The organism is Methylobacter sp. BlB1, from assembly GCF_015476545.1.
Lineage (GTDB): Bacteria > Pseudomonadota > Gammaproteobacteria > Methylococcales > Methylomonadaceae > Methylobacter.
In genome coordinates, this window is record NZ_JADMKV010000005.1 from 1 (window position 1) to 115,343 (window position 115,343).

Sequence of the window (115,343 nt, forward strand, 5' to 3'; positions counted from 1 at the left end):
CGATACTGAACAAGCGCTTCGTGCTCAAGGAAGTGCTCGGCAGCGGCGGCATGGGCACAGTGTTCAGGGCAACCGATTTGCGCCGTTTGAAAGCGCAGGATCAGCAACCGGATGTCGCCTTGAAAGTATTGAACATAGAATTCCGGGATGATCCGGGACTGTTCATTGCACTTCAGCGAAAAATGAAGAAATCCCAGATGCTGGCGCATCCCAACATCGTCAGTGTCTATGATTTCGACCGCGACGGCCGCAATATTTTCATGGTCATGGAAATGCTGGAAGGCAAGTCGCTTTCTCATTACATACAGAAAATCGCCCGGCGGGGCGGCATTCCCTTCGACAAGGCCTGGCCTATTATCGAAAGAATGGCATTGGCACTGGGCTATGCGCACAAAAAAAATATCGTTCATTCGGACTTTAAACCGGGCAATATCTTTATTACTGACGGCGGCGAAGTCAAGGTGCTGGATTTCGGCATCGCCAGCGCGGCCGTTAAACCGGAACACCAGAGTTATGATGGAACCGTTTTCAATCGTCGCAATCTGGAGGCGCTGACGCCGACTTATGCCGGCCTGAAAATGTTTGAAAACTGCATTCCCGATCCGCGCGACGATATTTATGCGCTGGCCTGCGTGAGTTATGAATTATTGGCAGGCAGGCATCCGTTCAACAAACTGTCCGCCCAGAAGGCGCTGGAAACCAATCTGCAGCCGCCATTCATTCCGGGCTTGAAACGCCGGCAATGGAACGCCTTGACGCATGCTCTGGCGTTGAGGAGCGAGCAGAGAACAGCTTCCATTGCGCAATTCCTTGATGAAATACGGCCTAAATCGGCCCGGTCGGGTGGGGCTGTCAAAGCTTTAACGCCGCATGCCCTGATTCTGAAAAGGAAGCAGATAAGAGGTTCTGTCAGGCAATTCCTTGATGCGATAAAGTCCAGGCTGCCCAGGCCGAACATCCTCGGCACAGTGACGGTTATGGTTTCGATCGCGGCGGTGGGCGGTTACGTCTATATTTATCCAAGCATGAACGCGGCGCCGCCAGCAGTGATTGAACTGACTCCGGAACAGCAACTGCAGATTAAGGATCTGCTCGAACTGGCGCAAATCCATTTTGATGTCGGCTATATAACCGAGCCCCAAGACAGTAATGCCTTATGGACTTATCGTCAGGTGTTGGCTATTGACCCTGATAACCAGGAGGCCTTGCAAGGGGTGGAGAAGATTGCCGACCTGATTGAAAAGCAGGCAAATGAGTTGCTTGCCCAGCAGAAGCTCGATGAAAGCCTGGAAAAAATTGAAGAAGGACTGAAAGCACAACCTGAAAAGGATCGTTTGCTGTCATTGAAAGAGCAGATATTGAGAATGAGACGATAGGGCTCGCGCTTCGGATGCATGGCTTCATGGCAGATGAATTCCAGAGCGGATTTGCTCTGGCAAGCTACCAGCAACGCGTCCCATCTCAAAACCGGGCTTCGGCCGCATTACGGCCAAAACGGCGTCGGCACCACAGCTGGAAGCGGTCCAGGTAAAGATACACCACTGGCGTCGTATAAAGGGTCAGCATTTGGCTGACGATCAGCCCGCCGACGATGGAAATGCCCAGCGGCTGGCGTAGCTCAGCACCATAACCTGTTCCGAAAGCCAGCGGCAGGGCGCCCAGCAGTGCCGCCATGGTCGTCATCATGATCGGCCGAAAACGCATGAGGCAGGCGGTAAAAATGGCGTCGTGCGGGTTCAGGCCTTCGTTGCGTTCGGCATCGAGCGCGAAGTCGATCATCATGATGGCATTCTTCTTCACCAGGCCGATCAGCAGGATCACGCCGATCAAGGCGATGATGCTGAATTCGGTTTTAAAAGCGAGCAGGGCGAGGAGCGCGCCGACGCCGGCCGAAGGCAGCGTCGACAGGATGGTCAACGGATGGATGTAGCTCTCGTACAGTACGCCCAACACGATATAGATCGTGGCCAGCGCGGCCAGGATCAGCCAGGGCTGGTTGCGCAGGGACTGCGCGAAGGCCTTGGCCGTGCCCTGGAAACTGCCGTGTATCGAATCGGGTACGCCCAGTTGAACCATCGTCTCCTCGATGGCCTGAGTGGCCGTCGACAACGAGGAACCCGCCTTGAGATTGAACGACAGCGTGGACGCGGCGAACTGGCCCTGATGGTTGACGGTCAGCGGCGCATTGGTCAGGCCGTAGCTGGCAAAGGCCGATAGGGGCACTTGCTTGCCCTCCGGCAATTCCGGGCTGGGCGGGACGCTCACATACAAATTTTTCAGCGTGTCAGGATGCTGCCAATATTCAGGCGCCACTTCCATCACGACATGATACTGGTTGAGGGGGGTATAAATGACCGACACCTGGCGCTGGCCGAAGGCGTTATTCAGCGTCGAATCGATAAGGGCCTGGCTGACGCCCAGGCGCGAGGCCGCGTCGCGGTCCACAATCAGGGATACCTGCTGGCCTCTTTCCTGCTGATCGGTGTTGACGTCCGCCAGTTCGGGGCGTTGCGACAGCGCTTTCAGAATCTGCGGCGTCCAGGTGCGAAGGTCATCGAGATTTTCGGCCTGCAGCGTGTATTCGAACATGGCCGCCACGCCGCGCGCGCCGACGCGCAGGTCCTGTACCGGCTGCAGGAACAGGCTGGCTCCTGGTTCCCTGGCGAGCCGGGTACGCAGGCGCTGCATGATCTGGTCGGATGTCAGCTGGCGTTCCTCTAGCGGCTTAAGGGTCGCGAACATGAACCCGGTGTTGCCGCCGCGGGTAAAGCCGACCACGTTTTCAACGCCAGGAGCCTCACGCACGATCTCTGCAAAATCGATCAGTTTCTGTTTCAGGGCGGTCGATGAAATGCTTTCATCGGCCCGGAGTGCGCCGGCCAGTCGGCCGGAATCCTGCACTGGAAAGAAACCCTTGGGCACGATAGCGTAGAGATAGATATTCAAAATGATCGTTCCCAGCAACAGCGCCATCATCAGCGGTCCGTGATCCAGCGCCCAACGCAGCGTCCGCTCATAGCCGGCGATCAGACGGTCGAACTGACGCTCGCTCCAGTGATAAAGCCGTCCGTGCCGCCGCTCCTCGGCGCGGGCGAGCCAGCGGGAGCAGAGCATCGGGGCCGTGGTCAGCGAGGCTACCAGCGAAATCATGACCGCCGCCGAGAGCGTGGCCGCGAACTCACGGAACAGGCGGCCGACGATGCCGCCCATCAGCAGGATCGGAATGAACACGGCAATCAGCGACAGGCTCATGGACAAGACCGTGAAGCCGACTTCGCCAGCGCCTTTTATGGCGGCCTGAAACGGCGGCAGGCCTTTTTCGATGTGACGCGTGGTGTTTTCCAGCACTACGATGGCGTCATCGACCACAAAGCCGGTCGCGATAGTCAGTGCCATCAAGGACAAATTATTCAAGCTGAAGCCGGCCAGATACATCACGCCGAAAGTGCCGATCAGCGACAGCGGCACGGTGATGGACGGAATCAAAGCCGAGCGCAGGTTGCGCAGGAACAGGAATACGACCAGAACCACCAGCCCGATGGCGATCCAGAGCGTTTTTTCCACTTCATATAGCGAAGCGCGGATGGTGCTGGACCTGTCCATAGGCACCGACAGGTCTATGGATTGCGGTATGGAGGCCTTAAGCTGGGGCAGCACTGCCCTGACTCTGTCCACCGTTTCGATGATGTTGGCTTCGGGCTGCTTGCGCAGGATCAGTATTACCGACGGCTTGCCATTGCTGATGCCGGCATTGCGCAGATCCTCCACGGAATCGACAGCCTGGCCGAGATCGGCGATGCGCACGGGGGCGCCGTTGCGATAGGTAACGATGAGCGGCAGGTAATCGTCCGCCGTGCTGACCTGGTCATTGGCATAGACCTGCCAGTGCCGGCTGTCCTCCGCGACAGAGCCCTTGGGCCTGTTGGCATTGGTCGAGTCGATCGCCGAGCGGACATCTTCAAAGCCGATCCCGTACTTTGTCAACGCGCCAGGATTGAGTTCTACCCGGACCGCCGGCAGCGAACTGCCGCCGACATCCACCTGACCGATGCCCGGAATCTGCGAGATTTTCTGCGCCAGAATCGTCGAGGCCGCATCGTAGAGTTGGCCGCGGGTCTGGGTGGCCGAGGTCAGGGCTATGATCATGATGGGCGCGTCGGCCGGGTTGACCTTGCGATAACTGGGGCGGGTCGGCAGGTTCGTGGGCAAGAGGCTGCTGGCCGCATTGATCGCGGCCTGAACGTCGCGCGCGGCGCCGTTGATGTCGCGGTCAAGATCGAATTGCAGGCTGATGCTCGTGGAGCCTGTTGAGCTCGCTGAAGTCATTTCGTTGATGCCCGCGATCCGGCCGAGCGTGCGCTCAAGCGGTGTGGCTACCGTGGCGGCCATGGTTTCGGGGCTGGCGCCGGGCAGTCGGGCCGACACGGAAATGGCCGGGAAGTCGACTTGCGGCAGCGGCGAAACCGGCAGTTGCAGGAAGGCGACCAGGCCGGCCAGTGCTAGTCCCAGCGTCAGCAGCGTGGTCGCTACGGGGCGGGCGATGAAATGCGTGGACAGCATCGTCACAGCCGGGCCTCACTGCTTTGCAGGCGCGACAGCCGCCGGCTCAGCCTGTCGAAAGCCAAATAAATGACCGGCGTCGTGAACAGCGTCAATAACTGGCTCAGGATCAGTCCGCCGACCATGGTGATGCCCAAAGGATGGCGCAGCTCCGATCCGACGCCCGTGCCCAGCATCAACGGCAGAGCGCTCAGCAGCGCCGCCATGGTCGTCATCATGATCGGCCGAAAGCGCAGCAGGGACGCCTGAAAGATCGCTTCGCGCGCGGGCTTGCCCTCCTTGCGTTCGGCTTCCAGTGCAAAGTCGATCATCATGATCGCGTTTTTCTTGACGATGCCGATCAGCAGAATGATGCCGATAATGCCGATAATGCCCAGATCATTGCCCGACAGCATCAGCGCCAGCAGGGCGCCGACGCCGGCCGAAGGCAGCGTCGACAGGATCGTGACCGGATGGATATAGCTCTCGTACAGCACGCCCAGCACGATATAGACGGTCACGATCGCGGCCAGGATCAGCCACAGCGTGTTCGTGAGCGAGGCGGTAAAGGCGCGCGTGGCGCCCTGGTAGCTGGTTTGTATGCTTAGAGGCAGGCCGATTTCCTGCTTGGCGGCCTCGACGCTTTCGATCGCTTCGCCGAGAGCCGCGCCCGGCGCCAGATTGAATGAAACCGTCGAAGCCGGGAACTGGCCCAGATGATTGATGACGAGCGGGACTGACTGCTCTGATACGCTGGCAACGGCCGGAAGCGGCACCTGCGTGCCGTTCGCTGAACCGATGCGCAGGTCTTTCAGGGACGCCGGACTCTTTTGATACTCCGGCTTGACTTCCAGTACGACACGGTACTGGTTCGACTGTGTGAAGCTGGTCGATATCAGCCGCTGGCCGAAAGCGTTATATAAAGCGTCATCGATATCCTGAGTGGTGACGCCGAGGCGGCTGGCGCTGTCGCGGTCTATCGATACGAAAGCCTGAAGCCCGCGGTCCTGAATATCGCTGGTTACATCGGCCAGGTAGGGTTTGTGCGAAAGCTGTTCGACGAGCCGGTGCGTCCAGTGGCTCAGTTCATCGGGATTGACCGCTTCCAGCGTGAACTGGTACTGCGTGCGGCTGACGCGGTTCTCAATGGTCAGATCCTGCACCGGCTGCAGGTACAGCGTGATGCCGGGCACCCCGGCAAGCTTCGGCTGCAGCCGCCGGATGACCTCCGAGGCAGTAATGCCGCGTTCGGCCAATGGCTTCAGCGTGATGAAAAAACGCCCGCTGTTGAGCGTGGGATTGGTGCCGTCCACGCCGATAAATGAAGACAGATTTTCGACAGCCGGATCGGCCAGCACTGCCTTGGCCAGTGCCTGCTGGCGCTGCGCCATGGCTTCGAAGGATATGGTCTGCGGCGCTTCGGAGATGCCCTGGATGACGCCGGTGTCCTGAATCGGGAAGAAGCCCTTGGGCACGATCACATACAAGAACACGGTCAGCGCCAATGTTGCAACAGCGACCAGCAGCGTAATGCCCTGATGATCCAGCACCCGGTTCAGCATTCTCCCGTAGCCGCCGGTGAGTTTGTCAAAAAAGCGGCCGCTGGCATGGTGGAAGCGGCCAGAGTGTTTTTCCGAAACCGGACGCAGGATCTTCGCGCACATCATCGGCGTCAGCGTCAGCGAGATAATGCCGGAGATCAGAATCGCCACGGCCAGCGTGATCGCGAATTCGCTAAACAGACGCCCGACCACGTCTTGCATGAACAGCAGCGGGATCAGCACGGCGACCATGGAAAGCGTCAGAGAGATAATCGTGAAGCCGATCTGTTCCGAACCTTTGAGCGCAGCCTGCAGGGGCTTCTCGCCCTGTTCGATGTAGCGCGCGATATTCTCGACGACCACGATGGCATCGTCCACGACGAAGCCGGCCGCGATGGTCAGCGCCATCAGCGTCAGATTGTTGATGCTGAAATCGGCTAGATACATCACGGCAAATGTGCCGATCAGGGACAATGGCACAGCGACGCCAGGAATAGTCGTTGCGGAGGCATTGCGCAGAAACAGGTAGATCACCAGCACCACCAGTGCTACAGCCAGCAAAAGCTCATGCTCCACATCCTGCACGGAGGCGCGGATGGTTGTCGTGCGGTCACTCAACGGCACGATTGCCAGTGCGCTGGGCATGGCTGCCTGCAACTGGGGCAGCAGTGTCTTGATGCGGTCCACCACTTCGATGACGTTGGTGCCGGGCTGGCGCTGGATATTGACGATCACGGCCGCCGTCTCATTGGCCCAGGCCGCCAGCCGCACGTTTTCGGCCGCGTCGCTGACTTCGGCGACATCGGATACGCGCACGGGCCTGTCGTCACGGTAAGCGATGATAATCGGCCTGTACTCGGCCGCCGAGCGGAGCTGGTCATTGGCATCGATGATGGCCGCGCGCGCCGGGCCGTCGAACATGCCCTTGGGCTGATTGACATTGGCGCGGGCAATGGCCGTGCGCAGGTCTTCCAGGCTCAGGTTGTAGGCTGCGAGCGCCATCGGATTGGCCTGGATGCGCACGGCCGGGCGCTGGCCGCCGCTGATGCTGACCAGGCCGACGCCCGGCAGTTGCGACAGTTTCTGTGCCAGGCGCGTGTCCACGAGATCCTCGACCTTGGTCAAGGGCAGCGTCTTCGAACTGACCGCCAGCGTCATGATCGGCGCGTCCGCCGGGTTGACCTTGCTGTAAACGGGCGGCATGGGCAGGTCGGTCGGCAGAAAGCTGGTAGCCGCGTTAATGGCCGCCTGCACTTCCTGTTCGGCAATGTCGATGTCCAGCTCCAGATCGAACTGGAGCGTGACGACCGACGCGCCGCCCGAGCTGGAGGATGACATCTGATTGAGCCCCGGCATCTGGCCGAACTGGCGTTCCAGCGGCGCCGTGACCGATGAGGTCATGACGTCCGGGCTGGCGCCCGGATAGAGCGTGACGACCTGAATGGTCGGATAGTCGACCTGGGGCAGGGCGGAGATCGGCAGCGCGCGGTAGCCGATGATCCCGACCAGCAGCAGGGCCACCATCAGCAGCGATGTGGCGACCGGGCGCAGGATGAAGGTGCGGGACGGGTTCATGACGCTGGCCGTGCGGGTTCCCGGTTGACGAGATCCACCCTGGCGCCTTCGCGCAGCTTGTCGATGCCGTCGACCACGACCTGTTCGCCGGGTTTAAGCCCTTCGAGCACGGCGACCTTTTCGGCTTCGGCGGGGCCCAGTTTCAGCGGGCGCACGCTGACGGTCTTGTCCTCCTTCACGACATAGGCGAAGGCGCCGGGCGTTCCACGCTGAATGGCGGCAGCCGGTATGATCGTGGCGTCGCGCAATGTATCCACAGTCATCCTGACGTTGACGAACTGGTTCGGAAACAGGGCGTGGTCTTTATTATCGAACTGTGCCTTGAACCTGATGGTGCCTGTCGCGATGTCGATCTGATTGTCCACGGCCACGAGCTTGCCCAGAGATAGGCGGGTATTGCCTGAGCGGTCGTATGCCTCGATAGGCAATGTTTCGCCGGCGCGCAGCCGTTTCATGACGGCCGGCAGATCGGCTTCAGGCAACGTGAATACGACCGTGATGGGCTGAATCTGCGTCAGCACGACCAGTCCATTGGTATCGGACGTTTTCACGATATTGCCCTTATCGACCAGCCGCAGACCCAGGCGCCCCGTGAACGGGGCCGTGATGCGCGTGTAGGTCAACTGCAGTTTGGCGTCAGCGATCAGCCCACGGTCGGTTTCCACAGTGCCCCGGTACTGTCTGACCAAGGCTTCCTGCGTGGCTGTCTGCTGCGCAGCGATGGAATCCTGCTCGAGCAGCGTTTGGTAGCGCTCCAGATCGAGCTGTGCATTTTTTAGCAGCGCTTCATCGCGGAGCAGCTGGCCTTCAGCCTGCATGAGCTGAGCCTGGAACGGGCGCGGGTCGATTTCCGCCAGCAGATCGCCTTCGCGCACTACCTGGCCTTCCTGAAAAGCGACACGGATCAGTTCGCCGTCGACACGCGATCGGATCGTCGCCGTATTGAGCGCCGTCACCGTGCCCAGCCCGTTCAGATAAATCGGGAAATCGCCCTGTCTGGCCGGCTCGGCTACAACAGCAACGGTGGAAAAGTCGGGCTTGCCCGGTTTTTCGGCATTTTGTTGTTGCGGCTGGTCGTTACGGGGCTTGATGAGATAGGCAGCCGTTATGATCGAAAGGAGGACAGCCAGCCCGATTAGAAGCAGCTTCAAGTTACGCGATTTCATTTAATGGAGCGCTTCCTTCAATAAAGCGGAGAATAAAAATCTCAATATTAATGTTCAATGGTTGAGATGCAATAGCTAAGGTTTTTTATCGGGAAAGCCATAAAGGCTTAATGACTATCAATTTAAATCGTAAGACCACGAAATCCATGAAGAAAATTGTAATACTTCAAACCGGATCTGACGATTTTAAATATTGAGCCGGGCCGGGCATTTGCCATACATCCGTATTTTTAAACCTTTAAAAATACGGCGGTCAACTCTAGTGCCTCGTTTGGCGCTGAGGCCTGCCAATTCGGGCTGATGCTTGAACGCCCAAGCCAGATAGGCCGGTGAGATAGTTGCCTTGAGCGCGAGTGATGCGCGTTTACGCATCCGGCCCAACCCAGAGCGTGAAAAACAGCGCTCTGCAGGTGTGGGCCGGGCAGGGGCGATGAATTAGACAGATACCCGATCAGACCGGCGTTTTCCTATAAAGCCCAGGCCGGCCAAAGCCGAGCCGAACAGCCATGCTGCGGCAGGGACAGGGACAGGGCTTACGTCGCTGACACCGACAGTGATTCCTCTCCAGTTCTCGGAGCCGTTCTCAGCCCATGAAATAGAGCTGAAAGTGCCCAGGAATTGGAGGGTGCCGTGTCCTTCGCCTAAATGAGTTGAAGACAGTATATTGCCGTTTCCGCTGTTCAGCGTATCGCAGCCCCAATAGCCGCAGCCGGAACTCAGGACTGTGAACGGCGCATCAAAAGTCCAGCTTGGGCCGTTAAAGCTGACGACGGCCATGATTGGATTGGTTACCGGCGTTGAGAACGTAATTGTGTTCATCGGGGTGCCTTGGCCCAGGCGGAGGATATCGGTGTTCAAAGAATCTGGTGCGTTATCCACTGTTGCACTGGTGTAGGCATTAGGCGACCAGTAATTTGCGCCGCCTGAGATTTGCGCGGAATATAACCCGCCGCTGTAGGCAACATTGACAGTAGACGAGTCCGCCAGCGTAATGATGCCTGAGGCTGATCCGCTGTTGCCGGCGCTTGCCGATACCCAGTCTGTCCAATAAACCGGGGCTGCGGCGGCGGTAGCCGGCGCAAAAGCGCTAATAAGTGCGACAGCGCCGATCATCTTCGGAAATGATAGAGAATGCTTCATTATTTAATTTTTCCTGATTTGAGTAGAGGGCTTAGTGGAGTTTCATATTTTATACCCTTGCCCAAACTGATCAATAAATAACGGATTTTTAAACGTAAATTCTCTAAGCCGACTAATTGAACAGTGCTTTGAAAAGCCCGGCATGAGATTTGCCGGTACTGCGTCATCCGGGCTTGGCCGCATTCTTCTGTTGTTTCACTGTATGCCGTAATTCCAGGCGTAATTGTTCCGGCATCGCAGCCAGGCCCTCGCAAGGTTTTTCAGCGTCTATTGCCCGGATCAAGGCGGTCGCCAGGCCAAAATCGGGATCATTCTCGGTGAAGTCATCCATGCCCCGCCTTGCGATGCCTACGGCAATTGAAGCATCGGAACAAGCCAGTCCGATCAGCTTCGGGTGCAGCACATGGGTTCGATAAGCATTCAGTTGCGCCGGTTTACTGTATTTGCAGTCCAGCAAGGTTGGATTATCGCTGTAGCAATCTTTCCGACTGGCCGCTTTGCCTGGCAACAAACGAGTGCCGGCGCGTTCCATACGGGTCTGGAAGGCGCTGAATTTTTCGGCGTCCAGTAACTGCTTGAAGGCTGTTTCCAACCGGTGCTGTTGCTGCTCATTCCAGTCCGACCATGCGCTGTCGGAAATATAGATGCCGTCGAGATTGGCTTTCGACCAGTCAGCCCCTTGCAGTCGCGCTTCCCGCAATTCTGCGCCCTGTAGTTCCGCCAGGGTTAAATCCGCACCCTGCAGATTCGCAAAGACCATGTTGGCGCCTTGCAGATTCGCCTTGCGCAGGATGGTGCCCTGCAGCTTAGCGCCGCGCAGGTCCGCCCCCTGCAGCTTAGCGCCGCGCAGATCCACGCCCTGCAGGTTTGCGCCGCGCAGATCCACGCTCTGCAGGATCGCCCAACTCAGGTCGGCGCCCTGGAGATCCGCGCCGCGCAGATCTGCGCCCTGCAGATTCGCCTCGATCAATCCCGCGCCTTGCAGCTGCGTTCCCCCCAGGATGGCGCCCTGCAACTGCGTCTTATCCCAGCCGATCACGCCCTGAAGTTTGGCTTTCAGCAGGACTGCACCCTGCAACTGGACATGCCGAATGTCGGCTTTGGGCAGCATTGCCCCATACAAATTGGCAAAGCGCAGATCGCGATTTTGCAGGTTCAGCCCGTCGAATTCCTTGAAGGCCGCATCGCGAATCTGCTTGTTCGGGTCTGTTGCCCGCGTCAGCAGCGACAGGGAAACTTCCTTGGGCACAAGCCGGGCTTCTCTGAGGTCGAGATTGCGCGTAAAAAGGTCTAAATTGAACCATGAGCAAGGGCCCAGCACTACCTGAAGCATCGTGGCATCGGTCTTGGCAGCCTCGGCTAAAGACGTGCAGGAGGCGGTGCCGTATTTATGGGCGGCAACGCTCAGCCATGACTCCGGCATTCTCCGGATCAGCCAGTCTTCGAGATAATAAGGGGTGTCCTCCGATTGGGACTCGTCATTCGGCGGAAAATAATAGGTCTGTACGGTAATGCTGCCGGGAACTACCGCGACAATACTGAGCAGAATGATGAGCGGCACTGAGATCATCAATATCACCATGCCCTTTGGCTCAACGCCGGGCGGCTGCACGGGCCGGGGAGGGATTACCCGGAAGTGCCGGTTCGGCCAGCGCCGCTGGATCGACCGCGCCAGCCGATTCCATCCGAGGATGCCCAAATGCCGGAGCCATGCCGGCCAATAGCCCACGAGATTGAAGGCAAAATTCTGCCACCATTCCCGCGCCCTGTCCTGGGGTGAAGCAATCAGCGGCCATAGGGCGAGCAGCATGCCTGCATCGGTCCAGACCGAGAGGCGCTGAGACCAGGTGATGCCTTCGTCGTGGAACGGCAGAAAGCGGATTTGCGCAGCCAGCAATATGAATAAGGGCAGGGCAATGATAGTAGTGCCAACGACCAGCGACAGCAGCCAGTTGATTAGCCAGACATTGGAGCGTCCGACGATCAGATGGGTGAAAGGGAAGATGAACAGGCGGTCGCGTATTTGCTGCCCGGCATGCGTATCAGGCAGATCGCGGTCCAGGTTCCAGAGTTTATTGGAAAGCAGCTCCAGTTGCATGAGCAGGTTGAAGTGCAGCAGGACCAGCATCCACGGAGCAAAGGCGTAAAAGGTGGTCAGCGGTACTTCCACATCCAGAATCGGCAGTTTGATCGGGCTGATGCGCAGCATGTCTTCATGCGTGGTGCCCCAGACGATGACGCCGAGATAGGCGGCGAATGCTATAAATGCGATATGAAGGGCGGCTACCGATTGCGATGCGGAGTTCGCTGAGTCCAGCAGTTTTTCAATATGCGGAGAGGTTTCCGGGTGAGCTGGCGGTGCAGTATGGGACATGGCGGTGGATGCTGTTGCTGCCGACTGGTGATGTTTCAGTATAAATCAGCTGAATTAATCCTTCATTAGGATTGCGCATTGATTTTCTATACGAGCTAGGGGACATGATCTTGATGGTTTACAGTAGAACGCCTATTTCGTAGCGGGAGTCACCCGCCAAATAGTGTTGCCGACGTCATCGGCGACAAGCAGCGCACCCGATTGGTCAACCGCCACGCCGACCGGGCGGCCCAGAGCATCACCGTCCGCGCTGACAAAGCCGACAAGTACATTCTTTGGTGGCAGGGTAGGCCGCCCGTCAACAAACGGCACAAAAATCACTTTATAGCCGCTCCGCGGTTCGCGGTTCCAGGAGCCGTGCTGACCAATAAATGCCCCTCCTTTAAAGCGTTTCGGCAATAAATCGCCCTCATAGAAGACAAGCCCGAGCGAGGCTGTGTGTGTACCCAAGGCATAATCCGGCACAATGGCTTTAGCCACCAGATCAGGCCGAGGCGGCTTCACCCTTGAATCGACATGCTGACCGTAATAGCTATAAGGCCATCCATAAAATGCGCCATCTTTTACCGAAGTCATATAGTCAGGCACCAGATCACTGCCGATCTCATCGCGTTCATTGACGACTGTCCAGAGCGCGCCGCTCCGCGGTTCCCAATCCATGCCGTTCGGATTGCGCAAGCCCGAGGCAAAGATACGCCACTGGCCTGTTGCCGGGGCAACTTCCCAGATAGCGGCGCGGTTGGCCTCGTTTTCCATGCCGTTCTCGCCGACATTGCTGTTCGAGCCGACCGTGACATACAGTTTTGAACCATCGCGGCTGGCAATTACATTTTTGGTCCAGTGATGGTTGATGGGATCTGCCGGCAAATCGATCACCTTGACGCCGGTACCAGTGATCTGCGTTTCACCCGCACGATAAGGGAAACGCATCAGTTTATCAGTATCGGCGACATAAAAATCATTGCCGACGAGCGTCATGCCAAAAGGTGAGTTCAGTCCTTGCAGGAAGATTGTGCGCGTTTCGACGGTGCCGTCACCATTGGCATCACGCAGCAGCGTGATGCGGTTAGCGCTCGGTGGAGTTGCTCCCGCACGATCCATAAACCACTTCATGAGCCAGCCTTTAATGCCTTTGTCGCCTTCAGGATTGGGCGGGGCACTGGCTTCGGCGACCAGCACATCGTTGTTAGGGAGCACATAGAGCCAGCGCGGATGACTTAAGCCGGTGGCAAAGGCGCTCACCGCAAGCCCAGGGGCAGCCTTAGGCTTGGCATCTGCTGGCCAGCCTTTGGCAGGCGCGATATTGACAGTGGGTATTAGTGTTGGGTTGGGCGGCGGCAACTTCGGATGAGGACCGATGCCGGCCTGTTCGGGTAACGTCGCGACATCACCACAGGCGTTTAAAGTCAGTAAAAGCAGACAAGCGATCAGGTGAAAGAGGGCAGAGCGTTGCATGCAGCATCTCCGATTGGAAGGTAAGGAATAACTGTTGAAGGCACAAACCATAAATTTTGTAAAAGGTCGATCTGTGTGTAACGTCGCGCGTTCTTCAAACTGAACCATAAGCCAGTTCCGGCGCGATAAAAATATTCGCTTTATGCTTTCCCGGCACCGCTGCCAATATTCCTTAATGTCAAGACTTACGCAAGCCTGTGGAGGCGGCTTCGCCTAAAGCGCCTACTGTTGGTAGTCGCGCCACAGATTTTAAAACCGCTTGTCTCGGTAGTCCTGAAGTTTGACTATAACCGAGTCCTCAGACAGCATCTGTACGATATCGCACATAAAATGGCTCTGATGAGGCTAAACCGGTCAGCTCCGGCCAACTATATTATTAGCGCAACGACAATCTTTACGGCTTGAAACATTAGCTTTTGCAGCATGCGCCTGCTCAGGAATGCGCTTCGGAAGACAAGTAGCTATATTGTTAAAAATATAAAACATATTATATCATAGACATATTATTGGAAAAGCAAGTCTCTCAACTGTCTTTCCAGTGATTTGAGTTGCGCGATTCGATCTGCCAATCGACCGCTGTAACCACTGATCACCTAAATTTTCCTCAGTTTTTTGCACCCCTAGTAGTTGATCCGGCCAGCGCAGGGGCGAACCGTTTCAAAGCATTTGACGCTGCCTAATAGCTGAGGTAAGGTGATCATCCGTCCTAAGCAGGGATTCTGAACCTCAAATTCAAGGGCTCAAATAGGGAGATATAGCCAAAACAGATTTAGGAAAATATGCTAAAGTACAGCTTGTGCCTGTTTACTTACAAGCATGGCATAGCGGTGTAAACCTAATTTGACATAAAACTACGACGTGTCTTGTCAGTAGGGTGATGTTGGTTTTTATATTTCTTGTAGTTAACTTGTATTTCAATAGCTTATTATTAGGGATAGAAATGAAAAACAAATTTAAATTGATGATGTCTGGGGTGGGTTTGGTTTCGGCGTTGACACTACCGGGTTTGGCCCAGGCATCGGACGGGACGATTACTTTTAGTGGAACTTTGGTCTCTTCTACCTGTACGGTTGTGCTGAATGGCGGGGCATCCGGGACCGGCACTGTAACTCTGCCCACGGTAGCCACCACTGCGTTGGCCAACACAGGAGATACGGCAGGTGCAACCCATTTTACGCTGGATATAAGCGCCTGTACCGCCGTCACGGGCCTCACGAATAACACGGTCAATGCCTTCTTCGAGTCAGGGGCCGGCGTTGATCCCGCCACAGGTAATTTAATCAATCTGACCAGTGGCGGCGCTGGTAATGTCGTAGTTCAGCTTTTCCCAGAAAATAACCTAGCCACCCAAATCAAGCCGGGCCTGACTGATCAAGCGAAAGCGCCAGATATAAACTTACCTCTCTCTGGCGGCGGTGGTGGTACTGGTAGCGGTATCCTCAATTATGTCGCGCAATACTATGCGCTTGATGCAACAACTGCCGGGGCTTATAGTTCTAATGTAACTTACTCGCTGGTCTATAACTGATCAGGTTTGTAATCCGCTGGTAAGCTCTTTTAGCACAGAGGCTTATTTGATATTCCTATCAGGCGCAGTACTGTAAGGTCTGCGCCCTATCATTTTTTGAAACAGCCCCATACGAATCCATGATGCTGGCACGATTGACGTTTTTTTTTACATTCGCTTTTAACGCCTGGGTGGCATCGCTTGGGCTGGTTTCGCCGGCCACGGCTGGCGTGGTTATCGACGGCACCCGGGTGGTCTATCCCGGACAAAAACGGGAAGTCAGCATCAATGTTCACAATAATGGGGAAACCCCATCGTTGGTGCAGGTCTGGCTCGATGCAGGTAACCCTCAGTCCAAACCCGGTGAGGACAAGGTTCCATTTTTGCTGACGCCGCCGTTGTTCCGCCTCGATCCCACCAAGGGCCAGAGCCTGCGCCTGTTCTATACCCAGGAACCCCTGCCAGTCGACCGGGAGTCACTGTTCTGGTTGAACGTGCTGGATATCCCCCCGCGCGCGCCGGCAGATCCCGATAGGCCTAACAAGCTGGAATTCGCATTCAAACACCGCATCAAGGTATTTTTTCGTCCGGACAACCTGCCCGGTACGGCCGCTGACGCGCCTGCGCAGTTGACCTGGAAGCTGCTGGCTAAGGATGGGCAAACCGCGCTGGAGGTTACCAACCCAACCCCGTATCATGTCTCGTTTGCCCAGGTGACAGCCATCGTAGGAGAGGATGCTCTCAACCTCAAAGCGGATATGGTGGGGCCTTTTGCTAGCCGGACGTTTGGCCTGCCTAAACAGGACGTTGAACCGGCCGGGTTGTTGCGAGTGGATTACAGCTTTATCAATGATTACGGCGGAATTGCAGAAGCGACGTTTAAAGTGCCCACTGCGCGTTGAAGCAGCTATTGACCGATACAGCGATGGACCGCTGGCATAGCACCAAAAATTGAAAAATCGTGAAAATTTATGGTGCGGTTAATCAACGCGATCGTAACTAGATATCCAGGTATCGAATCACAAAACTTTACGCTAATTTTCGCCTGGACCGGTTTATTTTTCAAGGCGCTAACCCTCTTGATCCTAATCATGGCAGGTTCCGCAGGCGCCGAATCGGAAAAGCTTGCCGAGGTGGAGTTCAACCCCGCATTTTTGCGCGGCGGTAGCGCCCAGCAAGTGGACATTTCCCGGTTTCAGCGTGGCAATCCCGTGCTGCCGGGCGATTATATCGTTGATCTGCACGTGAATGACAAATGGGTGGGCCGGGCCTCGGTGCGTTTTGTTGCCCAGCCAGATAGCGACATCGCCTTGCCTTGTATCGAACGAACAGTGCTTGAGAAAATCGATTTGGATTTTGAAAAGCTATCAGATTCGGCTCGCTCCGAATTGCTCAAAGTGCAGGCTGACGGCTGCGCCGACCTAGCCGCATTGGTCAAGGATGCCCATGTGTCGTTTGATCAATCTTCGTTACGTCTTGACCTGAGCGTGCCCCAGGCGGCGTTGCTGCGCACCCCGCGCGGCTATATCAGCCCGGAATTATGGGATAGCGGCGTGACTTCCGCGACGCTGGCCTACAATCTAAATGCTTTCCGCAACGCGAGCTCATTTTCGACGACATCCAATGGCTATCTCGGCCTGACCGGTGGCTTAAATTTCGAGAATTGGCACTTGCGGCAGCGCTCGTCCATAAATCTGCAATCGGATGGGTCTTCGACTTACCAAAACATCGCCACCTATGTGTTGCGCGACCTGCCTTCTCTGACCAGCCGCCTAAGCCTGGGCGATAGTTTCACGGATGGCGCGATGTTCGACAGTATTGGTTTTCGTGGCGTTTCACTGGGGACCGATGACCGCATGCGGCCTGATTCGCAACGCAATTACGCTCCGGTAGTGCGCGGTATCGCCAAGACCCGTGCGCGCGTACAGATCAGCCAGAATGGCAATATCATATTGGATACCACCGTGGCGCCAGGGCCTTTTGAAATCAATGACGTTTATGCCACCGGCTATGGCGGCGATTTGCTGGTCGCCGTGTATGAAGCGGACGGCAGCCAGCAGAATTTTACCGTTCCTTATGCTTACGTTACCCAATTGCTGCGTCCGGGAATCTGGCGTTACAACGCCACGATTGGCGAAGTCCGCGAGACACAGATTCACAACGGCGAGAAATTCGGCCAGGCAACGTTGCAATATGGTTTTAATAATCTGCTGACGGGTTATATGGGCGGCATTATCGCCTCCAACTATAAAGCGGGGCTAGTGGGGACGGGGTTTAACACGCCACTGGGAGCGATAGCGGTCGACCTGACCCACGCTGAAGCGGATATTCCGGGTGCACCGGCGACTAGCGGCCAAAGTCTGCGCGTCAGTTACAGCAAGCTGGTCTCTTATACTCGCACTTACTTAACATTAGCCGCCTACCGCTATTCGTCAGAGGGTTATTGGTCGTTTCACGAGGCGCTGGCCGGCCGTGATTTGGTGGCCGCCGGTGCCGATCCGCTGACGATCAACCACCAGCGCAGTAAATTACAACTCAACATCAACCAGAATTTTGGGAACTGGGGCACTCTTTTCCTGACCGGATCCATCGTGGATTATTGGAGCCAATCCGGTACAGCCACGCAGTTCCAAGCGGGCTACAATAATTTTTTCACGTTTGCAGGCATTACTCCGAATTACAATATTTCGGTGACCCGTCAGTTGGATGGAGCTACCGGCGGCGTTGATAATCAGGTGCTGGTCGGTGTCTCCTTACCGTTGGGTAGTAGCCCACAGGCGCCCAGGCTGATGACAAATTTTACTCAAGACGACGTGGGCGGGGTAACTCGCCGTACCGCGCAGGAGATCATCAGCGGTACGGCGGGTGAGAACAACGAACTGAGTTATACCGCATCGTCTAGCCAGACCGATGATGGGAAAGCTGTTTTCGGCCTGGCTGGGGGATACCGTAGCCCTTACACGACGCTTTCGGCGAGCTTCAGCGAAGGGTCCGAATATTCGCAACAATCTTTGGGAGCTACCGGCGGTGTGGTCCTTCATCCGGGAGGGGTAACGCTGGCGAACCAAATGGGCGACACAATTGGCATCGTCGAAGCGCCCGGCGCCGAGGGCACCCGGGTCACCAACAGTATCGGTACACGCATTGATGGTCGTGGTTATGCGGTCTTGCCTTTCCTGTCGCCCTACCGTATGAACATCGTCAGCATTGATCCGGATGGTGTTCCACCCGATGTGGAATTTAAAACCACTAGCCAGCAGATTACGCCCCGCTCCGATACGGTGGCGATGATAAGTTTTGCCACCGTCAGCGGACGGGCGGTAATGGTCACGGCTTACCTGGCCGACCGCTCGCCGGTGCCTTTCGGCGCCAGCGTACTCGATGCCGAAGGCCACGAGGTTGGTCTGGCGGGACAGGATGGCCGTATTTTTCTGCGTGGCATTGCCGACTCAGGCATCTTAACCGCAAAGTGGGGAGATGCCAGCGATCAACAGTGTGACTTTGAATATCAACTGCCACCGAAGAGCATGGATGAAGGCCCATTCCTAAAAATTGAGGCGGTATGCAATATCAGGGATGCCTTATCCAGGCAAAACAATGACCGGCCAAACCAGCGACTCTGAAGTCGGCAACAGAAGGTATAGTGCGATGAAAATTTTAATGTGCGGCTATAGGTTATTACAAGCGTTGTTGGGCTTGTGTGTCATGACCACTTTGTGCAAGGCTGCTCCGGTGGTCAGTTATTCGCCAGCCACGCTCAATTTTTCTCCGGCGGGACCTTACTCGCCGCCTAGAGACGAGGCGGTCGGGAGCACGCTTGCCACGGCAACGTCGGGTATTTCCATAAGCAACTTGCCTAATCTATTAGGCATATATGGTTGTACCATTAGGCAGACCGTTACCGTGGTCGGCACCGAGGTTTCATCAGGCGTATACCCTACAGGGATTAACGGCCTGGGGATCAGTTTCTATTTTAACTCCACGTTAATAACGAATGCGAATAATGGACTGTCTATCGACACTTTCTTTAATACTGGATCGGGGCCGTTGCCTGGCATCAATGCCCATCTGGTCGTGGCCGGACAGATTACTCCGGGGTCTGTTGCGTCCAGCACCTCTTTTGTACAAATAAATTATAAAACAGGGCTCCTCAATCCGCTGTTAAGCTGTCTTGGTCTGAATCTCGCTTGGAACCAGACGGATAATCTGACTACCGGCAACATTACCGTCTCGCCGGTTACGTGCAGCGTGACGACTCCATCGGTCAGCGTGACCTTGCCAACGGTTTCCACTACATCGCTAAGTTCATTGGGGCAAACCAATGGCGATACCCCATTCAATATCCGTCTGAGTTGCCAGAGCGGCGCTAATGTCTATGTGACATTAACCGATGCTACGACCCCTGGTAATACAACATCACTGTTGTCATTGAATCCCTCTTCAACTGCGCAGGGGGTCAAGTTGCGGATTCTTAAAAATGACGGCAATCCCGTGCCTTTTGGGCCGGATTCGGCGGCGGCCGGCAACACCAACCAATGGCTGGTCGGCTCTTCGGCAAGCACCAGCAATATTCCGCTGATAGTCCAATACTATCGAAACGGAGACTTAACAGCGGGAACTGTCAATGCAGCAGCGACTTTTACGATGAGCTATCAATAAATTTGGGGTTTAGGGAGATTGCAGGTATAAGGAAACGGAAATTCTTCTCCTATATCGCAGAAAAACGAGAGGGTTCCCTTATCTCAACTTTAAGCGAAGATATCTTTAGTTTTTACTGATTTTTTACCTTTTCGAGGGATGGCTAAAAATAGCCCGGGTGCCAATTCATTCGTATCGCCTATACCTCAGGTTGCCTTTGTCGAATTTATTTGATCCTACAAACTGCGTAACATCAGTAAATAAGATCTGAACGTTAGGATTTAGTTATTTAAAAAATCAGTATTCCCACGCGCCGGCAACAGTGATCAATGAACCGGTCATTGATTCGGGGCTATTCCAAATGAGCCATGCTGTGGTTTTGCCGATCTCATCAGGGTGAACAGGGCGGCCATAAGGGATTTGGTCTGCCATGTGTTGCCTCTCTTCTGCACTGATATTGCCTTCTTCGACAAGTCCAGGGCAGATTGCATTGACACGGACTTTATGTGGAGCAAGCGCCGCAGCGAGACTTTTAGTTAAAACGGCAACTCCGGTTTTAGCAGCGCAATAACCGGCCGACATAGACCAGGCTTTAATATTTTCCACGCCTGAAAAGGCAAAGTTGATGATCTGGCCGTGATTGCGGCGCAATTCATTCATTGCATAATAACTGGTATTAAAACAGGTATGCAGATTCAGGTTGATATCAGCGAACCATTCCTCAGGTGTGACCTCCAAGATGTTTTTGTACACGAAAGGCCCGACGATGTTAATCAAAACGTCAATCGAACCAAAAGCCTCCAAACTTTGAGCAATCAGCGACTCGGCTTGTTTAGGCTCTGTCAGGTCGCATTGAAAAAGGCGGCTTGGAACATTTTTTTCATTTAGCCAAGCTTGAAGCTCATTGGCTTTGGCTTGATTCGAACAATATTGAAGAGCCAATTGCAATGGGCGGTCAGACAAAGCTTTGGCAACGGCTATACCAATATCCGAATTACTGCCAGTTATTAAGATCGTCTTCATAAAATACTTATCATGATGAATAGGGTAGGGATGTATTGTAACGTTATTGCCCGTTTAACTAAAAATACAGTCCCAAAGGAAGGAACGAGGCGATTCCATTAAGACTCTGATCAATCAAGTAGCACTCTAAAGAGAACCAATGTCAAATCAATTTGCTGCCGATCTGGTCGTATTGCTGCACTTTTCTTTCATTTTATTTGTCGTTTTCGGCGGCCTGTTAATTTTCAAATGGCGGTGGCTTGCATGGCTTCATTTGCCGGCCGCTGCATGGGGCGCATTTATCGAACTCAGCGGTGGCATCTGTCCGCTGACGCCGCTCGAAAACAGACTTCGGGCTTCTGATGGTGGCAGCTATTCTGGCGACTTTATCGAGCATTACCTCATGCCGATAATTTATCCCGGCGAATTAGCCCATCAAATGCAAATCGTATTCGGAATAATGGTTTTGATTTTCAACGGCATCATTTACGGCTTGTGGCTTATCCGCAAGAGGGGATGAAGACAGCATCCACTTTTGTTCCGGTTGCATAGCTGGAATCAGTTTGTCAGTTAGCCCTAAACGAAGTAAGTCTGAGTAAGTTTCTGGAAAATGCCCTGCTGATCCCAAACACGGCAAGTTACATATGAAAATAACAAATCTATTATATCATAGACATATTGATTATAATTCAAGATGAAGTCAGAAGAGCCCATCCTCTCAAGCTTATCCAACAGCTAGAAAATTACAAAGTTTAGAATTCAGAAAACGTTTTAAAGTGAGATGAAAAAATCCAGTGGGGGAGGGTTAGTCTCGGTTGTTGCCTCGGCTAAAATCTCCGCCACTGGTAGATAGCTTCTATCTCAGATTAACAAATTTATTAATCACCCTTTGGGCCAGCAAACCACCAAATAACCAAACCTACAACTGGCAACAGTAGAATTAAAACCACCCATAAAACTTTCATTCCAGTGGTGGCAGCGCTTTTCATAATGTTAATAATGGCCCAGATATCCAAGACGAGTATAATAAAACCTAGAAAACCTCCAACTTCAATATCCATATTTCCTCCTAAACAGGTTTGTTTTCATTAGAAAAACTATTCTGCCTCATCAGTTTTAGACTTTACGCTTAAAAATAAGCCGGCTCTGTACGCTAGCACACATTGCTCAGTCTACGGCGTTTTTTGAGCAGTTTTTAATCAATCTGATATTACGAAACTATTCGGCCACCAGCAACGCAACCTGAAATGCTCCAAGCATATCCTCAATATCCAGTTCCAAATGACCACCAACCGCTTTGGCTGACAGTCTCCCGGTCGTAAAAACATTGCTGTAATGCAAAGGAGCGTCAGCAGGCAGTTCCAGTCGGGTTTCAGCCCAAATATCATCCTCATCCGACAGATGTTTCATGAACCTGGATGCCAGAATCACAACAAACTGTTCTGGATCGCGGCGCGCAAACGCCACTAAATTATCAGATCGCGGTCCATTGATAGACAGCCTCAGGTATTCGCCACTCTCAAACAGCGCCGCATATCGGTTGTGCAGTCGAAGAGTCTGAGTGGTAAGAAACAGCTTGATTCGGCCATCTTCCGGAGCATCCAGTAATGATTTTAGTAAAGACAGTCGATCATCAACGAGCGCGTCATCTATAGTCGACAATAATTTCCGGCCTATTTCGAAATCAACGGGACGGCGGTTGTCGGGATCGACCAAAGAAAAGCACCAGATTTCATTGCCCTGATAGATGTCCGGGACGCTTGGCGAGGTCAATAACAGTAATGTTTGAGCAAGTGCGTTATATAAAAACGCATCGCGTAGGGTATTGAGCGTATAGTCACGGTTTTTTGGCTGGGCTTCGGCGATTTGGCTCAACCGGTTGGCCAATACATTTCATTCAGCGGCCAGTGCAGTCGTCATGACCAGTTTTTTAGCCTGGTAGACGAGTTCTTCAAAATCGATGTTCCGGCCAACAAAACGGTTATAAATGGCTGTGAACTGTTCTTCTGCCTCGGCATTGACGAATAAGCCGGTCGTTCTATGTATGGGCCAATCGTGGGACAGGTATTCGTAATTAGCGACAATTTTTCGGCAACGTTGTCGCTGCCCATAATGCCCATGTGGTTAGGCTCGATATCAGCGATCAGGCCCATCCGATGCCGGTGCAATTCATCCACAAAGCGCTCATAATCCGCTTCCGAACCGATTTCGAGACATAGTGCGTTATGATCGACAATATCGTAGCCGTGAGTGTTGCCTGGCCTGGCCTTCAGATAGGGCGATACGTATCAGTGCTGATGCCTAGCCGGTGCAAATAGGAAATCAGTGCTGTGGCCTGGTGGAATGTGAAATGACTGTTGAATTGCAGGCGATAGGTCGCATCGGGAATCGCCTTGATGCGCACCATAACCGTTCAGCTTTCAGTCAGCAGCCAGACTACAGACCAGGGCGACAAACTGGCTGGCGGCTGGAAGTCGGCAATCGCGGCATCGGTTTTGAAAATGACTTCGCCATTGCCGGGGCTGTCGATCGCCACCGACTCGTCGCCAAGATTGGCGATCAGTTCCAGTTGCGAATCGTCGGCTATCCGCCAGCTCACCATCAAGGCGCGCTCGCTCAACAGCCGATATCCGGCTTGTCCTCCAGCCATGCCGGGCAGGCGAGGTTGAATATACTGTCGGCGCAGGTTCAGAAGCTGCCGATGGTAATTCAGCCATTGCTGATGCGTCGGTTGCTCCAACTCATGCCAGGCCAGTTTTGCAGACTGGAATGTGCCAATCTGGTTCGGTAACGGCATGTCTTGCGAATTGTTAAAGTCCGACAAGTGTGCAAATTCACGAAGCCGACCTTGTGCAATTCTTTCACCCAGTTCTTCCGGAAAATCCACGAAATAAGGGAAGGGCGTAGAAGTGGCCCATTCCTGCCCCATGAATAAGAGCGGTATGGATGGGGCCAGCAGGATAATCGCCGTGGCCGCCTGCAATGCTTTCGGGGAACATAGCGCAGAAAGGCGCTCTGCGAAAGCACAGTTGCCGATCTGGTCATGATTCTGCAGGAAATTGACGAAAGCCAACGGCGACAAATCTGCGCTCGGTTCGCCACGCGGTTTGCCGTCCCGGTAAGCCGAGATTTCTCCTTGGTAGGCGAAGCCTTCAGTCAGACAACGGGCCAGATGTTCGATCGGATTCTTTGCATAATCTTGGTAATAACCGCCCGTTTCACCGGTCAGCAACACATGCAGCACATGATGAATATCGTCGTTCCACTGAGCATTGTAATGGCCGTCATGCGGCTCTTCCGAATTCGGCCTCAAATAATGCGCAGCGTTGTTGTCGTTTTCCAGAACCAGATGGACATGGCGTTCATAACCATACGCGTGCCGCACCTCCCTGGCCAGATACTCAAAAAAGGGCGGACGGGTAGCGTCGGAATCGTCGAAAACGGCATGGACAGAATCAAACCTGAGCCCGTCAACATGATATTCTTCCAGCCAATATAGGGCGTTATGAAGAAAGTAAGCGCGCACCCAGGTACTGCCGGGGCCGTCAAAATTGATTGCGCTGCCCCAGGGCGTTTGATGGCGATCGGTAAAAAATGTCGGTGCATACTGGTTTAGGTAATTGCCTTCCGGGCCGAAATGGCTGTAAACCATGTCCAGAAAAACCATCAGGCCCTTGGCATGCGCCGTCTGAATAAAATCCTTCAGCTCATCGGGCGTGCCGTAAGCCGTGGCCGGGGCGAATGGCAATACACCGTCATAACCCCAGTTGCGGTTGCCGGGAAAAGCAGCAATGGGCATCAGCTGCAATGCGGTGATGCCCAGATCGGCCAGATAATCGAGCCGCTGCTTGGCGGCCGCAAATGTGCCCTCGGCCGTGAATGTGCCGATATGCAGTTCATATAAAATGACTTCTTCCCAGGGGCGTCCTTTCCAGTCCCGGTCCTGCCAGTCCCAGTCGCTGGGATTAATGATCTGGCTGGCGCCGTGCACGGTTTCCGGCTGGCAGCGCGATGCGGGGTCTGGCACATAAAATGACTCATTAATGCGGTACTGGTAATAATAAGCGCTGCTGCCATATTCCGTAATAATGCCGAACCAGCCTTCGTCTTCCGGCGTCATCGTCAGGTATTCTTCAGGCTCCAGGCCAAGCAGGCCCAGCTCTACTGTGTCGGCTCCCGGTGCCCACAAGCGGAAACGCACCCGGCCATCATCCAGGAGTTCGGCGCCGAAAGGCATCAGATGGCGGCGTTTGACGGCCATCAGCCTAACTCGATACGGTCAGCCATTCTGTCCGGATTGCGTCGTCTGGCATCGATAAAATGATAAAAAATGCTGCTGACTGACAGCTTTTGCATAATTTTGGCCATTTCTCTGGGATTGGCTGTGCTCGTATGAGTGTTGAAAACGACAATCTGAGAACGGATGAACTCAAACGGCTGTTCGGCGATAACCCAATGCAGGTGCTCGCTTTCTTCAAGGCGTTCTTCGATATACTCCAGAAGCTGCCGGCGAATTTCCGTCATGTTGACAAATTGGGTAGGATCAACGACCGCCAGCTGTTCTGCCAGTTTCGCATCATGAAGGCTGCGATAAGCCCAGGCGGCGAAATCGTTGTTATATTCGCGTTCTTCAAAACGAGCCTGGAGCAGATTGCCCCAAAAATGATAATACAGGCTGTCAGGGCTGATTTCGGCAATATGGTCACGGAATTCTTTCAGCGTATGCGCGCGTTTGCCTGTGGCGATAGCGATCAATGTGCAATCTTTAATCGCGAAGCGGGGCTTGTCTGGCCCCGGTGCTGCAGTGGATGGTTCGGTTATAGCCATAGCCCCTCTAAAATAGCCGGCGGTGCGTACAGCAAATGGCAGGAGTTGACGGCCAGCTGCTTAAAATTTTCAGGCCACATAAGTTGCTATGTAAGATAACCTGTTGAAAGCGAAAATAAAATTCGTATTAACCCCTAGGTAAATATACTGACTAAGAACGAGGCAATAAAGCCGCTATAATTGCCGCATTGTAAAATTGCGGCTTAGCGTAATGGAGGGCGATCTATGACAACCGGAAGAGTATTGATGATTATCGGCGTCATTCTGATTGTCGCCGGGCTTGTTTTCAATTATGCCCCCTGGCTGATCAATTGGTTTGGCAAGTTGCCCGGCGATATCCATATCAAGGATGAAAAGCGGATTATTTTTTTTCCGATTACCTCAATGGTCATCGTCAGCCTGATTTTGACGCTGATTATCAACCTGATTTTCCGCAAATAGAAGAGGCTGATCGACTTGCAAAAAAACGGACAATCCATAGCTGGATCGCCTGCTTTTTTATTATTCACTGATGTGTAAGGTCGAATTCATTCAACCCGAAGCAAACGCCCATGTATCGACCCATGCAGTGCGAATACCCGCAAGGGGCACAAGTGAATCCGCCCCTACACGGCATTGCAGCAAAACTAAAACAGCACAGAGATTGATGCATGCGTAACATCAGTTACTCGGCGGGTACTGTTCCTGAAGAAGGCTTATTGCTTGGAACGCGGCGCTTGCCGATATTTTTTCTGTCGCGATGACGCTCTTTGGTCTTTTTGACGGCTTCTTTTTTAGGTTCTTTTTTAGTCTTGCTGCCAGCAGCTTTGCCTGAGGCTTTAAGCTTTTTAGGGCCTTTATACTTGCCTTCCATTTCCTTGATCGTGCGGCGCTTAAATTTTTGCTTTAAAAACCGCTTGATGCCGGCCATCAAGTTCCATTCCGTGCTTTTTACCAGAGCAATCGCCAGTCCCAGTTCATCGGCGCGGCCTGTTCTGCCGATACGATGGATATAATCGATACCGGTCCTGGGCATGTCGAAATTAATGACCAGGTCGATGCCTTTTACATCGAGACCGCGCGCGGCGACATCGGTGGCAATCAGAATGTTGATATCACCCTGTGTATACAATTCCAGAACCCTGTTGCGGTCTTTCTGATCCATATCGCCATGCAACACGCCGACGCGGAGCTTCTGGCCGCGCAGCGGGCCGCGCAGAATGTCGGCCTGAATTTTAGTGTTGGTAAATACCAGCGCTTTGTCATAAATTTCATTAAGCAGCAGCCAGGCCAGCAGTTTTTGTTTATGCTCGCTGTCGTCGGCCAAGACAATTTGCTGTTCAATATTGCCATGTTCATCGTGCAAACTGTTTAAAGCAATTACTTCTGGTTTTTTCAGTACCTGTTTGGCTATCTTCGTGACGCCTTGATGAGCCAGCGTTGCGGAAAGCAGCAGGGTTTGTCTTTTCGTATTGCAGTGCTCGACAATGGTCAATACGTCATCGCTGAATCCCATGTCCAGCATGCGGTCGGCTTCATCCAGCACCAGAACTTCCAGGCCGTCAAGATCCGGCAGGTCCTGATTCAGCAGTTCCAGAAGCCGTCCCGGCGTGGCAATGATAATGTCAGGATTCTTACGGATGGTTTTCTGTTGTTGTTTGAAATCGTCGCCGCCCGTAATCAGGCCGGCTTGCAGATCACTGAATTCGCACAGTTGCCTGCACTGCTGAAAAATCTGACGCGCAAGCTCGCGGGTCGGAGCAAGTACCAATGCCCGTGTTCCGGTGTGAGAGGCGGGAATCGCTAGTAAATGATGCAGAGTCGGCAGCAGGAAGGCCGCTGTTTTGCCGCTGCCGGTTTCGGCGCTGACCAGCAGGTCTTTATGTTCCAGGGCCGGCGGAATAGCCTGCATTTGAGTCGGTGTGGGCTGCTCAAAGCCTAATTGTCTTAATGCCATGAGCAAATGTTCATCAAGGAACAAGTCTGAAAAGGATAGGGGAGTATCTAGTGAATTCGGTTGCATGAATTGTTAACGGTCGCCGTAAGGCAAATATGAGAAGGAGCTGTTTTTTCCATCATTATAAACTTTTTGGACCGAGAATTTATCAATAAATGCAGACTCGTTGCTCATCAGTATTTTTAACTGATAAGCTTGAGCTAGAAATATCCGGATTTTTCGATAACTGGAATCAACAATAGGGGAAGCCATGATACCAATTAGAGATACAGCGCCCTGTAACATAAGGCCTTGGGTGACCTGGGGATTGATGGCCATCTGCATCACTATTTTTATTGCCATGCAGCTGATGCCGTATGAGTTGAGTTATCGGCTTATTTATCGTTATGGCATGGTGCCTATTCGTTATACAGAGCCACAGTGGGCTTTCAGTTTCGGCTTGCCCGACGACTACTATTTGTCCTTCTTGACCAGTCTGTTCTTGCATGGGAACTGGTGGCACCTGGCCATCAACATGGTTTTCATGTGGATCTTTGCCGATAACATAGAAGATAGAATGGGGCATGGGCCTTTTCTGCTCTTTTATTTAGTGTGCGGCCTATGCGCGACATTTCTTCAATGGTATTTTGACCCCCGTCTGGCCATCCCGGTTGTTGGCGCATCGGGCGCTATTGCCGGCGTATTGGCGGCTTATTTCTTTCTCTATCCGATGGCCCGGGTCATCCTTTGGGTGCCTCTGTTCTTTCTGCCGATTGTCGTTCATGTTCCGGCCATTGCTTTTTTAGGTTTGTGGGTCATTATTCAGCTGCATGATGCCATGACTTCGGTCGTGTTTGAGGGCGTGACTGTTGATGTGGCTTGGTGGGCGCATTTAGGCGGCTTTGTGACCGGCACTATTCTATATAGATTATTTATTCGAAACGAGCCAAATGAGCCGGTAGAAGAAAAATAAATTATTTTGATGGCTTTAAGGTATAATTGCCGATCTCAAAAAGTGGGGCTTTTTGATAAAGATCAATCAGAGCCAGGAACGCTTTCTGGCTAAAAAAGGCTTCTTAAGTTCTATCAGGAAATTAAAAATAATATGAAAAATATTAATGTTGCATTGGTAAGGCTGCTTCAATTTGTAGTTTTTGTACTGTTCACATTCATGGTATTGGCCTATTTCGGCGCCATGGTTTTACTGCCATTGGATGCGATTGCTCTGCTAATAAAACTCATGTCAGCCATTGGCCTTAACGGTTTTATTGCAGCTTTTATTGCCGTTCCGGTTGTCGGCTATCTGGTCATGGTGGTTTACAAAATTCCAGGACTGGGCAAAATGGTAGTTGATACTGGCGTTGATCTGGTTACTACCGGCAAATCAAGAGTTGAAGCGTTTAATGAAATCGCCAATTCAGTAAAAAGTTAATTTCCATTCTTGCCCTGCCGGGTGAGTACAAAAAGGCGTGTCGGATATGTGTTCGGCACGCCTTTTTTTATGTCCCACAGCGGACTTTTAAATCCGGAGCAGATCATAAAAGCCAATCAATCGGCAACCATGACAGAAAATAGACGATAGAGCGCTGCAGAAAATTCGTGCCGGGCTCCGTCTCGTGCCGCACCAGCATCCCCTCGCGATTCTCAAGCCAATATAAATCCCCCTTATCGGACAGGCGCACCTCATAGGCGCTTTCAGGAATACCGTTGCTGAATACGGCATCGATCTGTTTTGCCAAGCGCGGGCTATCGATTATAAAGCCCAGTTCGGTATTCAGCTCGGCCGAACGCGGATCGAAATTGAACGAGCCGATGAAAACGCTTGAGTGGTCTACTGAAAACGTTTTCGCGTGCAGGCTTGAACCCGAACTGCCCAATATGCCGACTCTTCTGTTTCTTTCGGCTTCCGGCGATAACAGCCGTGTTTCATAGAGCGTGATGCCGGCCTGTAGCAACGGTTTGCGCCATTTCGCATAACCCGCGTGTACAACAGGGACATCCGTGGCCTCCAGGGAATTAGTGAATACCTTAATGTCAACGCCTCGGCTGGCCAGAGCCACAAATGCATCGACGCCTGCGGCGGTTGGCACGAAGTAAGGCGAGACAAGTTCCACTTCAGCTTTTGGCTCGCCGATGATCTTATCAAGTTCGCAGGTTAGGTGGACGTCCTCCGAGGACTGGCCAAGCCCTTTGCCCGGATCGTCGCTGACCATGCGGGTGACAACCCATTCCAGTTCCAGATTTTCCTGGACTAGTTTGCGGATGACAGCCGTGTTGCGTATCGCATTCATATAGGCCACGGCAGCCGGATCCCTTTCGACCATTTTTGCCGCCGACACCAGTTCCTTGAGCATGACAAGGTCAGCGGGCGGCAATACGCGGTCGATAGGGTATGACGATTCGCTGATCCAGTAGCGGTCGAAGTCATTCGATACATCCTTGACGACCGCCCCTGCGGCCATGACATCCAGATCGGCGAACAGCACGTCGTCGGCCGCGCCGAAGTACTCGTCCCCGACATTGCGGCCGCCAATGATCGTGACCTGATTATCGGCGGTAAAAGACTTGTTATGCATACGCCGGTTCAGGCGGGAGAAGTCGGTGATGTAACCAATCAACCGCGGCTTGCGGATCATGAACGGATTAAACAAGCGAACTTCGATATTCGGATGAGCATCAAGCGCCATAAGCATGGCATCGAGTTCGGAAGAGATATTGTTGTCGTCGAGCAATAATCGCACGCGCACGCCGCGGTCGGCCGAGGCATGCAGGGCTTCGAGCAGCAGGATGCCGGTCATGTCCCAATGCCAGATGTAATACTGGACATCAAGGGTACGGTCGGCGGTCCCGGCCAATAGAGCCCGCACGGCAAACGCATCGTGCGCGTTCGGAAGCGGGTAAATGCCGGATTTGCCGGGATGCGCCTCAGCAGATGAGGAAATCGACCTGCCAAGTCGGGTGGCTTTGGACTCGGCAGCGGACAGCGCCGTGGAAATGCTTCGGCCTTCGAGTGATGGCAACGGGGTGCAGCCTTCGGTCAGACCTGCGGCCAGGCAAAACATCAAAACATACGGGGTAATGCCTCCGTGTGAGTTCATGGCATCGTCCGTCTGCCAGCCGGTTTATACATATGAAGTACCTTTAGGTCGGCGGCGACGGCCGCCGAGAGTTCGTGATTATCGTTTTGTCCTCACAACATTCACACAAAGGGGAGGGCGGCAATCACTCGGCTTCACCAGAGATAAGCGCTCGCCTTTTTTCCCATTATTTCGAACCGGAATACCTGCCTGGCGGGGGCGCCGGCAATGCCGTAGCAAACGTGCAAAGGCAGCAAGTGATCTTCTCTCGGATGGCAATATCTTGCGGCCGGGGCGCTCTCCCAATTGACCAGCCTGTGTTCTCTCTCGGGCTCGCTTAACTGTCGGTTTGAGCAGGTATCGATCAGCCATTGCTCGAAAGCTTCATTCATCGATTGCGTTTCCATTGTAGACGGTCCAAAAAATGCTCTGAGATTATGAAACGAAAATCCGGAACCGATAACAAGCACGTTTTCCTCTTTTTCCTCTAAAAGTCCGGCCAAGGCCTTGCCGATCCGGATGTGTTCATCAGGCCTCAAGCCCTTGACCAGCGATAATTGAACGCAAGGAATGTTCGCATCCGGATACATAATTTTTAACGGCACGAATAAACCATGATCAAAGCCCCTCTGGTCCGTAAGGCTTGCGTCTATGCCATGGCTTTGCAGAAGACCGAATATCTTATTCGCAAGCATGGGCGCACCTGGCGCCGGATATTCGATGGCATAGGATTCTTCCGGAAATCCGTAATAATCATAGATCAAAGGAGGCGATGCTCCGCTTGTAATGGTTGGCTTGTTTTCTTCCCAATGGGCGCTGATTACTAGAATGGCCGAGGGATTGCCAAGATCAGGCGTCACTTTTTTAAGCAATGTTATCATTTCCTTGTGCGCGCCATCGCCAAGCAAGGGCAGAGGGCCTCCACCATGGGAAAGGTATAAAACCGAGCCCCCTGGAACACTGTTTGATTTATCGCTCATGATAGCCGGGGTTACTTAATTTCTTCGATCGTGAAGCGCTGGTAACGGTGAGCAAAGTCAAACGGTACACGCCGGATGACGTTCATCGCGCGTGCTGCCTCCGTATCGCCGGGCGCATAGATCAGCAAGAACGCGGAGCCTTGCTTGGCGGCTTCCAGATGGGCTTTTACCGCTTCATCACTCCAGCCCAACCGCGCCAGAAAGCCCTTGTTATCAGCAAGATTACGTTGGGCCGCATCAGCCACTTCTTTGCATGTATAAAACTCGCAATCGGCTTGGTCATACCCGCCGGCCATGAGATCCCGCTGTACCTGCCGCGCATCTTCCTGGTTTGGAAACGCGACGACGAGATAGCCGAGCGGATAAAATATACCGAAGTCGGTGCCTGGTCTATTCTCTGTTGTCTGATTGCGCATGACTCATCCTCTCTCGATAGCGTTACATTGAAAGTTCGCTTTGGAAAGCATTAGCTAATCTGACAGTAGCATGGTCGCTAAGTTTCCGTTGAATCCGGGCTGACGCCAAACCATGCCGGTCATTCGAAAAAACGCTTCAGATAAACGCCGGTATGCGAGGCCGGATTTTCCGAAACCTGTTTCGGCGTGCCTTCGGCCACCAGCGTACCGCCGCCGTCGCCGCCTTCAGGACCCATATCGATGATCCAGTCTGCCGTCTTTATGACGTCCAGGTTGTGCTCGATGACGATGACTGTATTGCCGTGGTCGCGTAGCGTATGCAAGACCGACAGCAACTGCTTAATATCGTGGAAGTGCAGACCTGTGGTCGGCTCGTCGAGAATATATAAAGTTTTGCCGGTATCGCGCTTGGAGAGTTCCTTGGCGAGTTTGACGCGTTGCGCCTCGCCGCCGGACAGGGTCGTCGCATTTTGCCCCAAAGTGATGTAGCTCAGGCCGACTTCGGTCAGCGTGTCCAGTTTGCGGGCAATGGTCGGAACGGCGCTGAAGAAGGCGGCCGCGTCCTCGACGGTCATATCCAGCACTTCATTGACCGTTTTGCCTTTGTAGCGTATTTCCAGTGTCTCGCGGTTGTAACGCTTGCCATGGCAGATGTCGCAGTTGACGAAGATGTCGGGCAAAAAATGCATCTCCACTTTGATGACGCCGTCGCCTTTACAGGCTTCGCAACGTCCGCCCTTGACGTTGAAGCTGAACCGACCCGGCGTGTAGCCGCGCGAGCGCGCTTCGGGCGTGGCTGCAAACAGTTCCCGTATCGGTGTGAACAGGCCGGTATAAGTGGCCGGATTCGAGCGCGGCGTGCGGCCGATCGGGCTCTGGTCGATATCGACAACCTTGTCGAAATAATCCAGACCTTCAATGGCATCGCAAGGCGCCGGAACGGCGCCTGCGCGATTAATTAGACGCGCCGCATGACAATACAGCGTATCGTTGACCAATGTGGACTTGCCGGACCCGGACACGCCCGTGACACAGGTCAGCAAACCGATAGGGAAGGCGATATCGACATTTTTCAGGTTATTGCCGCGCGCGTTGCGTATGACGATTTGTTTGTCTTTATCAACGGGCGTCGGCGAATCGGGGGCAGTAATTTCGACTTTGCCCGATAAATACTGGCCAGTCAGAGAATCTTTATTGGCAAGTATGTCTTCCAGCGCGCCTTGGGCGATGACGCGCCCGCCGTGGACGCCGGCGCCGGGGCCGATATCGACGATGTAGTTCGCCGAGCGTATAGCATCCTCGTCGTGCTCGACCACGATCACGGTATTACCCAGATCGCGCAGGCGGAACAAGGTATTCAGCAGGCGCTGATTGTCGCGCTGGTGCAGTCCTATCGACGGCTCGTCCAGCACGTACATGACGCCAACCAGTCCGGCGCCGATTTGGCTAGCCAAGCGTATGCGCTGCGCTTCGCCGCCGGACAGCGTTTCGGCGCTGCGGTCCAGCGTCAAATAGTCGAGTCCCACGTTGACCAGAAATTCCAGGCGCTCTTGAATTTCCTTGACGATTTTGCCGGCGACTTCGCCGCGTTTGCCAGTTAATTTAAGGTACTTGAAAAAATCCAGCGATTTGCGGACAGGGAAGCGTGTCAGATGATGAATAGGTAAATCTTCAACGAAAACATTTCTGGCCGAGATGTTAAGCCGCGCGCCGCCGCAGATATTGCAGATCCTGTTGGATAAATACTTCGACAGCTCTTCCCGGACCATTTGCGAATCGGTTTCATGATAGCGCCGCTCCATATTGGCGATAATACCTTCGAAGCTATGACGCCTTTTCTTGGCGCCGCCGGTGCCGGTCATGAATTTGAATTCGATGGTCTCATTGCCGCTGCCATACAGGATCATCGATTGAATATCATTGGGCAGTTGCGAAAATGGAATTTCCGGATCGAAGTTGTAATGCTTGGCCAGCGAACAAATGATCTGGTAATAATAGGCATTGCGACGATCCCAACCGCGAACCGCACCGCCGGCAAGACTGATGTCGGGATTGTGAATGATCAGCTCGGGGTCGAAGTACTGCCGCACGCCCAGGCCGTCACAACTGCTGCAGGCGCCTTTCGGGTTGTTGAATGAGAAGATGCGCGGCTCCAGTTCGTTCAGGCTGTAACCGCAATGCGGGCAGGCGTAGCGCTCGGAGAACAGCAGCTCCGTGCCGTTATCCATGCAGGCAGCGACAGCGATACCGTCGGCCATACGCAGGGCAGTCTCGAAAGACTCGGCCAACCGTAGGCCGATATCGTCACGAATTTTAAAGCGGTCGACGATGACTTCAATGGTGTGCTGCTTTCTCAGGTCCAATGCCGGCGCTTCATCCAGGTCGTACACGACGCCGTCGATACGGGCTCGAATAAAGCCTTGCGCGCGCAGGTCTTCAAGCAACTGGGTATGTTCGCCTTTACGCTGGCTGATGACCGGCGCCAGCAGCATCCAGCGCTGGTCCTGGGGCTGGGCAAGCACCTGATCGACCATCTGGCTGATCGTTTGCGCTTCCAGCGAAACCTGGTGTTCAGGGCAGCGTGGCGTACCGGCTCGCGCGTATAACAGCCTTAAATAATCGTAGATTTCGGTAATCGTGCCGACGGTTGAGCGTGGGTTATGCGAGGTTGATTTCTGCTCGATGGAGATTGCCGGCGACAGTCCTTCGATATGGTCGACGTCGGGCTTTTCCATCATCGACAGAAACTGACGGGCATAGGCGGAAAGCGATTCAACATAGCGTCTTTGGCCTTCAGCGTAAATCGTATCAAAAGCCAGCGATGACTTGCCGGAACCGGAAAGCCCGGTGATGACAATGAGTGAATTCCGGCGCAGATCAAGATCGATATTTTTCAGATTATGCGTTCTGGCACCACGTATGCTAATGATATCCATCAAATAATTCCGTCAATCAAAACAACTTTATAATATACGTTCAAAATAGGCATGATTCAACGCGGCAAAACAATGGGCATTCAAATGGATGATAAGCTTTGGGTTACTACTTACAAATTTAGGGTTATTACTTACAATTTTACATAATATACATTATGCGAAATTTATAATTACAATTACATTTACTTTGGGGATTATTACTATGAAACATCCGGAATTTCCTTTATCCGATGAATTAATTTATTTAAATCATGCGGCTGTATCACCGTGGCCTAAAAGAACTAGCGAGGCAGTCGCAAAGTTCGCAGAACAAAATACGCTATACGGATCATATTTTTATCCAGAATGGCTGGCTAAAGAATCTGAATTACGGTCCCAGCTCCAAATTTTATTAAACGCTCCCTCTGCAGATGATATTGCTTTAGTTAAAAATACTTCTGAAGCTCTATCTTTTGTCGCCTATGGCCTGGATTGGAAATCCGGAGACAATATTGTCAGCAGTAATGAAGAATTTCCTTCTAATAGATTACCTTGGCAATCTCTGGCCCAACAAGGTATTGAATTTCGTCAAGCTGACTTAAGAAATTCTACTTCTCCTGAGGACGCTTTGTTTGAGTTGGTAGATGGTAATACCCGTTTGCTAACGATAAGCTCTATACAATTCGCTTCGGGTCTGCGTCTGGATCTGGAAAAGATAGGCGCATTCTGTAAACAGCGCAATATCTTTTTCTGTATTGATGCAATTCAAAGCCTAGGTGCGGTTCAGTTTGATGTGCAGGCTTATCAAGCTGATTTCGTTATGGCTGATGGTCACAAATGGATGTTAGGTCCTGAGGGCTTGGGTGTTTTCTATACTACGCCTACAGCTAGAGATAGACTAAAATTGACTCAATACGGTTGGCACATGATGAAAGACACCTATAATTATGAAAATAAGTCATGGGAAGTTCATCCTACTGCCCGTCGTTTTGAATGTGGCAGCCCGAATATGCTGGGAATTCATGCACTCTCTGCCAGTCTGTCGTTATTGCTGGAAACCGGGATGACAGCTGTTGAATCTTCGATTATGGAAAAAACAAACTATTTAATGGAACAGATTCATAGAAACGAGAAGTTAATTTTATTATCTCAGAAGCGAAATCAATTAAATTCCGGTATTATAATATTCAAGCACGGAACAGCCCCGAATAATGCTTTTTATAGATACTTACAGAAAAATGGCATTGTCTGTGCTTTACGCGGTGGCGGAATACGGTTATCCCCACATTTTTATAATAATAATGAAGAATTAAAGAAAGCGATATCTATAATGGAACTGTATTGCGATTAACAGTTCCCGTTAGATTTCTCTATATAAAAACGACTCTATTAATAACCGGTTATCCAGTTTGCAACAAATCGCCCTATTCTTTCGATTACGATTGAGAATGAGCTTGATGTTCATTCTATTTATCTTTTTGCTGAGCCAATTCGCTTCAGCCGCGCCTCCTGTAATTGAAAAACAACAAAACATAGTCATTCCTGTCATCAATAGCGCTAATCAGCAGGATACTATCAGCCGAAATGGGTTAAGTGCTATTTTCAAGATGCGTTTACTGCGTTGGAACGATGGTTCCGCGGTGACAGTTTTTGTACTCAATGATGATGATCCATTACATAAACAGTTTTGCAAACAGATATTAAATGTTTTTCCTCATCAAATGCGCCGAAATTGGGATAAGTTAGTATTCAGCGGATCAGGTCAGGCTCCAATTCTTGTAGAAAGCAAGGAGGAAATGATCGAAAAAATAGAAAAAACACCGGGGTCTGTAGGTTATTTAAATTTAAGTGATTTAACAAATGGTATCAAGCGGTTGGATATTAAATAAGGAAATGTGCATGTATGCTGGCAAATTTAATTTAAATAACCTTACAAGACTGCTCATTTGCAATGTTGTGGTAATAACCCCCTTTATTTCCAGCAATGCAATCGCAGCTGAAAAAAACTGGCTGCCGGAGCTGCCGGATACAGTACAAATACATGGTTTTCTTTCTCAAGCATTGATTCACACATCAGATAATAATTTCTTTGGTACAACTGATGACAATATTTCTGATGATTTCAGAGAATTAGGAATTAATGGCTCATGGCGTATCATCCCTGATTTGCAAATAGCGATGCAGGTAGTATGGCGGGATGCAGGAAAAACTGATGAACAAGGTTTGCGTATTGATTATGGACTGGCTGATTATCGCCTATACTCATCTGAGGACAGTTTGTTAGGCATTAAAGCCGGAAGAGTTCCAACGCCATTAGGTTTATATAATGACACTCGAGATGTCGCATCTACCAGACCAAGTATATTTTTGCCACAATCAATTTATTTTGACATCAATCGAAACAGTGCTCTGTCTGCTGATGGTGGCTATTTCTATGGTGAGCAAAATACCGATTGGGGGGATTTTTCATTTAATGTCGGCATTGTTGTTCCTCGAAGTGACGACCCTGACCTAACAGCTCAACTCGCAAAGAATATTCAAGCATATGGAGATACCTCTTGGATTAGCCGCTTAAATTATGAGTGGCGTGGCGGTGAAGTTCGACTTGCCATTACATATGCTGAGTTCAATGCTCACTTTTCGCCCATACCTGCTCCAATTAAATTTAATGAAGGGCAGTTCCAATTTAAACCACTGATTTTCTCTGCTCAATATAATGCAGAAAAATGGTCACTAACTGGAGAATATGAATTCCGTGGCCAACGATTGAATAACTTTGGCCTATTTCCTGATTCTGATACGACAGGTGAAGGTTATTATCTGCAAGGAATTTACAAATTTACATCTTATGTGGAAGGTATGGTTCGATATGATCAGCTTATCTGGGATAAAGATGATAAACATGGAGATAAGTTTTCTGCTAACACTGGTGCGCCAGCCTATTCACGATTTGCTAAAGATTGGACTGTTGGTTTGCGATTTAAATTAATTCCAGGTTTGCTTCTCAGTACCGAATATCATCGTATAAACGGGACAGGAACAATATCCAGATTAGAAAATCCTCCTGGAGCTACAAAGCAACATTGGGATCTGTATGCAATAATGTTGTCATATGATTTTTGATTTAAATCAGATTATTTCCATTTCAGACTGAAGCTGAAATTTACTATGTAAGTCGAATTGTGGTTCAGGCATAGGTTTGCCTATACCATAACCTTGAGCGTAGTTTACCCCCATTTCTGATAATTCTTTCAATATCATTTCATTCTCAACAAACTCAGCAATTGTTTTTATCCCCATTCCCTGCCCGACATCATTAATTGCTTTTACGAAAAGCTGATCTTCTCTATTATTGGCAAGATTCTTAATAAAGCCGCCATCGATTTTTAAATATTGGACAGGTAATTGTTTTAGATGGCTCATAGATGAAAAACCGACCCCAAAATCATCCAAAGCAAATTTACCGCCAATATTTGTGACATAAGTCATGAAATCACGAGCTGCTTGTATATTCGTGACAGCCTGCGTTTCCAGAACTTCGAAAATGAATTTGTGAGCAGGAACATTCCACCTATCAAGATGCTCAGCTATTATGGAAAATGCATTAGGATTTGAGAGCATTTCACCGGACAAGTTAATGGATAAATGAATGTCCAGTCCCTGCTTAATAAATAAAGACTGTTTTTTAAAAGCGAGATCAATGACTCTTTGATCAATTTTGGTGATGAGCCCAAAGTGTTCGGCAATACCGGTGAACATACCTGGCGGGATAATTTCTCCATTTTCATCAATCATCCGTAAAAGACATTCATAGTGGGAAATACTTTTATCAGCTATTCTCATAATAGGCTGATAATAAAGAATAAAGCGGTCTTCTTCTAACGCCTTTTCAATTTTTGCCTTCCAATTTACTCTATGCCGTATTTCATCCCTAGCTAGATCCTCCATAGAAGCGAGACACCACCCTCCTCTACCCATTTGTTTTGCTTTATACATGGCGATATCTACGGTTGCCATCAACTCTTGGGAAGAGAAACCGGGAGCTGGAAAAATTAGCATGCCCGCACTGATAGTCACACCTAAATCAATATTGTTAACTGTAACTTTAACGGTGGCAATCTCGGCGCATATTTTCTGTACTACTTTCTCGGCATGGTCCTGATCAATACAATATGAAATTACTACAAATTCATCTCCGCCTAATCTGGCAACAATATCCGTATCACGAATTATTGAAAGCAGTTTATCAGCGACTTTAATCAATAATTCATCGCCCACATTATGACCGCTGCTATCATTAATATTTTTGAATTGGTCTATATCAAAAAGAATAAGGGCTCCTTTTTGATTATACCGATTGGCAATGGTTAGTGCGTGCTCCAATTCCTGATCAAATCTGCGCCGGTTATATAAATTGGTTAATGGATCATGATCTGCGAGCCATGATAATTTTTTTTCTGTTATTCTACGCTCAGTCAAATCCAGACCAACGGATAATATTTCAGTTTTTTTATTATTTTTTATAAGAGTAAAAAACCATGAAATATATAATTCATTCCCTTTTGATGAAAATAGTATGCATTCATAACGAAATGTTCTTCTCTGCTGGTTGGATATTTCTTCAATTGCATTAGAAATAGTTCTTATATCCTCATGACCGAAAACCAGGTTAACGAATAGTTGCCGTTTTAATTCATTTTCGCTATAACCGATCTGTTTCTCGGCATATTTATTGCTCATTACAATTCTTCCGTTATTATCAATTATTATAATAATAACCTGAGCTGTATTAAGAATATTAGATACTAGATTTTTTTCTTGTTGCAGTTCAACACTCCGTTCGGCCAGTCGTTGCGTACGCAGATCAACATCTCTATCTAGGTTTTTTAACGTAAGGATCAAATCTTGCGTGGCATTATTTAATATATCAATTTCATCATTAAATAATTTATGCCCAGAAGAAACGGGCATAATTTCATTTACTTTTAAATAATTTTTCTTGGCTATCCAGGGCAGCAAAGCAATGAATGCATTTAAACGCCTCATTGGTTTAATCAGTAAAAGTAATAGAATCACACCTGCCAAGATTAAGCTTATTGTGCCGCTTAGAGCATATAACATCGATGATCTATGAATATCGATTAATTCTTCACTTAAATTATCAATAATAACAAGATCAGCAATATTATTGTCTTTGCTGAATGGGAAAATAATTATTTCATAATCATTATTATTGTATTCAAAGCGTGCTTTTTTTTGGGGTAAACTATCTGGCAGTTTATTCATAACAGCCAGCAAGAGCGGAAAACTTTTTTCATACTCCGTTAATGCAATGATCGCTTTTGACCATTTATCAAGAGTCGGTTTTGTCGAGACTATTTCATTTTCATTATTCTGTACTAAAATTCCAATTTCCTTACCGGTAATGGCTTTCATCCTTAGCACCATATCGGCTAGGTCTCTTCCAAATATAAATACCCCAATAAACTCTCCATTATGCAAAAAAGGATAAGCCTTATATTGCACGCAATTGATGCTACAAAGAATTTTTTCAAAAGGCTCTTCATTTTCAAATACATAATTGAGCCACGGTGAAAAAACTTCCTTATTTAATACTGTATCGCCCCAACTGTTCAGCAAATCTCCTTTTTTTGAAAATAAATAAGCGGATTTGATATCAGACTCAAGCTCTATTTTGAACCAATTGGCGTTAATAATTTTTTCTATCTGATCCAATGCCTGCTGAGATGATAGATCAAGACTAATGACAGCGGGAATGATCCAGGTAATATCAATTTGATCAAGCTTTGACTGTTGCAGAATACTATCGAATGCTTGTTGATAAAAGCGATGAACCCTATCTCGCTCCTGTGAATAATTTTTTTCTAATGTTAGATTACCGAATATAAAAACACTGCCTGAAGATGTCAGAATGGCTATGCTTACGGCTAAAATTGCTTTCCATGTAAGGCTCAGGAACCTGCCTTTTTTCTTAGTTTTATCTTGCATTAATATAAGCAATATTTTCTATTACATTTTGTTCGCTTAATTCACTACTAATTTTATCAGACAGACTACGAAACTCTGGAGTTAAATTTTTATAAGTAATTTCTGGATAAAACACATGAGGAACTCGAGTTCCAAAAAACTCAAAAGGTTGGCCTATTTGATCAAATTGAACGCCGAGACGACGTAATAAAATTGCAAGTTTAGGCTCTACCATGGCAAGACAGTATTCTATATTCCTCGCAAATGCAAAATGCATAGCAGCTGATACAAGGCACATCGGTAAGTAATTAATTGGGTAACGATTATCTGGATGGGCTATTTTTTCAGATTGTTTAAAAGACTCTCGATCATTATTGTCAGAAAGCCTCCGCCTGAAAGAGGGCATAATAGCCATTCTTGAAACTTCACCTATGTTTGTTTTCTCCGCCATGTTTACGCGGGCGGTATTAAAATCAAAGGGTTTTCCATAAAACTTTTCGATGGGAAGCTGATTGTTGAGTTTTTCTATCTGAGGAATCAATCGGATATAACCAATAGCTTGATTGCTTGGTTTATGAAATAGCAAACAATGCAGAGAATATTCATCATATTCATCAAATTCGTGATACCCGAATTCTTCAATATACACTTCATGGCGTAACTTATAAGCGATTTTTCTTAATTCTTCAGTATTGGCATTGACTATCTGAAAATATTTTGAATAATGACTTCCTATATCTTCTTTGTTCTTCATAGCTATCCATTTCTCTTTTTTGTAAGCACTTTAAAATCTACACACTAATGGTAGATTTTTGATTAATATTAGTTCACTATAATTTTATATGATTCTAATGAGATCATAGTCTATTTTATAGATAAACATAGAATAAAAACGCTATTTATCCTAACAGGAAAAATTATATGCCTAAATTCAAAGGACCTGTTGACGTTGATTACCTCAAGAAAGCAGGCGAAATTTTTGCACCTATTAAGCAAATTAGCTATAAAAAAATGCAAATTAAGCAAGGTGATACAGTTCTTGATTTGGGATGTGGCCCTGGTGTTGATGCTATTGAACTGGGGCGATTAGTATCGCCGGCTGGTCTTGTTATTGGTGTTGATTACGATGAAGGTATGTTAGCAAAGGCATTAGAACAGGTGGAAATTTCAAAGATGAGTCGTATTGTCAGCTTTCAACAAGGAGATGCCAGCTCTTTGGCTTTTGCAGATAATTACTTTGACAGCTGCCGAAGTGAGCGACTTTTTATGCACCTAAACAATCCAGAACAGGTAATAGGCGAAGTCCGTAGAGTCACAAAACCAGGAGGAAGTGTGGTAATTATCGATACAGATTGGGCAAGTCTGTCTATCGATTGTCAATCAGTCAAAATAGAGCGATTGTTATCAAATTATCGCTTGGAAAAGCTTATTCCAAATAGTTATTCAGGGCGAAGTTTATACCGATTGTTCAGCAAGGCATATTTTAGTGACATTCAAATTGATGTTTTTCCTCTATATACCAATGATCTGGAATTGTTTTATACCTTGTCGTTACAGGAAAGCGTTGAAAATAAAGCTTTATCAGATAATATTATTACTCAAAAGGAATTGGAGCAATGGCGCATGGAATTGAAGCAGGCCGCATTAGAGAACTCTTTCTATTGCAGCGTCAATATGATCATGGTGAGTGGCATCAAACCTTTTAGCTAAGAATCTAGCTAATCTCCAAATTTAAAAAGTCTTTTAAAATTTTCTGTACTCTGTTGCGCGATCTGTTGAAAACTTGTGTTTCTTAATTCAGCTATATGTTCAGCTACATAACGTACGTAGGTAGGATAATTTGGCTTTCCACGGAATGGAACCGGCGCTAAGTAAGGCGAATCAGTTTCAATAAGAAAGCGGTCAGCAGGTACTTTTTTTGCTACCTCCTTGATTTCTTTGGCACTGTTAAACGTCACAATACCGGAAAAAGAAATATAAAATCCCAGATCTAGCGCTCTTTCGGCAAAATCCCAGTCTTCGGTAAAACAATGAATAACCCCGCCTATGTCACGAGCGTTCTCTTCTTTCAAAATTCGTAATGTATCTTGCTTTGATTCGCGGGTATGAATGATCAGCGGTTTTTTTAGAATCTTTGCGGCGGTAATATGCTTTTTGAAACGTTGGTGTTGCCAATCAAGATCGCCTTTACTGCGGAAATAGTCAAGGCCTGTCTCCCCTATTGCAATAACCTTTTTCTCTTGGCCTAAAGCGACAAGCTCATCAACACTAGGATCCTTGCCGTCCTGAACATTCGGATGAACTCCAACGGTAAGGGAAATTTGAGAATAACCTGAGACCAGATCATGCATGGCCGGATAGGATTCTAAATCAATGGCTATGCATAGCATATGTTCAATTTGATTATTCTCCGCTTCCTTCATGAAACAGGAAAAATCGTGTTGGTAGGGTTCCAGATCGATGCGATCCAGGTGGCAATGAGAGTCGATAAGCATTCGATAAAATCACATGGTGTGGGTTGATCGGTCAGAACCTAAACTGCCTGCTAAATACATTTCTATTTTATTGCGAGCCATGCCGCCATCCTGGTCACTGAACTGTACACCAATGCCGGTTGCTCGATAGCCTTCCGAACCCGGCGGCGTTTTCCAGATTATTTTCCCGGCAATAGGAAGTCGTTCAGTTTCTTCCATTAAATTTAACAGCATGAAAACTTCCTGGCCCATTTGATATTCCCGATTAGTGGGAATAAACAGGCCGCCATTGATCACAAAAGGCATATAAGCTGCATATAAAGCGTTTTTATCTTTAATTGACAGCGACAATATACCTTGTCTGGGGGATGATTCTGCCATGGTATTATTTGCTCAAGTTAATTTCAGACCATTTTATTAAGATCTCTTCAAACATCAATTGTTTATTGATTGGAGAATCCAGTCGCTGGCGAGTTGCCAGTAATAAGTCATACAATTTGTAAACTCTTTTTAATTCTAGCTGTTGTGACATTTCTTTCAAGGAATCTGCCAAGTCCGGGTTATATAAATTTTCAATATTTGCCGAATAAGAACATTTAATTAAATCGATAATCCAGGATGTAATCCAGAACAATAACGGAGATTCAGGCAGCTTATACCAATCTTCCGCAATCATGACAGGATTGCGCTGTCGTCTTGCGATGCCCATCCACGACTTGAAGCACTCATGACGCATGCCAGTATACCCTTCATCCGCATATTGCTGGGCTAACAATGGCGCTCCTCTAGCCAGCCCGAATAGCAATTCTGCATTTTCCTGAACATTTTGCTGCTTAAGCCATGCAAGCGTTGTCTCTCTGGCTGGAGTGTTAATTACCAGCTTCTGACATCGGCTGACTATCGTTGCGGGTAATTTTGCCGGTTTATCTGTAATTAGGATAATGAGAGTGCGCTCTGTCGGCTCTTCCAGGCATTTTAGAAAGGCATTGGCTGCTGCATGATTCATCTGGTCGGCCGGACTGACAATAACGACGCGATAAGCTTCGAATTGAGGTTTTAAGGTCAGTTGAATGATTAAGTTGCGGATTTGGGCAATCGTAATGCTTTTGCCGACTTCTTCAGGCTGAATATTAATAAGGTCAGGATGCGTTTCGGCATTAAGCAGTTTGCAGCTGTCACAGGAACCGCAATATAAACCATCGGACTGGGGATTTGCGCAAAGCAGAGAAAAAGCGAACTGGCTAGCTAAATATTGCTTGCCAAGCCCTCTGTTACCAGTAATAAGCAAAGCCTGTGGAATGCGCTTCTGAGTAATATAACTGTGAAGGTGCTCCCAGTTGGGCTTTAGCCAGGGCAATAATGTATTAGACATTCTCATCTTATTAATGGCCTGAGCATGTCAATTAGTTTATTTTGCACATCGCTTAATGGTTGATCCGCCTTAATAAGTTTGATTCGTTCAGGGTAAAGCTCGGCTTGTCTTAAATAAGCCTGCCTGACGCGTTCAAAAAAGTCGATTTTTTCAGATTCAAATCTGTCCAGTTGCCCCCGATCTTTTGCGCGCTCAATACCAACCTCAACGGGTGCATCGAGCAACAATGTCAAGTCAGGACGCAGAGTGTCTTGTACAAGATTTTCCAACCATTCTATAGTACTTATATTCATGTTGCGGCCGCCCCCTTGATAGGCATAGGTCGCATCAGTGAAACGATCGCAAAGCACCCATTTCCCCTGCGACAGCGCAGGCTCTATCACATGTTTGATATGTTGAGCTCTTGCTGCAAACATAAGTAGCAATTCTGCCGATTCTGAAATGCTCTCATTATTCGAATCCAATAGTAACTCGCGTATCTTTTCCGCCAATCGGGTACCGCCGGGTTCGCGAGTAACGATGACATCAATACCGTGATTTTGCAAATAGCTGCTTATAAAAGACAGGTTCGTGGTTTTGCCTACACCTTCTCCGCCTTCCAAGGTAATGAATTTTCCTCTAGTCACTGTTTTTTCCTTTGGAAGGTATCAACCGCTCGGTTGTGATCTTTTAATGTTGACGAAAAGGCGTGCGTTCCATCACCACGCGAAACAAAATAAAGGCTATCGCCGTTATCAGGGTGCAGGGCCGCATAAATGGCATCTTGCCCGGGCATGGCTATCGGGGTAGGCGGTAAGCCTTTTACAACATAAGTATTATAAGGAGTGGTATTTTTTAAATCTTCGTAAGTAATATCGCCTTTATAGAACTCCCCCATGCCATAAATTACTGTAGGATCGGTTTGCAGCAACATTCCTTTTTCAAGCCGGCGAATAAATACGCCAGCAATTAAAGGCCTTTCTTCAGTTACTGCGGTTTCCTTCTCTACAATTGAAGCGAGAATCAACGCCTCATAAGGATTTTTAAAAGGCAGATTTTCGGCTTTATTATGCCATGCCTGTTGCAATACCTGTTGCATCTTGTCATAAGCTCTCTTTAACAAAGAAACATCGGACATGTGTTTTTCAAAGAAATAGGTATCGGGAAAAAACATGCCTTCAGGATGCTTCGCATCCGTTCCAATTTGCAGCATTAGAGCTTCAATATCAGTGCTGTTTAAAGTATGCTCCAGATAAGGGTTTTTCTGGATTTCCTGCAATATATCCTTAAAACTCCACCCTTCTGGAAAGGTAATTGCATATTGCTTGGTTTTGCCTTGAACAAATAAGACTAATATTTCCGGTATATTTAAACCAGGCGCTAATTCGTACTCTCCTGTTTTAATTTTTTTGGCCGATTCGCTTGTGTAGGCGAAAACTTTAAACCAGATTGGGTTAATGGCCACGTTCTGATCGATCAATTTATCAGTGATCCGGTTTAATGAGTCGCCTTTTTCAATATCTATATAAACCTGTTTATCGAGCACTACAGGATTTTTTACTGCGCTTCGATAGTCATTCCATGCCCATCCGCCCGTAAAAATGAAGATCAACAATGTAAATCCGATAATTTTGAGGGTCATGGCAAAGACGCCTCCGCCCCGCTTTTCAGTCTGTCGAGGCAAAATTGTATTTGTCTGGTTATCGGGCCTATCGAGAAATGTTTGTTTTCAATTTGATTGATTGGCCATAAACCAATGATTGAATTGCTGACAAAGATTTCATCAGCCGATAAAAATTCATTTTTCTTAAACGGCTTCTCAACTGTTTTAATATGATTACTTGACAATATTTCTATAATAATACTGCGCATAATGCCGGCAATACCCGATTGAGACAGTGATGCGGTGTAAACTGAACCATTTTTAACATAAAAAAGATTGGTCATAGTCCCTTCGATAATATGATCATTGACATCCATCATAATTCCTTCCTGAATAGATGGATCATTCCATTCAGCCCGTGCCAATATCTGTTCGAGCCGATTCATGTGTTTAATTCCTGCCAATGATGGGTTCAACCCTAAACGAGTAATACAGAAACGGGCAATAATGCCCTGCTCTACGAATGAAGAAGGATAATCGGGATAAGGATGAAGGCTTAATACGCGGGTAGGTTGAATTAAGTCTGGCTGACGGTAGCCCCGTCCGCCAGACCCTCGAGTGACTATCAATTTGAGTACAGCTAAACTCGAACCTTTGCAAAGATCGAGAGCTTCGGCGATAATCAGTTCAGGATCCGGACACGGGATATGGAGTCGACGGCAACCTGTATTTAAGCGTTTTAAATGCCGATCGAGAAATACAGGTTGTCCATTTCTAACTTCTATTGTTTCGAATAATCCGTCGCCATACTGAAAGCCGCGATCAGATATCTCAATATGCTGCTTGCATTCGCCATTTACCAGAATCATCAGCAAGAAGCATTACGTATTGGGCAATACGTTGCAGCGTTACTCGTAACGTTTAAAAATTATAGATCCGTTAGTGCCGCCAAAACCGAATGAGTTGGATATGGCTATATCAATTTTCATATCTCTGGCGGTATTGGGCACATAATCAAGATCACATTCTGGGTCTTGATTTTCCAGGTTAATCGTTGGCGGAGCAATCTGATTTTTGATGCTTAAGGCTGTGAGCACGGCTTCAATGCCGCCGGCAGCGCCTAACAAATGCCCTATCATGGATTTAGTTGAGCTGACAGCAACTTTATAGGCGTGTTCGCCTAAAGCTGCTTTCATTGCCTGGGTTTCTCCGATATCGCCGGCAGGCGTTGAAGTACCATGCGCATTGATATAATCAACCTGATCCGCATTTATGCCCGCATCACGCAAGGCATTGCGCATGCAGCGAGCTGCACCTTCGCCCCCTACGGAAGGGGTTGTAATATGATAGGCATCGCCGCTCATGCCATAGCCGACTACTTCAGCATAAATTTTTGCGCCGCGCGCTTTTGCATGTTCCAGTTCTTCCAGGACAACCACCCCGGAGCCATCGCTCAATACGAAACCATCTCGATCTCTATCCCAAGGGCGACTAGCTGCCTGGGGATTATCATTGCGGCGTGACAAGGCTTTTGCAGAGGCAAAGCCGCCCATGGCCGTTGGCGAGGTAGTGCAGCGCTCAGCACCACCAGCGACCATAACATCGGCATCGCCGTATTTAATTAAACGTGCAGCATCGCCAATATTGTGCGTACCTGTTGAGCAGGCCGTAACAATGGAAAAGTTAGGGCCTTTTAATCCATATTTGATTGAAAGGTTACCTGAGATCATATTAATAATATTGCCCGGCACAAAGAATGGCGAAATACGACGTGGGCCGCCTTTTTCATAAGTGGCGTAGCATTCTTCAATTCCGGTAATCCCGCCTATACCTGCACCAATTGCCACGCCAATACGCTCAGCGTTAACCTCGGTGACTTCAATGCCTGAGTCTTCAATAGCCTGGCAGCCGGCAGCGATGCCATAATGAATAAAAGCATCCATTCGTTTAGCATCTTTGTCAGGAATATATTGAGTAATGTCGAAATTTCTTATGACGCCGCCAAACGTAGTGGCAAATGGAGAAATGTCAAAAGAATCAATTGGAGTGATGCCGCTTCTACCGTTGATAATACCGTCCCAAGTTTCAGCGACAGTGTTAGCTAAAGGCGTGACAGCGCCTAATCCAGTTATTACGACTCGACGTTTGCTCAATGTAATGTACCGTAAGAAATGTATAGGGAGGTAAGAAAGATTTTATTCTGATTAGTGGATGAACGAGAAGGTCCATCCACTAAAAGACAGGCTATTGCGCTGCGTTTTTTTCTACGTAATCGATAGCTTGTTGAACAGTTGTAATTTTTTCAGCTTCATCGTCTGGAATTTCACATTCGAATTCTTCCTCAAGAGCCATAACGAGTTCAACTGTATCCAGAGAATCAGCACCAAGATCATCTACAAATGAAGCATCAGTAGCGATATCTTCTTTAACGCCCAATTGCTCAGCTACAATTTTTTTTACTCGTTCTTCAATGTTACTCATAATTATTATCCTCAAACAATGTAAGTTTGTTTGTATTTGGTTAGAAACTTACAATAGTATTGTTATTAACTTTACTAGAAATCCCGTCTCCGGCAATTCCAGACGGCGGGGGGATTATACTTTATATTGCAAAAATCTCACAATATTAAGGCATAAACATGCCACCGTTTACATGAATGGTTTCACCGGTGATATAAGCGGCACCTTCTGAAGCCAAAAATGAAACGGCATGGGCGATTTCTTTGGCTTCGCCCAGTCGAGCCAAAGGAATAGAAGCTAATAAGGAATTTTTAACGTCCTCACCCAATTCCTTGGTCATGTCGGTATCGATAAACCCGGGCGCTACCGTATTGATAGTAATATTGCGTGAACCCACTTCTTTAGCCATCGATTTGGCGAAACCGATCATGCCGGCCTTTGCAGCGGCGTAATTTGCCTGGCCTGCATTGCCTGTAGCGCCAACCACGGACGATATATTGATGATACGCCCTGTTTTTGCCTTCATCATGCCGCGCAACACGGCTTTGCTCATGCGAAAAACCGAAGTCAAATTCGTATTGATAATATCGTCCCAGTCTTCGTCCTTCATGCGCATGAGTAGGTTATCGCGCGTAATGCCGGCATTGTTGACCAATACTGTGGGGGTTCCATACTCATCGGTAACTGTTTTAACAACTTCAGCAATCGATTCAGGATCGGCCACATCAAGTTTTAAGCCTTTGCCGTTTTCACCGAGATAAGCAGAAATTAAATCGGCGCCATTATCGGAAGTTGCTGTGCCGACAACAAAAAAACCATCCTCGGCCAATCTTTCGGCGATTGCTCTGCCGATACCTCGACTGGCGCCTGTCACTAATGCTACTTGCTTAGTCATTTAACTGCTCCAATACTTTATTTAAAGTCTCCGGGTTATATATAGCCATATGCTCGGCATCTTTCGCGATGCGCTTGTTTAAGCCAATCAATACCTTGCCGGGGCCGCACTCAACAAAATGGGTAACGCCTTGGTCATGCATAAACTTAATGCTGTCAACCCAACGCACGGGTTTATAGAGTTGCTCTTTCAGTACGCTTCGAATGACTTCCGATGCACTGTGTGCGGCAACATCTACATTATGAATCAATGTCATTTTAGGAGCGCTGAGGGCTATATTCTGCAATTGTTCATCCAGTTTTTCGGCCGCTGGCTGCATCAATGCACAGTGAGATGGGACGCTGACCGGTAACTGTACCGCGCGTTTAGCGCCAGCTTCCTTTGCAGCGGCTATAGCTCTTTCGACAGCCGCTGTATGCCCGGCAATAACAACCTGCCCCGGGGCATTAAAATTAACGGCTGAGACAACCTCATTTTCTGCCGCCTCCGCACACACTTTGACAACCTGATGGTCTTCAAGCCCCAAAATTGCCGCCATGGCGCCAACGCCCGCAGGCACGGCTTCCTGCATTAACCGGCCTCTTGCGGCCACCAGTTTTATTCCGTCTTCAAAGGATATTGCGTCCGAACAAACCAGCGCAGTGTATTCGCCAAGGCTATGGCCCGCCATCCAGGCCGGACGGATATTGCTCTGCTTGCACCAAACTTTCCAGATAGCAACGCCAGCGGCCAACATGGCTGGCTGTGTATTGTGCGTTTGATTAAGATCTTCTTCAGGCCCTGAAGATACAATAGACCATAAATCTTTTCCTAATGCATCGGATGCCTGTTCAAAGATCTGTTTTACTTCTGGATAGCTTTCGGCCAACTCCGACATCATGCCGACGGATTGAGAACCTTGTCCCGGAAAAACAAAAGCCAAATTATAATTTTGCTTGCTCATTAATACGCTTGTTTATAGTTATTAGTATTTAATTAATGCAGAACCCCATGTAAACCCTGCGCCAAACGCTTCAAGCAACACCACTTGTCCGCGCTGGATGCGGCCGTCACGCACAGCTTCATTAAATGCGAGAAGCACTGAAGCAGAAGATGTGTTGCCTTGATTTTCAAGCGTTAAAACAACATGATCCATAGGCATTTTTAATTTTTTGGCTGTTGCTGCAATGATGCGTATGTTAGCCTGATGAGGAACCAGCCAATGCACATCGGATTTCTGCATATTGTTAGCTTCCAGCGTTTCATCAACAATACGGCCTAATGTGTTTACGGCGATCTTAAACACTTCGTTGCCGCGCATTCTTACGTAACCGGCCTCGTCTTTATTAAGCTCGGCGGCCGCCTGTGGATTCGGACAGTAAAGCAGATCTTCATATTCGCCGTCGGAGTGGATATGCGTTGACAAAATGCCGGCTTCATTTGAAGAGCCTAGCAATAGGGCGCCAGCGCCATCACCGAATAAAACGCAAGTGCCGCGATCAGTCCAGTCAATAATGCGTGAACAGATTTCAGAGCCGACGATAAGCACTTTTTTGGCAGCGCCTGTTTTAATGTATTGATCAGCAATACTCAAGGCGAATATTGAACCTGAGCAAGCTGCTTGTACATCGAAAGCTACGCAGTTTTTAATGCCTAAACGCTGTTGCAACAGACAGCCTGTGCTCGGATAAACGCGATCAGGCGTCCCTGTTGCGACAATTATTAAATCAATTTCCTCAGGATCAATTTGTGCCGCATCTATGGCTTGCCTCGCCGCAATTTCAGCCATGCTTGAAGCCGTTTCATTCGGCCCGGCAATGCGTCGGCTTTTAATGCCGGTGCGTTCATGAATCCAACTATCGGATGTATCTACAGTTTGCGATATATGATCATTCGTGCGAACTTCTTCTGGCAGATATCCGCCGGTACCGATTACTCTTGAATAGCGGATCATGCGCTCTCTCTCCTTGCCAAAGTTTGTTCAACTTGCTCGCTTATTTTTCTGATAATATCTTTTTTGACTTCAACTTCGGCAAGATGTATGGCTGTTTTAAAAGCCAACACATCGGCTCCTCCATGGCTTTTGATAACAAGCCCGCGCAATCCCAGAAAGCTGGCGCCGTTATAGAGTCGCGGATCAATGCGCTTTTTGAATGACTTGAGGACCGGGTAAACAAGCAATCCCGCAAGCTTGGTCAAAATGTTTCTGTTAAAGGCTTCTTTGAGCGCTGTTCCGATCATTTTAGCCGCGCCTTCAATCGATTTCAGCGCAACATTGCCTACAAAACCGTCGGCGACAATCAGATCAACTTTAATACTTCCTGCATTTAAAGAATCACCTTCTACATAACCGATATAATTTAACGATGAATTTTCCAGTAATTTTGCTGCAGCTTTAACCTGCTCATTACCTTTTACATCTTCCTCCCCAATATTTAGCAGGCCGACTTTCGGGTTCTCAATATTTTCTACGGCTTTAACCAATTCGGCGCCCATGACAGCAAACTGAAAAAGATGTTCAGCACTGCAGTCTACGTTTCCCCCGAGGTCAAGCGCGTGGGTATGCCCATAAATTGACGGTAAAGTAGAAATAATGGCAGGGCGGTCAACGCCTGGAATCATTTTCAGAACAAAACGAGCGGTCGCCATTAACGCACCGGTATTGCCGGCGCTAACGCAGGCATCGGCCTGGCCGTCACGAACCAGGTTAATAGCCACCCGCATTGATGAATCTTTCTTGTTCTTTAGCGCCTTGGATGGTGACTCATCCATGCCGACGCACTGCGACGCATGATGAATAGTGAGTCTATCCTTGAATTCAATTAATGCTTCTGTTAACTGTGGTTTTAAAACAGCTTCATCGCCCACTAAGATCAGTTTTAAGTCTGGATTGCTTTTCAAACAATCCAATGATGCTGGAATGGTAACTTCAGGACCATGATCCCCGCCCATCGCATCAATCGAAATTGTTAAACTCACGCTTACGAATGACTCCGGAATTATTATAAAAAGCCGAACCCAATCGGGTTCGGCATATCATCATTCTAAAAGGGAGAAAGATTGATTAATCTTCGTCGCCAGTCGTTACGATTTGGCGACCTTTGAAGAAACCGTCTGGAGTGACGTGGTGACGCAAATGAGTTTCACCTGTCATCGGGTCTTGAGATAATGCTCTGCTGGTTAAAGCATCATGTGAACGACGTTGACCACGTCTTGAACGTGATACTTTACTTTTTTGTACTGCCATTATAAATCTCCAGTTTTTTTAAGTTTGGCTAAGATGGAAAAAGGATTTTCAGGGGCTGACTGCTCCTCATCAGATAATTGATCTTTCTTGTTAAAGTCTGCATCCGGCACTGAACATGCGTGCTGATGCTTTGGAAAAGTTGGCAGAGCCAGTAACAACTCGTCTTCAACGATATCCTTAAGAGGTATTTTCTCTTCTTCAATCAATAAAGGTTCATAATCTTCGGGCAATCTATCTGCTTGATCTATTGAGGTAACAATACCCAGTTTGATGTCAGCACTAACGGGCCATTCCATAGCCTGCAAACAGTTTTGGCATTCAAGTTCCAGAATCGCCTCTATGTGTCCCTCAATTTTGGCCAGTCTTCCCTCCCGTCCAAAAAAAAGATCAACAGCAACAGTCCCGGCGTCGCTCAGCAGTGATTCCGCTAAACGATCCATGCTGTTTAAAGGTATTTTGCCCTTCAATTCAGCTCGCTTATCTGCGAGCTGCAAAGGGTCGACATATTCAGGCAATCGATCTAACATAACCATACAATAATATCTGGAATCAATAACTGCGTCAAACTTACAACAATTGGCAATATGAAAATCAATAACTTAATTCTGGCGTCAAGTTCACCTTATAGACAAGCATTATTGAAAAAACTTCATTTGGAATTTAAAGCTATCAGCCCTAAAGTCGATGAAAGACCGCTTGAGCACGAAGCCCCGGAAGCACTCGCATTGCGGTTAGGGAAATTAAAAGCGCAAGCGCTATGTGAAAAGTACCCCGACCATCTTATTATCGGTTCAGATCAAGTCGCCGTGCTCAATGGCCAACAATTGCACAAGCCTGGCGGTCGAGCAAGAGCAATAGAGCAACTCCAGGCGGCATCAGGAAATGCCGTTATTTTTTTTACCAGCATCTGCATTATAGACAGCAATACAATGTGTTGCTTGACTGATTTGGATGTCTGTACCGCCTATTTTAAAACACTGTCATGCCGACAGATTGAACATTATGTCGACCTTGAGAAACCTTACGACTGTGCCGGCAGCTTTAAGTCTGAAAGTCTGGGAATCGCGTTGTTTGAAAAAATTCAAGGCGATGACCCGAATGCCTTGACGGGCTTACCTTTGATTAAGCTGACTTCCTTATTGGAGAAATTTGGCGTGCATGTGCTTTAACGGAAGAATTTTTTAACTGTATTACCTCGAATCATGCAATCCACAGCAAGTTCTCTGGGATAAAACACTTATCTATTGTAGAGAGCCAAGACCTGTTTTACATAATTGCGTGTTTCAGGGTATGGTGGAATTGATTTGTTATACCGTATAACTGCATTTTCGCCGGCATTATAGGCTGCAACAGCCAAGTCCAGGTTCGAATCAAACATTCGCAGTAAATCTTTCAAGTATCGTGTTCCGCCATCAATATTCTGGTCAGGATCGCGGCGGTCCGTAACACCATAGCGCCTTGCTGTGTCCGGCATTAATTGCATTAGCCCCACTGCTCCGGCCGATGAAACGGCGGCGGCGTCATAGGCCGACTCCGCTTGAATCACGGCATGCAGCAACTTCTCGTCAACCTGATGCCTGGCGGCAGCCTGAGCTATCATGTCTGCATATCTTTTTCTGTTGACGCTTACAAAAGGCAGTGCTTTTGCGTAACTCTTGGGTCTTGTTCGAATGATGCGCTTATAGAGGCTGTTTTTAGGGTCATCCGTATAATAGACATGCCCTTCAGGGTCAACATATTTATAAACATCAGCCAGAACTTGATTGGACACAAACAAGGCAAACAATAAAACAACAGCGACTCTTATCATTTTTGTTATTTTTCCTAGTCAGATTCAAAACTGCATGCGCAGCATCTCTGGCAAACCAATACCAACATAGCCCCATCGGTATAGGGCTATGCGAGAAAAACGGATATTGATTTACTGTCCTTATAAGGATAGTAAAAACTTGATTACACTGCCAGAAGCAGAACAATTTTTTACTTGGAATCGGACAGATAGTTGTCTATATCTTCTTTTGAAAAGCCTATCTTTTTAGCAACGCGATCAGCATGACTGATGCGGGAAATGCCGGGGATAAGTTTATAAGTCGGCGCATCATTAGAAAACTCGACTTGTTTGGGCAGACCTACGCCTTTACTGACAAAACTATCGACAAGCTGATGATTATGAGTGATTAATACGGTGCTGTTGCCTTTTCGATAAAATCCGTTAAGCACATTGGCAGAAGATTCCATCTTTTCCTCAAACGTCGTACCTTCGGACAACTCATCCAGCACAACCAGACTTTTAGCCGTGGTTGCTAAAAAAATATCTTTAGTTCTTTTCAATTCAGTACCAAAGCGCCCTTCCCCGTCATCCAAATGACTAATTTCCGGCACCTGATAAAAAATTCTGTCCGCTACGGTAAGGGTTGCGGATTTGGCGGGCACATAACATCCTATTTGCGCCAGTAATTGGATTTGAGTGACGGTTTTACAAAATGCGGTTTTACCCCCGCTATTAGGGCCTGTTACCAGGACCAATTTGTCATCTTCCAAAACAAAATCATTACCGACATATTGGGGATTTTGCTTGCCCAAAACCGGGTTTCTGGCATCGACAAGATTGATGCGATGGTGGTCGGCCTCAACCAGTTTCGGCAGAACCATATCGCCGCCAAACGCATCGGCAAATTTTATAAATGAGAGCAATTCATCTAATTGCCCCAACGCATCCAGTGTTTCACCAACCGTCTGTGAGTTTTTAAACTCATTTCTTAACGGGATAATACAACTGTCTCGGTCGAACCCTCCTACTACCGGAAAATAAACCAGTAATAAAGGGATAAAAAAGATGGAAAGGGTTGGAATGACTTCCACTGAAATCCGGAACATATCCGTCGGAAACAGATGTGCCAGCACCCAGATAATGCCGAAAACCAGCGCCAGCAAGAGCGGCTTGAAGATACGAGGTCTGAATATGATGGCCGGAGAAAATGAGCCTTCTCTCTCCCGTTTGGATCGAATGCCGTTTTCAGTAATATAGGCAGGGCCTTCCATCAATGAATAAGACCGGGTTTCTGCAAAAGCTTTTATTTTTTCAAAAATGCTTGCGAGATAGCGGCTCCTGGGTGCTTCACTGCTCTGAATCTGGTCAACCAGCTCAAGCATAAGGCGAATGCCTCTTTTATACTGCAAATAACCGTAACCTTCGATTTCATGTTCTTCCCTGGCTGTACCAAAGGACCCGAGGAATTCGCCGAACAAAAGCAGATAAAAGTTTTTCTCATGCGCCGTTGCGTTTTGCACGATGCGCTCGATGTTGTCTTTTAATGACGGGTTATTGCAAAGTTCCTCGACGGCTTCCTGCTTTGCCTGAATATCCTCCATAACGTCCAGCGGCTGTGTTAAAGAGCGAAACAGGACTGCTTGCCCAACCAGAGTTGATGCATAATTAATGGCATCAAACACTTCGTTGACCTCGATCGTATTGAAGGAGCGCTCATCAATGACACCCTCGCCGGTCTTCAGCGGTTTGCTGGACTGAACAGTAGGCCAAATAACATCCTGCCAGCTTTGTAATATGGTTTCTTTCATCACTTTAGCTCTTTATTTTTACCGGGACTCTAAAAACTATAATCGCCGCGAAAACGCCGGATAGCATGATGTTTTTTTATTCGAGACATCAATCTCTTGCTCACGCCAATGCAGGCAAAAGAAAGGCTGCGCGTTAAGCGATATATTGCACAGATTGAATCGTACCCTTTTATGCCGATAATTTTCAAAGTTTTTGTTCAATTAGCTTAACTATAGCATCAGCATGAAGCTTTGAATCGTTAAGAGCAGGAATATAGCGATAGGTCTCACCGCCGGCTTTAATGAACAGGGCTTTATTTTCCATGGCGATCTCTTCCAGAGTCTCCAGGCAGTCCACGGCGAACCCCGGGCAAACCACATCAATTTTTTTAACCCCCTGTCTTGCAAGATTTTGCAGTGTTTCCGCGCAATAAGGTTTAAGCCATTGTGCCTTGCCAAATCTGGACTGAAATACAACACACCAGTTTTCTTTGTCGAGATCGAGTTTCTCTGCAATCAAAGCGGCGGTTTTATGGCACTGATGAAAATAAGGATCACCCCATTTGATTAACTGCTCAGGCAAACCATGAAAAGACATCAAAAGTAGATCATTCCTTCCTTGTTGGCTCCAGATTTTCTCAATAGACTCAGCAACCGCGGCAATATAATGCTCATCCTGATGATAATCACTGATAAACTGAAAGCTGGGCAGATGCCGCCAGCGGTTCAGCTCCTTGATCAGATCATCATATACGGATGCCGTCGTTGTTGAAGAGTATTGAGGATAAAGCGGCAGGATGATTAGATTGTCGATGCCTTGTTTTTTAAGGACGTTTAACTGCTCGGCTATGGAAGGTTTGCCATAGCGCATTGCATAATCGGTTATAACGCCTTTGGCATTTAATCGTTGAGCGACCATATCGGCCAGTTGGCGGGTCAAAAAAACTAAAGGCGATCCCTTTTCATCCCATATTTTGCGATAAGCAGCCGTCGACCTGTGCGGACGGAAAGGCAGAATGAAAAAACGTAGTATCACCCACCATAGAGGACGCGGCAGATTGACTACGCGAGGATCGCCAAGAAACTCTTTGAGAAAGCGCCTGACTGCCGAAGTGGTAGGTGCCGCTGGCGACCCCAGGTTCACCAATAGAACGCCGGTTTTATTGGCGGTGGCGCTTTGAGGCAGCATGTAAAAAGCCTAGCGGTTTATCAGATTTAAGAATTCAGAACGGGTGCTGATCTCTTTGCGAAACACACCTGTCATTACCGATGTCGTCATGACTGAATTTTGTTTTTCGATGCCGCGCATCATCATGCATAAATGCTTGGCTTCGATAACCACAGCAACGCCTCTGGCGCCGGTTGCAATCTCAATGGCATCAGCAATTTGCTTGGTTAATTTTTCCTGGATTTGCAGGCGTCGCGCATACATATCAACAACACGGGCGATTTTGGACAAGCCGAGCACTTTGCCTTTTGGCAAATAGCCGACATGGCATTTACCAATGAACGGCAGTAAATGGTGCTCACATAAGGAATACAATTCAATATCCTTAACGATAACCATGTCTTCGGTGTCTGCTGTAAAAATAGCGCCGTTAAGCACTTCATCCAGCGTCTTACCGTAGCCGTTGTTCAGAAATTTAAAGGCCTTGGCTGCGCGTTTGGGTGTATCGATCAGGCCTTCTCGATTTAAGTCTTCACCGACTGCTTCGATAATTTTGGAAAAATGCTCTTCCATTGTTTCAGTCTCAATTGTAAAAGGCTTGCTATTATACATCATTGAGCAGTGAATTTTAATGCATCCAAAATGACATTTTCATCCGCATCGGGTGTACTGACATTTTCACTGATATGCCGGCGCCAGCCTCGTGCGCCGGCTTCACCATGAAACAGGCCCAGAATATGCCGAGAGATATTATTTAAGCGAGCACCGGTTTTAAGCTGCTGTTGAATGTAAGGAATTAGTCGCATCACTATTTCCTGCCGTGACTTGGGCTCACGGGACTCGGTAAAAAAACGCTTATCCACGTCGGCCAGAAGATACGGATTGTGATAGGCTTCCCGCCCCATCATGACCCCATCGACATGCTTCAGAATCTCTTCAGCCTGATCCAATGTTGTAATGCCGCCGTTCAATATAATTTCTAGTGCCGGAAAATCATTTTTTAACTGATAGACCATGTCGTAGCGTAACGGTGGAACTTCGCGGTTTTGCTTGGGCGACAGACCGCTTAGCCAAGCTTTTCTGGCGTGAACGATAAAAGTGCGGCAGCCGGCATCGGCCACAGTCGCTATAAAATGCACCAGTCCTTCGTATGAATCGCGCTCGTCAATGCCTATTCTCGATTTGACCGTTACCGGAATTGAAACCGCCTGCCGCATTGCCGCCACACACTCGGCGACAAGTTCCGGCTCTGCCATCAGGCAGGCCCCGAAACGGCCGTTCTGAACTCGACCGCTGGGGCAGCCGACGTTTAGATTAACTTCGTCATATGCATAATCTTCAACCATCCTTGCACAAGTTGCCAGATCCTTAGGATGGCTGCCGCCCAATTGAAATGAGACAGGATGCTCGGTTACATCAAACTGTAAAAACCGATGATGATCACCATGTAATAGAGCGCCAGTTGTGACCATTTCAGTATACAAGAAGGCATGTTGTGAAATCAGACGGTGGAAAAAACGGCAGTGTTTATCTGTCCAGTCCAGCATCGGGGCGACGCAAAAGGCATGATTCGTTGTTGTCTTGGTTTCTGTGTATTTATCTGTATTGTGCATTGTCAACAAAATGATTGATGGCAAAAAGATTCGCTGGAATAAATAATGCTTGACGTATTAGTTGGACAGAAGTCAAGAAAAAGAAATCGAAATGGCGATGCTGGAGAATTTACATCTTGGCGTCGATCATTGAGCATTATCTTAGGCGCAGTTCTCTATGCAACTAGAAAAGGATGCAAAATTGAAAATGGCTGCTCAATTGCCCGATTGTTAAGCTTGCTATTGATTGCAAGCCAAGGAAGAAATCGGGAAACAGTTGAAATTAGCTAAGGTGCTTAAGAATTAAATGGCTGGCTCTCAGGGATTCGAACCCCGGCAGCTGGAATCAGAATCCAGAGTCCTACCGCTAGACGAAGAGCCAGTAATTAATGATGGAGCAACATTTATTGTCTTATTTATATTCTACTACTATTAAAGAATGAAGTGTTAGTACAAAGTAATTATTTTTTAATTCTTGAAATTAATCCTTCCATTACGTTCTAATTCGGCAATCAAAAATCGCAGTTGCTGGTCAATGCTGTCGATCTGGTCAAGTTGCATTATAGAGATGCCCCGTAAGGTGCTGTTCACGGGCAGCACCTTACGGAGCAAATAACATGCGTTTATTCGTTTTCGGTTTTTAGAATATTGCCGTTAACATCCAGTTCAAGTTCGACTTCCTTGCCGACGGATTTGATCTCGACTTCATAGCCAGTCACCGTGTTATCCGGCTTCATTAATTTCTCTACTTCCTCAATCTTGGCTTCGGGATAAGCTTTTTTAACAGCATCAGCGACGGGCCCTGGTAGCGATTCGCGATCGATTTCCTCTTCTTTCTGTAACAAGGTCATCAGCGCCATAGGTCGCTTCATATTCCTTGCCATTTTCCTTGTATTCCACCTCATGGGCCGCTTTGCCTTCAAACGTTTTCTCCTCGTACTTCATGCCCTTGGCATGGGATGGGCTTTTTCAAAAGCCGTGATGACCTCTTTGGGTACCTGGTTTTTGCTCAATTTTTTTTGCCAGCGTTCGCGGGGGCGGCTGCCACCGCCAGTAATTGGTTTTTCATAAACACTCCTTAGGTAGAGACGAATGTTTTAACTCACACACATTAGCGGCGTTCCTGCAGAGAATCGTGAAGATAAAACCTCCACGATCAGAATTTTCATTGACGTTCTTACACACTTATCAAGTAGAATATTCAACAATATTGTTATATAAGAACTCATAAATATGAACTGTTCCTGGCTCATTTTGGTTGTCAGTTTGCCGACCCGCAATTCCGCCGGCCGCATGCGTGTGTGGCGGACACTAAAAGCGCTGGGCTGCGGCGTGTTGCGCGATGGCGTCTATTTACTGCCCTATCGCCCGGAGTTTCGGCAAACGCTTCAGCTTCAGGCCGAAGACGTCATCTCGGGCGGAGGCAGCGCCCATATCCTGACGTTGAACAGTGAAAACGATGAACAGCAAGCACTCTTCGAACGCTTCTTCGACCGCTCGGCCGATTACACAAGACTGATTGAGGAGATCCGGCAAACCGCCGGCTTGAGTCTTCAGATCGAAGACATGGGGCGGCTGCAAAAACAGATGCACCGGTTGCGCAAGACATTTGAAGCCATTGCTCTCCATGATTTTTTTTCTGGTGCAGCACAGGAACAGGCCGCAACGGCTCTGGAAGATTTGGAACATGCCGTCCAAGAGCGCCTTGTGCCGGATGAACCCCATGCCGTCCAGCATCGGATCAAGCGGCTCCAGCCTCAGGATTATCGTCACAGAATCTGGGCGACACGTCACCGGCCGTGGATAGACCGGCTTGCCAGCGCCTGGCTTATCCGGCGCTTCATCGATCCTGAAGCGCGCTTCATCTGGCTTAAGCCACCGGCCGATTGCCCTGCCGAAGCGCTGGGGTTTGATTTCGACGGGGCTGTATTTACGCATGTAGAGACGAAAGTCACTTTTGAAGTTTTACTGGCCAGTTTTGGATTGACAAAGGATACGGCTTTAAACCGCATCGGCGCTTTAGTGCATTACCTCGATGCGGGAGGAATTCCCGTTCTTGAAGCAGCCGGTCTGGAGATGCTCATGAGCGGGATGCGCCAGCGCTGGACCGATGACGATGAACTGCTGGCCGAAGCAGAAAAGATTTTTGACGCCTTTTATCAGGCTTTTTCAGGAACCGAGTCATGAATAAACCCGACTTATCGCAAACACCACCACCCGTCACGTTTGGGCAAGCTTTTCGGTACTGGCTGAAGCTTGGTTTCATCAGCTTTGGCGGCCCCGCCGGGCAGATTGCCATCATGCATCAGGAGTTGGTCGAGAAGAAACGCTGGATTTCCGAGCGCCGTTTTTTGCATGCCTTGAACTACTGCATGTTGCTGCCGGGCCCGGAGGCCCAGCAACTGGCCATTTACATCGGCTGGCTGATGCATCGGACCTGGGGCGGCATTGTCGCAGGCACTTTATTCATCCTGCCGTCACTGTGTCTTTTGATTGCGCTGTCCTGGATTTATGTCGCGTTTGGCGATGTGGCGTGGGTGGCCGGCTTGTTTTACGGCATTAAACCGGCGGTGACGGCGATTGTTCTGCAAGCGGCGCACCGCATCGGCTCGCGCGCACTGAAAAATAAAATCTTGTGGTTTATCGCCGGCTTGTCTTTTCTGGCCATTTTCCTGCTGCAGGTGCCATTTCCAGCAATCGTTGTCATGGCTGCGCTGATCGGCTTCCTGGGCAGCCGCATTGCCCCGGAGACATTCCGAATCGGAGGCGGTCATAATGAAACCAACAAGTCTTACGGCGCGGCATTGATCGATGATGATACCCCCCGGCCGGCACATACTTGGTTTTGCTGGTCCAGGCTGACGGCTATTGTCACTGTCGGCAGCCTGCTCTGGGCCGTTCCGATGGCAATGCTCACGGCCTATCATGGCTGGAGCCATGCCTTGACGCAGATGGGTTGGTTTTTCAGCAAAGCGGCGCTGCTGACCTTTGGCGGCGCCTATGCGGTGCTGCCTTATGTCTATCAAGGGGCTGTCGAGCATTATCACTGGCTGCAGCCTCAGCAGATGATCGACGGGCTGGCGTTGGGAGAAACCACGCCCGGCCCCCTGATCATGGTAGTCACGTTTGTCGGCTTCGTGGCCGGCTGGTCGCAGGCGCTATTCGGGCCTGAGCAGTTAGGCTGGACCGGTGCGGTAGCGGCCACGTTGGTGACCTACTTCACCTTTTTGCCCAGTTTCCTGTTCATTCTGGCGGGCGGCCCTTTGGTCGAATCCACGCACGGGAATCTGAAGTTCACGGCGCCATTAACCGGCATTACCGCCGCCGTGGTCGGCGTGATTTTGAATCTGGCCGTGTTTTTTGCCTATCACGTCTTTTGGCCGCAAGGTTTTACCGGCCGGTTTGACGGCGCTGCCGCCCTGATCGGCTTCTGCGCGTTGCTGGCCTTGTTTCGCTACAAGGTTGGCGTCATCCCGGCCATCGCCGCCTGTGGCATGGCTGGACTGTTGTTCACTTTCTTCAAGCCCTGGTTGCTCCAGGTAGGAGTTTTATTATGAATACTGTCCGTTATTCTCAAGCTGTCGTACTGGTGCTGTGCACAGCCCTCATAGGCCCCGTAGCCGCTAAGCCCAGACAAGCCCATCCAGTTGACTTGGATACCGCCAAAATCGAGCAATTGGCCGGCATGAAAGGTACGCTTGATAAAGCCGAGCATGTCTTCAAGGTTAGCCAGCCACGCTCCGATCTCAGCGTGACCGTGGCCGGCGCCAAGATCATTCCGGCCATGGGGCTGACGTCCTGGGCGGCTTTCAAGCCGGCGGGCCGTCAGGTCATGGTGATGGGCGACTTGGTTCTCCAGGAAGATCAGGTGAATTCGGTCATGAGTACGGCGTTGGACAATGGCATCGAAGTAACCGCTCTGCATAATCACTTCCTCTGGGATACGCCTAAGGTGATGTTCATGCACATTGGCGGCACGGGTGATTCGGACACGATGGCGACCGCGATCGGCAGAGTGTTCCAGGCCATTCAGTCCACCGCCGGCAGCAAATCCGCCGCGCCGTCTGCTTCGATGGATGTCACCAAGACCTCATTGGACTCCAAGGCGATTGAAGCCATTATCGAGGCCCCGGTTGAGAAAGCCGGTGACGTTTATAAAGTCACGATAGGCCGAACCACTAAAATGGCAGGGCATGAGGCTGGCAAAGTCATGGGCGTCAATACCTGGGCGGTATTCGTCGGCAGCAATGAACAAGCCAGTGTGGATGGCGACTTTGCCATGCGGGAACCCGAGCTGCAAGGCGTATTAAAAGCCTTACGCACGGGCGGCATTAACATTACGGCCATTCACAATCATATGGTTGAGGAGTCGCCCCGAATCATGTTTCTGCATTATTGGGGCACCGGGCCTGCCAATGATTTAGCCAAAGCTATTAAATCGGCGTTGGACACGCAAAAAACAGCCAAGCTCAAAGCCAGAAAGAAAACATGAGGTGGATCGCCCACGAACGCCCTAAAATCGACCGCATTACCTGTCCTTGGCTGATTGCCCAGTTTATCGATCCAGACGCGGAGTTTGTTTACGTGCCGCCGGACGATGTGCTCAGGCTTGCCTATGAGACGGGAGCCTTCCTATGAAATTCCGGGAGCCGAACTCTACGGAATTTGCTCTTTATTTATGAAATATCCGGGCTCAATAGAGAAGTTGATGCATAACCTTGAAAATAAAAAAGCCGACTATTGTCGGCTTTTTATCGGTCAAAAGACTACTCAAATTACATATTATCCAAAATCGCCTTTTTGACGGCATCCAGATTGGCTTCAATCGTAACTGGATGGGCTGCTGCGCATTGTTTAATTGCGCTGTCGGGATCTTTCAAGCCATTACCGGTTAACGTACACACGACTTTGCTGCCTTCAGGTATTTTGCCGGTTTTAATATCATGCAAAGCGCCCGCTAACGAGGTCGCCGATGCCGGCTCGCAGAATACGCCTTCATATTGAGACAGCATTTTCTGAGCTGCCAGAATCTCCTCATCTGAGAACTTGTCGAACCAGCCGCCGGATTCTTTTTGCGCCGCCCAGGCCAAATCCCAGGATTGAGGATGACCGATACGTATGGCCGTAGCAAGTGTTTCCGGTTCATCAACCATTTTGCCGAGCACAAACGGAGCCGCTCCGGCCGCCTGATAACCGCACATGATTGGACGCGTATTGGTGACAGCTTGATGCGTCGCTGTATCGGTTGAATATTCCTTATAGCCTTTCCAATATGCACTGATATTGCCGGCATTTCCGACGGGCAGACAGTGATAATCCGGAGCGCGGCCGAGTTCGTCAACGATTTCAAACGCCGCTGTTTTTTGGCCTTCCAGCCTGAACGGATTGATCGAATTCACGATAGTAACGGGGGCGTGCTCGGCCACTTCTTTAACCAGCGCCATACCCCTGTCAAAATTGCCGTTGATCTGAATGATTTCAGCGCCATACATCAGCGTTTGGGCCAGTTTGCCCAAGGCAATTTTGCCTTCGGGTATCAATACGAATGCTTTAATGCCTGCGCGGACGGCATAAGCTGCCGCAGCAGCTGACGTGTTGCCGGTTGATGCACAGATGATGGCCTTGCTGCCCTCTTCCACGGCTTTGGTCACAGCCATCGTCATGCCGCGGTCCTTGAACGAACCGGTAGGGTTCAGCCCCTCGTACTTGACATAAATATCGACATCTTTGCCGATCAAACGGGGAATGTTTTGCAGTTGAATGAGCGGCGTATTGCCTTCGCCCAGACTGATCAGACGAGTAGTTTCACTGACGGACAGACGGTCTCTGTAATGTTCGATGAGACCGGTATAACGTTTATGAATAGACATGTTTTTTATTTATCCCAAAGTTTCTAGGCGGATTCGATTGACCTTGCCGTTGACCATCGGTAAAGCTTCAATTTCAGCAATGGCCGCATTCATTTCTTTTTCCAGCGTGATCTGAGTCAGCATAATAATCGGCATGAACCCTTTGTCATCCAGTGCTTCTTTCTGGATAATGGCTTCAATGCTGATCTGATGGTTGGCAAGAATTCTTGTTACGTCAGCGAGAACGCCGGGTTTGTCCTCGGCATGCAGACGCAGATAATAAGCGGTTCTAAATTCTTCTGACGGCAACACCGGTATATCTGCCAACGAATCGGCCTGGAAGGCTAAATGCGGCACCCGGTTTTCAGGATCGCCGGTTAATGCCCGCACGACATCAACCACATCAGCAACGACAGCAGAAGCAGTCGGTTCAGCGCCGGCACCGGCGCCATAGTATAAAGTGGGGCCGACGGCATCACCTTTAACCAACACGGCATTCATGACACCGTCGACATTGGCGATCAGGCGGCGTGCCGGTATCAGTGTCGGATGAACTCTTAATTCGATCCCTTCAGGCGTCTTGCGGGCGATACCCAAATGCTTGATGCGGTAACCCAATGCTTCAGCGTACTCAACATCTTCACGCGTGATTTTAGTAATACCTTCGGTAAAAACCTTATCAAATTGCAGCGGTATGCCGAACGCGATAGAGGCCAAAATCGTCAACTTATGGCCGGCATCGATGCCTTCCACGTCAAAAGTCGGGTCGGCCTCTGCATAACCTAGCGCTTGCGCTTCGGCCAAAACGTCGGAAAAATCACGGCCTTTATCACGCATTTCAGTCAGAATAAAATTGCCGGTGCCATTGATAATACCGGCCAGCCACTGGATTTGATTGCCGCTCAATCCTTCACGAATGGCCTTGATAATCGGAATGCCGCCGGCAACTGCAGCTTCAAACGCCACCATGACGCCTTTTTCGCTGGCTCTGGCGAAAATCTCATTGCCGTGCAAGGCAATCAGCGCTTTGTTGGCTGTGACAACATGCTTGCCGTTGGCGATGGCCGTCAAAACCATTTCCTTGACCGGACCACAGCCGCCAATCAGTTCCAGGACAATGTCGATTTCCGGATCATTGATGATTTCATAAGGGTCCGTTGTTAAAACGATACCTTGCGTATCGCAAATGCGTTCGCGGTTCAAATCCCTTGCCGACGCGCGGGTAATGACGATTTCACGGCCCGCTCTGCGTGCGATTTCAGCCGCATTGCGTTTCAAAACATTGACAGTACCGCCCCCGACAGTACCTAATCCTAAAACCCCCACTTTTACCGGTTTCAAATCAAACTCCTGCACAAAGCATTTTTTACTAAATTTAATGTCATATAACGTTGTCTTTCTTCAGCATATTGCGAATACCGCGCACCGCCTGACGGGTTCTATGCTCGTTCTCAATTAATCCGAACCGAACATGATCATCGCCATGCTGGCCAAAACCAATGCCGGGAGAAACAGCCACTTTGGCCTCCGCCAGCAGCTTTTTCGAGAATTCCAACGACCCCATTTCCTTGTAGGGTTCCGGAATAGGCGCCCAGACAAACATGGTTGCTTTGGGCTTGCTGACTGGCCAGCCTGCTGCGTTTAAGCCATCACACAGCACATCCCGGCGCTTTCTGTACATTTCGGCAATTTCGGTCAGGCAATCCTGCGGACCCTCCAGTGCAGCGATCGCTGCGATCTGAATAGGCGTAAAAGTGCCGTAATCCAGATAGGATTTGATACGTGCCAGAGCGGCTACGAGCTGCTTGTTGCCGCACATAAAGCCGACACGCCAGCCTGGCATATTATAACTTTTCGACAGCGAGAAAAATTCGACCGCTATATCTTTTGCGCCAGGAATCTGAAGAATGGATGGCGCCTTATAACCGTCGAACACGATGTCGGCATAGGCAATATCATGGACTACCCAGATCTTGTGCTCTTTGGCCAAAGCAATAATCTTTTCAAAGAAATCCAGTTCCACGCACTGGCTGGTCGGATTGCCGGGAAAATTCAGGATCAGCATTTTCGGCTTAGGCCAGGAATCGATGATGGCTTTCTGTAGTTCCTCAAAGAAATCAACGCCTGGCACCAAGGGTATGTGCCGAAGATCGGCTCCGGCAATCACAACGCCGTAAGGATGAATCGGATAAGCGGGGCTGGGCACCAGCACGATATCGCCGGGCCCCAAAGTCGCCAGGGCCAAATGCGCGAGACCTTCCTTCGAACCTATCGTGACAATAGCCTCGCTTTCAGGGTCCAGATCAACGTCAAAACGGTTTTTATACCAATTACAAATAGCTCTTCTGAGCCTGGGGATGCCTCTGGAAACGGAATAACGGTGCGTATCCCCTCTTTGCGTTGCTTCAATCAGCTTTTTGACGATGTGCTCTGGCGTAGGCTGATCCGGGTTGCCCATGCCAAAATCGATAATATCCTCTCCGGCTGCGCGGGCTTTGGCTTTTAGTTCATTAACAATGTTAAAGACATAGGGAGGTAAGCGACTTATTCTATGAAATTGTTCCATTAACAGCCCTTGAGAATTCAAGTATATAAGTGAAAGGTTAAAAAAACAGTCTAAAGTACTGTTGTTACTGAGCCGTGTCAACTATTTGACAAGCCACAGGCTTGATTGAAACACGAGCTGAAAGTTTAACGGTATGCGGACAATATCTGCTCCACGCGCATTAAATCTTCGGGCGTATCGACACCGGCGGCCGGCGTTTGAGCTACAACTTTTACCTGCACAGGTTCGCCATGCCACAGGATTCTAAGTTGTTCCAGAGATTCCACCGACTCGAGCGATGAGGCTTCCCATTGACAGTAACGATTCAAAAAATCGACCGTATAGGCATACATGCCGATGTGCCGAAGATAAGGCATTTTCCCGGAAGGCGTGCCGCCGGCATGCGTAAAATGCCCTCTTTCCCATGGAATGGGAGCGCGGCTGAAATAAAGCGCCAAACCGGCTTTATTCACTACAACCTTGACGGCGTTCGGATTAAAAATCTCTTCATTATCAATAATTTCAGCAGCCAGCGTGGCTATGCCCGCTTGTTGCTGGCCCGCTAATGCCGAGGCGACATCGCGAATATAAGCCGGAGGAATCAACGGTTCATCGCCCTGGAGATTAACGATGATCTCATCATGACGCCATCCGCGCAGTCTGGCGACTTCCGCAATGCGCTCCGTGCCGCTTTGATGATCCGGATTTGTCATGATGGCTTTAATGCCCAGATCGTTTACCGTCTGCAAGATTCTCTCGTCATCGGTTGCGACGATAATTTCTTCGGCATCGGCTTCCTGCGCGCGGTCACAGACATGCGCAATCATAGGTTTGCCGGCAATCTTCAATAACGGTTTGCCAGGCAACCTCGTGGAAGCATATCGTGCAGGGATAACGACTTTGAAACGTAAACTCATTGATGTAAAGCGTCAACTTCATCAAGGGTTAATTCGCGCGCTTCATCCTCAAGCATGACTGGAATGTCATCGCGAATAGGAAAAGCGAGACGATCGGCTTTACAGATTAATTCCTGTTTGGCTTTATCATAAACCAGCGGGCTTTTGCATAAAGGACAGGCCAGAATATCGAGTAGTTTTTTATCCATTGTTCTTTGCTTTTAATAAATTTAATAATCGTTCGGAAAAACCTTGTTCCAGAACTGCTTTTACCGGCACATACCAATGTTGCGAACCGGCAAAAGCGGTGCATTTTACAGCATCCTTTTCGGTCATTAATACCGGTTTATCATCATTGAACGCGATATCATGCCGCTCAAACTTATAATGATCGGGAAAGCTGCGCGTTGCGCATGAGATGCCGGCAGTGGCCAACAGATTGAAGAAGCGCTCAGGATTGCCAATGCCCGCCAACGCATGACATTCAACAGTACTGAAATCTTCCAATGATTTTTGTTGGCCCGTGGCCAGATTGATCGCACGATCTGCGATCAGTTGCATGGAATATTCTTCGTCTTCCTTTTCTGCGCCGTTAACAATCCTGAAATCGACGCTTTGCAGTCTATCTATCGGTTCTCTTAGCGGTCCGGCAGGCAGGCAGTAGCCGTTGCCAAACCGCCTTTCCCCATCAATAACGGCAATTTCGATATCTCTAACCAGCGCATAATGCTGAAGGCCATCATCCGATACGATGACATTACAGTCCGTCTGCGCCAGCAACAAATTAGCGGCGTCGGCACGGACAGGGCCTACCGCTACAGGGCAAGCCGTCTGCCTGACCAATAACAGAGCTTCATCGCCGACCAGCTCGGCATTACTGTTCTCATCAACTCTCTGAGGCCATGATTCAGCCAGTCCACCATAGCCTCGGCTAATGATGCCGGGCTTATAGCCGGCTTCTTTAAGCAATGAAGCCAATCCTATTACGAACGGCGTCTTACCGGTGCCGCCTACCGTAATATTGCCTACCACGATAACAGGAACGGGCACGGTTTGTTTTTTCAATACGCCCAGGCGATACAATAATTTGCGAAACCTGACCGCATCGCAGAACAGAAAGCCCAATGGGCAAAGCCATACGCCGATAAAATGATCTTTATACCAGATATCCTGCGCCCATCGAGCCAGTGTTTTTTTCATTTTTCTGTCTTCGATTCTTCCGTCGCGAACGAGATATGTGTAAAGCCCGCTTGGCCGGCACTGTCCAGCGCCGCAATAACAGCCTGATGAGGTGTCTTGCCGTCAGCATTGATAATAAAAGGCAGTTGTGAGGAATGCGCGGCGATTTTCTGCAATTCCTGTCTTAACGTATCTTTGTTCTGATTGACCAGTTCGTGCGGCAGACCGTCTTCACCTTCCAGATAATAAACGCCGTCCGCATCGATGATTAAGGTAACCATCTTTTCATGCGCTTCGGCTTCAGCGCCATTGGCTTCAGGCAGCTTTACATTGACTTCTGTTTGTCGGTTGAAAGTAGTGGATACCACAAAGAACAGCAGCAATACAAAAAGCACATCGATCATCGATACCAACATGATATCGACTTTTTCTCTTTTTTTCCGGTGAAAGTTCATAAAGCCTCTTCACGGTCTCCGTGCAGGATTTCCATCAGTTTTATCGCTTCGGCTTCCATGTTTACGATGTATTCATCGACCAGTCTTTCAAAATGACGGTGAAAAATCAAACTAGGAATGGCTACTACCAATCCGGCTGCCGTAGTGATTAATGCAACGGAAATACCCCCTGCCAAAACAGACGGATCGCCTCCGGCACCGCGCTGCAAAAGAGCCGAAAAGATTTCAATCATGCCGAACACTGTTCCCAGCAATCCCAATAAAGGACTGACGGCAGCGATAGTGCCCAAGGTATTAAGGAAGCGCTCCAGATTATGAACAACCTGCCGGCCAGCTTCTTCAATACATTCCTTCATGACTTCGCGTCCATGCTCGCTATTAGCCAGGCCTGCCGCCAAAATGTATCCTAAAGGCGAACTGGTCTTTAAACGATGCAGAGCCGCTTTATCCAGCTTTCCTTCACGAAATAAGTTCCATACCTGAGGAACGAGCTCCGAAGGTACGATTTTCTTCCTTTGCAAAGACCATAAACGTTCAGCAATGATACCCATTGCCCCAATTGAGCATAAAATGATTGGCAGCATCATCCAGCCGCCGCTTTTAATTACTTCAAACACGTTATTTCCTAAAATCAGTATTGTTAACTAAAAACCACATGCGTAAGTATAGGTCACACACTGTACAAGTGCTATTTTAACCTAAAGTACCTGGTGTTGAGTATTTTCAAAGCCAATCCACAGATAAGCGATCACAAAGGCCAATCCGCATGCGACGGCGGCTAATGAATAAACAAACGCCGGGCCCATGGACTCCCAGTAATAACCGCTGTAGAGGCTGCCCAGCATGCCGCCTACCCCATAACTCAGGCTACTGTATAAAGCCTGGCCTTTACCCTGATGTTGTTGGCCAAAATAAAGATATACCAAATGAATAGCTGCAGCATGGGCTGCGCCGAAGGTAGCGGCATGCAGCAACTGGGCAAGAATCAGCAACCATAACTGATCTGCATACCAAGCGATCATCAGCCATCTGCCAGCGGCCAGCACGATGCTGAGCAGCAGAATATGCCGTAATGAATAACGCTTTAATAAGCGTCTCATGTAAACAAATAACACGATCTCCGCGCAGACGCCTAAAGCCCAAAGCATTCCTGTTATCGTTGTCGAATAATGATATTGATTAAGATAAATGGAATAAAAAACATAATAAGGTCCATGAGCCATTTGCAGCAGCAGATAAACGACTAAAAAAGCTAACACTTCCGGCCTTTTCAGGATTTGCATAAGGCCGACTGGCTCGGTTTCATAACTTAAGGCATGAGCATCCGGCGTCGCTAAGGCAACAACCCAGATTAAAGCCAGCAAGATGATAATGACGGCCGGAAGCATCGATATGGGCTGTTTATCCAGCAGCCAGCCAATACCTAACACAGCGACAATAAACCCGACTGAGCCCCACAGTCTGATCTGGCTATAACGATGAGGCTCGCTTTTTAAATGAAACAACGTTACCGCCTCAAACTGCGGCAAAGCGGCATTCCAGAAAAAGCTGAACCCGATGGTGATCCAGGCAAACCCGATGTAACTGCGCTCGATTAAAAAGCCGGCAAAGAGCAAGGCAGCGAAAAATGAGGCAATGCGGATGATGCGCAGACTCTTGCCGGTATGATCGGCAATCCATCCCCACAGATTAGGCGCAATGATTTTGGTGCCAACCAACAAGGCAGACAGTTCGCCGATCTGATCGGCATTGAAGCCGCTGTCTTTCAGATAGAGGTTCCAATAAGGCAAAAAGCCGCCCAGCGTCGCAAAATAAAAAAAGTAGAACCCTGACAGACGCCAGTAAGGAATAGACATAAAGGTCTTTATTCAGGCACCACAAGACAGGGTTTCATGTCTTGTGGTGTTTGTGCTGGTCATAGATGACTGCTTATCTTAAAACCGGCAATCCGGAATGGACATCGGCATTTTGCGCCCGATGCCGTAAAAAATGATCCATCAGCACGATTGCCACCATCGCTTCGGCGATTGGCGTCGCACGAATGCCGACGCACGGATCATGACGGCCTTCCGTAACCACTTCGACGGCTTCGCCTTGACGATTGATACTTCTGCCGGGCAGACGGAGGCTCGATGTCGGTTTTAACGCGATGCTGGCGACGATGGCCTGACCGCTTGAAATGCCGCCCAAAATGCCGCCGGCATGATTGCTCAAGAATCCGTCCGGCGTGATTTCATCCCGAAACTGCGTGCCTTTGCTATCGATGCAGGCAAAGCCATCGCCGATTTCCACGCCTTTTACGGCATTGATGCTCATCAACGCATGCGCCAGATCGGCGTCGAGGCGGTCGAAAACAGGTTCGCCAAGGCCGGGCGGGACATGGGTTGCCACGACATTGACTCTGGCGCCTATCGATTCGCCTTCCTTGCGCAGAGCATCCATATAAGCCGCCATTTCCTCGATTTTGTCAGCGTCCGGGCAGAAAAAGGGATTGCTGTCGATAATATTCCAATCGATCTTTTCTATTTCTATGGGGCCCAGCTGCGACAAATAGCCTCTTATTTCAATGCCGGCCTGCTCTTTAAGGTATTTTTTGGCAATGCCGCCGGCCGCCACGCGCATGGCCGTTTCGCGGGCCGATGAACGACCGCCGCCGCGATAATCCCGGATGCCGTATTTATGCTGGTAGGTATAATCGGCATGCCCCGGCCTGAAACTATCGGCAATTTTTGAATAATCCTTGGAGCGCTGATCGGTGTTTTCAATCAGCAAGCCGATAGGCGTACCTGTGGTTTTGCCTTCGAACACGCCGGACAGAATCCTGACTTCGTCGGCTTCGCGGCGTTGGGTCGTATGCCTGGAGGTGCCGGGTTTTCTGCGATCCAGATCCTGTTGCAGATCGGCCTCAGTCAGTGATAATCCCGGCGGGCAGCCGTCAACGATGCAACCTAAAGCAGGGCCGTGACTTTCACCGAACGTGGTGACGGTAAATACTTTTCCTATAGTGTTTCCAGACATTATGCTAAAGCCGCTAAGAATAGTTCGTGATATTGGTTAACCTGTTCGGCCGTCAATAAAAATACGCCGTCGCCTCCCCGCTCGAAATCCAGCCAGTAAAACGGCACATCGGGAAATGCGTATTGCAGCGTTTCCGCGCTGCTGCCGACTTCCACGACCAAAACGCCCTGCTCCGTCAAATAGCGGCCGGCTTCAACCAGAATGCGCAGCACGATATCCAGCCCTGACTCGCCACCTTTAAAGCCCATATCGGGTTCGGCGCGAAACTCGGCAGGCAACTGTTCCCATTCGGCATGACTGACATAAGGCGGATTGCTGACGATGATGTCATAGCGCTGACCGGGCAATTCATTGAACAGATCCGACTGATACAGCGTCACCGTGTCATCGAACCGGTGTTTCGCTACATTCATTTCAGCAACGGCCAGTGCGTCGGCAGACAAATCGACCGCGTCGACATAGGCTTCGGGAAATGCATAAGCGCAGGCAATAGCAATACAGGCACTACCGGTACACAAATCCAGGATGCGTTCGACCTGATCTTCCTCCACCCAAGGATTGAACCGCTGCTCGATCAATTCGGCGATTGGCGATCTCGGCACGAGAACCCTTTCGTCGACATAAAAAGGCAGTCCTGCAAAAATGGCCTCATGAGTCAAATAGGCGGCCGGTTTTCTTTCGATGATGCGCCTGTCGATAATATCAATGACGTCCTGGCGCTCTTTCAGCGTCAAAACAGTTTCCAGATAAGCCTCAGGCAGATTATAGGGCTGATAAATAGTATGCAGAACCAGCGCCGCAGCTTCGTCCAGCGCTGTTGCCGTGCCATGGCCAAAAACGATTCCGGCTTCGGTAAATCGGCTGGCACCCCAGCGAATGTAATCGCGAATCGTGGAGAGTGTGGTTAAAACATCAGATGGAGTTGTGTTCATTGATCAATAAATAGTCAATCTCGTTAGATAAGCATCGGCCTATTTTGGGCCATAGCGAATAATCAAACCGTTTCCGGCCTAAAGCCACCGCCTTGAACAGTTCAAAGACATCGGCGGGCACATGACCGCCGATTTTGAAAATGATCGTCTTAAAAACTTGCAGCCTTGGCTCTTGCCGCTCTGGCGCCTGCGAAATCCTGCTGCATCACTTTGGCGTTTCCGATCAATAGCCAGCTTTGCCTTTTCAAACGCGCGTTTCCGGATGCCAGCAGCGCCGATTTTTTTGCCAGGTCTTCCGCTAATCGCGGTTTGGACTGTTTGAGCCTTAACTCCGCAAGCTTATAAAACAAGGCTGCATTGCGGGGTTCTATTCTGATGGCACGTTCTATAGCGGCCACTGCCGAATCAAGGTTGCCGGACTGGCTGTTTTGGTCCGCCGCGGAAACCAGAGCGCCTACCGCCGGCGACGATGATACAAACGCAACCGGTTCCAATGGCTGCATCATTTCCGTGGGTTCCGGCAAAGGCGCCGCAGGCGCCTGGACAGAAGGTACTGCAGAACCCGGAATAGCGCCCGCCCCTGGGACTGTTTCCATAGGTGTTGTTTCTATGGGCTCCATAGGCGTTGTCGTTATCGGGCCGGAGTCCTTAAGCGGTTGGGTCTCAACCGTCGGAGCGGCCGGACGTTTAGCCTGTTTGGCTTTTTTGGGAGGCTTCGGCTTGGGCGCAGGCTTAGCATAGATGTTCGGTTGGACACGAGGTTGTCCACCATATACCGGTGCTGGAGGCTGAGAGCCATAAAACTCGGCGCAGCCTGTAACCAGGATAGGCAGTGAACAAACTAAAACAAGTCGTTTAATTGGCATTAACATTTATTTATAAAAACAGCTCTTTGTAATTTGATTAGTTTTGCCGGCGAATTTCTTCATCTACGGGTTTATCTTGATAAGAAGGCATCAAACTTCTGCTTTCCGGCTTTCATTGTGTATTACCCGGATATTTCTTAGAAAAATCCTCTATTTTTTGAGATTATAAAGGTATTCCAAGTTTTCTACTAATCAAGACAGACCTTTGAATTCAATGTTGCAAGCAGCATTGCCTTACAAGATCAGGCACTGGTATAGCTTGAAATCAGATATTGCAAGCCATCCCTGTCCAGCTTCTGATTGTCAACTTTGAGGTAAGCGACTGCTTCTTCATAATGCAAGGTCACTTCTTCCACACCGACAATCTTCACCATCTCCGCCATAAATTCGTTGGCTTCCTGCTCCGTCAGTTTTTCCAGAGAAATGAGCAGATTCGCCCAATAACGCGGCGGTTTCATGCTGAGCGATAAAAGCAGCCAACTGCCGGCAGCGCCCGCGCAAAACAAAAATACGGCGCCGGCGCCAAATTCTCCATAACACCAGCCGCCTGCTGCGCCGCCGATGCCTGCGCCCAGAAACTGACAGGTTGAATAGATGCCCATCGCTGTGCCTCGCAGGTCAGCTGGCGCATTCTTGGATATTAACGACGGCAAGGTCGCTTCCAGCAGATTAAAACCGCAGAAAAACAGCCAGAGAAAGCCGACTATGGCAAACAGATTACTATTGAACTGCATCAAACCGATGTCAGCCAGCACCAGTGCGGCAATGGCGCCTATAAAGACGGTTTTCATCTTGCGCTTTTTTTCCGCCAATATGACAAACGGGATAATAGCGGCCATGGAGACAATGAATACCGGCAGATAAACCTGCCAGTGCTGTGCCGGAAGCAGGCCGGCATCGCGCATTAACAAAGGCACGATGACAAAACTGGCCGTTAAAATGGCGTGCAAGATAAAAATGCCGTAATCCAGCCGCAGTAATTCAACATTTTTCAGCACATGCGAAAATTGCGTCGGTACGAGTTCCGCATCGCGATGTGTCTTGGATTCCTGGGGATTGGGCACTATAAATAGAAGAATTAATATAGCCAGCAACGCCAGTCCCGCAATCAGCCAGAATATGCCCTGCACGCCAACAAAGCTCGCAATCACGGGACCTGAAGTAATGGCAATGCCGAAGGATACGCCGATACTGGCGCCGATCAATGCCATGGCTTTCGTGCGGTGCACTTCCTGCGTTAAATCGGCCACCAACGCCATAACGGCGGCGGCTACTGCGCCGGCCCCCTGTATGGCACGCCCCAGCAGAACGCCGTAAATAGTCGTGGACATGGCGGCAATCACACTGCCGGCAAAAAACAGCAACAAACCGATGATTATGATCTTTTTACGGCCAAACCGATCCGACATCAAACCAAAAGGAATTTGCAGAAGCGATTGGGTAATGCCGTAAATGCCGATAGCCAGACCGACTAATGAGTGTGTTGCCCCCTCAAGCTGCTCGGCAAATAACGACAATACCGGCATAATCAGGAACAAGCCGAGCATGCGGAAAGCATAAATGCTGGCCAAAGACCAGGTGGCGCGTTTTTCCGATGGACTCATCGGACTCGTAATGTCCTGCACTTGTGTCAAAACCAATTTCTCCTTTGTAATCGTTACGCTTAAAAATCTGCCATTATAACAATCATTCTGGCGCATTCATGTATTTGTGCTATGGCTCCCAGGACAAGCGCATATAAATATCAAAAAGAAAAAACTTGATCGAAAGAAAGCCCGGCTTGGCTTGGCGCTGACCATGTGGATGGCTCCCCGTTTGCCCTGACGGTCGTAAGAGCGCCGGGCCGTCTTGCCGCCATTAATCGCCACGACTTCGTCCGCCGTCAGTTTCCTGCCCCCAGGCGACAAAGCTCTCGCTCAGTTTCGCCGGCTCAAGACGCGCGATGACTCGCGCTCTGCAGTCATGCGAAGGGATGCCGTTCTACTCGGGGAGCTTTCGGCGTTGAAAAGACTTTAATAGGTCAAAGTCACGCATGATCTGGCAAAAAACCATTAATAACGTGATGATTCCCCTGTATGCAGCTTTATTAGGACAAGCTGTGGCTTTACAGCCAAAGCCTGAGCCATTACGCGGATTTAAGCTTTACCTCGGCAACCGATTGAAGCCTTATTGCCTGAATTAAAGCAAAGACAGGCATTGAATGTGCCTGTAAATACTTGTTAAGTCGCTCCCTTATTGAGCAGGTTTAATAGCCGTGACCAAGGCATTGGCTTCCATTCTGTGACTCAGGCTAACCTGTGAAAAACCGACTTCTTTTAGTTGATTTAGCGACAGCGATTCACGCATGATATGGTCTTCGGATTCATCATTTAATATGTGAATTACCCAACTCTCCAATAAATCAAGCTTATTGGCTTCCGTCAATATCTTGAAATACCCCTCCATCTCTCTCTGAACAACCCGCGTATGTATGGAAACATCGTCCAGGGCATAACGATCTCCATTAATAAGTTGCCCGCCGGGCTTTAAAACGCGGAAAATTTCCCCTATAACTCTCTGACGATAAGTATTTTGAAAATTGTGCAAAGTATAGGCGGATGCCACGATGTCAACGCTATCAGTTGCCATATTTTCTAGTGCGGTCAATGCGTCATCGCTACAAAAAAATAGCCTTTCCTTATCAGCCCATTTTTTTAGATGGTTTTTGGCTTGGTTCTGCATAGTGGGTTCGTTATCAATGCTTATTACAATTGCCGCCTCCCTGGCAGTTAATATTGATAACGTGGTAATGCCAGTTCCTCCGCCCAATTCGACAATCTTCAATTTATCTGCACTTCGAGCAGGATATTCTGTAACTGCAGCGCCTACAAGACGGCTCATTTCCGTCGCTAATGGACAGATCATATTGAGCATTTCATAGTCCTGCCCTATTACCCCGGAGAACAGCGCATCGTATTGGGATTTTTTATTACCACTCATATTAACTACTCATTTATCAGTTATGATTTTGCCTGCTGTTTACGCTCATAAGCAGCTAATTGTTCGGCTGTCGCTTCGCTTTGATATTTATCTTTCCACTCTTTATAGGGCATGCCATAAATCACTTCCCTCGCCTGCTCATAATCGATATCAACGCCCCGCTCTGCAGCCGCAGCCGCGTACCATTTTGCCAGGCAATTCCTGCAAAAATCAGCCAAAATCATTAAATCAATGTTTTGCACTTCGGTGTGTCTCTGTAAATGACTGACCAATTGCCTGAATGCAGCCGCTTCTAATTCTGTCTGTGTGTTTATATTCATGGATTTTTTCCGAAAAGTTGGCATTTTAGCAGAAACGCACATGGGGTTATGTACATTCATGAGCAAAGATTTTACAATAGCTCGTCATCATGTTTGCATAACAGACGGTTAAATATATGGAAATTCGTAGTTCATTGTTAACTTTTTCGCCTATTGGATATAACCGGCAGTCCATTGAAAGAAACAACAGCGTGCAAAACAAAGATGAAATCAGTGAACTTTCTGTTCCTATAAACTCTCATAACCATCAGTTCGGCCGGGGCCTTTCTGCCGATGAGATTAAAAAAGCATTCGATAATGCCGGTTTAACTCTAGGCTTAATAGACCAACATAATACTTATAAATCAACTGATACGCGTACTTTAAAAGCATTAAATGCTCATATACAAAATCAGTCAACCTTACTGATTACAGGAATAGACACTTATGTCTGACAACCTTCATATCCAGCTATTATGAATCAGCTTTTCGAATTCTTCCCTATCATTTTATTCTTTATTGCCTTTAAGCTTTACGATATATATGTTGCTACCGCAGTCGTTATCGTAGCCACTGTTATTCAGGTTGCCTATACCTGGTTTAAACATCGTAAAGTTGAAACCATGCAATGGATTACTTTGGCCCTGATTCTTGTGATGGGCGGCGCCACCATTTATTTACAGGATGAGCAATTTATCAAATGGAAATTATCCATTATAGAATGGCTATTCGGCCTTGCCTTTCTAGGCAGTCAATTCATTGGTAAAAAGCCTTTCGTCGAACGAATGATGTCCGGCAGTTTGACGTTGCCGGCAGTGGTCTGGAGACGGTTAAACATTATGTGGGCCAGTTTCTTTATCAGTGTCGGCTTTATCAATCTGTATGTTATGTATAATTACAATACCGATGATTGGGTGACTTTTAAAACATTCGGCGTGCCGGGGCTGATGATTATTTTTATTCTGGTACAAATGATTTTTATCTATAAATATATCCCCGAGGCAGAGGAATAAATCGTGTTATACGCAATTATCAGTGAAGATGTAGCGCATAGTCTGGAAAAAAGGATGACCGCGCGTCCTGCCCATCTTAAAAGACTGCAAGCGCTTCAGGATGCTGGAAGACTGATTTTAGCCGGTCCGCATCCCGCTGTAGATAGTGAAAATCCGGGCGAAGCCGGTTTTACCGGCAGTTTGATTGTGGCCGAGTTTGATACCCTGGAAGCAGCTCAACAATGGGCCGATGCGGACCCCTATATTGATGCAGGCGTTTATACGCAGGTCACCGTTAAACCTTTCAAAAAAGTCTTGCCTCAATGACAGTTAATATAATTAAACAATTATTAAACGATGCTTTTCATCCTGAGCTTCTGGAAATCGTAGATAACAGCTCAGCTCATGCTGGACATGCTGGAGCACGTAGCGGCGGCGGTCATTACCATGTAACAATTGTTGCCGAGGCGTTTGAAGGCAAATCATTGGTTCAACGGCACCAGCTAATCTATAAAGCGTTGGGCGACATGATGAAACATCAAATCCATGCTTTAGGCATTAATGCTCTATCACCCTCTGAACGTAAAATATAAGGAAAATAATAAATGAAAAAAAAGATTATCCCTTTACTGCTTGCTGGTACAGCACTGGTTTCGATTTCAGCTTGCAATGAACAAAAAAGTACTGATGCCACACCTGCCGCTCCCGTTGTTGACAAAGCAGATGCCGTTGCCGTCGTAAACGGAAAATATATCAGCAAAAAAACACTGACAGACTTGGAAGGTGAAGTTGCCGAACGTGCGCACGGGCAGACTTTTCCTAAAGATAAATTAATAGAAGAATTGATCCAACGTGAGTTACTGGTTCAGGAAGCCGTAAAAAAAGGGCTTGATAAATCGCCTGAGGTTGTAGAACGTCTTGAAACTCTAAAGAAATCATTACTGTCGCAAGCCGTTCTGCAGGATTACTTAAAAACCAATCCGGTCACCGAAGCCGAAGTTAAAGCTGAGTACGACAGCAAAGTTGCCGCTGAGAAAGGCAATGAATATAAAGCGCGCCATATTTTAGTCAAAACTGAAGCTGAAGCTAAAAAGCTGATTGAAAAATTAGACAAAGGCGCAAAATTTGACGAACTGGCAAACAAAAACTCTATAGATAAATCATCTCAAGGCGGTGATTTGGGCTGGTTCAGTGCTAATCAGATGGTGGCGCCTTTCTCTGAAGCGGTAGAAAAACTGGAAAACGGCAAATACACTAAAACACCGGTACAGACACAGTTTGGCTGGCATGTTATTTTAAGAGAAGACTCACGTCCTGTAACACCACCTCCTTTGGAAGCGGTAAAAGAACAGCTGACACCTTATCTGCAACGCAAAAAAGTCCAATCCATGATAGAAAACCTGCGTAAGCAGGCGCAAGTAGAAGTTCTGGTTCCGACAACAGAAGAAAAACCAAAAGCTGAAGGCGCTGAACCGGCCGCGCCTGCTGGCGAGCCGGCAACTACAGAGCAACCAGCTACTCAACAACCAGCAGCTGAACCTGCAAAGCCAAGTGACGCCCCTGCTGAGAAGGCCGCACCTGAAGCGGAAAAACCAGCTACTACAGATAAAAAATAACCCACGTGTCAAAAAAGGGCGGTTTTTCCGCCCTTTTTTATGCTATTTTTTCCATGTATTGCAAAATAAACTGAACGTTGCGATTCCCTCTGAATTCGTTAATATCCAATTTATAAGCTATCCTGCAAGATCTCAGGCCCAACCATTGTTCAGGATGATCCACATAAAAAGCGATAGCATCAATTAACTGCTCGGTATCTGGCTTTCTGAGCACCAGTTTAAGATGGCGCTGGCCGACGACACGAGATTGAATGACATCAAAAATTCCGTCGAACACTGGCTCCGGAAACTCCTGCCCCCAGGTACCTGCGTTTTGCAATAGAGCGGCAAATTCAATCGAGATGTCATTTTCGGATAGCTCGCCATCCGAATAAATCTTTAGCTCCAGATCAACATTCGCCAGACGCTTTCTCACCATTTCGTCAAAGGCTAGAGCAAAAGGCGGATAATCGTGCATTTTCAAACTTAAACCGGCCGCCATGGCGTGACCACCAAACTTGCTTAATAACTTAGGATGCTCGGCGGCAATATCGCTCAGCACATCACGGATATGAACGCCAGGAATAGAACGTGCGGAACCTTTTATTTCATCTTTGCCGGCCGAAGCAAAAGCGATAACAGGTCGATGCAATCTGTCCTTGATTCGTGACGCTAAAATGCCAATCACGCCCTGATGCCAGTCCGCATTAAACAGGCAAACCCCGGCAGGCAAATGATTTTCATCCAGGGTTTTCATTTCCCTCAATAAAGCAACCGCTTCCTTTTTCATTTGGCCTTCAATTTCCCGCCGATCATTATTCAGATCATCGAGCTGAAGTGCTATTTCTTTGGCATGAGCCGGATCTTCGGTTAACAGGCACTCAATGCCTAATGACATATCATCCATGCGCCCAGCTGCATTGAGTCTCGGCCCTAATGAAAAACCCAGATCCGACGAACTGATTGATTGAGCTTTTTTGCCTGATACTTCAATCAGCGCATTCACCCCAGGATGCGCGCGCCCCGTGCGTATCCTTAATAATCCTTGATAAACCAGTATTCGGTTGACTCGGTCCAGCGGAACCACATCGGCAACTGAACCTAGAGCCACATAATCAAGCAACTGAGCGAGATTAGGCTCCTGGATCTGATGCCTCTCGAACCAGTTTTGTTCTCTTAAGCGGCTACGCAGCGCCATTAACACATAGAAAATCACTCCGACACCTGCCAGCGCGCCACTCGGAAATTTATCGTCGGGTAAATTGGGATTGACGATAGCATCAGCAGCCGGAAGCTCATGCCCAGGCAAATGGTGATCCGTTACCAGAACCTTTAATCCAGAAGCCTTAGCCACTTTAACACCATCAATGCTTGATATGCCATTATCAACAGTAATGATAATGTCGGGCTTTTGCTGTTTGACCAGTTCTACAATTTCCGGCGTCAATCCATAACCGTATTCAAACCGGTTGGGGACTATAAATGAAACCGACCCTGCCCCCAGTAATTGCAGGCCCTTGACAGCCACTGCGCAACTGGTGGCGCCATCTGCATCGAAGTCGGCTATGACAGAAATTCTCAGCCCTTCATTAATCGCGTTGATTAGATGAGCAACCATATCCTCCATGCCCGATAACAACCACGGCGATGGCAATTTTGCCAGCGTTCTATCCAGATCAGCTTCCGATGTTAAGCCTCTGGCTAAATAAATACGTTCCAATATGGGATGAAGCTCGCCGAATTGTGGACGTTTTTTGCCTATGGGTCTGGCAACAATGGTTTTCTTTACGTTTGGATAATACATGAGTTACAGCAATCAGCAGAGCTTGCGCTATAGCGTTTTAAAATATTTTTCTTAGGCGAGATAATTAAAATCAACGTTTTGTTGGCATTGTTATCGGTATTACCCGGGAAGCTCCTGTTTATCAGGAAGGCAGAAAGAGCTCATTATAATTGATTGAGGCAATAACATAGTCATCAATTCTTCTTAATTTCTTCATATTTTTGTCATTTCCAATACTTATTATTCATGAAGTCCGCTTATAGCATTGCGGCCAATTAAAATTCAGAAAATATACGGAAAATAAGCATGAATAAAATAATTCTAACATCCCTTCCCTTACTTGCGGCGGCAGGCGTTTTTCATCCAGTCATCAATTTCGCCGATGAAGTCAAAGGACCAATGGCCTTCAAACCGATCAAGGGGTCTGCTTATAATGAACTCACCAATGATCCTGCTGTGTTGGATGAATCGACCTGGTTGATTCCAGAAGGATTCAAACAATCCGTTATCTCTGATGAATCCAATTTAAACATTTATATTGATAACGATTGGCCTGACATGAATACGGTCAATGAGACTCAAAAACAAGCTGGGCGCTATTTATACCGTACTCATGAAGTCCGTCCAGGCAATGACCAACGCAATGACGGGAGATTGGGCGGAGCAGTTTCCGTTATCGATTTAAAAACGGGCAAAGCCAAAGAATTGGCAGCTAGAGATTATTGGGAAGCCTTGGACGGTATTGTCTGGACACCGTGGCATACTATTCTGGTTGCTGAGGAAACAAACTCGGGCGGCTATCCTGATCCCGATTATCCGCATGCTTCATCGGGACTGGTTTATGAAATCGAGCTGGACAAGGGTGACCCTACCAAAGCAAAAAAAGTCACAGCCCGCCCATTGCTTGGTTCAATTGCTCATGAAGGGATTGAGACCGATGATGAAGGCAATGTCTATGTGATCGATGAAGACCGTGCACCAGGCGGATCTATTTACAAGTTCGTACCAAACACTTATGGCGATTTGAGCAGCGGCAAGTTATTTGCATTGCGGGTTAAAAATGGCGCCCAAATCGGCGAGGCGGAATGGGCAGAACTTAACCTTGATCCAGCCACATTTGATGCGCAAGCGGCTGCAGAACAAATTGGAGCAACCAGTTACTGTCGTCCTGAAGATTTGGAGCGCATCGGCAAGGTTTTATATGCGGCATTGACCTGCGAACCGCGAACCGGCGGCAAAGATGGCCCCGGCGCTATATTGTCTATCAGCCTGAATGAAGCGCCGATGGTCAACTACTTCGTTGAAGCCGGTGTCAATATTGCTGCAGAAAATTCAGCTTCCGGCGTAACCGGTCTTAAAAGCCCTGATAACTTGGCCAACGGTCCTGACGGAAAATTATGGATCGTGGAAGACAATGTACCCAGCGATATTTGGGTAGCAGAACCCGATAATGACGGCGATAGCCATGCGGATGGCGTGCATTTGTTTGCATCGATGAAAGATAAAGATGCGGAAGGGACCGGTATATATTTCGGCAAAAATCCGCACAAACTGTTCGTGAACGTCCAGCATTCGGGAACGGGCAATGATAAAACGATGGCGATCAGTGAAATCAGGAAAAACGTTGAAAAGAATGAAAGCCACAATGAGGATCGTGATTAATTCATCCAGTTAAATTGATGTCTACATAAATACAAGACGAGCCGCAGCTTATTTAATGTTGCGGCTTTTTATTATTCGCTTTTAGGCGACGCATCAGCGCATGAATCAAACAGAATAATCGAAGCTTCATAGCTGATGCGTCCGCGAACTTAAATATCCCTTTGCTCTATAACAATCTGCCAAGGCCGTTCAGCAATGGGCAATACGTAACCTTGGGCATCCAATTCTACATGAGTCAGGGAAACCGCATCGAGCACATTTCCTCCGATCAGATCCAACTCATTCGCTCGGCGTTCTACCACAATATCGCAATGATAAGGTCCGCGGCGCAATCGCGCGAACGCATTTACTTCACGCATGAATCCCTCCTCCCGAGGCGCACAAAGCAAATCTCCTGGCTTGGGTGAGTAAAATTTTGCGTCCCGGGCAATAAAGCGGGCATTCCTGTCAGCCGACAGCGCATGCTCGATATAATCCCAATGCAGTACAGTGGATGGCAGATCGCTTTCGGGAACACCTGAACTGCGCGCCAACCAGATGATGAAAGCGCCTGACCAGGGGCGCAGTTCACCTTCATAGCCTAATATCGGCAAAGATGAGGCAGTGTACCAGTATAAATACACGCGCGAGAAAAGCGGAGCCTGGGTTTCATGGCTGTTCACTTCTCCATTCGAATAGGTCAGTACCGGCGGTTGATAAGTATAATCGGCCACAGGCTGGCCAAATAGCATCCATTCCTGACGGGCCAGATAAATCATGCGTTCGCGTATGGTAGGTATGGCGAATGCTGGCTTGACGCCCTCTGCCGGCGTGATACGTGGAGGTTGGTCGACGGCTATTAACGTACAACCGATCTGCAAAAGGATCAATCCTAAACTTAAACCGAACAAGGATCTGGTCACACGCTCACCTCGACCCGCGACTGTCTGCCCGGATCAATTTCAACTACATTAATCTCTACATTCATAAATTGCCGAATAACAGCAATATTAGTCCGGCTATGCTCGGATAAAGGACCGGTCACAAACGAACCGCCGGCTCCCAGGCTTAACGGTAAGAGGAGTTGGTCAGCGAGATAACAGCCGACAGGCGCACCTAAGGATTGATAATTTATCAACTCGTCAGCCGCCTTGTCAGCCACTTGTTCAGCGCTGATGCCGCGCTCTCCAATGCTTTCGACAACTTCTGTTATGTCAGAATAACGAACTTGGAGAGAAATAATATTGCCAGGGCCTGGCGATTCAACTGTTTCCAACGTTATGCTTTCTTCAGGCCAGTTCAGCCTTTTCAATAATTGTTTTTTCTCTCTGATCAGCACATGGCCAGGTATTCTGGATGCCATGCATTTTGCCTGACTATTAAGCAGTATTCCCTGATTTTCCAGTATGACTTTTTGAAAGTTTTGAGGAGGATTGATGGTTATTGTCCATTTTCCGCCTCCTGCCGGATAAAAGCCGTAGCGGTCGATCTTGGCATTAAACTTAGCGCCCATTTGTTCCAGAACCGGCAAAAAACTGTGTTGTATAAAATCAAAGCTGGGGGCCATTGGGTTATGCGTTCCTCCTTCCAGAATCAACCGTGAAGGCTTGCCAGTCAATAACAGCGCCGGCAGCACGGTCTGGAAAACCAATGTACTGCTGCCGGCAGTGCCGATAGCAAAATGATAGTCACCAGCCTTAATATTGCCAGGTATAAATTTAATTTCCTGAGAACCGACAAACGCACCATTAACCTGCGCATCGCATATCTCGGCCATGGCCTTAACGCTGGCTAAATGTTGGCGCATCAGCCCCGGTTTTTTTCTGCCTTGCCTGATATTTTTGATGCGCAGCGGTTTTCCCAGACTGGCAGCCAACGATAGTGATGTTCTCAGCATCTGTCCGCCACCCTCCCCACGTGCGCCATCTATATTAATCATGATTGTACCTTTTAAGAATCCTGAAGTGTCTTGGCATTCATTTTTTTAAATATGTCTATGATATAATACCCTTAATTGAAACGTGCCAGCCTGTCATTTTGCCTCTGCCAAGGTAGTTATTAAACCTTTATATCAAAATAAGACTTAATAAATGTTATATTTGACATATGTCTATGATATAAATAATCATAAATATAATCGCCTCCATGAATTGGACGTCCCTCTACGATGATAGATGGTGCATTAACAGCGCCACGCACACATACTGTCTAAACGGCAGATGCCGCACTCGATCAATTTTGCTCTGTAATCAAGTGTTGTTTATATGATGCTAATCTCTTTGGCTACTCGCACTGCTGCTGTGTTTTTTGATTTGCTCCCTAGCGACAGCGGCAATGTTTTCCGGCGTAAAACCGAAATGTTGAGCGACGACTTTCGCTGGTGCAGACAGACCGAAGTCATGCAGACAAAACCTGGCGCCCTCGCAACCGGTATAGCGCTCCCAACCGAAGCTGGATGCGGCTTCGACGGCGACCCGCGCCTTGATCCGTGGAGGCAGCACGCTGTCCCTATAAGCCTGGCTCTGAGCCTCGAACAGATCCCATGACGGCATGCTTATCACTCGCGCCTTGATCCCTTCGGATTTCAGTTGCTCATAAGCCATAACGCAGAGACCGACCTCACTGCCCGTCCCCAGCAACAGTACATCAGGCTGCTGATCCTCGGCATCGGCAAGTACATAGGCGCCGCGGGCCACACCGCTGGCCGGCGCGTATTTCGAACGGTCCAGCGTCGGCACCGCTTGACGCGTCAACACCAGACTGACAGGGCGATCCTTGATTGACATAATGACGCGCCATGTCTCGATCACTTCGTTCGCATCCGCCGGACGTATCAGAATCATGCCCGGCATGGCCCGAAAAGAAGCGAGATGTTCGACAGGCTGATGGGTGGGCCCATCCTCGCCCAGACTGATCGAATCATGCGTCCAGATATAGATCACGGGCAGTTCCATCATGGCGCAAAGCCGCACCGCAGCCCGGCAGTAGTCGGTAAAAATAAAGAAGCTTGCAGCAAAAGGCCGTAGTTTTGATTGGCTCAGCCCGCTGGCGATAGCGCACATGGCGTGCTCGCGCAGGCCAAAGTGTAAATTGCGGCCGCGGTAATCGCCCCCCTGCCCTGGCGCCTGAAACTCGCCGGCCGGTTCTTCGCTTAAATGTGTTTTCGTAGACGGCGCAAGGTCTGCCGCACCGCCCAACAGCCATGGCACTTTTCCGGCTATCGCATTCAGCACTTTACCCGACGATTCGCGGGTAGCCATGCCCTTCGCATCGGCCGGAAATTCAGGTAAATCGCTATCCCAACCGTCCGGCAACTCACGCCGCTGCATCTGATCGACCTGTTCGGCAAGATCCGGAAAATGCTGGCGATAGGCTGCAAACTGCTCATTCCAGCCTGAGCGAGCCGCAGAACCGCGCCGGCCAAACTGATCCCGGAAGTGCGCCGGAACCTCGTCCGGCACGTAAAACTGCACATCCGGGTTCCAGCCGTAAGCCATTTTCGCCAGCCGAACTTCTTCATCGCCCAGCGGTTCGCCATGGGCTTCTTTCGTATCATGCTTGTGCGGCGCGCCATAGCCGATATGACTCCGAACGATAATTAACGTAGGCCCATCATACGTATTAAGGAATTTTTCGTAGCATTGGGTAAGCAGATCAAGGTCATTGGCATCCTCAACATGAGAGACATGCCAACCGTAGCCGGAAAAGCGCTCCGCCACATTTTCCGTGAAAGTCAGACGGGTCGAGCCTTCGATGGTGATATCGTTGTCATCGTAAATCCAGCAGAGATTGGAAAGCTTCAAGTGACCCGCCAAGGACGCAGCCTCGGCGCAAACGCCCTCCATGATGTCGCCATCGCTGCACAGTGCATACACGTTGTAATCAAACAGATCGTAACCGGGACGGTTGTAAGTGGACGCCAGCCAGCGTTCTGCGATCGCCATGCCGACACTGTTCGCAGCCCCTTGCCCGAGCGGCCCCGTGGTCGTCTCCACGCCGGAAGTCCAGCCGTACTCAGGGTGCCCCGTGCAGCGGCTGTTGATCTGGCGGAACGTCTTGAGATCTTCAAGCGTCACTGCCAGCCGGTCAGATTCCTTATAACTGGGGCTGGCCGCCTTGACGCTGCACAGATACAGCAGACTGTAGAGCAACGCCGAGGCATGACCGGCCGAGAGCACGAAACGGTCACGGTTCGGCCAGTTGGGATCTTCCGGATCAAAGCGCAAGAAGCGCTGCCACAGACAGTAAGCGGTCGGAGCCGCGCCCATGGGCGTACCCGGATGGCCGGATTTCGCTTTCTGGACGGCATCGATGGAAAGCGTGCGCAGAGTATTGATGCAAAGCTGGTCAAGTTGAGATGGATCGGTCATAAATTCACTCCACTGATGAAGGACAATGCGTCAGCACGTGCATAAATAAAGCGCTCCCCAAGCAGCTTCTTCCAAGAAATCGCTATTATTTGATCTCAATACCGGCGGCCGGGACCTTCCGTTCCATTAAATAGGCATAAATCGTAGCGATAAAGATGGGAGAGGCGCCGAAAATGATAAACACAAGGTCTCCGGGCAAGCGCAGCCATTCAAAAAGACAGGACTGATGCGTGCCCGTATAAGCAAGCCCCCGCGCATGCCAATAACCGTTTTCCACCACGTCGATCAATTGCAGCACGCCAGCCGGGAACAGGCTAAAAACCACCATCATCAGAAGTCCGATATTGATCCCCCAGAAACCAACCCGAATATATTTCTCCAAGTCCATCCAAAGGGCATCACTGACTGTCTGCCTGATCACAAATACGAGAAGGCCGATGCCAAGATTGCCGAACACGCCCATCAAAGCGGCATGGCCATGGTTCGGCGTCAGCAATGTGCCGGCCTCGTAATAACTGACGATCGGCAGATTGATGAGAAAGCCGAAAATCCCGGCCCCGACAAAATTCCAGACGCCGACGGCAATGAGAAAATAGAAAGTCCATTTATGAGGTACCGCGATCTTCTGTTGGCAGATAACGCAGCGCGAGTGGGTCAGCGTTATGAAATCCCAGGCGTCGAGCGTGAGCAATGTCAATGGCACGACTTCGAGCGCCGAGAACATGGCGCTTAAGGCCATGTTGAGGCTGGTCTGCCCGGTCCAGTACATGTGATGGCCTGTGCCTATGATGCCGCCGGCAAAGTACAAGATGGCGTCCAGGTAAATGATGCGAGTCGCCGTCAATCGCGAGACAACGCCAAAACGGAAAAAAATAGTAGCGACCAGTACCGTGATGAAAAACTCGAAAAAGCCCTCAACCCAAAGATGAATGATCCAGAAACGCCAGGAATCGACAATAGAGAAATGGGTCGAGCTGTCGAAGAACATGGCCGGCAGATAAAAGAACGGAATAGCCAGCGCGGCAAACAAAAACAAACCGGCGATCTCCCGATGTTCGGTATCATGCAGGGCCGGAATCAGCGCGCGCACCAGCAAGCCAAACCAGAAGAGCAGCGCGGCAGCCAGCAAAAATTGCCATGCGCGGCCTAGCTCAAGGTATTCCCAACCCTGGTCGCCTAACCAGAACCAAATCTGCGGCAATTTCTGTAGCATTCCAACCCATTCGCCCAATAAACTGCCGATAACGACTATGAGCAGAGCCCAGAACAAAGCATGAATGCCGGCCGTTTGCCCTCTTGGTTCCTTCCGGCCAAGTTCGCTGCTCAGAAAGAGCGCGCCAGCGACGAACGCGGTGGAAATCCAGAAAATCGCTAACTGCAGATGCCAGGTTCTCAACAAGTTACTGGGGAACCACAAAGAAAGATCAAATCCATAAAAGCTGTTCGGATCGGCGCGATAATGCGCGGTGCCGCCGCCGGCCAGCGTTTGCATTAAAAGCAGCAACGAGACGATAACAAAATACTTGAGCGTGGCACGTTGGGCGGGACTCCCGCCGGTGAGGAGCCGTTGCGGATGCACATGCCCCTCGGTCTTCCATCCGAGAAATTTGAATTTACCGAACGCTAACAGCACCAGCGCTGTTCCGCCGAACAAAAAAATCAGGCTCAAAACGCTCCAGATCACCGCATCAGCCGTTGGCGTGTTTCCCGCCACAGGATCGAATGGAAAATTGTTCGTGTACGAATAAGACTTTCCCGGCCGATTGGCGGCCGAAGCCCAGGCAGTCCAAGCGACAAAAGCGGTTAGCTGCCGAAGCTCATCAGGATTACGGATAGCGCCCACGCCGAGCCCGCCGCTCTGTAGCGGCGAGGAGAAATAGGTGTTCCACGCGTGCGTCTGCTGCCGAAACCAGTCGCCATAGGAAGACCCCATGGTCAGTATGCTGTTGTTAGGATCATACCGATTTTGTTCCAGTTCAGCCCGCACTTCCGCCTCGACAACCGCCCGCTGAGCCGATGTTAATTGATCCGGCGATTGGCCATAGCGCTGCCGGGCAATCAACGCCGCACCGGCAAGCGCCTGGGTATGCAGATACTCTGCCGAATAATCGGGGCCGAGATAAACGCCATGCCCCCAAACAGTGCCATTGTCCATCAGTCCGTACTTAAGAAATACTTGCTGGCCGGCGCGAATGTCATCGTCAGTGAATAAAATCGATCCATCGGCCGCCATCACCTTCTTTGGAATCGGAGGCGCTTCATGATAGACCTTGAGCGTTACCAGCAGAAGAACCGCCAGACCGAAAATCAGAATGATAAGACTCGCGCGCCTCCACCAGGGCGAAAGCGTATCGATGACAGGCACCTCTGATGCTGGCATTGCTTCCCTGAAGGCGAGGTTATCGTCTGTTTCATTCATTCGGTTGCCTTGATGTCGATGCTGATCGGTATTCTACATATCGTCATTCATCTTTATTTATACCTCCGCCGCTCCGGTTTTTTCTGTTCGTTGGCATACTTATAAAATTATCATCGTCGCCTGAAAAAAGGCAGCTAGGCCTAACCAGCATTTCATGCTCTAAATTGGCGGTAGCGGCGGATCAAGGTATTGGTCGAGCTGTCATGATTGAGCTGCGGCTCGCTTGCGCTTTCCAGCTCGGGGATCATGCGCTGCGCCAGCACTTTGCCCAACTCGACGCCCCACTGGTCGAAAGAATTGATATGCCAGATTACTCCCTGCGTGAAGACACTGTGTTCATAAAGTGCGATCAAGGCCCCGAGCGTCTGCGGCGTCAGGCGTTCGGCCAGCAGGGTATTAGTCGGACGGTTGCCCTCGAAGCTGCGGTGCGGCGCCAGCCAGTCGGGAGTGCCTTCGGCCTTGACTTCCTGCTCCGTCTTGCCGAAGGCTAATGCCTCCGTCTGCGCGAACAAGTTCGCCATCAGCAAGTCATGCTGCCCATTGACTGGATTCAATGTCTGGCAGAAACCGATAAAATCACAGGGGATCAGCTGCATTCCCTGATGGAGAAGCTGATAAAACGAGTGCTGTCCGTTGGTGCCCGGCTCGCCCCAGTAGACAGGCGCCGTATGGTAATCGACAGGCAAGCCGTCCAGGGTGATGTGCTTGCCGTTGCTCTCCATCGTCAGTTGCTGAAGGTAAGACGGGAAATACTTGAGATACTGCTCATAAGGCAATACCGCCATTGTCTGCACACCGAAAAAATTGATGTACCAGACTGACAGCAGCCCCATGAGCGCCGGTAAATTGCGCTCGAACGGGGCGGTGCGGAAGTGCTCGTCCATGGCCCGGAAGCCGGCCAGCATCGAGCGGAAGTTCTCGGGCCCGATCGCGATCATGGTCGACAGGCCGATCGCCGAATCCATCGAATAACGGCCGCCGACCCAATCCCAGAAACCGAACTGGTTTGCCTCGCCGATACCGAATTTCGCCACCTCTTCAGGATTCGCCGAGACCGCTACAAAGTGCCTGGAGACGGCCTCCTCGCTGCCGAGCTTGCGCAGGCTCCAGGCCCGGGCGGCATGCGCATTGACCATCGTCTCAAGCGTCGTGAAAGTTTTCGAACAAATGATGAATAAGGTCTCTTCCGGATTGAGATAGCGTGTCGCCTCAACAAAGTCGGTGCCGTCCACGTTGGAAACGAAAAGGAAACGCATATCACGCTGACTGTAATAGTGCAGCGCTTCGTAGGCCATTACCGGCCCAAGGTCGGAACCGCCGAGACCGATATTGATGACATTTTTGATACGTTTGCCCGTATACCCCAGCCATTGCCCGTCACGAACCTGCTGCGAGAAAACACTCATCCGGTCCAGCACCTCATGCACTTCAGGCACAACATCGACGCCATCGGCAAAAATCTTTTCATCTTTAGGTGCCCGCAAGGCCGTGTGCAAAACAGCCCTCCGTTCCGTCACATTAATCTTTTCACCGCTGAACATAGCATCAATTCGATCACGCAACCTGCACTCGTCGGCAAGCTGCACGAGCAGTCGCATCGTCTCGTCAGTGATGCGGTTTTTCGAGTAATCGAGATAAATGCCCCCAGCTTCGGCCGCCAGGCGCTTGCCACGTCCTGAATCATCGGCGAAAAGCTGGCGCAAGTGAATATTGCGCATGGCTTGATAATGCGCCGCCAGCGCTTTCCAGGCCGGACGCTCGGTCAATCGTTGCGAGACTGCATTCATTTCGACCCTCCGGTTGCTTTTGCGTCAATGCTGGCCATCAGATCATTCCAGGACTTCACGAAAGCCTGGGCGCCCTCATGTTGCAGCTTTTCGGCCAAGTCAGCGTAATTCACCCCGGCCTTTACGAACTCGTCCAGCACTTTATCGGCCTCGCCGGTGCCGACCGGCAATTCGGTCCCTACTCGCCCATGGTCGGCAAAGGCAAGCAAAGTCTTCTCGGGCATGGTATTGATCGTATTCGGCGCTACCAGGGCTTCAATGTACAGGGTGTCGGAAGCCTCAGGGTCCTTAGTGCCGGTGCTGGCCCATAACAGGCGTTGAGGCCTCCCGCCGGCCTCGACTATTTCCCGCGAGCGAGGTGAATCCAACACTTCACGGTAGGCCGTATAGGTGCGCTTGGCAATGGCGATGCCAAGGCGATTTCGAAGCTCTGCCGGCACCTTGTCCTTGACTGCCACATCCCAACGGCTCACGAAAATAGATGCCACAGAGTCGACCCTGGGCTCGAGGCCGGCTTCGATCCGCCGTTCAATGCCGCGCATGTATGCCAGGGATGCCGCAATATATTGTTCGCGCGAGAACAGCAGCGTGACGTTTATTGGCACGCCCTTAAAAATGCACTCCTCGATCGCGGGAATGCCTGCCGAGGTTCCCGGTATCTTAATAAAAATATTAGGCCGCTGTGCTCGGTCATGCAGTTGCTCAGCCATTTTAATGCTATTGGCGGTATCGTCCGCCAGCAAAGGCGACAGCTCCAACGATACCCAGCCGTCCGCGCCGCCGGTGGCGTCATGGATCGGGCGAAAAAGATCGGCGGCCTGGGTCAAATCCTCTAGTTCCAGTTCCATGAACAACGCTTCTCCTGACTTGCCTTCGGCCGCTTTACGACGGATAGCGTCATCGTAAAAATCAGCGCTTTTGATAGCCTGATCAAAGATTGTGGGATTAGAGGTAAGCCCCGTCAGCGAAAACTCATTGATGTAGCGCTGTAATGTGCCGCTCGTCAATAATCCTCGTGTAATATTATCAAGCCAGAGGCGCTGGCCGAGATTATGAAGTTGTTGTGTGGCCTTCATCATTCCTCCTATTCAACATATTCAGTATTGGCAGACCTTAGCAAGGCTGGCAAATCCACATGGATCAGGTCGCTAATATGTTCGATTGTCAGATCGGCCGAGGGATAAGCGGCAATATTATTGGGGTCGAGCGCATAATGCCCCTGACGAGGAAAAATCGTCGTCAACCGTTTTCCCCAGATCTTTTTCATGGCTGCCAAAATGCGCAGCTTGTCATCCACCATCACATAATGCCGGGCCGGATAGCGCTGCTCGACCGCTTCCAGCATTTCTTCCTTATGGATGTAAATCAGCACGCGGCTTTCGACTGCATCCCAGAGTCCCGAGCGCTGCACCTTGCGCGGCTGGAAGACCACATCGCCATCCGACAGGATAACGGTCGGCCACCAGCGGCGCAGATGTCTGATCACATCAAGCGCCCCCGGATAGAGGCGATCCGCAAACGGATAGTCCGCCAGATAACTCGACATCAGCAATAGCTGCGGTTCGTTCATGGCGCCAAGCCGATAGCGCTGCAGCGCGCCCAGATAATCGGTATAGCCCAGCTCGGCGCGCAATTCATTGAAGATCACCCAATAACGCTCGCTATTCTCGAAGCCAAACGAATGCTCCAGATGCTGCCTGAGGTCCGCCGTCACGCGGTCGTTTTCAAGCAGCGTATTGTCCACATCCAGCAAAAAAACGACTTTTTCCGGCTTTATCATAGCCTCGGCCCTTGCCGTGTGGGGTTGAGCCAGCCCCCGTCGGCAGCGATAAGCGCATCGGCCTCTTTGGGCCCCCAACTGCCAGGCTGATAAGGGATGGCCCGGTGATGCGCCTCAAGGACCGGATCGACTGCCGCCCATGCGGCCTCTATTGCTTCCTCCCTGGTGAAAAGCGCGCCATCGCCGGCCATGGCGTCAGTCAAAAGCCGCTCATAAGGGGCATCCTTACCCGGCTGATCGTCGAGCAAGTAAAGTTCCTGCTGATCGCCAATAAATTCCTTCCCTGCCCGCTTGACGCGCGCAGCCAGGGCAATGGCGCTGTTGGGAGAAAGCCTGAAACGCACATAATTAGTCCGCCCGTCTGCTGGCCTCGAATCGGCGAACAGCCGCTGCGGCGGCGGCTTGAACTGGACCAGCACCTCGTCTGCCGTTTCAGCCAGACATTTGCCGGAACGCAAATACCAAGGCACGCCTTCCCAACGCCAGGAGTCGATAAAAAGACGGACAGCGCAGAAAGTTTCCACGTCGGAATTCTTATCCACATTCGGCTCATTGCGATAGCCTGTGTACTGGCCGCGCACCAGATTGTCAGCCTGCAGCGGACACATGGCCTGAAAGACCTTGGCCTTTTCGGCATGCACGGCACCAAAGCCTCGATAGGCCGGCGGTTCCATAGCGAGCAATGAGACAACCTGAAACAGATGGTTCTGGATCACGTCGCGCAGGCAGCCGGCGGTTTCATAAAATGCACCGCGTCCCTCCACGCCGAAACGTTCGGCCAAAGTGATCTGAACGCTGGCCACGCAATTGCGGTTCCAGATCGGCTCCAGAAACGAGTTGGCGAAACGAAAATATAGGATATTCATGATCGCTTCCTTGCCCAGGAAGTGATCGATGCGGAAGATCGCATCCTGAGGAAACACCGACTGCGCGATGCGGTTCAGCTCCCGCGCCGAGGTCAGATCATGGCCGAACGGCTTTTCGATAATGACGCGCGCATGCTCGGCCAATCCAGCAGCCCCAAGGCTTCTGATAACGGTTGCAAACAGCGAAGGCGGAATGGCCAAATAATGGGCAGGACGCTTGACGTCACCCAGGGCCTGCTTGAGCGCTTTGAACGTTCCTGCGTCATTATAGTCGCCTGCTACGTACCGAAGCAGGGAAAGCAGATGATCCAGGGCCTGCCGGTCGTCTATCGTGCCGGACTTCTGTATGCTGTCCATCGCCCGCTGGCGAAGCTGCTCCTGGCTCCATTGTGTTGACGCGACACCGATCACCGGCACATTGAGACTACCCTGCTTCGCCATCGCATAAAGCGCCGGAAAAATCATTTTATAGGCCAGATCACCCGTCACGCCAAAAAGGACCAGCGCATCAGATATCTCGCGGCCACCGCTATTGCCCATCTCAATATCCTCCTGTCCTGTTTTGCTTCGCTGCTTTCTGGCGATGATGTTTCTTATTTCAACTTCATAAAATGCACCGGATTGACTAATTTCCTCTGTTCGGTATCCAACATAGTGTTGCATTTTTTCCAGACGAGAAATTGCAACACTGTTTAATCTCTATTGTTCATAGGCGTGCTTCAATTTTTGAATATCAATCTTGTCCATTTGCAGCATGGCTTGCATGACTCTCTGCGATTTTTCTACGCTCTGGTCTTGCAGCATCTCGCCTAAAGCGGAGGGAACGATCTGCCATGAAACACCAAATTTATCTGTAAGCCAGCCGCAATGAAGTTTTTCTCCGCCCTCGGAGAGCTTCTCCCACAACGCATCGACTTCTTCTTGTGCCTCGCAGTTAACGAAAAGAGAAACGGCCGGCGTGAAGGTGAACTGGGGACCGCCGTTTAAGGCTATGAATTCTTGTCCATCAAGTTGAAATGTCACAGACATTACCGAGCCGGCAGGACCCGGCCCCACTTCTCCATAATGAGTAATATTTCCTTTTTTTGAATTTTTAAAAATGGAGGTATAAAAATTCATCGCCTCTTCGGCTTTGGCATCAAACCACAAACATGGGGTAATTTTTTGCATCGTGTTTCCTTCTTTTATCTAAAAAGCTCAGTTTCGTAGCCTCGATTCAATACTGTGAAACTGATGAATTAAACTCAATCCTTGATTTCGTTACATTTCTTCGAGACTACGTTTATCTGAAAAGCCAACCTACAACTTAAAGGCGGCGTTTAGCCGCAAACTTTCAGAGCCGCCTCTTGCAGTTCCTCCAGACTCACATCACGAACATGCGTAGCAATCGCCCAATGATGGCCAAACGGGTCTTCAAGATATCCATAGCGATCACCCCAGAACATATCCTCGACCGGCATTCTAATAGTAGCGCCGGCGTTGACAGCCTGTTCGAAGAGCGCATCAACGTCTTCGACCTGGAGATGAATAGTGACTGGCGAACCTTTAAGTGACTTGGGACCGAATGATCCCCATTCCGGGCATTCATCGGCCAAGAAGATCGCCGAATCACCAATTCGAATGCAGGCATGGATGAGCTTGCCTTGCGGACCCGGCAAACGCATCATTTCAACGGCATTGAACGCCTTCTTGTAAAATTCAATGGCATCGGCCGCGCCGGCGCAAACCAAATGCGGTGTTACCGTATGCATCCAGTCTGGAACAGGTTTTACTTGTGGCATGAGATGTCTCCTTATGGTTTTTGAATTAGGTTTTAAATTTGGAATGGCTTTGTGTGTGGATTCCGCCATAAATTCTGGCTCGACTGATTAACCGAGCGAGAATCAGCGAAATCGACAAGTTGTTCTTACAAAACGAAATTTCTAGATCTTATGCTCAGCATCCAGCTCGCGAAAACGCTCGGTTGCATCTCCAGAAGGAAAATCTTCCAGTTCATACAACTGGCGCACCTCGATCTCCGCATCCTTGCCATCGACAGCCGGATTGGGATAGCGTTTGGTCCATTCGATAGCCTCTTCCCTCGAATTCGCCTGAATCAACGTATATCCGGCGACGAGCTCCTTGGTTTCGGCAAAAGGGCCATTGATCAGGGTTCGCTTCTCGCCGGAATATTTTATGCGCCATCCTTTCGAACTCGGCTGAAGCCCCTCTGCACCAAACAGTATGCCGGCTGTTGCCAGATCCTCATGGAATTTTGCCATGGAAGCCATAAGCGTATCATCTTCGGGCATGACGCCGGCTTCAGTATCTTTGCTGGCCCTGACTATAATCATGAATCTCATTGTTTGTATCTCCTATTCGTTAAAAGCTAGAACCGTGTTTGAGCAATCTTGTCTCCGGCTCTGCTTACTAGTCGAATGGGAAACTGAAAAATCGACACGGCAGGATTAAAAAATTAGCTTGCTTCGGCCTGAGCCATTTCCCGAATCGGTCGAATCGGGCGAACTTCAATACTACCCACACGCACCGGAGGGATTTTTGCGGCCAGACTAATCGCCTCGTTCAAGTCCTTGGCATCGATAAGATAAAACCCGGCCAGCTGCTCCTTGGTCTCGGCAAACGGGCCATCGGTCACGGAAACCTTGCCGTTGCGAACCCGCACAGTCGTGGCGGTATGAACAGGCTGGAGAGCCTCCGAAGCAATGCAGTGCCCGCTCTTGCGGAGCGCCTCATCATAGGCCAGGCATTCGTCATCCTTCGGGCTTTCCGGCAAACTGTGCAATTTTTCTTCGTCACTGTAGACCAGGCATAGATACTTCATGGATCACTCCTTATTCATGGATAAAAGATCGATAACGCCTTATTGGATTAGTGGGAGGCATTTACACAGAAAATTACGGTTATAATTTAATTACCTGTATTATCAATAACATACATATTCATCACCTGCGCATCAATAGTCAATTATTATTGGTTATTGATGGCATAACTTATTGTTTTATTGAATTACCTTATCTTGATTTACACAAACCGTATGTTTCAGCGCAAATGCTCCCGCTAGTTCAGGTAATCAGTTTTTCACTGTTGGTTCAAGAAGCTGTTTGGAAACTTCCGTTTCAAGCCGGGCGTTTCAACATAATAATGCGGATCGTTGTGATGCAAATCCACGTTTCGCCGGTGCGAGTGAGTGATTCAGCCAGCCGAAGGTTCGCTCGACCACTCTCAGCTCACCTAAGCCATTAGGTGTTTCTGAACGAAACAAGCGTCTCCACGGACATGATCCGGCATTATGGCCGGGCGTTTGGCGATGCCTGCTACAATTTTGCTGACAAAATCCAGACAGGCAGCACCTGCCAGCTGATAGATCTGATCAGTGACTGCCTGATCTTTGCCGGAACCTAAAAGCCAGACTTGCCAGCCGTATTCTATTAGCTGGCACGTAACTTCAGCATAATGGCTGAGTTGCCAGCGTTTTGCCTCCTCATGCTCCGCGCCTGGACATAAGGCAGCAATGCGGTAGGGATACGGATAAAAAAGGCGTCAATGCCGACTTTCAGGTATTGTGCAATACTATCGCCTGATTGTAATGGATGAGCGCGTCAATTCAGCCCAGATCTGATGCGGGTCAGCAATCCCGGCTTACCGCGTTTGACCGTCATTTCAATGCCCAATATCACCATGACACCTACCCAGGAAGGTGCAAAAACCAAAACGCGCATTTTTATATCAGGTAACAAAATTGAAATGATCGTCGACCCGCTCGATTTGGAACACTCGATTCGGCATCCGCGTATTATAGGTTTTCTCTCGACCTTTTTTATCGCGCTCGCGCAAATTAAAGGTATTGCAATCGGCGATCAGATGAGTTCCAAAAGGCGTTTCGATCGCATCTTGCACCCACTTAACAGGAAAAAAGCGGCTCGTGCCGGGAATGCCTCGTGTCAGGTTGAAGTTCTTGTCATACAAAAGCACTTCGCCCCTGCGCGAATTAGACAGCATATAGCCGCCTGAATGAGGCCGGATGTGATGCGCTCCGTTCAAGTTGCTGATGACAACTTCATGCTCCAGGGTTTTTCTGTCGATGCGGATCACTTGGCCTTGATAGAACAGGATGGTCAGTATTTTGCCTTCGTCATACGGGTCAACAATGGCGGAGTTCAAATGGGTTGTTTGCAAGCGGCCTGGATAATTTTTGAAGCGATGGTCCATTTGCCTATCGATATGGCGCTTTCCGCCACCATAAGCTGTGTCATAGCCATGCTCGGTGGCCCACCAGGACCAGATCAATTGGCCTGTCAAATCAAATTCAAGCAGGGCATCAACCCCGCTTGCCGTGATCAACAAACCCCGCTCGGTCCTGCGCAGCGAGCGCACCTGGGTCATATAGGGACTGCGAATTTCCAGATCGATTTCGCCTTTGTCATTGAGCCTGGCGATATGCTCGTCCCCCGGCACACCGTCTTCACTGCAAGGCAAACCGGTTATGAAATATAAACCTTCGCCTGACACATACTGCATTCCAAACGGTTTCACTGGGGTCATTTCACCCAAATATTTTATGCCGCCTAATTCGCCGGTATGTTCGAATAACTCCAGTTTTCCGCCAGGCAAACCTCTGAAAACGTCATTGGATCGATCTTTGCCTCTAATGATGCGGTTTAATCTAAACTTGACATAGTCCCAGTTGGTTTGGGGATAAGAAACGACAAATCTCATAACACTTCTTTTAGCTTAATTATTGATATTTTCATAACAGACACGATCGAATCTGAGTTTTACAAAGACTTCGCGATCACATCCAATTTGAGCTCTACTGTCAACGCTTGCAAGATAATATCTGCATTGATCTCTTTTGAGACCTTTAACTTAAATGCTCATAATAAAGCGCAACGATCATATCAAGCCCATCTTGTACAGTTTTACTATTGCTCAAAACCTAGTAGCTTAAATCAGCCTCAAGCGATCAATTTATGGACAAAGAGGCAGTGATTTATAGAGAGACAGTAAAATTTTAGACCTTTATTGCTCGTCACGTATGCTACTACAGTATGAGAACGAGGTGTTAGTCCAGAGTAACTGTTTTCCCATCTTTGAACAAAGCGTTCTGAAGGGTTCTGTTGCGTCTACGGAGAGAGCGTCGTTTTCGGTAAGCTATTGCGCTTACCCAACACCGCGTAATCAAAAAAGCCATTCTCCGGCAAAGTTTGCCAGACAAGGTCACGATCGATAAGGGTGGCGCCAATGCCGCGGCTCTCGAGGCGCTTCAGGAGGCAACCGATCACGCCATCGAAGCCCGCCAGAGCCAACCTGATTGAGCAGGATCACCGGGCCGTCGAACGGATCGTCAGGACAATGGCAAGGCGTTGAACTGATGCATAGGATCAAGAAAGGCCAGCTGGTTTTTGGCGATAGCCAAAATCTATCCGCTGCAGGACAGTTTTATTCATTGGTCGCCTAAAAACCAGTTTGGAATGACCAAGTTGCGATTGACGGAAATTAACGCAACAGAACCAAAAGACTTATATGATTCCATGGGCCTTCAGTAATTCCATGACTTGGTCCACTGAAGCCGACAAGGATAACTCACCGGTATTAATACGCAGTTCGGGATTAACAGGCGATTCATAAGATGAAGACAGGCCAGTAAAATTTTTGATTTCGCCCAACCTGGCACGCCGGTAAAATCCTTTAACATCGCGTTTTTCACAGACTTCCAATGAACAGTCACAATAAATTTCCAGAAAGTCGTCTTCGTTGACCAATGAGCGCATACGGGTACGATCAGCTTGAAATGGCGAAATAAACGCAGTCAGCACAATCACGCCAGCCTCTATAAATAACTTTGCCAGTTCTCCAACGCGGCGGATATTTTCCATGCGATCCTGATCGGAAAACCCTAGATCCGCGCACAGCCCATGACGAACATTGTCGCCATCCAGTACGAACGTCCGGCACCCCATCCGGGACAGGCGTTCTTCCGTTGCATGCGCCAAAGTCGATTTACCAGCGCCGGACAACCCGGTAAACCAAAGAATAACACTACGATGATTGTTCAATGCTTCGCGGTGCTGTCTAGTAATGGTTGACTGGTGCCAGACAATATCCTTTGATGGCAATTGTTTAGACATATTAATTCCATTTCAAAATTATGTTTGGGATTAGCGGGTGGCATTTGCACAGAAATTTACAATTATAATTTAATTAGCTGCATTATCAATAACATATATATCCATCACCTGCGCATCAATAGCCAATTGTCATTGGTTATTGATGGCTTAACTTATTGTTTTATTGAATTACCTTATCTTAATTTACACAAACCGTATGTTTCAGCGCAAATGCTCCCGCTAGTCCTTATTGTCGATTAAGATGACCGGAAATCGACAATGAACCGATTAATTTTTCAATTCGGCCAATCGCCGCTCAAGGAAACGCCGCTCGGGTTCCTGTCTGACAAGGTTTAGCGCTTGCCGGTAAGCCGCTTCGGCTTGCCCGATTCGTCCGAGCCGACGGCACAAGTCCGCTCGCGCCGAATGCGCCAGGTGATAGTCTGATAGCTCGCCGCGCGCAAGTATGGTGTCGATCAGGGCAAGACCCGCTTCCGGCCCGTCACGCATGGCTATTGCCACCGCTCGATTCAATTCAACCACTGGCGTGGGATTCGCCCATAACAACAGATCGTAAAGTCCGGCAATTTCCGGCCAGTCGGTTTCGCCGGCGTTGGGGGCCTGCGCGTGAACCGCCGCAATGGCGGCCTGCAGTGTGTAGGAACCGATGCTTTTTGATCTGAATGCCCGCATAACCAGTTCCAACCCCTCCGTAATCTGATCTCGGTTCCAGAGCGCGCGATCCTGCTCATCCAGCAGTATCAGATCGCCATTTGCTGAAGTGCGTGCGGTGCGGCGGGAGTCATGCAGCAGCATCAGCGCCAGTAAGCCGCATGCTTCTGATTCCTCCGGCAAGAGTTCAATCAATAGTCTGCCAAGACGGATTGCTTCTCCCGAAAGATCATACCGTGTCAGTTCAATGCCGGCCGAGGCCGAATACCCCTCGTTAAAAACCAGATAAATTATCCGCAACGCCGCATCCAATCGGTCGGGCAAATCCTCATGACCCGGAACTTCGTAAGGAATGCGGGCATCGCGGATTTTCGCTTTGGCGCGCACAATGCGTTGCGCAACCGTTGTCGGCACAGCAAGAAATGCGCTGGCAATTTCTTCCGTGGTAAGACCGCATACTTCGCGCAGAGTTAAAGCAACCTGCGAATCAAACGCTAAAGCCGGGTGGCTGCAGGTAAAAATGAGTCTGAGATGATCATCCTCGACGCTCTCCTCATCCCATATCGTCGTATCGTCAATGGCGGCATCGACTCGCCTGGCGGCTTCATCCAGCGCATCGAACCGGGCATTCCGACGCATATTGTCAATAGCCTTGAAACGGCCGGCTGACACCAGCCAGGCGCGGGGATTGGCCGGCACGCCATCACGCGGCCACTGCTCCAGCGCGGCCCGGAATGCATCATGCAAAGCTTCTTCCGCAAGATCAAAGTCTCCCAACAGGCGAATCAAAGTCGCCAGTACATACCGCGACTCGGTGCGGTAAACCGCTTCCAGTGTTTTGGTCAGGTTCGATTCTGTATTTTCGTTCAAGGCGCTACCTGCTTTTAACATCTTCGACAAGCAAATAGCCAATATGTTATCGGCTTGAGAATGGCTGTCACGCCGAAATTTGAGGTAGGTGCGAATTCTTTCGCACTAAATTGTCGCAGTAAGGTTTTCGGGCCGAATGAATTCGACTCTACAATTCAGCTTTGTTAAACCCCATGAATCAGGCTCATCAGATGTATGGGATCAACACCTAGCCAGACCAGCAGAAGTGTCAACAAGACCAGCGCCGCTAAGGACATCCTGGCCAAAGCCGCTTCACGACCAGCTTGACTACCCGATTCCTGGCTAATCGACATGACCACAATAACCCTCAGGTAGTAATAAAGCCCCAGGCCGCTGCCGATAATCAGCACAAGCAGCATTCCCCACAGTTGAGCATCGGCGCCGGCCGCGAAAATATAGAATTTGCCGATAAAGCCGGCCGTCAGCGGGATGCCGGCCAGCGACAGCAGCATGAATGTGAAAACCGTCGCCAACCCCGGCCGGCGCCAGAAAAGCCCTCGATAGCTCGACAGTTCCACCGCCTCTGACTGCGGCGTAGACAGAAGCGATACAACGCCGAAAGCGCCCAATGTAGTCATGAAATAAGCGACCAGATAAAAAATCACGGATTCGACGACGAAGTCCGACTCGATGCCGCCGCCGGCGATAAAAGCGATCAGCAGATAACCCATGTGCGCGATGGATGAATAGGCCAGCATGCGCTTGACGTTATCCTGCAGCAGCGCCAGCACATTACCGAGCAGGATGGACAGGACAGCCATGACGGTGATAACCGTCATCATCGAAACATAGGAATAACCGCCGCCGCTGAGGAAAAAACGCAGCAACAGGAGGAAAACGGCGCCTTTCGAAACCGTGGCGATAAAAGCCGTGACAGGCGCCGGTGCACCTTCATAGACATCCGGCGTCCACATGTGGAACGGCGCCAGCGACAGCTTGAAACCAACCCCGGCCACGATGAAGACGATGCCCGTCAAGACCATGGCATTAAATATTTCCTGCTCGGCCAGATACTGTTCGATGCCGCTGAAGCTGAGCTGCCCGCATTCTGAATAGATCAGCGCCATGCCCATCAGCAACAAGGCGGAGGATACGCCCGACAAAACCAGATATTTGGTCGCGGCTTCCAGTGATCGCGATTGCCCCAGCGCATAACCGACCAGCACGAACAAAGATACGCTGAGCGTTTCCAGGCCAATGAAAAAAGTGGCGAAATGGCTCGCCGTCACCAGCACGCAGCCGCCCAACAGCGCAGTCAGTATCAGAAACAGCAACTCCTCGTTCTCGCCTTCGCGATCCTTGAAATAGTCGTAACAAAAGACAATAACAACCAAGCCTGCCAGCAACAACAGTGCCATAGCGAAAAGACCGTAGGCATCCATCCGGACAAGAGACGTCACATAAACAGGACTTTGCTGCCCTGCCGCCATCAATGCCAGCAGGGAAACAAGAATACCAAGGCCGGCCACCAGGCAGGTCAGCGCGAAATCGCGCCTGATGGCGATAGTCAGCATTACGATCACCGCCGATGTGGCAATGCAGATAACGGGCAAAAAAGCGATCAATTGGCTACTGTTCATCGGTCGATCCCGTAAAGGCAGAACTTTGCATGGCCTGTTGCAACGAGGGCTCCGTTGTCTCCAACACCTTATGAGGATGCAGCCCCAGCCAGATGCTGGCGACTACCAGCAGGCCCATGGCGATTATGTCCCGGCGGCTGAAATCGGCTATAGGGTGCGGCAACCGCAAGGGGCCATAAAAAGCTTTCTGTATAATGATCAAGGCATAAACCGGAGAAAGAATCATGACCAGCGCTGCCAGTGCCATCAATAGCATGTTGACCTTGAAAGCGCCCAGCAATACCAGAAATTCACCCAGGAAATTGCCCAACCCCGGCAAGCCCAGCGAAGCGATGGCGAAGAACAGGGCCATAGCCGACAAATGCGGCACGGCGGTCCAAAGCCCGCCCATGTTGCCCATCTGGCGCGTATGCAAACGCTCCTGCAGGGAGCCGGCGATCATGAACAGGGCCGCTGCGCTGATGCCGTGCGCCAGCATGGTCATAACCGCCCCTTGCAATGCCAGCAAATCCCAGGCAAACACGCCCAACAATACAAAACCCATGTGGCTGACGCTGGTATAGGCGATCAATCGTTTCAGATCGGATTGCGCGAATGCCATCATGGCCGCATAGAGCACGCTGATGGCACCCAATGTCATCGCAATCGGCGCAAACTGATGCGATGCTTCGGGAAACAGCGGCACGACAAAACGCAGCAAGCCATAAGCGCCGGTTTTCAGCATGACGCCGGCCAGGATCACACTGCCGCCGGTCGGCGCCTGCGTATGCGCATCCGGCAGCCAGGTATGGAACGGCACCGACGGCAACTTGACCGTAAATGCGACAAAAAAGCCCAGCATCAGCCAGAATGCCACCTCCGCATCAAGGGGCATGCCCAAAAGCTTAAAATAATCGAAGCTGTAAACGCCTGTGTATCCATGGTAAATCAGCCCCAATACTATGATGGCCGTCAGCATCAGCAGGCCGCTTACCTGCGTAAAAATCACGAATTTGATGGCTGCCGCAGTGCGGTCTTCATGCCCCCAGATACTGATCAGAAAGTACATCGGGATGATCATGACCTCCCAGCTGAAAAAGAACAGGAACAGATCCAGCGCCAGAAAGACACCTACGGTACCGGCCAGACACATCAATAAATTGAAGTAAAAGAACCCCTGCCGATGCCTGATCTCGGTCCAGGAACTGCTGACCGCCATGAATCCAAGCACAACAGTTAGCATGACCAGCGATAGGCTAAGCCCGTCCATGGCCAGGTGAAAACCGATGCCGAAACGCGAAATCCACGGCCACTTCAAATCGGCTATCCAGACCGATGATTGATCGGCAGTCAGCGCATACTGTAACAGCACGAGCACAAACTCCAGCGCCAGCGCCGCCAAGGCAGTCCAGCGCGGAGCTGCGGGATGCCAACGCCCGGAAATAAAAGCCGCCAGTCCGCCAAAAAACAAAACGGCAATCAGCGCCAGCAGCATCATGACAGCAGTCCTATCACAATGATCAGTACAGCGCCCCAGCCCATCGATGCCGCATACCAGCGCAGCCGCCCGATCTGCGAAGCGCTGGCCAGGTAATGGAGATTCAGGCTGCGCCTGGCTATGGCGGCATAGCCCGCATCCACCACATCATTTTTATTCAATCCGGCAATGGCTTTGAAAGGCCGTATCAGCACTGCGTTATAAAGGCTATCCAGCCCCCAACCGCTAAACCACCAGCGCTGCAGACCTTGCATCCATCTGGAGGAAACCAGCCTCTGCGCCGAAAAAGTGCCGATCAGGTAAAACAGTGCCGCGATTACCAGACCGACCACCGGCGCGGCAATGGTCAGGCCGCACACGGCATCGCAACCTTGATGAACCTGAATGGCTTCGGGAAACACCGAGCCCAGCGGTATTCTCAGCAATCCTCCCAACAACGCCAGCGTGCTCAATACAATCAGCGGCAGCGCCATGCGCCAGCCGATGCCCTGCTCGACTTCATGACGTTCGGGCCCGAAAAACACCACGAACACCAACCGAAAACTGTATATGCCCGTGATCAGCGCGCCAAGACAAGCAGCCGCCCACAGGCCGGGCGAGACTGCGAAAGCCTCCAGCAGAATATCGTGCTTGCTGTAATAGCCGGACGTAAGCGGCAGCGCGGCCAGTGCGGCGCTGCCGATCATAAAGCTCCAGAAAGCGACCGGCATGGCTTTGCGCAGGCCGCCCATGCGGAAAATATTGTGCTCATGATGGAAGCAGAAAATAACCGCGCCAGCAGCCAGGAACAGCAGGGCCTTAAAGAAAGCATGCGTCATCAGATGAAAAATGGCCGCCGACCAGGCGCCGACGCCCAGCGCCAGAAACATATAACCGATCTGGCTGATCGTCGAATAAGCCAGGATGCGCTTGATGTCGGTCTGAACCAGCGCCGAGCAGCCAGCCATCAACAACGTTATCGTGCCGACCAGCGCAACGGCATACTGCACGGCAGGCGCCAGTATAAACAGATCATGCATCCTAGCGATCAGGTAAACGCCAGCCGTCACCATGGTCGCGGCATGGATCAGTGCGCTGACCGGTGTGGGGCCGGCCATCGCATCCGGCAGCCAGGTTTGCAGCGGCAACTGCGCAGACTTGCCGACCGCGCCGCCCAGCAGTAGCGCCGAGGCTGCAACAGGCAGCCAGCTTCCTTCCTGCCATTGCCCTGAAGCCCGTAAGACAGATTGAATATCCAGCGTATGCAGTTGCGTAAACAGCAGGAACAGGCCGATCGCCAGCGATGTGTCGCCGACCCGCGTCATCACGAAGGCCTTGCGCGCCGCATAGCCGTTGTCCGGATTCTCATACCAGAAGCCGATCAACAGATAACTGCCAAGCCCTACGCCTTCCCAGCCCAGATAGAGCATTACCAAATTGTCCGCCAGCACCAGCACCAGCATGGCGCCGACAAACAGATTCATGTAGGCGAAAAAGCGTGCATAACTGACATCATCAGCCATGAAGTCGGCCGAGTAAAGATGGATCAAAAAACCGATGCCTGTCACGACGAACAACATCGTGACGGACAGGGCATCCAGATAAAAGCCGAAAGGCAGCGACAAGTCACCGATAACCATCCACGAGCCCAGGACCAACCGGTAAGGCTGCTGATCGCCAGCCAGAAACGCGGCACCGACCAGCGCTGCTAAAATAGCTGACAGGCCGACAGAGCCGACTCCTACCCAGGCCACCGCCGATCTGGGCAATTTTTCACCGGCCAATGCCAGGATCAAAAATCCGAGCAGAGGCAACAACGGCGCCAGCCAAAGCCATTCAATCACCTGTCCTCCTTAATAAATTAAATGATTTTCTGCACCATGCACCGCCGCTTTTAACGACGGTAGGCTGGGTTAATAAACCCAGCCATTCGAAACCATCCATGCCGGGTTTCCGCTAAAGCTCCAACCCAGCCTACACGTGTTGTAGGGTACGCACCGCGTACCTTTTTAAAGTCTTGATGAGCCGAAAAACTTTGAAAAAAGGTATGCGATGCATACCCTACAAAGCTTCATGCTCTCGATTGCTGTTCCAGGCGCAATTCTACCTCCCCCCTGAGGCGTTCATGTCCTTCGCGGTTAAATCGATACCCTCAATTCCCTACCCTTTCATCTCATCCACCGCATCCGCATCCAATGTACGAAAACGATGAAAGACCTGCATGACCAATCCGAGGCCGACGCCGACTTCCGCGGCGGCCAGGGTCAGGATCAGCAGAAACATGATCTGCCCGTCCGCCTGTCCCCAGCGCGACCCGGCCACGACAAACGCCAGACCTGCCGCATTGAACATGATTTCCAATGACATCAGGATGAAAATCAGATTGCGCCGCACCAGCACGCCGACCAGTCCCAGCGCAAACAGCACGGCGGATAACGACAATCCATACGCCATTGGAATTCCACTCATAGCACTCTCCTTTTTGCCATCAAAGGCTTGCCGAGATGATAGGCGCCTACTAATCCAGCCAGCAGCAGCATCGACGCCAGTTCTACGGCCAGCAGATAAGGCCCGTACAAGGCTATCCCGACTTGCTTGGAGTTCACCAGTTGTCCGGTTCCTGCATCGTTGCCGGCAATCACCACGAGCACTTCTGCAAACAGAATCAACGCCAGTATCGAGGGACCTATCCAGATGCCCGGCGTCAGCCAGGCGCGCTCCTGGCTCGTGGTTTTCTCGCCCTGATTGAGCATCATGATCACGAAGACGAACATGACCATAATAGCGCCGGCGTAAATGATCACTTCCAGCACGGCGGCGAAATGTGCGCCCAGCAGAAAAAACAGAACACCCACGGCCAGCAGCGACAAAATCAGGTAAAGCAGGCCATGCACGGCATTCAGTTGCGTGAGCATCATGACCGTGGCAAAAATGGCAACAGCCGATGAGATAGAGAACAATACCATTTCCATTTAACACTCCTTATGGCAACAATGTTTTAACATCGACAGGCGGCGCCTCGTTTTCGGCCTGCCCCTTGCCCTTGCCGCCGACCGACATGCCGGCCACGCGGTAAAAATTGTAATCGTGATACTTGCCCGTGCCGTCGATCAGTAAATGTTCTTTTTCATAAACCATGTTCTGGCGGTCGTATTCGCACATTTCGAAATCCGGCGTCAGTTGAATCGCATAGGTCGGGCAAGCTTCCTCGCAAAAGCCGCACATGATGCAGCGGGAAAAATTGATGCGGAAAAATGACGGATACCAGCGCCCGCTCTCGTCCTCGGCTTTCTGCAGCGCGATGCAGTCTACCGGACAGGCGACGGCGCACAGATTGCAGGCCACACAACGCTCCTCGCCATCCGGATCGCGCGTCAGCACGATGCGTCCCCGGTAACGTGGATACAACTCCCGCTTCTGCTCGGGGTATTCGATCGTATCGGGCTTGGTGAAGGTGTGCGTCAGGACTTCCCATAATGTGCGTAATTGGCTGAACATGATCTCCCCTTATACGCTGTAAAGCGCCACGGCGCCGGTCACGAGCAGATTCAATAAAGCCGCCGGCAGCATGACTTTCCAGCCGAAGCTCATAAGCTGGTCATAGCGCGGCCGCGGCAGCGATCCGCGCACCAGAATGAAGAACAGGATGCCGATAGCGGTTTTCAGGCAGAACCAGACCAACGGCGGCAGCCAGGGCCCCAACCAGCCGCCGAAGAATAACGTCACGATCATGGCGGACGCGAGGGTAATGCCTAGATATTCACCGACGAAAAACATGCCGAATTTCATGCCCGAATACTCGGTATGAAAACCGGCAATCAGCTCCTGCTCCGCTTCCGGCAAATCGAACGGTGCCCGGCGGCTTTCAGCGATGGCCGCGACCATAAACACGACGAAGCCGGCAAATTGGGGCAAAATGAACCAACCGTCACGCTGGGCCTCGACGATCTCACGCAGGTTGAATGTACCGGCCAGCATGACCACGCCCATGATGGAAATGCCCATGAACACTTCGTAGCTGACGGTCTGGGCCGCAGCGCGCAGACTGCCCAGTAGCGAATATTTGTTGTTGGAGGCATAGCCTGCCAGCACGACGCTATAAACGGCCAGAGACGTCAATGCCAGAAAATAGAGCAATCCGAAATTGAAATCGATAATGCCGACGCCCGGCGCGAACGGAATCACGGCAAAACCGGTCAGCATGGTAATGAAGACAATCGTGGGCGCCAGAACAAACACCAGTTTGTCGGCAAAAGGCGGAATCCAGTCTTCCTTGAAGAACATCTTGATCATGTCCGCCGCGACCTGAAGCAGCCCCAGAGGGCCGACCCGGTTCGGACCGAGCCGGTCCTGCCAGACAGCCAGCAATCTGCGCTCGACCCAGATCAGTATCGCCGCCACGAAAATCGTCGACAGCAGGATGCCGATGATATCCGCAGCGCCGCCCAACCCGGCATTCATAATGGCTCCTCCCCGATCGCTTTCTTCAGTATCACCTGATCCGATTGACAGCACCGCGCGGTTTCCTGACGGCCTTCAGTTATGCCGAGCAGACCGGACGGCAGGGCCGGTTCGATGCTCACAGGCAGTACTATGAACGGCCCGCCGGAAAGACAGTGAATTTCGATTCTATCGCCCGCCTGCACGCCCAGCCTTCCGGCGTCCGAAGAATTCAGCGTGGCGCACGGAATCGGCGAGCGTTCAGCCACTGGCGACGAGTGCAAGCTCAACTCTTCGCTGCCGAAAATATGCGGCAGCAGTACAATGCGCCACTGGTCATTTATCGGCTTGAAAGGCTCGGGAATATTTTTGAACCAGTCACGCCCGCCTGAGGGTTCAATCAGCCTGACGCCGTAATCACCGCCGCGCAAATGCCCCCCGATCTCATCCTGAAACTTGCTGATCGCCTGATTGGAATTCCAACCGGGCGCCCAGATAACCGGCTCCAGAGCGGCGGGCACGTCGGCTTTCGCGCCTTCCATCGAAAACGCGAAGGGCGTTTCCGGATCAGCCGGCTGCCTTGGCTCGCTAACATTGATGTGAGCCTGCATGGCTGTGCGGCCGCTGTAACGATGAGGCTGGCGGGGAATCTTCATGCCGTCGACTTTAAAGCTCGCGCCGGGTGCCGCTTCAGTGATCGCTGCAAGCACCGGAAAAGTTTTCGCGCAAGCGGCGGTAAGCGCATCAAAGGTCAAGCCTTCCGTGCCGGCCGACAGCCATTGCCAACTGCTTCGCACAGGCTCCGACGCAGGATAAACCTGGAAATAACGCTGCGCCCTGCCTTCATTATTGACTACTGTGCCGTCGGATTCGGCAAACGTAGCGGCAGGCAGCAGCAATGAGGCTTTTTCTGCCGTCCTGCTGTACAGATAGTCGATGACGCCTATTCGCTGTGCCGACTGCAGAAACGCATCAACATCCCGGACTGGAGCGCGCCGGTAGAGATCGTTCTCAAGAATAATCACGCGCCCGACCTCATGGACCCGCTTGAAAGCCTGCCGTAAGCGTTTTCCACCCATCATGACAAGCCCCAGGCTGTTGCTTTCGGGCACCGTGAAAGTCAATTGCCTGTCTTGTGCCGGCAGCGCCTTGGCCACGTTGTAGGCAGCCTCAATAACGGCAAGGCTGGCGCTGACGGTGCCCGACACCACTAATGGCCGTTTGGCCTGCTTCAGACTATCGGCGATAATGGCGGCCAGCGCACGAACATCGTCATGCAGATCGGCAGGCTCAGGGGCCTGAAGATCAAGATTGTGCGCAATAGCAAACCCCAGCCTGGCAATGTCTTCCGGACTGCCCCGGTAAGTGGCCGCGGCAGCGTCATCCAGGCGCGTTGCACAAACGCTGGCGATAAACAGCGGGCTGCGGTGGTCTATCTGCTGCTCTCTGACGGGCTTATCCAGCCAGGGCGCTATTTTCAGGTTCCTGGCCTGATCGAATGCGGCATTGCGTACCGATTGGCGCAACGACAACGCCAGCCTGGGCGCGCTATGGGTCACGTCCTCGCCCAGAATCAGCACGGCATCGGCTTGCTCAACCTCCCGCAATGAAGGAGAACGAATACCGCCGTTGCGCAGAATATCGGCAATCGCTTCAAGCAGCGACTGCTCAGTGTCGTCCAGTCCCAGAAAGAAGTTTTTCTCGCCCACCCGACTGCGCAGGGCAAAATTGGCTTCCAGCGAGGCGCGCGGCGAGCCGATGCCGATCGTCGTATCGGTCAGCCAATCGCGAAGCTTCTGCTCCGCTTCCTCGGCCGTGATATCCATCCGGTCATGGATGCGAGGTTTTAATATGCGCTCGGGACTGTTGACGAAACCGTAGCCGAAGCGCCCCCGGTCGCAGAGGAAATAACCATTGATCTCGCCGTTATAGCGATTGACGATGCGCCTGAGCTCGCCGTAACGTTCGCCGGGTGAGGTATTGCAGCCCAGGCCGCAATGCACGCACACTGACGGTGCCGTTTGTAGATCCCATTTGCGCGTGTAATGCTCGCTGAAGGTCCGGTCAGTAAAAACGCCGGTGGGGCAGACTTCGACCAGGTTGCCGCTGAATTCATTTTCCAGAGTTCCGTCCTCAAAACGGCCGAAATAAACGTTGTTATGAATGCCGAAAACCTGCAAATCGCTGCCACCGGCATAGTCGTCATAAAAGCGCACGCAGCGGTAACAGGCGATGCAGCGGTTCATTTCATGGTTGATGAACGGGCCCAGGTACTGGTTTTTATGCGTGCGCTTTTTGCCGCGATAGCGGCGCACCACATGTCCGGACATCAGCGTCATGTCCTGCAGATGGCATTCGCCGCCTTCCTCACACACCGGACAGTCATGCGGATGATTGGTCATCAGCAGTTCGATATTGTCCTTGCGGAATTGCTTTGCCTGCCCGGCCTCAATGGAAATGCGCATGCCGTCCGTCACAGGTGTCATGCACGCCATCACAAGGCGTCCTCGCTGGTCTTCCGGATTTTGGTATTGCATTACTGCGCATTGTCGGCAGGCGCCTACCGAACCCAGAGCCGGATGCCAGCAAAAATAGGTCAGATCAAGGCCCAGGTTAAGGCAAACCGGCAACAGGCTTTCGCCAGCCTCTACCTGATATTGCACGCCGTCGATTTCAATGGTGGCCATCAGCCTCTCCTTTCCTTGATTAAGTCGATATGCATCCGCTCTCCCTCATGTCAGCCTTTTCATTGAGGGAGGAGGCGCAACACCCGCGATGTAATGCTCAAAATCCCTGCGGAAAAATTTCAGTGCGCTTTGCAACGGTTCCATAGCGCCCGGCGCCAATGCGCAGAATGTATTGCCCAGCGCCATCATACCCGTGAGCCTCGACAGGGTATCGAGGTCCTCCATATGTCCGCGCCCCTCGATAATATCTTGCAGCAATGCGACCGTCCATGGCAGTCCATCCCGGCAAGGCGTGCACCAGCCGCAGGATTCCTGCGCAAAAAACCGTTCCAGATTCAGCACCATCTTCACCGGACAGGTCTTGTCATCGAGGACGATCATAGTGCCGGTGCCCATACGGCTGCCGACTTTTGCAACAGCATCGTAATCCATACGCACGTCCAGGTGTTCGGGCAATAGAAAATCGGTCGACGCACCGCCCGGCAGGAAGGCGCGCAATGAGTAGCCGTCTCGCATGCCGCCCGCATGCTCTTCGATGATTTCCCGGATGGGCGTTCCCATGGGCAGTTCCCACAATCCCGGCCGCCTGACCCGGCCGCTGACGCCGAACAGCTTCGAGCCTTGATCGGCGCCCAGCCCCAGCCCTTTATACCAGTTCACCCCGTTGCGGAGGATATGAGGCACATTGCACAGGGTTTCGACATTATTGACGACGGTTGGCTTGCCCCAAAGTCCGCTGACCACGGCAAACGGCGGTTTGGTGCGAGGATGGGCGCGTTTTCCTTCCAATGAATTGATCAGCGCCGTTTCCTCACCGCAGATATAGCGCCCGGCGCTGGTATGCAGATGAATGTCCAGGCTGAAATCCGAGTTCAGTATGCGCTCGCCCAAATAGCCCTTGGCGCGTGCTTCCTGCAGCGCTTGTTCAAGGCGACGCGCGGCCAGGTGATATTCTGCGCGAAGGAAGATATAAGCGGTCCGGGCCTGGATGGCGTAAGCGGCAATAATCATGCCTTCGATTAACTGATGCGGATCTCTCTCCAGCAGAAACCGATCTTTGAATGTGCCCGGTTCCATTTCGTCGCCGTTGGCGATCAGATAATGTGTTTGACGCGCGTCATCCATGGGCATAAGGCTCCACTTGACCCCGGCCGGAAATCCCGAACCGCCCCGACCTCTGAGCCCGGCGTCCTTGACCCACTGCTGCACCTCTTTCGGTTGCAGTTCCGAGAGCGCCCTGCGCAGGCCTTGGTAGCCGCCGGTACTTTCGTAATCCGCCAGCGTGGCAAAGACGCGATCCGGTTGAATGTTCTGGGTTAGCGGCCTGCTCATGTTTTCCATGACGTCACCTGCCCAGAATCTTGTCAACGCTATCATCCGTGACATCGAGCCGGAGCTGATCGCCGACCAACATGACCGGCGCATGATCGCAGGCGCCCAGGCAGACGATCGGCAATACCGTATACTCGCCATCCGCTGACATCTCGCCCGGCTCGACGTTCAAAAGCCGGCACAGGTGGTCTTGAACCTGCTCGGCGCCCATTATCCAGCAGCTGATGCTGTCGCAGTAATGAATAACCGTCTTGCCCACGGGCTGGCGGTAAATAAGATTATAAAAAGTCGCCACGGCCTCCAGCTGCGCCGGCGATATGTCCAGCAGTTCCGCCACGGCCACCAGGCATTCATCCGAGACCCACTGCCGATACTTCTGCACGATTTTCAGCGCTTCGATGGAGGCGGCCGCCTTGTCCGCATAATGCGCCATTTCGGCGGTTATCTCCTCTATTTCAAGCGTGGTTAGCACGGCGGATTTCTCGGTCATGTCAGCGGTCCACGTCAGCCATTACAAAATCGATGCTGGCCAATATCGCAATCAA

The 115,343-nt window shown here is 50.1% G+C and carries 109 protein-coding genes, 1 tRNA gene and 1 pseudogene (1 of these 111 running past the window's edge); 26 read left to right on the top strand and 85 right to left on the bottom strand.

Going from position 1 to position 115,343, the window contains the following annotated elements; all coding sequences use genetic code 11:
• The coding region (locus IT781_RS03345; RefSeq protein ID WP_194968725.1) for a serine/threonine-protein kinase at nt 1-1,376 on the top strand (1,376 nt) is incomplete at its 5' end.
• 85 nt (nt 1,377-1,461) lie between these two features.
• Here the strand turns inward: IT781_RS03345 and IT781_RS03350 are convergent.
• The 7 genes from IT781_RS03350 to IT781_RS03380 all read right to left on the bottom strand — a co-directional run bounded on the left by IT781_RS03350 (nt 1,462) and on the right by IT781_RS03380 (nt 13,790).
• Entirely contained in the window at nt 1,462-4,560 is a 3,099-nt protein-coding gene (locus IT781_RS03350) for a multidrug efflux RND transporter permease subunit (protein ID WP_194968821.1), read from the bottom strand.
• A gap of 2 nt (nt 4,561-4,562) precedes the next feature.
• Nucleotides 4,563-7,655, bottom strand: a complete 3,093-nt coding sequence (locus IT781_RS03355; RefSeq protein ID WP_194968726.1) for an MdtB/MuxB family multidrug efflux RND transporter permease subunit — start codon at nt 7,653-7,655, stop codon at nt 4,563-4,565.
• Nucleotides 7,652-8,821: an MdtA/MuxA family multidrug efflux RND transporter periplasmic adaptor subunit gene (locus IT781_RS03360; RefSeq protein WP_194968727.1), complete on the bottom strand. Its 1,170-nt coding sequence runs from the start codon at nt 8,819-8,821 to the stop codon at nt 7,652-7,654. Before IT781_RS03360 ends, IT781_RS03355 begins: the two co-directional genes overlap by 4 nt.
• A 186-nt stretch (nt 8,822-9,007) precedes the next feature.
• Nucleotides 9,008-9,193 (bottom strand): hypothetical protein, encoded by a 186-nt coding sequence (locus IT781_RS03365; protein ID WP_194968728.1) that lies wholly within the window; start codon nt 9,191-9,193, stop codon nt 9,008-9,010.
• Nucleotides 9,194-9,256: 63 nt separating this feature from the next.
• Nucleotides 9,257-9,961, bottom strand: coding sequence for a VPLPA-CTERM sorting domain-containing protein (locus IT781_RS03370; protein WP_194968729.1), 705 nt, complete (start codon nt 9,959-9,961; stop codon nt 9,257-9,259).
• A 163-nt stretch (nt 9,962-10,124) separates the two neighbouring features.
• A complete protein-coding gene (locus tag IT781_RS03375; RefSeq protein WP_194968730.1) occupies nt 10,125-12,335 on the bottom strand; it encodes a pentapeptide repeat-containing protein in 2,211 nt (736 codons plus the stop codon).
• Between the two features lie 132 nt (nt 12,336-12,467).
• Nucleotides 12,468-13,790: a sorbosone dehydrogenase family protein gene (locus IT781_RS03380; RefSeq protein WP_194968731.1), complete on the bottom strand. Its 1,323-nt coding sequence runs from the start codon at nt 13,788-13,790 to the stop codon at nt 12,468-12,470.
• Between the two features lie 877 nt (nt 13,791-14,667).
• Between IT781_RS03380 and IT781_RS03385 the strand changes: the two genes are divergently transcribed.
• The 4 genes from IT781_RS03385 (at nt 14,668) to IT781_RS03400 (ending at nt 19,956) form a co-directional block, all read left to right on the top strand.
• Complete coding sequence (locus IT781_RS03385) at nt 14,668-15,318, top strand: fimbrial protein (RefSeq protein WP_228778884.1); 651 nt, start codon at nt 14,668-14,670, stop codon at nt 15,316-15,318.
• A 119-nt stretch (nt 15,319-15,437) separates the two neighbouring features.
• Nucleotides 15,438-16,199, top strand: a complete 762-nt coding sequence (locus IT781_RS03390) for a fimbria/pilus periplasmic chaperone (RefSeq protein WP_228778885.1) — start codon at nt 15,438-15,440, stop codon at nt 16,197-16,199.
• 189 nt (nt 16,200-16,388) lie between these two features.
• Nucleotides 16,389-18,920: a fimbria/pilus outer membrane usher protein gene (locus IT781_RS03395; RefSeq protein WP_194968732.1), complete on the top strand. Its 2,532-nt coding sequence runs from the start codon at nt 16,389-16,391 to the stop codon at nt 18,918-18,920.
• Nucleotides 18,921-18,945: 25 nt separating this feature from the next.
• Entirely contained in the window at nt 18,946-19,956 is a 1,011-nt protein-coding gene (locus tag IT781_RS03400) for a fimbrial protein (protein ID WP_194968733.1), read from the top strand.
• Between the two features lie 276 nt (nt 19,957-20,232).
• Here IT781_RS03400 and IT781_RS03405 read toward each other — a convergent pair whose 3' ends face one another.
• A complete protein-coding gene (locus IT781_RS03405; protein WP_194968734.1) occupies nt 20,233-20,958 on the bottom strand; it encodes an SDR family NAD(P)-dependent oxidoreductase in 726 nt (241 codons plus the stop codon).
• Between the two features lie 139 nt (nt 20,959-21,097).
• On the opposite strand from IT781_RS03405, the gene IT781_RS03410 reads away from it, so the two are divergent.
• A complete protein-coding gene (locus IT781_RS03410) occupies nt 21,098-21,457 on the top strand; it encodes a DUF2784 domain-containing protein (protein WP_194968735.1) in 360 nt (119 codons plus the stop codon).
• Nucleotides 21,458-21,815: 358 nt separating this feature from the next.
• On the opposite strand, the gene IT781_RS03415 is transcribed toward IT781_RS03410, so the two are convergent.
• From IT781_RS03415 to IT781_RS03440, 6 genes are all read right to left on the bottom strand, one after another.
• Nucleotides 21,816-21,998, bottom strand: a complete 183-nt coding sequence (locus IT781_RS03415; protein ID WP_194968736.1) for a PLDc N-terminal domain-containing protein — start codon at nt 21,996-21,998, stop codon at nt 21,816-21,818.
• 157 nt (nt 21,999-22,155) lie between these two features.
• Nucleotides 22,156-22,812: a hypothetical protein gene (locus tag IT781_RS03420; RefSeq protein WP_194968737.1), complete on the bottom strand. Its 657-nt coding sequence runs from the start codon at nt 22,810-22,812 to the stop codon at nt 22,156-22,158.
• Nucleotides 22,813-22,853: 41 nt separating this feature from the next.
• Nucleotides 22,854-23,210, bottom strand: coding sequence for an alpha-amylase family glycosyl hydrolase (locus IT781_RS22785; protein WP_194968824.1), 357 nt, complete (start codon nt 23,208-23,210; stop codon nt 22,854-22,856).
• Nucleotides 23,207-23,344 carry a hypothetical protein gene (locus tag IT781_RS03430; protein WP_194968738.1) on the bottom strand — a complete coding sequence of 46 codons (138 nt, stop codon included), beginning with the start codon at nt 23,342-23,344 and terminating at the stop codon, nt 23,207-23,209. Before IT781_RS03430 ends, IT781_RS22785 begins: the two co-directional genes overlap by 4 nt.
• A gap of 6 nt (nt 23,345-23,350) precedes the next feature.
• Nucleotides 23,351-25,198: a malto-oligosyltrehalose trehalohydrolase gene (gene treZ, locus IT781_RS03435; RefSeq protein WP_194968739.1), complete on the bottom strand. Its 1,848-nt coding sequence runs from the start codon at nt 25,196-25,198 to the stop codon at nt 23,351-23,353.
• A complete protein-coding gene (locus IT781_RS03440; protein ID WP_194968740.1) occupies nt 25,198-25,764 on the bottom strand; it encodes a DUF5752 family protein in 567 nt (188 codons plus the stop codon). Before IT781_RS03440 ends, treZ begins: the two co-directional genes overlap by 1 nt.
• A gap of 225 nt (nt 25,765-25,989) precedes the next feature.
• Between IT781_RS03440 and IT781_RS03445 the strand changes: the two genes are divergently transcribed.
• Nucleotides 25,990-26,205 carry a DUF2905 domain-containing protein gene (locus tag IT781_RS03445; protein WP_194968741.1) on the top strand — a complete coding sequence of 72 codons (216 nt, stop codon included), beginning with the start codon at nt 25,990-25,992 and terminating at the stop codon, nt 26,203-26,205.
• Nucleotides 26,206-26,428: 223 nt separating this feature from the next.
• Here the strand turns inward: IT781_RS03445 and IT781_RS03450 are convergent, their stop codons facing one another.
• On the bottom strand, nt 26,429-27,700 hold the full coding sequence (locus IT781_RS03450; RefSeq protein ID WP_370526910.1) for a DEAD/DEAH box helicase: 1,272 nt from the start codon (nt 27,698-27,700) through the stop codon (nt 26,429-26,431).
• A 250-nt stretch (nt 27,701-27,950) separates the two neighbouring features.
• Between IT781_RS03450 and IT781_RS03455 the strand changes: the two genes are divergently transcribed.
• Entirely contained in the window at nt 27,951-28,652 is a 702-nt protein-coding gene (locus tag IT781_RS03455) for a rhomboid family intramembrane serine protease (protein ID WP_194968743.1), read from the top strand.
• A 132-nt stretch (nt 28,653-28,784) separates the two neighbouring features.
• Nucleotides 28,785-29,111 carry a hypothetical protein gene (locus IT781_RS03460; RefSeq protein WP_194968744.1) on the top strand — a complete coding sequence of 109 codons (327 nt, stop codon included), beginning with the start codon at nt 28,785-28,787 and terminating at the stop codon, nt 29,109-29,111.
• A gap of 103 nt (nt 29,112-29,214) precedes the next feature.
• On the opposite strand, the gene IT781_RS03465 is transcribed toward IT781_RS03460, so the two are convergent.
• From IT781_RS03465 to uvrA, 4 genes are all read right to left on the bottom strand, one after another.
• On the bottom strand, nt 29,215-30,777 hold the full coding sequence (locus IT781_RS03465; protein WP_228778886.1) for a phospholipase D family protein: 1,563 nt from the start codon (nt 30,775-30,777) through the stop codon (nt 29,215-29,217).
• A gap of 134 nt (nt 30,778-30,911) precedes the next feature.
• A complete protein-coding gene (locus IT781_RS03470) occupies nt 30,912-31,736 on the bottom strand; it encodes a class III extradiol ring-cleavage dioxygenase (protein WP_194968745.1) in 825 nt (274 codons plus the stop codon).
• An 11-nt stretch (nt 31,737-31,747) separates the two neighbouring features.
• Entirely contained in the window at nt 31,748-32,152 is a 405-nt protein-coding gene (locus tag IT781_RS03475; protein WP_194968746.1) for a hypothetical protein, read from the bottom strand.
• Nucleotides 32,153-32,271: 119 nt separating this feature from the next.
• Nucleotides 32,272-35,088 carry an excinuclease ABC subunit UvrA gene (gene uvrA, locus IT781_RS03480; RefSeq protein ID WP_194968747.1) on the bottom strand — a complete coding sequence of 939 codons (2,817 nt, stop codon included), beginning with the start codon at nt 35,086-35,088 and terminating at the stop codon, nt 32,272-32,274.
• A 202-nt stretch (nt 35,089-35,290) separates the two neighbouring features.
• Here uvrA and IT781_RS03485 point away from each other — a divergent pair, with 202 nt between their 5' ends.
• From IT781_RS03485 to IT781_RS03495, 3 genes are all read left to right on the top strand, one after another.
• Nucleotides 35,291-36,418: an aminotransferase class V-fold PLP-dependent enzyme gene (locus IT781_RS03485; RefSeq protein WP_194968748.1), complete on the top strand. Its 1,128-nt coding sequence runs from the start codon at nt 35,291-35,293 to the stop codon at nt 36,416-36,418.
• Nucleotides 36,419-36,515: 97 nt separating this feature from the next.
• On the top strand, nt 36,516-36,956 hold the full coding sequence (locus IT781_RS03490) for a hypothetical protein (RefSeq protein WP_228778887.1): 441 nt from the start codon (nt 36,516-36,518) through the stop codon (nt 36,954-36,956).
• A 10-nt stretch (nt 36,957-36,966) separates the two neighbouring features.
• Nucleotides 36,967-38,190 (top strand): hypothetical protein, encoded by a 1,224-nt coding sequence (locus IT781_RS03495; protein ID WP_194968750.1) that lies wholly within the window; start codon nt 36,967-36,969, stop codon nt 38,188-38,190.
• A 6-nt stretch (nt 38,191-38,196) separates the two neighbouring features.
• Here IT781_RS03495 and IT781_RS03500 read toward each other — a convergent pair whose 3' ends face one another.
• Nucleotides 38,197-41,076 carry an EAL domain-containing protein gene (locus IT781_RS03500; RefSeq protein ID WP_194968751.1) on the bottom strand — a complete coding sequence of 960 codons (2,880 nt, stop codon included), beginning with the start codon at nt 41,074-41,076 and terminating at the stop codon, nt 38,197-38,199.
• Nucleotides 41,066-41,809, bottom strand: coding sequence for a PEP-CTERM/exosortase system-associated acyltransferase (locus tag IT781_RS03505; RefSeq protein WP_194968752.1), 744 nt, complete (start codon nt 41,807-41,809; stop codon nt 41,066-41,068). The genes IT781_RS03500 and IT781_RS03505 overlap by 11 nt, the downstream gene beginning before the upstream one ends.
• Before the next feature lie 167 nt (nt 41,810-41,976).
• On the opposite strand from IT781_RS03505, the gene IT781_RS03510 reads away from it, so the two are divergent.
• A complete protein-coding gene (locus tag IT781_RS03510) occupies nt 41,977-42,765 on the top strand; it encodes a methyltransferase domain-containing protein (RefSeq protein WP_194968753.1) in 789 nt (262 codons plus the stop codon).
• An 8-nt stretch (nt 42,766-42,773) separates the two neighbouring features.
• Here the strand turns inward: IT781_RS03510 and IT781_RS03515 are convergent, their stop codons facing one another.
• From IT781_RS03515 to IT781_RS03580, 14 genes are all read right to left on the bottom strand, one after another.
• Nucleotides 42,774-43,550, bottom strand: a complete 777-nt coding sequence (locus IT781_RS03515) for a TatD family hydrolase (protein ID WP_194968754.1) — start codon at nt 43,548-43,550, stop codon at nt 42,774-42,776.
• A gap of 9 nt (nt 43,551-43,559) precedes the next feature.
• A complete protein-coding gene (locus IT781_RS03520) occupies nt 43,560-43,910 on the bottom strand; it encodes a PilZ domain-containing protein (protein WP_194968755.1) in 351 nt (116 codons plus the stop codon).
• Nucleotides 43,911-43,914: 4 nt separating this feature from the next.
• Nucleotides 43,915-44,901 carry a DNA polymerase III subunit delta' gene (locus IT781_RS03525; RefSeq protein ID WP_228778888.1) on the bottom strand — a complete coding sequence of 329 codons (987 nt, stop codon included), beginning with the start codon at nt 44,899-44,901 and terminating at the stop codon, nt 43,915-43,917.
• A 2-nt stretch (nt 44,902-44,903) separates the two neighbouring features.
• Nucleotides 44,904-45,527 carry a dTMP kinase gene (tmk, locus tag IT781_RS03530; protein WP_194968757.1) on the bottom strand — a complete coding sequence of 208 codons (624 nt, stop codon included), beginning with the start codon at nt 45,525-45,527 and terminating at the stop codon, nt 44,904-44,906.
• On the bottom strand, nt 45,524-46,522 hold the full coding sequence (gene mltG / locus IT781_RS03535; protein WP_194968758.1) for an endolytic transglycosylase MltG: 999 nt from the start codon (nt 46,520-46,522) through the stop codon (nt 45,524-45,526). The genes tmk and mltG overlap by 4 nt, the downstream gene beginning before the upstream one ends.
• The gene (pabC, locus tag IT781_RS03540; protein ID WP_194968759.1) at nt 46,519-47,352 is read right to left on the bottom strand and encodes an aminodeoxychorismate lyase; all 834 of its coding nucleotides are present in this window, start codon (nt 47,350-47,352) and stop codon (nt 46,519-46,521) included. The genes mltG and pabC overlap by 4 nt, the downstream gene beginning before the upstream one ends.
• 39 nt (nt 47,353-47,391) lie before the next feature.
• A complete protein-coding gene (fabF, locus tag IT781_RS03545; protein WP_194968760.1) occupies nt 47,392-48,636 on the bottom strand; it encodes a beta-ketoacyl-ACP synthase II in 1,245 nt (414 codons plus the stop codon).
• 91 nt (nt 48,637-48,727) lie between these two features.
• Nucleotides 48,728-48,964 (bottom strand): acyl carrier protein, encoded by a 237-nt coding sequence (acpP, locus tag IT781_RS03550; RefSeq protein ID WP_194968761.1) that lies wholly within the window; start codon nt 48,962-48,964, stop codon nt 48,728-48,730.
• A 145-nt stretch (nt 48,965-49,109) separates the two neighbouring features.
• Nucleotides 49,110-49,838, bottom strand: a complete 729-nt coding sequence (gene fabG / locus IT781_RS03555) for a 3-oxoacyl-ACP reductase FabG (RefSeq protein WP_194968762.1) — start codon at nt 49,836-49,838, stop codon at nt 49,110-49,112.
• On the bottom strand, nt 49,831-50,781 hold the full coding sequence (gene fabD, locus IT781_RS03560; protein ID WP_194968763.1) for an ACP S-malonyltransferase: 951 nt from the start codon (nt 50,779-50,781) through the stop codon (nt 49,831-49,833). Before fabD ends, fabG begins: the two co-directional genes overlap by 8 nt.
• 21 nt (nt 50,782-50,802) lie before the next feature.
• Complete coding sequence (locus IT781_RS03565) at nt 50,803-51,771, bottom strand: beta-ketoacyl-ACP synthase III (protein WP_194968764.1); 969 nt, start codon at nt 51,769-51,771, stop codon at nt 50,803-50,805.
• Nucleotides 51,768-52,796, bottom strand: coding sequence for a phosphate acyltransferase PlsX (gene plsX, locus IT781_RS03570; protein ID WP_194968765.1), 1,029 nt, complete (start codon nt 52,794-52,796; stop codon nt 51,768-51,770). The genes IT781_RS03565 and plsX overlap by 4 nt, the downstream gene beginning before the upstream one ends.
• An 85-nt stretch (nt 52,797-52,881) precedes the next feature.
• Nucleotides 52,882-53,064 (bottom strand): 50S ribosomal protein L32, encoded by a 183-nt coding sequence (gene rpmF / locus IT781_RS03575; protein WP_081679042.1) that lies wholly within the window; start codon nt 53,062-53,064, stop codon nt 52,882-52,884.
• Entirely contained in the window at nt 53,064-53,597 is a 534-nt protein-coding gene (locus IT781_RS03580; protein WP_228778889.1) for a YceD family protein, read from the bottom strand. Before IT781_RS03580 ends, rpmF begins: the two co-directional genes overlap by 1 nt.
• Nucleotides 53,598-53,648: 51 nt before the next feature.
• Between IT781_RS03580 and IT781_RS03585 the strand changes: the two genes are divergently transcribed.
• On the top strand, nt 53,649-54,233 hold the full coding sequence (locus IT781_RS03585) for a nucleoside triphosphate pyrophosphatase (RefSeq protein ID WP_194968766.1): 585 nt from the start codon (nt 53,649-53,651) through the stop codon (nt 54,231-54,233).
• A 68-nt stretch (nt 54,234-54,301) separates the two neighbouring features.
• On the opposite strand, the gene IT781_RS03590 is transcribed toward IT781_RS03585, so the two are convergent.
• The 5 genes from IT781_RS03590 to dusA all read right to left on the bottom strand — a co-directional run bounded on the left by IT781_RS03590 (nt 54,302) and on the right by dusA (nt 59,403).
• Complete coding sequence (locus IT781_RS03590) at nt 54,302-54,874, bottom strand: lytic transglycosylase domain-containing protein (RefSeq protein WP_194968767.1); 573 nt, start codon at nt 54,872-54,874, stop codon at nt 54,302-54,304.
• Between the two features lie 170 nt (nt 54,875-55,044).
• Nucleotides 55,045-56,643, bottom strand: a complete 1,599-nt coding sequence (locus tag IT781_RS03595; protein ID WP_194968768.1) for a DNA mismatch repair protein MutS — start codon at nt 56,641-56,643, stop codon at nt 55,045-55,047.
• Nucleotides 56,644-56,827: 184 nt separating this feature from the next.
• Nucleotides 56,828-57,811, bottom strand: a complete 984-nt coding sequence (gene hemH / locus IT781_RS03600) for a ferrochelatase (RefSeq protein ID WP_194968769.1) — start codon at nt 57,809-57,811, stop codon at nt 56,828-56,830.
• Between the two features lie 9 nt (nt 57,812-57,820).
• The gene (folE, locus tag IT781_RS03605; protein WP_194968827.1) at nt 57,821-58,402 is read right to left on the bottom strand and encodes a GTP cyclohydrolase I FolE; all 582 of its coding nucleotides are present in this window, start codon (nt 58,400-58,402) and stop codon (nt 57,821-57,823) included.
• On the bottom strand, nt 58,402-59,403 hold the full coding sequence (dusA, locus tag IT781_RS03610) for a tRNA dihydrouridine(20/20a) synthase DusA (protein WP_194968770.1): 1,002 nt from the start codon (nt 59,401-59,403) through the stop codon (nt 58,402-58,404). The genes folE and dusA overlap by 1 nt, the downstream gene beginning before the upstream one ends.
• A 45-nt stretch (nt 59,404-59,448) precedes the next feature.
• Between dusA and IT781_RS03615 the strand changes: the two genes are divergently transcribed.
• The gene (locus IT781_RS03615; protein WP_194968771.1) at nt 59,449-59,673 is read left to right on the top strand and encodes a hypothetical protein; all 225 of its coding nucleotides are present in this window, start codon (nt 59,449-59,451) and stop codon (nt 59,671-59,673) included.
• A 17-nt stretch (nt 59,674-59,690) separates the two neighbouring features.
• Here the strand turns inward: IT781_RS03615 and IT781_RS03620 are convergent.
• Both IT781_RS03620 and IT781_RS03625 read right to left on the bottom strand, forming a co-directional pair.
• A tRNA-Gln gene (locus IT781_RS03620) sits at nt 59,691-59,764 on the bottom strand.
• A gap of 241 nt (nt 59,765-60,005) precedes the next feature.
• Nucleotides 60,006-60,254, bottom strand: a complete 249-nt coding sequence (locus tag IT781_RS03625) for a PepSY-like domain-containing protein (protein ID WP_228778891.1) — start codon at nt 60,252-60,254, stop codon at nt 60,006-60,008.
• A gap of 361 nt (nt 60,255-60,615) precedes the next feature.
• Between IT781_RS03625 and IT781_RS03630 the strand changes: the two genes are divergently transcribed.
• Genes IT781_RS03630 through IT781_RS22170 form a run of 4 tightly spaced genes read left to right on the top strand, consistent with a single transcriptional unit; the run spans nt 60,616 to nt 64,020 of the window.
• Nucleotides 60,616-61,569 (top strand): chromate resistance protein ChrB domain-containing protein, encoded by a 954-nt coding sequence (locus IT781_RS03630; protein ID WP_194968772.1) that lies wholly within the window; start codon nt 60,616-60,618, stop codon nt 61,567-61,569.
• Nucleotides 61,566-62,939: a chromate efflux transporter gene (gene chrA / locus IT781_RS03635; protein WP_194968773.1), complete on the top strand. Its 1,374-nt coding sequence runs from the start codon at nt 61,566-61,568 to the stop codon at nt 62,937-62,939. Before IT781_RS03630 ends, chrA begins: the two co-directional genes overlap by 4 nt.
• On the top strand, nt 62,936-63,874 hold the full coding sequence (locus IT781_RS03640; RefSeq protein WP_194968774.1) for a DUF1259 domain-containing protein: 939 nt from the start codon (nt 62,936-62,938) through the stop codon (nt 63,872-63,874). Before chrA ends, IT781_RS03640 begins: the two co-directional genes overlap by 4 nt.
• The gene (locus tag IT781_RS22170) at nt 63,871-64,020 is read left to right on the top strand and encodes a chromate resistance protein ChrB domain-containing protein (RefSeq protein WP_228778892.1); all 150 of its coding nucleotides are present in this window, start codon (nt 63,871-63,873) and stop codon (nt 64,018-64,020) included. Before IT781_RS03640 ends, IT781_RS22170 begins: the two co-directional genes overlap by 4 nt.
• Nucleotides 64,021-64,157: 137 nt before the next feature.
• Here the strand turns inward: IT781_RS22170 and thrC are convergent, their stop codons facing one another.
• The 15 genes from thrC to IT781_RS03720 all read right to left on the bottom strand — a co-directional run bounded on the left by thrC (nt 64,158) and on the right by IT781_RS03720 (nt 78,421).
• A complete protein-coding gene (thrC, locus tag IT781_RS03650) occupies nt 64,158-65,252 on the bottom strand; it encodes a threonine synthase (protein ID WP_194968775.1) in 1,095 nt (364 codons plus the stop codon).
• 9 nt (nt 65,253-65,261) lie between these two features.
• The gene (locus tag IT781_RS03655; protein ID WP_194968776.1) at nt 65,262-66,572 is read right to left on the bottom strand and encodes a homoserine dehydrogenase; all 1,311 of its coding nucleotides are present in this window, start codon (nt 66,570-66,572) and stop codon (nt 65,262-65,264) included.
• Nucleotides 66,573-66,612: 40 nt separating this feature from the next.
• Nucleotides 66,613-67,797: an alanine transaminase gene (alaC, locus tag IT781_RS03660; protein WP_194968777.1), complete on the bottom strand. Its 1,185-nt coding sequence runs from the start codon at nt 67,795-67,797 to the stop codon at nt 66,613-66,615.
• A gap of 125 nt (nt 67,798-67,922) precedes the next feature.
• Nucleotides 67,923-68,693, bottom strand: coding sequence for a 3-deoxy-manno-octulosonate cytidylyltransferase (kdsB, locus tag IT781_RS03665; protein WP_194968778.1), 771 nt, complete (start codon nt 68,691-68,693; stop codon nt 67,923-67,925).
• On the bottom strand, nt 68,690-68,881 hold the full coding sequence (locus IT781_RS03670; protein WP_194968779.1) for a Trm112 family protein: 192 nt from the start codon (nt 68,879-68,881) through the stop codon (nt 68,690-68,692). The genes kdsB and IT781_RS03670 overlap by 4 nt, the downstream gene beginning before the upstream one ends.
• Complete coding sequence (lpxK, locus tag IT781_RS03675) at nt 68,874-69,872, bottom strand: tetraacyldisaccharide 4'-kinase (protein ID WP_194968780.1); 999 nt, start codon at nt 69,870-69,872, stop codon at nt 68,874-68,876. The genes IT781_RS03670 and lpxK overlap by 8 nt, the downstream gene beginning before the upstream one ends.
• On the bottom strand, nt 69,869-70,306 hold the full coding sequence (locus IT781_RS03680) for a biopolymer transporter ExbD (RefSeq protein WP_194968781.1): 438 nt from the start codon (nt 70,304-70,306) through the stop codon (nt 69,869-69,871). Before IT781_RS03680 ends, lpxK begins: the two co-directional genes overlap by 4 nt.
• A complete protein-coding gene (locus tag IT781_RS03685) occupies nt 70,303-70,923 on the bottom strand; it encodes a MotA/TolQ/ExbB proton channel family protein (RefSeq protein ID WP_194968782.1) in 621 nt (206 codons plus the stop codon). Before IT781_RS03685 ends, IT781_RS03680 begins: the two co-directional genes overlap by 4 nt.
• Before the next feature lie 81 nt (nt 70,924-71,004).
• On the bottom strand, nt 71,005-72,162 hold the full coding sequence (locus IT781_RS03690) for an MFS transporter (RefSeq protein ID WP_194968783.1): 1,158 nt from the start codon (nt 72,160-72,162) through the stop codon (nt 71,005-71,007).
• Nucleotides 72,163-72,235: 73 nt separating this feature from the next.
• Nucleotides 72,236-73,324: a chorismate synthase gene (aroC, locus tag IT781_RS03695; protein WP_194968784.1), complete on the bottom strand. Its 1,089-nt coding sequence runs from the start codon at nt 73,322-73,324 to the stop codon at nt 72,236-72,238.
• Nucleotides 73,324-74,256 (bottom strand): 50S ribosomal protein L3 N(5)-glutamine methyltransferase, encoded by a 933-nt coding sequence (prmB, locus tag IT781_RS03700; RefSeq protein ID WP_194968785.1) that lies wholly within the window; start codon nt 74,254-74,256, stop codon nt 73,324-73,326. Before prmB ends, aroC begins: the two co-directional genes overlap by 1 nt.
• Nucleotides 74,257-74,405: 149 nt before the next feature.
• Entirely contained in the window at nt 74,406-75,122 is a 717-nt protein-coding gene (locus IT781_RS03705; protein ID WP_194968786.1) for a tetratricopeptide repeat protein, read from the bottom strand.
• Nucleotides 75,123-75,364: 242 nt separating this feature from the next.
• A complete protein-coding gene (locus IT781_RS03710) occupies nt 75,365-76,726 on the bottom strand; it encodes an MFS transporter (protein WP_194968828.1) in 1,362 nt (453 codons plus the stop codon).
• A 628-nt stretch (nt 76,727-77,354) separates the two neighbouring features.
• Nucleotides 77,355-78,101, bottom strand: coding sequence for a class I SAM-dependent methyltransferase (locus IT781_RS03715; protein WP_194968787.1), 747 nt, complete (start codon nt 78,099-78,101; stop codon nt 77,355-77,357).
• 20 nt (nt 78,102-78,121) lie between these two features.
• Nucleotides 78,122-78,421 carry a DUF1244 domain-containing protein gene (locus tag IT781_RS03720; protein WP_194968788.1) on the bottom strand — a complete coding sequence of 100 codons (300 nt, stop codon included), beginning with the start codon at nt 78,419-78,421 and terminating at the stop codon, nt 78,122-78,124.
• 116 nt (nt 78,422-78,537) lie between these two features.
• Here IT781_RS03720 and IT781_RS03725 point away from each other — a divergent pair, with 116 nt between their 5' ends.
• From IT781_RS03725 to IT781_RS03745, 5 genes are read left to right on the top strand one after another with little or no spacing between them, the layout of a single operon-like run.
• A complete protein-coding gene (locus IT781_RS03725; protein WP_194968789.1) occupies nt 78,538-78,855 on the top strand; it encodes a hypothetical protein in 318 nt (105 codons plus the stop codon).
• A gap of 21 nt (nt 78,856-78,876) precedes the next feature.
• Nucleotides 78,877-79,413, top strand: a complete 537-nt coding sequence (locus tag IT781_RS03730) for a septation protein A (protein ID WP_194968790.1) — start codon at nt 78,877-78,879, stop codon at nt 79,411-79,413.
• Between the two features lie 3 nt (nt 79,414-79,416).
• Complete coding sequence (locus tag IT781_RS03735) at nt 79,417-79,719, top strand: YciI family protein (RefSeq protein ID WP_194968791.1); 303 nt, start codon at nt 79,417-79,419, stop codon at nt 79,717-79,719.
• Nucleotides 79,716-79,985, top strand: coding sequence for a BolA family transcriptional regulator (locus IT781_RS03740; RefSeq protein WP_194968792.1), 270 nt, complete (start codon nt 79,716-79,718; stop codon nt 79,983-79,985). The genes IT781_RS03735 and IT781_RS03740 overlap by 4 nt, the downstream gene beginning before the upstream one ends.
• Nucleotides 79,986-79,997: 12 nt before the next feature.
• Nucleotides 79,998-81,008 (top strand): peptidylprolyl isomerase, encoded by a 1,011-nt coding sequence (locus IT781_RS03745; RefSeq protein WP_194968793.1) that lies wholly within the window; start codon nt 79,998-80,000, stop codon nt 81,006-81,008.
• A gap of 37 nt (nt 81,009-81,045) precedes the next feature.
• Here IT781_RS03745 and recJ read toward each other — a convergent pair whose 3' ends face one another.
• Nucleotides 81,046-82,791 (bottom strand): single-stranded-DNA-specific exonuclease RecJ, encoded by a 1,746-nt coding sequence (gene recJ / locus IT781_RS03750; RefSeq protein ID WP_194968794.1) that lies wholly within the window; start codon nt 82,789-82,791, stop codon nt 81,046-81,048.
• 285 nt (nt 82,792-83,076) lie between these two features.
• Between recJ and IT781_RS03755 the strand changes: the two genes are divergently transcribed.
• Nucleotides 83,077-84,432 (top strand): alkaline phosphatase PhoX, encoded by a 1,356-nt coding sequence (locus tag IT781_RS03755; protein WP_194968795.1) that lies wholly within the window; start codon nt 83,077-83,079, stop codon nt 84,430-84,432.
• Nucleotides 84,433-84,581: 149 nt separating this feature from the next.
• On the opposite strand, the gene IT781_RS03760 is transcribed toward IT781_RS03755, so the two are convergent.
• From IT781_RS03760 to IT781_RS03815, 12 genes are all read right to left on the bottom strand, one after another.
• Nucleotides 84,582-85,334: a DUF2272 domain-containing protein gene (locus IT781_RS03760; RefSeq protein ID WP_370526915.1), complete on the bottom strand. Its 753-nt coding sequence runs from the start codon at nt 85,332-85,334 to the stop codon at nt 84,582-84,584.
• Nucleotides 85,331-86,350, bottom strand: coding sequence for an RNA 3'-terminal phosphate cyclase (gene rtcA / locus IT781_RS03765; protein ID WP_194968796.1), 1,020 nt, complete (start codon nt 86,348-86,350; stop codon nt 85,331-85,333). Before rtcA ends, IT781_RS03760 begins: the two co-directional genes overlap by 4 nt.
• A 331-nt stretch (nt 86,351-86,681) precedes the next feature.
• The gene (tkt, locus tag IT781_RS03770; protein WP_194968797.1) at nt 86,682-88,781 is read right to left on the bottom strand and encodes a transketolase; all 2,100 of its coding nucleotides are present in this window, start codon (nt 88,779-88,781) and stop codon (nt 86,682-86,684) included.
• Between the two features lie 85 nt (nt 88,782-88,866).
• Nucleotides 88,867-91,200, bottom strand: a complete 2,334-nt coding sequence (locus IT781_RS03775; RefSeq protein WP_228778893.1) for a nitric-oxide reductase large subunit — start codon at nt 91,198-91,200, stop codon at nt 88,867-88,869.
• A 152-nt stretch (nt 91,201-91,352) separates the two neighbouring features.
• Complete coding sequence (pgi, locus tag IT781_RS03780) at nt 91,353-92,987, bottom strand: glucose-6-phosphate isomerase (protein WP_194968798.1); 1,635 nt, start codon at nt 92,985-92,987, stop codon at nt 91,353-91,355.
• Entirely contained in the window at nt 92,984-94,066 is a 1,083-nt protein-coding gene (gene tal / locus IT781_RS03785; protein ID WP_228778894.1) for a transaldolase, read from the bottom strand. Before tal ends, pgi begins: the two co-directional genes overlap by 4 nt.
• A 5-nt stretch (nt 94,067-94,071) precedes the next feature.
• Nucleotides 94,072-94,767: an HAD family hydrolase gene (locus IT781_RS03790; RefSeq protein WP_194968799.1), complete on the bottom strand. Its 696-nt coding sequence runs from the start codon at nt 94,765-94,767 to the stop codon at nt 94,072-94,074.
• The gene (zwf, locus tag IT781_RS03795; RefSeq protein WP_194968800.1) at nt 94,764-96,173 is read right to left on the bottom strand and encodes a glucose-6-phosphate dehydrogenase; all 1,410 of its coding nucleotides are present in this window, start codon (nt 96,171-96,173) and stop codon (nt 94,764-94,766) included. Before zwf ends, IT781_RS03790 begins: the two co-directional genes overlap by 4 nt.
• A gap of 159 nt (nt 96,174-96,332) precedes the next feature.
• Nucleotides 96,333-96,803 carry a VOC family protein gene (locus IT781_RS03800; protein WP_194968801.1) on the bottom strand — a complete coding sequence of 157 codons (471 nt, stop codon included), beginning with the start codon at nt 96,801-96,803 and terminating at the stop codon, nt 96,333-96,335.
• Between the two features lie 149 nt (nt 96,804-96,952).
• Entirely contained in the window at nt 96,953-97,414 is a 462-nt protein-coding gene (locus IT781_RS03805) for a VOC family protein (protein WP_194968802.1), read from the bottom strand.
• Nucleotides 97,415-97,555: 141 nt separating this feature from the next.
• On the bottom strand, nt 97,556-97,975 hold the full coding sequence (locus IT781_RS03810) for a YciI family protein (protein ID WP_194968803.1): 420 nt from the start codon (nt 97,973-97,975) through the stop codon (nt 97,556-97,558).
• A 113-nt stretch (nt 97,976-98,088) separates the two neighbouring features.
• On the bottom strand, nt 98,089-98,454 hold the full coding sequence (locus IT781_RS03815) for a YciI family protein (RefSeq protein WP_194968804.1): 366 nt from the start codon (nt 98,452-98,454) through the stop codon (nt 98,089-98,091).
• Between the two features lie 422 nt (nt 98,455-98,876).
• On the opposite strand from IT781_RS03815, the gene IT781_RS22175 reads away from it, so the two are divergent.
• The gene (locus IT781_RS22175; protein ID WP_228778895.1) at nt 98,877-99,035 is read left to right on the top strand and encodes a hypothetical protein; all 159 of its coding nucleotides are present in this window, start codon (nt 98,877-98,879) and stop codon (nt 99,033-99,035) included.
• A 15-nt stretch (nt 99,036-99,050) separates the two neighbouring features.
• Here the strand turns inward: IT781_RS22175 and IT781_RS22790 are convergent.
• The 15 genes and pseudogenes from IT781_RS22790 to nuoC all read right to left on the bottom strand — a co-directional run.
• Nucleotides 99,051-99,146, bottom strand: a pseudogene (locus IT781_RS22790) (glycosyltransferase family 9 protein); the annotation flags it as partial.
• Between the two features lie 213 nt (nt 99,147-99,359).
• A complete protein-coding gene (locus IT781_RS03825) occupies nt 99,360-100,349 on the bottom strand; it encodes an RHS repeat protein (protein WP_194968805.1) in 990 nt (329 codons plus the stop codon).
• Nucleotides 100,350-101,152: 803 nt separating this feature from the next.
• On the bottom strand, nt 101,153-101,761 hold the full coding sequence (gene cysC, locus IT781_RS03830; RefSeq protein ID WP_194968806.1) for an adenylyl-sulfate kinase: 609 nt from the start codon (nt 101,759-101,761) through the stop codon (nt 101,153-101,155).
• A 267-nt stretch (nt 101,762-102,028) separates the two neighbouring features.
• Nucleotides 102,029-103,282, bottom strand: a complete 1,254-nt coding sequence (locus tag IT781_RS03835; protein ID WP_228778896.1) for an RNA polymerase sigma factor — start codon at nt 103,280-103,282, stop codon at nt 102,029-102,031.
• A gap of 164 nt (nt 103,283-103,446) precedes the next feature.
• Nucleotides 103,447-104,883, bottom strand: a complete 1,437-nt coding sequence (locus IT781_RS03840; RefSeq protein WP_194968807.1) for an NADH-quinone oxidoreductase subunit N — start codon at nt 104,881-104,883, stop codon at nt 103,447-103,449.
• Nucleotides 104,873-106,360 (bottom strand): NuoM family protein, encoded by a 1,488-nt coding sequence (locus IT781_RS03845; protein WP_194968808.1) that lies wholly within the window; start codon nt 106,358-106,360, stop codon nt 104,873-104,875. The genes IT781_RS03840 and IT781_RS03845 overlap by 11 nt, the downstream gene beginning before the upstream one ends.
• On the bottom strand, nt 106,357-108,183 hold the full coding sequence (gene nuoL, locus IT781_RS03850; protein ID WP_194968809.1) for an NADH-quinone oxidoreductase subunit L: 1,827 nt from the start codon (nt 108,181-108,183) through the stop codon (nt 106,357-106,359). Before nuoL ends, IT781_RS03845 begins: the two co-directional genes overlap by 4 nt.
• Before the next feature lie 316 nt (nt 108,184-108,499).
• Nucleotides 108,500-108,808 (bottom strand): NADH-quinone oxidoreductase subunit NuoK, encoded by a 309-nt coding sequence (gene nuoK / locus IT781_RS03855; RefSeq protein WP_194968810.1) that lies wholly within the window; start codon nt 108,806-108,808, stop codon nt 108,500-108,502.
• Nucleotides 108,805-109,311, bottom strand: a complete 507-nt coding sequence (nuoJ, locus tag IT781_RS03860) for an NADH-quinone oxidoreductase subunit J (RefSeq protein ID WP_194968811.1) — start codon at nt 109,309-109,311, stop codon at nt 108,805-108,807. Before nuoJ ends, nuoK begins: the two co-directional genes overlap by 4 nt.
• 10 nt (nt 109,312-109,321) lie before the next feature.
• Nucleotides 109,322-109,837: an NADH-quinone oxidoreductase subunit NuoI gene (gene nuoI, locus IT781_RS03865; protein WP_194968812.1), complete on the bottom strand. Its 516-nt coding sequence runs from the start codon at nt 109,835-109,837 to the stop codon at nt 109,322-109,324.
• Nucleotides 109,838-109,846: 9 nt separating this feature from the next.
• Nucleotides 109,847-110,800, bottom strand: a complete 954-nt coding sequence (gene nuoH, locus IT781_RS03870) for an NADH-quinone oxidoreductase subunit NuoH (RefSeq protein ID WP_194968813.1) — start codon at nt 110,798-110,800, stop codon at nt 109,847-109,849.
• Complete coding sequence (gene nuoG, locus IT781_RS03875) at nt 110,797-113,466, bottom strand: NADH-quinone oxidoreductase subunit NuoG (protein ID WP_194968814.1); 2,670 nt, start codon at nt 113,464-113,466, stop codon at nt 110,797-110,799. Before nuoG ends, nuoH begins: the two co-directional genes overlap by 4 nt.
• A gap of 45 nt (nt 113,467-113,511) precedes the next feature.
• Entirely contained in the window at nt 113,512-114,807 is a 1,296-nt protein-coding gene (gene nuoF, locus IT781_RS03880) for an NADH-quinone oxidoreductase subunit NuoF (protein ID WP_194968815.1), read from the bottom strand.
• Between the two features lie 4 nt (nt 114,808-114,811).
• Complete coding sequence (gene nuoE / locus IT781_RS03885; RefSeq protein ID WP_194968816.1) at nt 114,812-115,288, bottom strand: NADH-quinone oxidoreductase subunit NuoE; 477 nt, start codon at nt 115,286-115,288, stop codon at nt 114,812-114,814.
• 1 nt (nt 115,289) lies between these two features.
• Nucleotides 115,290-115,343: the end of an NADH-quinone oxidoreductase subunit C/D gene (gene nuoC / locus IT781_RS03890; protein WP_194968817.1), read on the bottom strand. It continues 1,689 nt past the right edge of the window; the window shows 54 of its 1,743 coding nt (coding positions 1,690-1,743); its start codon lies off the right edge, out of view — the gene reads right to left on this strand; the stop codon is at nt 115,290-115,292.

Bases quoted from the DNA above. Each gene is read 5' to 3' on its own strand.
- IT781_RS03350 (WP_194968821.1), bottom strand. From the start codon at position 4,560: ATGCTGTCCACGCATTTCATCGCCCGCCCCGTAGCGACCACGCTGCTG.
- IT781_RS03355 (WP_194968726.1), bottom strand. From the start codon at position 7,655: ATGAACCCGTCCCGCACCTTCATCCTGCGCCCGGTCGCCACATCGCTG.
- IT781_RS03360 (WP_194968727.1), bottom strand. From the start codon at position 8,821: ATGAAATCGCGTAACTTGAAGCTGCTTCTAATCGGGCTGGCTGTCCTC.
- IT781_RS03365 (WP_194968728.1), bottom strand. From the start codon at position 9,193: ATGCGTAAACGCGCATCACTCGCGCTCAAGGCAACTATCTCACCGGCC.
- IT781_RS03370 (WP_194968729.1), bottom strand. From the start codon at position 9,961: ATGAAGCATTCTCTATCATTTCCGAAGATGATCGGCGCTGTCGCACTT.
- IT781_RS03375 (WP_194968730.1), bottom strand. From the start codon at position 12,335: ATGTCCCATACTGCACCGCCAGCTCACCCGGAAACCTCTCCGCATATT.
- IT781_RS03380 (WP_194968731.1), bottom strand. From the start codon at position 13,790: ATGCAACGCTCTGCCCTCTTTCACCTGATCGCTTGTCTGCTTTTACTG.
- IT781_RS03385 (WP_228778884.1), top strand. From the start codon at position 14,668: ATGTTGGTTTTTATATTTCTTGTAGTTAACTTGTATTTCAATAGCTTA.
- IT781_RS03390 (WP_228778885.1), top strand. From the start codon at position 15,438: ATGATGCTGGCACGATTGACGTTTTTTTTTACATTCGCTTTTAACGCC.
- IT781_RS03395 (WP_194968732.1), top strand. From the start codon at position 16,389: ATGGCAGGTTCCGCAGGCGCCGAATCGGAAAAGCTTGCCGAGGTGGAG.
- IT781_RS03400 (WP_194968733.1), top strand. From the start codon at position 18,946: ATGAAAATTTTAATGTGCGGCTATAGGTTATTACAAGCGTTGTTGGGC.
- IT781_RS03405 (WP_194968734.1), bottom strand. From the start codon at position 20,958: ATGAAGACGATCTTAATAACTGGCAGTAATTCGGATATTGGTATAGCC.
- IT781_RS03410 (WP_194968735.1), top strand. From the start codon at position 21,098: ATGTCAAATCAATTTGCTGCCGATCTGGTCGTATTGCTGCACTTTTCT.
- IT781_RS03415 (WP_194968736.1), bottom strand. From the start codon at position 21,998: ATGGATATTGAAGTTGGAGGTTTTCTAGGTTTTATTATACTCGTCTTG.
- IT781_RS03430 (WP_194968738.1), bottom strand. From the start codon at position 23,344: ATGGTGCGCATCAAGGCGATTCCCGATGCGACCTATCGCCTGCAATTC.
- treZ (WP_194968739.1), bottom strand. From the start codon at position 25,198: ATGGCCGTCAAACGCCGCCATCTGATGCCTTTCGGCGCCGAACTCCTG.
- IT781_RS03440 (WP_194968740.1), bottom strand. From the start codon at position 25,764: ATGGCTATAACCGAACCATCCACTGCAGCACCGGGGCCAGACAAGCCC.
- IT781_RS03445 (WP_194968741.1), top strand. From the start codon at position 25,990: ATGACAACCGGAAGAGTATTGATGATTATCGGCGTCATTCTGATTGTC.
- IT781_RS03450 (WP_370526910.1), bottom strand. From the start codon at position 27,700: ATGGCATTAAGACAATTAGGCTTTGAGCAGCCCACACCGACTCAAATG.
- IT781_RS03455 (WP_194968743.1), top strand. From the start codon at position 27,951: ATGATACCAATTAGAGATACAGCGCCCTGTAACATAAGGCCTTGGGTG.
- IT781_RS03460 (WP_194968744.1), top strand. From the start codon at position 28,785: ATGAAAAATATTAATGTTGCATTGGTAAGGCTGCTTCAATTTGTAGTT.
- IT781_RS03465 (WP_228778886.1), bottom strand. From the start codon at position 30,777: ATGAACTCACACGGAGGCATTACCCCGTATGTTTTGATGTTTTGCCTG.
- IT781_RS03470 (WP_194968745.1), bottom strand. From the start codon at position 31,736: ATGAGCGATAAATCAAACAGTGTTCCAGGGGGCTCGGTTTTATACCTT.
- IT781_RS03475 (WP_194968746.1), bottom strand. From the start codon at position 32,152: ATGCGCAATCAGACAACAGAGAATAGACCAGGCACCGACTTCGGTATA.
- uvrA (WP_194968747.1), bottom strand. From the start codon at position 35,088: ATGGATATCATTAGCATACGTGGTGCCAGAACGCATAATCTGAAAAAT.
- IT781_RS03485 (WP_194968748.1), top strand. From the start codon at position 35,291: ATGAAACATCCGGAATTTCCTTTATCCGATGAATTAATTTATTTAAAT.
- IT781_RS03490 (WP_228778887.1), top strand. From the start codon at position 36,516: ATGAGCTTGATGTTCATTCTATTTATCTTTTTGCTGAGCCAATTCGCT.
- IT781_RS03495 (WP_194968750.1), top strand. From the start codon at position 36,967: ATGTATGCTGGCAAATTTAATTTAAATAACCTTACAAGACTGCTCATT.
- IT781_RS03500 (WP_194968751.1), bottom strand. From the start codon at position 41,076: ATGCAAGATAAAACTAAGAAAAAAGGCAGGTTCCTGAGCCTTACATGG.
- IT781_RS03505 (WP_194968752.1), bottom strand. From the start codon at position 41,809: ATGAAGAACAAAGAAGATATAGGAAGTCATTATTCAAAATATTTTCAG.
- IT781_RS03510 (WP_194968753.1), top strand. From the start codon at position 41,977: ATGCCTAAATTCAAAGGACCTGTTGACGTTGATTACCTCAAGAAAGCA.
- IT781_RS03515 (WP_194968754.1), bottom strand. From the start codon at position 43,550: ATGCTTATCGACTCTCATTGCCACCTGGATCGCATCGATCTGGAACCC.
- IT781_RS03520 (WP_194968755.1), bottom strand. From the start codon at position 43,910: ATGGCAGAATCATCCCCCAGACAAGGTATATTGTCGCTGTCAATTAAA.
- IT781_RS03525 (WP_228778888.1), bottom strand. From the start codon at position 44,901: ATGTCTAATACATTATTGCCCTGGCTAAAGCCCAACTGGGAGCACCTT.
- mltG (WP_194968758.1), bottom strand. From the start codon at position 46,522: ATGACCCTCAAAATTATCGGATTTACATTGTTGATCTTCATTTTTACG.
- pabC (WP_194968759.1), bottom strand. From the start codon at position 47,352: ATGATTCTGGTAAATGGCGAATGCAAGCAGCATATTGAGATATCTGAT.
- acpP (WP_194968761.1), bottom strand. From the start codon at position 48,964: ATGAGTAACATTGAAGAACGAGTAAAAAAAATTGTAGCTGAGCAATTG.
- fabG (WP_194968762.1), bottom strand. From the start codon at position 49,838: ATGACTAAGCAAGTAGCATTAGTGACAGGCGCCAGTCGAGGTATCGGC.
- fabD (WP_194968763.1), bottom strand. From the start codon at position 50,781: ATGAGCAAGCAAAATTATAATTTGGCTTTTGTTTTTCCGGGACAAGGT.
- IT781_RS03565 (WP_194968764.1), bottom strand. From the start codon at position 51,771: ATGATCCGCTATTCAAGAGTAATCGGTACCGGCGGATATCTGCCAGAA.
- rpmF (WP_081679042.1), bottom strand. From the start codon at position 53,064: ATGGCAGTACAAAAAAGTAAAGTATCACGTTCAAGACGTGGTCAACGT.
- IT781_RS03580 (WP_228778889.1), bottom strand. From the start codon at position 53,597: ATGGTTATGTTAGATCGATTGCCTGAATATGTCGACCCTTTGCAGCTC.
- IT781_RS03585 (WP_194968766.1), top strand. From the start codon at position 53,649: ATGAAAATCAATAACTTAATTCTGGCGTCAAGTTCACCTTATAGACAA.
- IT781_RS03590 (WP_194968767.1), bottom strand. From the start codon at position 54,874: ATGATAAGAGTCGCTGTTGTTTTATTGTTTGCCTTGTTTGTGTCCAAT.
- IT781_RS03595 (WP_194968768.1), bottom strand. From the start codon at position 56,643: ATGAAAGAAACCATATTACAAAGCTGGCAGGATGTTATTTGGCCTACT.
- hemH (WP_194968769.1), bottom strand. From the start codon at position 57,811: ATGCTGCCTCAAAGCGCCACCGCCAATAAAACCGGCGTTCTATTGGTG.
- folE (WP_194968827.1), bottom strand. From the start codon at position 58,402: ATGTATAATAGCAAGCCTTTTACAATTGAGACTGAAACAATGGAAGAG.
- dusA (WP_194968770.1), bottom strand. From the start codon at position 59,403: ATGCACAATACAGATAAATACACAGAAACCAAGACAACAACGAATCAT.
- IT781_RS03615 (WP_194968771.1), top strand. From the start codon at position 59,449: ATGCTTGACGTATTAGTTGGACAGAAGTCAAGAAAAAGAAATCGAAAT.
- IT781_RS03625 (WP_228778891.1), bottom strand. From the start codon at position 60,254: ATGAAGCGACCTATGGCGCTGATGACCTTGTTACAGAAAGAAGAGGAA.
- IT781_RS03630 (WP_194968772.1), top strand. From the start codon at position 60,616: ATGAACTGTTCCTGGCTCATTTTGGTTGTCAGTTTGCCGACCCGCAAT.
- chrA (WP_194968773.1), top strand. From the start codon at position 61,566: ATGAATAAACCCGACTTATCGCAAACACCACCACCCGTCACGTTTGGG.
- IT781_RS03640 (WP_194968774.1), top strand. From the start codon at position 62,936: ATGAATACTGTCCGTTATTCTCAAGCTGTCGTACTGGTGCTGTGCACA.
- IT781_RS22170 (WP_228778892.1), top strand. From the start codon at position 63,871: ATGAGGTGGATCGCCCACGAACGCCCTAAAATCGACCGCATTACCTGT.
- thrC (WP_194968775.1), bottom strand. From the start codon at position 65,252: ATGTCTATTCATAAACGTTATACCGGTCTCATCGAACATTACAGAGAC.
- alaC (WP_194968777.1), bottom strand. From the start codon at position 67,797: ATGGAACAATTTCATAGAATAAGTCGCTTACCTCCCTATGTCTTTAAC.
- kdsB (WP_194968778.1), bottom strand. From the start codon at position 68,693: ATGAGTTTACGTTTCAAAGTCGTTATCCCTGCACGATATGCTTCCACG.
- IT781_RS03670 (WP_194968779.1), bottom strand. From the start codon at position 68,881: ATGGATAAAAAACTACTCGATATTCTGGCCTGTCCTTTATGCAAAAGC.
- lpxK (WP_194968780.1), bottom strand. From the start codon at position 69,872: ATGAAAAAAACACTGGCTCGATGGGCGCAGGATATCTGGTATAAAGAT.
- IT781_RS03680 (WP_194968781.1), bottom strand. From the start codon at position 70,306: ATGAACTTTCACCGGAAAAAAAGAGAAAAAGTCGATATCATGTTGGTA.
- IT781_RS03690 (WP_194968783.1), bottom strand. From the start codon at position 72,162: ATGTCTATTCCTTACTGGCGTCTGTCAGGGTTCTACTTTTTTTATTTT.
- aroC (WP_194968784.1), bottom strand. From the start codon at position 73,324: ATGTCTGGAAACACTATAGGAAAAGTATTTACCGTCACCACGTTCGGT.
- prmB (WP_194968785.1), bottom strand. From the start codon at position 74,256: ATGAACACAACTCCATCTGATGTTTTAACCACACTCTCCACGATTCGC.
- IT781_RS03705 (WP_194968786.1), bottom strand. From the start codon at position 75,122: ATGCCAATTAAACGACTTGTTTTAGTTTGTTCACTGCCTATCCTGGTT.
- IT781_RS03710 (WP_194968828.1), bottom strand. From the start codon at position 76,726: ATGAGTCCATCGGAAAAACGCGCCACCTGGTCTTTGGCCAGCATTTAT.
- IT781_RS03715 (WP_194968787.1), bottom strand. From the start codon at position 78,101: ATGAGTGGTAATAAAAAATCCCAATACGATGCGCTGTTCTCCGGGGTA.
- IT781_RS03720 (WP_194968788.1), bottom strand. From the start codon at position 78,421: ATGAATATAAACACACAGACAGAATTAGAAGCGGCTGCATTCAGGCAA.
- IT781_RS03725 (WP_194968789.1), top strand. From the start codon at position 78,538: ATGGAAATTCGTAGTTCATTGTTAACTTTTTCGCCTATTGGATATAAC.
- IT781_RS03730 (WP_194968790.1), top strand. From the start codon at position 78,877: ATGAATCAGCTTTTCGAATTCTTCCCTATCATTTTATTCTTTATTGCC.
- IT781_RS03740 (WP_194968792.1), top strand. From the start codon at position 79,716: ATGACAGTTAATATAATTAAACAATTATTAAACGATGCTTTTCATCCT.
- IT781_RS03745 (WP_194968793.1), top strand. From the start codon at position 79,998: ATGAAAAAAAAGATTATCCCTTTACTGCTTGCTGGTACAGCACTGGTT.
- recJ (WP_194968794.1), bottom strand. From the start codon at position 82,791: ATGTATTATCCAAACGTAAAGAAAACCATTGTTGCCAGACCCATAGGC.
- IT781_RS03755 (WP_194968795.1), top strand. From the start codon at position 83,077: ATGAATAAAATAATTCTAACATCCCTTCCCTTACTTGCGGCGGCAGGC.
- rtcA (WP_194968796.1), bottom strand. From the start codon at position 86,350: ATGATTAATATAGATGGCGCACGTGGGGAGGGTGGCGGACAGATGCTG.
- tkt (WP_194968797.1), bottom strand. From the start codon at position 88,781: ATGACCGATCCATCTCAACTTGACCAGCTTTGCATCAATACTCTGCGC.
- IT781_RS03775 (WP_228778893.1), bottom strand. From the start codon at position 91,200: ATGAATGAAACAGACGATAACCTCGCCTTCAGGGAAGCAATGCCAGCA.
- pgi (WP_194968798.1), bottom strand. From the start codon at position 92,987: ATGAATGCAGTCTCGCAACGATTGACCGAGCGTCCGGCCTGGAAAGCG.
- tal (WP_228778894.1), bottom strand. From the start codon at position 94,066: ATGATGAAGGCCACACAACAACTTCATAATCTCGGCCAGCGCCTCTGG.
- IT781_RS03790 (WP_194968799.1), bottom strand. From the start codon at position 94,767: ATGATAAAGCCGGAAAAAGTCGTTTTTTTGCTGGATGTGGACAATACG.
- zwf (WP_194968800.1), bottom strand. From the start codon at position 96,173: ATGGGCAATAGCGGTGGCCGCGAGATATCTGATGCGCTGGTCCTTTTT.
- IT781_RS03800 (WP_194968801.1), bottom strand. From the start codon at position 96,803: ATGCAAAAAATTACCCCATGTTTGTGGTTTGATGCCAAAGCCGAAGAG.
- IT781_RS03805 (WP_194968802.1), bottom strand. From the start codon at position 97,414: ATGCCACAAGTAAAACCTGTTCCAGACTGGATGCATACGGTAACACCG.
- IT781_RS03810 (WP_194968803.1), bottom strand. From the start codon at position 97,975: ATGAGATTCATGATTATAGTCAGGGCCAGCAAAGATACTGAAGCCGGC.
- IT781_RS03815 (WP_194968804.1), bottom strand. From the start codon at position 98,454: ATGAAGTATCTATGCCTGGTCTACAGTGACGAAGAAAAATTGCACAGT.
- IT781_RS03825 (WP_194968805.1), bottom strand. From the start codon at position 100,349: ATGAGATTTGTCGTTTCTTATCCCCAAACCAACTGGGACTATGTCAAG.
- cysC (WP_194968806.1), bottom strand. From the start codon at position 101,761: ATGTCTAAACAATTGCCATCAAAGGATATTGTCTGGCACCAGTCAACC.
- IT781_RS03840 (WP_194968807.1), bottom strand. From the start codon at position 104,883: ATGAACAGTAGCCAATTGATCGCTTTTTTGCCCGTTATCTGCATTGCC.
- IT781_RS03845 (WP_194968808.1), bottom strand. From the start codon at position 106,360: ATGATGCTGCTGGCGCTGATTGCCGTTTTGTTTTTTGGCGGACTGGCG.
- nuoK (WP_194968810.1), bottom strand. From the start codon at position 108,808: ATGAGTGGAATTCCAATGGCGTATGGATTGTCGTTATCCGCCGTGCTG.
- nuoJ (WP_194968811.1), bottom strand. From the start codon at position 109,311: ATGGAAATGGTATTGTTCTCTATCTCATCGGCTGTTGCCATTTTTGCC.
- nuoI (WP_194968812.1), bottom strand. From the start codon at position 109,837: ATGTTCAGCCAATTACGCACATTATGGGAAGTCCTGACGCACACCTTC.
- nuoH (WP_194968813.1), bottom strand. From the start codon at position 110,800: ATGAATGCCGGGTTGGGCGGCGCTGCGGATATCATCGGCATCCTGCTG.
- nuoG (WP_194968814.1), bottom strand. From the start codon at position 113,466: ATGGCCACCATTGAAATCGACGGCGTGCAATATCAGGTAGAGGCTGGC.
- nuoF (WP_194968815.1), bottom strand. From the start codon at position 114,807: ATGGAAAACATGAGCAGGCCGCTAACCCAGAACATTCAACCGGATCGC.
- nuoE (WP_194968816.1), bottom strand. From the start codon at position 115,288: ATGACCGAGAAATCCGCCGTGCTAACCACGCTTGAAATAGAGGAGATA.